The sequence below is a fragment of the Francisella sp. XLW-1 genome (assembly GCF_008711455.1).
GTDB lineage: Bacteria > Pseudomonadota > Gammaproteobacteria > Francisellales > Francisellaceae > Francisella > Francisella salimarina.
Map to the genome: position 1 here is coordinate 288,357 of NZ_VXKP01000002.1, position 115,343 is coordinate 403,699.

Below are 115,343 nucleotides of genomic sequence, written 5' to 3' on the forward strand. Positions count from 1 at the left end.
GTTTACATCAGAAGGTGTTGTTAGAATTAGAAATGCTAAACACAAGGATGATGTGTCTCCATTAGATCCAAACTGTGATTGTTATACTTGTCAAAATTTTAGTCGTAGTTATTTACATCACCTAGATAAAACTCAAGAGATATTAGGTTCAAGATTAAATACAATCCACAATTTAACTTATTACCAAAACCTAATGAAAAATATTCGCCAAGCTCTAGAAGAGGGTAGGTTTGAAGAGTTTAGAAAAGAGTTTCTAGAGAGCTATAAAGGCTAAACATTAAATATGGTCTTCTAAGTATGAGATTGAAAGTATAATCAAAAATATGAAGATAATAATTTTTTGATAATACTAAAACTATCTGTCTCTGAATCTTTTGCTAAAAGATAATATGATTTTCCTGTCATGTAGTCTTGTTGAGGTGGTACATAAAGAAATCCATTTTTGATGTGTTCTTGAATTAGAAGTCTATCTGTAACAAAGAAACCAATACCTGAAAAGCAAGCTTGAATTGCTTGAAGAGAATTTTTGAAGATTATGTTTTTGTTAGGCTTTTTTGAGATGTTGTTGTGTTGTGCCCAGAGTTGATAATCATCAATGCGAATTTTATCATCAACATAGATTAACTTTTGTTCTAATATTATTTCTGAGAGGCTTCTACCAGAGTGCTTATTATTACAAACTAGTATTAACTCACCATCTGCTAGTTTGAATTTGTTTTTATTGCTAAAATCACTGTCGATACCATACTCTATGCTGATATCTATATCATCATAATCAAAATTTACTCTTCTGCCTAGACTAATGAGCTGTATTTCTGTATTTACTAGTGAATTTATTAAATCATCGAGTTTTGGTATTAGCCAATTTGCACAAAGTGTAGTCATACAGTTTATAGATAATTTTTTAGTACGTTGTTTTTTTAGTACCTCTGTTGCATTGTGAATTTCTGATACTAGAGGGTCTATTATTGTGTAGTACTCTCTGGCCAAGTCAGTAATGACTAGATTTCGTTTATCCGTGATAAATAGTTTTTTATTAAGGTAGTTTTCTAATTTTTTTATAGATTGGCTCACAGCAGAGTGAGTCATAAATAGCTGTTCTGCAGCTTTAGTATAACTTTGTGTTTTCATTACTGCTATAAAAACTGGTAATGAATTTAAAGGAGGGAGGTCATTTTTTTTAATCATATTATGTAAGAAAAACTTACTTGTGATGTAAGAATAAAGCGTTTTACAGATTGGTGCAAGAGTTATATTATTCTTATATCTTAAATTCATGGAGTAAAGAAAAATGAACCGAATTAATAACTTTATAAGTTTATGGTTTATGATGACTTCTGCAGCTCTTATAGCTTTTGGCTCATTTGCACGCAAGTATCTGATACAAATGGATGGGATCTACTTAACCATGTTAGTCTCATTTGTTGGTGGAGGCATACTTATGTGGTGGGTTGTAAGTATTTCTTCCTTTTCAAGGGTTGCTCCTTTCGCTTGGTATTCAATATTTATTAGGGTGGTGTTTAGTCTATTTGCACAATTATTTTTCTTTATAAGTTTAAGTAATAGCTCATTATTGATTACAATTTTACTATTTAATACTAGTCCTTTATTCATCCCGATTATTAGGTTTTTGTTTTATAAGCAGAGTGTTAGCTACTTTAATCTTGCTTGTATTATTATTAGTTTTTTGGGAATTTATCTTATATTAGGTGTTGGAGAAGGTAATGTTAATACATATAGTCTTTGTGCTCTTTTTGCGGGAGTTTTAAATGCAGCATCTCAAGTTGTTTTATACAATGCAAGCAAAAAAGAAGATGTATTCATTATAAATCTTTGGATATATACATTTATAGGAATATTTTTATTATTATTGCTGCCGTTTAATATATCTGTTATATCTAGTTTGAATCCAGTATCAATGAAGCCTGTAGTCATTTGGGTATCAGTAGCTATAATTATATTTGGCATTAGTTCGCAGATTTTTAGAGTAAAAGCTTTTAAGCATACTACAGATCCTTCACTAATAGCCCCAGCTATGTATTTTTCAGTAATAGTTGCTGCGGTATTAGATGTGGTGTTTTATGATAGTTCTATAGGTTATATGGAGATGATAGGAATTTTGATGGTGTGTGTTTCGAGCATATTGTCTTTAATAAGAAAATAATAAGAGGAAAAGAAATGAAAAATAAAATCGTGATTGTTGCAGACTTTATAAATGAGATAGTTGATGAGAAAGGCGTTTTTGGAGCTCATAACGCTAAGAGAGTTAAAGATGATAAAACTATGGAAAAGGCAAACCAATTAATTGCATGGGCAAGAGAAAATAATATTATGATTGCTCATGTTAAGGTTGGTTTTAGTAAAGATTATCAGGAGTGTTCAAAAGTTTCTCCTATGTTTAAACAAGCTCCTGAATATGGTGTTTTGCAGTTAGATACTTGGGCAACAGATTTTCATCCAGATATGGATGTCCAAGAGCATGATGTTATAATAACAAAGCATCGTGTGAGTGCACTTTATGGAACTAATTTAGAAGTTGTTTTAAGAGCAAATAGTATTCAAAATATTATTATTTGTGGAGTATCGACTAGTTATGTGATTGAGTCTACAGTTAGAGAATTACATGATCGCGATTATAGTGTTACAGTAGTGGCAGATGCTTGTAATGCTAGCAGCCAAGAATCGCATGAAGCGAGTTTGTCAAATCTGAATAAAATTGCTAAAATTACATGTGTAGATAATTTGTTAAAGGGAGAGTGTTTTGGTAATTAAACTTACTCCCTTTTTTGCTGTACCATGATATAATACACTGTATTGCATATAGAGAGTAAATAATATGAATAAAATAACCTCCGTTCTTATTGGGATATTAGTCTCGATTTCGTTATTCAGCTTTTCTTATTCATTCAATGATACTGAGAATTTGCTGTATCTTCAGGCTTACTATAATCACCAAAATGTTGAGAAAGTTAATACTTTTCATCAAGGTTCTAGAATGTCTAGATATTCAACAAATCTTAAGGTTGATGATTATAGATAGTTGCTTTATCAATTTATCAGGAACTCTGCTTTGAATAAAGTTCACTCTAAACCTTAATATGTGTTAGTTTCTACAGCGCTACTGGGTTACACTTCAATAAACAATCTTTCAAAAACCAGTTGAAAATTCTTTTTAAATTTATCTAGGTATTTTTTATTTTTTATATTCTTCTTCTGGTTGGTAACTTGCATTGGTTCATTCGGTAAGGTTTAAACTAGAAGCACTAAGATTCTTAGGTTCTTTATAAAGTATACGCTTTAGGCATAGAGTTTTTTATTTTTGCGTTTACAGAGTCATAAGATGAGTAGTTTGGTGATTAATATCGTTTCTTATTTTTGTATCGTGATATAATACACTGTATCGAAATATAGGGTTGAATGATATGATTAAATTAATATTTGTTTTTGTTAGAGTAGCAATTTTGATTTTTTTATTTTGCTTTTGCTACTCATTTAATGACACTAGGGATCTGCTATACCTTCAGACTTACTTTGATAAGCAAAATGTTGAGAAAGTAAATGTTTATCATCGGGGTTCTAGAATGTCTGAGTACTCAACAAATCGAAAAGTTGATTATTATAGATAGTAGTCGCCACCGATGTTTTCAAAAGATATCTAAAATAAAAGCTATTCAGCTACATAAATATCTTTCTGTTGCTCTCATTTAACTATATAGTATCGAGTAGTAACTATTATTTTATTTGGCATAGGGTTTGTTATGGCATCTATAGATATATCTCTGGATACTAAGAAGAGTTTGTTTGATAAAGATATTGACCGTAAAAAGGCTATACTTCTTACGTTTGTGGCATTTTTGTTTACTGGTTTTCAGTGTGCTATTTATGGCATGTTGACAGTACCGATTTCACAGCACTTTAATATTGATTCTAATACTATTATATTTTTTGATGGTTTCGGTTTATGGGGGCAGATTTTAGCAATGGCGACTGGAAGCATCCTTATCAAAAAATTTAAAGGCAAAAATACTTTAATAGTTGCTGCGTTATTTATGATTATAGGGTCAATTTTATCGATATTTGCTCCAGATATTTATGTTTATACGGCAATGACTTTTATATGCAATATGGCTGTTGGTTATGTGTTAGTGTCATGCAACTATATTGTGATGGGAACTGTAGAGAAACAAGGTGAATCTGAAGGTAAACTTAGTCTTTTAAATGTATTTTTTAGTCTTGGCTTTTTATCTAGTGCTTTTATAGTTGGGAATATTCTTTTTTATACTAGTTGGCAGGCAGTATTTATGGTTGTTATGGTTTTATTTATCATATTTATATTATTTTTATTGTCTCTTCGAATTAATGAGAAAATTGAACAGGGCGTAATTACTAAAGCAGAAAATGCACCACAGCCTAGATTTATATTTTTGTCTAAGCCTATTGTTTTGATGGCTATAGCACTATTTTGTATAGTTTATACAGAGCAGATAATGAACTACTATAATCAACCGCATTTACATTTTGATTTGGGCTTTAATATGAAAGATGTAGGTCTGCTAGTGGCTGTTTATACAGGCTCTCAGCTTTTGGGTAGGATCTTTTTTGGTAAATTCTTGTTACCTAGAGTAAGGATTGAGCGTTATCTTGTGGTGTCAGGGTTGGTGTTTGCTTTTGCAATATTTATTTTCATATATACAAAATCATTTGTGCTAGTACTAATTTTAATGGCTGTACTAGGGCTTAGTGATTCATGTATATATCCATCTGTTTTAGGTTATGCAATGGATAAACTTCCACATGTATCAAGTGGGGCAACATCATTTTTAGTAACTGTCGGTGCAATAGGTATTCCTTTAGGGACGTCTTTATCAGGTATGCTTGGTAATCTATTAGGGCGTGAGCCTGCAATGTTAGTAGGGCCTGTTATGCTTTTAGTATTGGTTACTTTGGTAGTGATTGTACACAATTTAAAAGTCGTGAAATAGTGAGAGTGTTATGTCTAATACTAATCAGATAAAAAAATTTATTCAAAGTTCAAAGTGTGTATACAAAAATATAGAGATACCAGAGGGTGGTAGTATTAACTATATGAATGAGGATTTGAAGCCTATCCTTGAAAATAAACTTACATCTGCCCAAGCAAAAATCATACTAAATAAATATCATAAAGCTTTTGATATAGGTTTAACTAAGACAGGTTTTCCTAAAGCAGCGGAAAGAGATACAAACGATGATGCTACAAACTATGATGCTGTCTGGGTGCGTGATGCAATTTGGGTCTATTATTACTTTAGTGAATTTAAAGAAAATGATGCTAAAACTCTAATTAACAAGCTTTATGGATATTATAATTCGCCGGCACAACAAGAACGCTTTAGAGATATTATAGCAAATCCAAAGTTGGCAGCAGATAAAATGGCTGTTCCTCATATCCGTTTTGATAGCTCTAGTGATTGCTATGATGATGTGATGATAAATGGTAAACCACAAATATGGAACCATAAGCAGATGGATGCTCATGGCCTTTTTTTGTTAGCTCTAAATGATGCTTATCAAAAACAGATATTTAATGTAAATGATTCAGAATTGTTAGCGTTTTTAGAGAGGTTTTTTGGCTTCCTAAAGGCAATAAAATATTATGAATATGCTGATGCAGGTGCATGGGAAGAAATTGATAGGGTAAATACAAGTAGTATTTCTTTGGTGGCGAATGCTGCTAGGCAATGGAAAAGTACTTTAAATAATAAAAACCTTAAGTTATCAGTAGATTTACAACAGTTAAGTAATTTAGGTATAAATAAAGTTAAAACTCAAATAGGTAGAGGTGGTGAATCACCACTTTATCATGCGGATGATATTTGTTATCGTGAAAGTGATGCTGCGATGTTGCATATTTTTACACCATACTTTAGTGATGATTTAGAATTTGCTGAATATCAAAAAACTTTAGCTCTAGTAGAAGATCTTGTGCGTGATTATGGAGTGATACGTTACAAAGGCGATAGTTATCAATCTGGTAATTTTTGGTTCGAAGATGATAGTACATCAAAAGAAAGCTTAACAGATGATGCCTCAAGTGTAGAAGAATTTGCAAAAAGAGCTAAGGGGAGATCTGAAGATTCTGAAGCGCAATGGTTTTTTGATAGTATGTTGGCTTTGGCAATGATGAATTTGTATGATAAGTATTCACAAAAATTTGATAAGGATAAATATTTTAACAAAATTGCATGGCATTTAAAAAGAGCTCTAGCTCAAATGACAGCTAGTGATTATATAACAGCAGATGGTCAGCCAGTTAATGCAGAGCTATTACCTGAAAGTATAAATATAGTTATTTTTGATGAGCAGAGATATTATTTACCATCTCCGATTACTCCACTTAATTGGGCGAAAGCTTCATTAGCAACAGCATTTAAAAAATTTAGTAATTATAATATTGTATAAAAGCCACAAATTAGAATATCCTGTTTTTTAATAAAACACTTATTCTAATCTTATTATTAGTCTTTAATTGATTAAGTACTGCTACTAATGTAAAATTCCTACGTTTAAAAATTAAAAATTTTCGGGAGAAAAAATGAGAAAGTTACTATTATCATTATCTGCAATCGTATTACTTACATCAACTTCATTTGCAGAAGGTGCTGAACAAGCAGCTGGTAGCCCATTAAGCTCAATCTTAATGCTTGTAGTGTTTTTTGCAATATTCTGGTTCTTATTAATTAGACCACAGCAGAAAAAAAATAAAGAACTACGCAAAATGTTATCTGAGCTTTCAAAAGGTGATGAAGTTGTCACAAATGGTGGTATGATAGGGAAAATTGCCAAGATTGATGAGTCTTTTGTAGAATTGGAAATTGCTGAAAATGTTGTTGTTAAAATTCAGAGAAACGCAGTAGCTAATATTTTACCTAAAGGTGCTACAAAAGCTTAATAAGCTAAATTTCTATAAAGTCTTTTAATTTTTTTCTTTTGATGTAAAGGAATTTTCAATGAGTAATAACAGAAGTCTACCTATAAATCAATTTCCTTTATGGAAGAATCTTTTGATAGTTGTTGTATTAGCATTGGCACTTTTTTATGCTTTACCGAATGTGTTTGGTAAAAGCCCAGCTTTACAGATTTCTCAGAAAGATGGTGATGTAAGTACACAGCTTGTCAAAAATATTGAAGATACTCTCAGTACTGACAAAATTGTTTACCAAAGAGTTAACCTTTCAGATGATAAGAGTAATGTTGCTATTATCTTCAAAGATGTCGAAGAGCAGCTAAAAGCTAAAAAGGCTCTCAAAGAAAGTCTGGGAGATGAGTATATTATAGCTATGAATATGCTTTCAAACTCTCCAAGTTGGTTATCTGCGCTAGGTGCTAACCCTATGAACTTAGGATTGGATTTACGTGGTGGTATGTATCTGATGTTAGAAGCTGATACAAATACTGCGATTAGTGCTCAGTTAGATAATTCTTTAAGTACAATTCTTAGTGCAGCGAAAGATAATAATATAAATATTGTCAGCTCTAAAAAAGCCGAAGAGAAATCAATAGTAAAAGCTCCGCAAGATTATATAGATAACGGTTTTGTTTCTGTTACTCTAGAAAACTCAGTAGGTGTTGATCAGCTAAAACAATATTTGAATACTGAATTTAGAAAGACCCAAGACCCTAATATAGTTTATAGTGTAAAAGATAATACGGTATTTATATCTTATAACAGTGCAAAAATTTTACAGCTTAGACAGGATGCTATATCACAAGTTGTGACGGTTATGCGTAATCGTATTAATGCTTTAGGTGTTGCAGAAGCATCTGTAGCTCAGGCTGGTGATAATCGTGTGGTGATTGAAATACCAGGTATGCAAGATGCGACTCAGGCTAAGCAAATTCTAGGTGGTACATCCACAGCTAGTTTTTATTTAGTTAGTCCTGTTACAGATAGGTTAGCTGCAGAAGAGCAGGGTTATAAGGTTTATTCTTTAGATAATGGCAGAGGTTATCAAAGCTATTATAGTTTAAGAGGCGCACCTGTAGCTGGTGGTGCTGATATTATCGGCGCAAGTCCTTCTATCGACCATCAGACGGGTACTCCGATTGTTATGGTTGAGTTAGATAGAAGTGCAGCAAGCCACTTTAGACAAATAACAGGTAAAAATATTGGTAACCCAATGGGTGTGATGCTTGTTAATACAACTTATGAAAAAGTCAAAGATAAAGATGGTAAAGAGAAAAATGTAGTAAACAAAACTGAAAAGCTAATCAACGTTGCTACAATTCAGTCAGCACTAGGATCTCAGTTCCAAATTACAGGATTAAATCAAAAAGAAGCAAATAATCTTGCGTTGATGATTAAATCAGGTGCACTACAAGTGCCAGTGCATATCGTACAGGAAACACAAATTGGTCCAAGTCTCGGTAAAGATAATATCGAAAAAGGTATGCTATCTATTGTGGTAGCTCTGATTGCAGTTATAGTCTTTATCTTAGTTTATTATAGAGTCTTTGGTGTTATAGCTAATATAGCTCTTGTAATGAATTTGGTGTTAATTGTTGCTGTGATGTCAATCATACCAGGTGCTACACTTACATTACCTGGTATAGCAGGTATTGTACTGAACTTGGGTATGTCGATTGATGGTAACGTGCTTATATTTGAGAGAATCAGAGAAGAAATTAGAGCAGGTATGCCACGTCAAAGCGCGATTCATATTGGTTATGAGAAAGCATTTACAACTATTGTAGATTCAAATATTACAACTTTGATTGTTGCTGTTATTTTATTCTTCATAGGTAGCGGAGCAGTCAAAGGTTTTGCTATAACTCTAATGATAGGTATTGTAACATCTATGTTTACATCTGTAACTGTCTCTAGAGCAATGACAAATTTTGTGTATGGTAAGAGAAAGAAATTAGAAAAAATTTCTATAGGTATATAATTTTAGGTTGGATTTATAATGGAATTTTTCAAACAAAAAACAAATATAGACTTCTTAGGAATAAAAAAATATACGACAGCTTTCTCTGTTTTAATGATTGTTGTTTCATTATTTTTTATATTTACAAAAGGTCTTAATCTAGGGCTAGATTTTACAGGTGGCTATCAGGTACAGATTCAAGCGACTAGTTTACAAAACTTAGCAATAATCTCTGAAAAATTGGCTAAAGTTGGTTTTGAACATACTACAGTTACAACTTTTGGCGAAAATAATAACTATCTTATTAAATTTACACCAGATGAAGTTAATTCAAAAACTAATAGTCTAGATAGTGCCCAGCAGTATCTTAAACAACAGGCTGAGAGCTCTCTTGATGCTAAAGTTTTGAGTGTGAATTATATAGGTCCACAAGTAGGTAAAGAGCTTGCTAGTAATGGTGTATTAGCAATTATAATAGCTTTAGTATGTATTTTGATCTATATAAGCGCTAGATTTGAGATGAAATTTGGTATTAGTGCATGTGTTGCCTTACTCCATGACCCTATAGTAATTTTAGGTATATTTGCAGCATTTCAACTTGAGTTTGATTTGACTGTATTAGCAGCTATATTAGCAGTGATAGGTTACTCACTAAATGATACAGTTGTAATTTACGATAGAGTGCGTGAGAACTTTAGAAAAATGCGTAACGCTAATGTAGTTGAAGTAGTTAATAAAAGTATTAATGATACATTATCTAGAACAATTTTAACATCAGGGTTAACGATGCTAGTTGTAGTTGTGCTTTATCTATTCGGTGGTAGCTCTGTGCATAACTTCTCATTGGCTTTAATTTTGGGTATTGTAGTTGGAACATACTCATCTATATATGTTGCAGGTGTTGTGGCTGTAGCACTGGGCTTAAATAGAGAATCGCTGCTTCCTAAGCAAGTATCAAAAGAAGATATGCCAATACTTTAATATTTATTAATGTTAGTTATATAGCTAAATGGTGTATAATTCTAAGGGATAAATTTAAAAAGGATTAATAAATGAGAAAAATAATATTGGCTTCATTAGCTATATCTTTAGGATTCACTTCAGGCTTTGCAATGTCAAAGAGTGAACCTGCACAAACTCCTAAAGTTAGTGAAGTTTCACAGCAGTCAAGTAAACTTGTAGATATCTATACAAAAGATGATACTTCTTCTGACATAACTGGACAAATTGACCTAAAAAACCAAGATAAATATAATATTTTCTACTGTAAGCAAAATAGCTGGTGCGAAGTTGTTAATAAGGAAAATGGTGGTACTGGTTGGGTTAGTTTAGAACAATTAAAGCAAGCTAAACAAAAAGCAGCTAAAATCATGCACAAGAAAAATGCAGTGAAAAGATTGGAAGAGTATATGGTAATTCAAGATCAAAAAATTGCTCAATTGTATGCAATGATGACGCAGCAACAACAAGAGTTCGTCAGAATTATAGAGCAACAGCAAATGCAAATTAATCAGCTGAAGCAAGCTTACTACCGTAGATAGTAACTTATAGTCTGCTATAGGAGCAATATGACGAAAAAAAAATTATTACCAGCTACAAAAGGCAAATCATTACCAGTTGTATCTGATAATAACCTTAGCCCTTATCTAAATTTTGTTAATAAATTACCAATACTGTCTCTTGAGGAAGAGCAAGAGCTCGCCAAACGCTATAAATATCAAAAAGACTTAGATGCTGCTCAGCAGCTTGTCTTGTCACACTTGCGTTTTGTTACTAAAATCGCGCGTAATTTTTCAGGTTATGGCCTTTCGATAGCAGACCTTATCCAAGAGGGTAACATTGGTCTAATGAAAGCTGTGAGTAAGTTTGATCCTGATCAAGGTGTCAGATTAGTATCATTTGCAGTGCATTGGATTAAAGCAGAAATGCATGACTATGTTCTTAAAAACTGGAAGATTGTTAAAGTTGCTACTACAAAAGCTCAGCGTAAACTATTTTTTAATCTTAGAAGTAGTAAAGATAAGATTGGCTGGTTAAGTTCAGAAGATATTAAGCAGTTAGCAGAAGAATTAGGTGTCAAAGAAGAAACAGTTATAGAAATGGAAAAGAGAATGTGTCAAGGTGATGCAAGTCTTGATTTACCATATACTGATGACGAAGGCGGGCAGTCTAATCAACAAAGCTTGTATTTAGAAGATAAATCTTCAGATATAGAACATCAAATAGTGCAACAAGATTATTATGATAACTTTAAGATGATTGTTAAAGATGTATTAAGCGGTTTTGATACGCGTACTAAAGATATTATTATGTCGCGTTATCTACTTGATACAAAAGCGACTCTACAAGATCTAGCAGCTAAGTATAATATTTCGGCAGAAAGAGTGCGTCAGATTGAGGAAGAGGCACTTACTAAGCTTAAAAAAGCTATCAAAAACAGGTCCTAATTTTTAACTTTATTGATGGTTAATTATTCAAAAAAATAGTGTTACTTATGTTAATATTACCAACAATATAGTTTTATTTACTTATTAGATGAAAGATTTTATACCCAAGGTAAAATCAAAAATAAAATCCTCAGTTTATTTAGATGGTTCAAAGAGTATATCGAATAGATCTTTGATAATTGCAGCTATGGCACAAGGTCAAACAGCGTTTGTAAATCTACCTAATAGTGCTGATGTACTGGCATGTGTTGGAGCGTTAAAAGAGTTAGGCTGTCAACTAGAACATAACCAAGAATCTAAAACTTTGGTGATCCAAGGATGTAGTGGAAAATTTGCCAACTCAAATGTAAAAATATTTTGTAATGAGTCAGGTACTTTGACAAGATTTATAATCCCTATGTTAGCAGTGCAAGCTACTGGCCAATACTATGTATATGCAAAGCAAAGAATGATGGATAGACCTTTAGCTGATCAATTAATACCTCTTGAAAAGCTAGGTATATCAGCACTCTATCATCAAAAAGAGCATGCTATGCCTCTTACTATCAAAGCGAAGTCTTTAGATGGGGATAATATCGAAGTAGATGGTGCTAAGAGTTCTCAGTTTGCATCAGGTCTGCTTATGGCAGCTCCATATATGACAAAGGGCCTGCAACTAGACTCTATCACAGATCATAAGCAACCATATTTAGAGATGACTGCTAAAGTAATGGCTGAGTTTGGTATAAATGTAAATATTGATGGAAGTGTTTATAGTGTAAATAACTCTAACTATGTTTCCCCGGATAAATATGTTGTTGAGCCTGATGTTTCGACTGCATCATATTTTTGGGCATTTGCTGCTATTACAGGCTCAGCTATTAAGGTCATGAATGTAACGCAAAAATCTAAACAAGGCGATATTAAATTTTTAGAAGTACTAGAGAGAATAGGTTGTCAAGTTAATTACTTTGATGATGGTATAGAAGTTGTAGGTACAGATAGTTTGAGTGGTATAGAAGTAAATATGCGTAATTTTTCTGATACCTTTATGACACTTGCTGCTATTGCCTGCTTTGCAAATTCTGATACTCATATTTCAGGACTTAGTCATACAAGAGGACAGGAGTCAGATCGTGTTGATGCTATGGCAGAAGGACTTACAAAACTTGGTATCTATGTCGAGACAACTCAAGATAGTATTTTAATATCACCAACAAGAAGCAAATTTAAGCCAGCTGAAGTTGATAGTCATAATGATCATCGTATCGCTATGTCGTTAGCATTATTAGGATTGAAATATGATGGTGTTGTGATAAATAATGCAGAGGCGGTTAGTAAAACATGCCCTGACTATTTTGATAGAATGAGAAACTTAGTAGGTTCGTGATGACAAATAAAGAGCGTATTATTACCAGATATTTAAGTCAAAGATGGTATAAGAAGGCTCTTATTATCACGCCTAAAGAGCAGAGCTATTTTTATAAGATAAATGTTCTGAAGCTGGTGGCTTGTTCGGGCTATCTAAAAAATGAGCCTTCGCTAGGGTGTGTATTTGATGTAGAAGCTTGGCCCTTTGAGCATAAGTTTTTTGATCTTATCATATTAGATGAGAGTTTTATAAATTGTCCTGCTTTAATGAAAGCAATATTCAATCAGCTTCATTTCTGTTTAGCTGATGATGGCGAAGTTATTGTCGCTTGTTCAGGCAATATTAGTCTATATAGTTTATTATCAAGATTTATCTCAAATGGTTTTATTAGCAAGAGAGTGAGATTAATAAACTATACTGGTAACTTTATAGTAAATATGTTCAAAAGAATTTTTAGTAAATATTTTGTAGTGGTTTTTAAAAAGGATAATTATTTCTCCGTTGATCCACTTAGTGTCGGAGAGCTAATAAAAGAACCTACAAAGTCTGAAGTAGCTAAAATATACAGTGGTGGTTGTGCTAAGGAAGTATATGGGAATTTTCACAAAGAAAAGTAATGTAATTGCTTATACAGATGGAGCATGTAAAGGTAATCCAGGTATAGGCGGTTGGGGAGCTATATTAAGTTATAATGGTGTTGATAAAGAGATTTATGGTGCCGAAAAAGATACAACGAATAATAGAATGGAGCTCATGGCAGCAATCAAAACTCTACAAGCACTAAAAAGAAAATGCGATATAACGATCTATACAGACTCTAAGTATCTTCAAAATGGTATTAACCAATGGTTAGCAAATTGGAAGGCTAATGGTTGGAAGACAGCAGCCAAAAAAGAAGTCAAAAATAAAGATCTCTGGCAAGAGCTAGATAGTTTGACAACTAAACACAATGTAACTTGGAGCTGGGTAAAGGGTCATAGTGGTAATCAAGGTAATGAAAAAGCTGATGAGTTGGCAAATAAAGCAATCGCTGAATTGACAGGAAAATAAATATGAACAATTACTCTAATAAAAAAATTCTAGTTTTATATACTGGTGGTACTATTGGGATGATTAGTACTGAGCAAGGCTATGATGTTGAACCGGGCTATCTAACAAAAACCATAGCTGGGATTAGAGATTTTTATCATTATGATATGCCAGAGTTTGAGATTAAAGAGTATAGTGATCTTATTGATTCATCAAATATTGACCCTAAAAGATGGATTTCACTGGCACAAGATATATTGGATAATTATGCTAATTATGATGGTTTTGTGATTTTGCATGGTACAGACACTCTTGCTTATACGGCATCGGTATTGTCTTTTATGTTAGGTGAAATTGATAAGCCAGTTATTGTTACAGGCTCACAAATACCAATCTCCAAAATCAGGTCAGATGCTATATCAAATATCCTTAATAGTTTGATTTTTGCATGTAATGATAATATCAAAGAAGTTTGTGTCTACTTTAATCAAAAGCTAATGCGTGGTAATAGAACTACGAAAATATCAGCGACAGATTTTGATGCTTTTGGATCTCCGAATTACCCTACTCTAGCAAAAGTTGGTATAGACATCGCAGTCAAGCAAAAAAGATTATGGCAGAGACAAAAGTCATTTAATATACCAAATTTAGATACGTTTATAATTCCTAAAGTTGCGATACTACAAGTTTATCCTGGTATGAATAGTGATATGCTATCAGCTATTGTTGAGCAACCATTACAGGGATTAATTCTCAAGACTTATGGTTCTGGTAATATGATGAATGATCCAGAAATTTATACGACTCTCAAAAAGGCTAGTGATAAGGGAATTGTGATAGTGAACTGTACGCAGTGCTTGTATGGTAGTGTCAAAATGGCTACATACAAAGTCGCAAGAGGACTGATTGATGTTGGTGTGATCTCAGGTCGTGATATGACTGATGAAGCAGCATTTGCTAAGCTTTTTTATTTACTAGGTCAGTCTAATATTTCTCTACAAGAGATCAAAAATGCTTTTGATACTTCTTTGCATGGCGAAGTAACATTGTCATAGCAATTATAAAAATTTGTTTATTTTATAGTACTAATATAGTATATTGATACATGAAAAAAAATTCACTTATAAATAAGGGGACCAAACGATGAGTAATATTTCTGAATTAATAAAGGGTAACAGAGCTTGGGCTGAACAAATCAAAAAAACTAATCCTGAGTTTTTTGAAACACTATCAAAAGGTCAATCACCAGAGTATCTTTGGATAGGTTGTTCAGATAGTCGTGTACCTGCTAACCAAGTTTGTGGCTTGATACCAGGTGAGGTTTTTGTACATCGTAATGTTGCAAATGTTGTTTCGCTTACCGATTTAAATTGTTTATCAGTATTACAGTTTGCTATCGAAGTTTTAAAGGTCAAGAAAATCATAGTATGTGGTCACTATGCTTGTGGTGGTGTTGAAACTGTTGTTAAAGATAAGAGCTATGGCTTGATTGATAATTGGTTGACATCTATCCATGAGGTCAAAGAGCAAAATAAAAAGTTTATTGAAGAGTCATTAGCTTGTTACAAGAATAATGAAGACGAGTACATGAAGAAAAAAGTAGATATGATGTGTGAGCTAAATGCACTCCACCAAGCTCTTAACCTATGTAAAACTACGGTTGTGAAAGATGCTTGGGCAAAAGGACTTAACTTCACTATTCATGCTTCTATATATGGTATTGGCGATGGTAAGCTGTATGAAATCGGTGGTGGTGTAGGCTCAAGAGCTGAGATGGATGCTATGTATGCCGAGGCTATCGAGTCTATCAAATCTAGATATTGTCAACCTGAAGCTTGCTCACTGTAACTCTTAATTTTCTATAGAAAAATCTTATCATTAATCATATTATATAAAATATATGTGATTAAAAATCTCCTAAATGTCGTATTCTGAATAAAGCTAATAAGCAAAATTGAGATTCTTCTTTAGAAGTATTGTTTTTAACGAAATTTGATTTTTCTATTTAATATTTTATACAAAATATAAGCTATTAAAGCAGTTGTAATATTAATAAAGAACACAGCTTCGACATATTGACTATAAATCTGACCATTAAATAGCGTAAGAGCATCTAATAATGTATAGATAGCAAAAAATATCAAACAAGCTGCTTTGAATTCTCTAGTTTTAAATAGTGCTAAAATTGAGAATAAAAAGATGGCTAACTCAAAGATTCCAATCTGGAAAACTGCCGGAGTAAAAATCCATCCTTGAAATTTACTGATACTATCCCCATCTACTAAATATGTAAAACTGTTGATACAAGCATATAGGCTTATATTGAAAATAATAAAGTAGTTAGCGTAGATATTTGCGTGATGTTTACCGTATATAATGCTAGAGTGTAAGAAAGCTATTATAAATGGTGATATTAATAAACAAATACTTATAATTACAGTTACCATAAGTCGCTTAAGATTTGTAGAAATAGCTAGATTTTACAGCAAATGCTTTGGCTTGTCATATATTTAATAATAAACATATAGACAATCTAATAGATGATAGTTAAAATTTGCTACTAGAAAATTGTTAAATAAATAAAAGGAAAACTTAATAATGCAAGTTACTGTAGAGAAGAAAGAAGGTATCCATTGTTCACTATTGATAGAAGTACCAGCGAATGAGATTGATAGCGTAGTTACTAAAGAGATTAACAAAACTGCAAAAACTATCAAGATGGATGGTTTCAGACCTGGCAAAGTACCTGCTGGTATGGTTGAGAAAAAGTATGGCGAGCAAATCCGTATGGAAGTGATCTCTGATATCATTCCTCAGAAGTATACTAAGGCTATACAAGATGAGAAGTTGGCAGTAGCTGGTATCGAGGTAGACCTTAAAGAAAACAAAAAAGGCGAGCCTCTTAAGTTTGTAGCTAACCTTGAGCTATTCCCAGAATTTGAAGTTTCAGGTTTTGAGAAAATCGAAATTCAAAAGCCAGTTGTTGAGCTAACTGACAAAGAAGTTAAGCAAATGATCGAAAACCTTAGAAAGCAAATGGCTACATTCTCAGAAGTAGAGAGAGCTGTGCAAAAAGATGACAAAGTTGTTATCGATTTCGTAGGTAAGAAAGATGGTGAAGTTTTCGAAGGTGGTTCTGCAAATGATCAAGAATTAGTAATTGGTTCTGGTCAAATGATCCCAGGTTTTGAAGATGGTATCATCGGTATGAGTAAAGATGAGCAAAAAACTATCACAGTTACTTTCCCAGAAGAGTACCAAAACAAAGACTTAGCTGGTCAAGAAGCTACTTTTGATATCACTGTTAAGAAGATTCAAGAAGCTCAGTTACCAGAAGTTGACGAAGAGTTCGTTAAGAAGTTTGGTGTGAAAGGTGGGGTAGATACTTTTGAAGACGAAATCAAAGAAAATATGCAACGTGAACTTAAGTTCATCCTACAAAGAAAGATCAAAGATCAAGTATTCAAAGGATTAAGAGAAATCGCTGAATTTGAAACTCCAAAAGCTTTAATTAAAAGAGAAATAGAAGCTGCTAAGCAAAATTTAGTTCAACAAATGGGTGGTGGTCAAAACTTTGATGTTAACCAATTGCCTGATAACTTATTTGAAGCTAACGCTAAGCAAAAAGTTGATACTAGTTTAGTTCTTGATAGTGTAATGAAATCTCAAGAGTTCAAGGCAGAAGATGCTGAAGTTGAGAGCTTATTAGATGAATTAGTTCAAGCTTATGAAGAGCCAGAAAAAACTAAAGAGCAAATCAAAAAAAACGAAAAAGAAATCTCTAACTTAAAAGCTTTAGTTATAGAAAACAAGCTGACTGATTGGGTACTATCTCAAGCTCAAGTAACTGAAAAGCAAGAAGATTTCTTTGAAGTTATTAAAGAAAACATGCAAGCTCAGCAAGGTGGTTTCTAAGCTAGCTTATTAAGAGAGGATATAAATGATAACTAATAACTTAGTTCCTACCGTCGTTGAGAAAACAGCTGGTGGTGAGAGAGCTTTTGATATTTATTCAAGGTTACTAAAAGAGCGTATAGTTTTTTTAAATGGTGAGGTAAATGATCAATCAGCAAACCTTGTAATCGCTCAGTTGTTGTTTTTGGAGTCAGAAGATCCTGACAAAGATATATATTTTTATATCAATTCCCCAGGTGGTATGGTTACAGCTGGTATGGGTGTCTATGATACTATGCAGTTTATCAAGCCGGACGTTAATACTATATGTATTGGTCTGGCTGCTAGTATGGGATCGCTATTGTTAGCTGGTGGAGCTAAAGGTAAAAGATATAGTTTGCCTAGCTCACAGATTATGATTCATCAACCACTAGGTGGCTTTAAAGGACAAGCTTCAGATATTGAAATTCATGCAAAAAATATTCTACGTATCAAAGATAGGTTAAATAAAGTTTTAGCGTATCATACAAGTCAAGATTTAGAGACTATTGTTAGAGATACTGATAGAGATAATTTCATGATGGCAGAAGAAGCTAAAGAGTATGGTCTAATCGATCATGTAATAGAGTCTCGTGAAGCAATTATTAAATAATTAAAGGAATTCTAATTCAATAATATGGCTAAAATTCTATACTGTTCTTTTTGTGGTAAGTCACAACAAGAAGTTAAACATATCATCGCAGGTCGTGATGGTAATATCTGTAATGAATGTATTGCTAAATGTGCAGATAAAATTCATAGCACAGAAGGAGCTTCTCTAGAGGATGTATCGTTTGAGAAGTTACCAAAGCCAATCGAAATCAAAAAATATCTTGATGATTATATTATTGGTCAAGACAATGCTAAAAAAGTATTATCTGTGGCTGTATACAATCACTACAAAAGAATCACTTCCGAAACTGCGAAAGATGATGATATTGAGCTTAAAAAAAGTAATGTTCTATTACTAGGACCTACTGGCTCTGGTAAAACATTATTTGCCCAAACATTAGCAAAGCTTTTAAATGTTCCTTTTGCCATAGCAGATGCAACAACTCTTACAGAGGCTGGCTATGTTGGAGATGATGTTGAGAATATCATTGTTCGATTGCTACAAAATGCTGATTTTGATGTTGCTAAAGCTCAAAAAGGTATTATCTATATCGATGAAATAGATAAGATTGCACGTAAGTCAGAAAGTGCTTCTATAACACGTGATGTATCTGGAGAAGGTGTTCAGCAAGCACTTTTGAAGCTTATAGAGGGTACTGTATCATCTGTACCTCCTAAAGGTGGTCGAAAGCATCCTAATCAAGAGATGATACAAGTTGACACTTCAGATATATTATTTATATGTGGGGGAGCGTTTGCTGGTATTGAGAAAGTTGTTAAGCATAGAATGGATAAAGTTAGTATTGGTTTCAATGCGGATGTGGTACAACAAAAAAATAGCTTAGATACTGAAAAATTGATGCAGAAAGTCGAAAGTGAAGATTTGACTAGATTTGGACTTATTCCTGAACTTATTGGACGTTTGCCAATTGTTACTGTGCTAAATGAGTTAAAAGAAGAGGATTTGGTCAAAATTCTTACGGAACCAAAAAATGCTTTAATTAAACAGTATGTTAAGCTGTTTGAATTTGATGATGTAATGATTGAGTTTAGTGATGAAGCTCTTGTTGAAATAGCTAAAAAAGCAATAGCTAAAAAAACAGGTGCGAGAGGATTGAGAACTATTCTTGAAAATATACTTCTTGATGTGATGTTTCATGTCCCTTCATCTGAAGATGTTGAGAAAGTTATTATCAACGATAAAGTAATATTAGAGCAAGAAGAGCCAACTCTTGTAATGAAATCACAGCAGCAAAAACAATTAAAAGAGATAATCTAAAAAATTTACAGGAGAATGTAAGTTTATGTCAGAAGTCCTAAATGTCGTTCCTGTTATTCCCTTAAGAGATGTGGTTATATACCCATCAATGACTTTACCTTTAAATGTGGGTCGTAAAAAGTCAATTGAAGCAGTCAAGCAGGCATCTAACAGTTATAATAACTATATCTTATTAGCAACTCAAAAGAACGGTTCAAGTTCTGGTGATGTTGTTGATAATATATACGATATTGGTACGTTAGCTAAAATTGTTCAAATTATGAAGCTTCCTGATGGTAGCTTAAAGATCATAGTAGAAGGTGTAGCTAAAAGATTAGTTGCTAAATATGATAGTGTTGATGGGTGTATATTTGCTAACTTAGATAGTCTTCATATTGATGATAGTTATGATCCTAGTCAAGTTGATAAAGAGCTAAAAGCAATCTTATTGTCGATTAGTGATTCTCTCAAAAAGTTTGTTGATATTAGTGGAAAAGTGTCTAAAGAATCTTTAGCTACGCTTATAAATACAGAAGAGCCTCATAAGTTTATATATGAGATTTCAACTATTCTAAATACAGAGATTACTAAAAAGCAAAAAATTTTAGAAGCTACAGATATCAAAAATAAAGCGTTATTACTTTTATCTTGCCTATATGAAGAGTTAGAAATTCTTGAGCTAGAGGCTAAAATTAAAGATAGAGTCAAATCTCAAGTAGATAAGAATCAACGTGAGTACTATTTGAATGAGCAAGTCAAGGCTATTTATAAAGAGCTTGGTGAGGCTGATGAAGAGTCAGAAGTAACAGCTCTTAAGAAGAGAATTGAAACTACTAAAATGTCCGAAGAGGCAAAAGAAAAATGCTTAAAAGAACTTAAAAAGCTTAAAGCGATGCCTCCTTCATCTTCTGAATCTGCTGTATCAAGGAATTATATTGAGACTATACTTTCATTACCTTGGGGTAAGAAAGCAAAAGTTAAAAAAGATATTAATCTTGCTGAAAAAGTTTTAGAGAAAGATCATTACGGTATTAAGAAAGTTAAAGAAAGAATACTGGAGCATTTAGCTGTTCAAATCAAACGAGACAGTAATACAAAAGCTCCTATTCTATGTCTAGTCGGTCCTCCGGGTGTTGGTAAGACATCAATTGGCCAATCCATTGCTAGAGCAACAGGGCGTGAATATGTGCGTATGGCTCTTGGTGGTGTAAGAGATGAGTCTGAGATTAGAGGACACCGTCGTACATATATAGGATCTATGCCTGGGCAAATTATCCAAAAGATAATTAAGTCTAAGACGGAGAACCCACTTTTCTTACTTGATGAAATAGATAAAATTTCTTCTGATTTTAGGGGAGATCCATCTGCAGCTCTTTTAGAGGTGCTTGATCCAGAGCAAAATAGTACATTTAACGATCATTATCTTGAGATAGATTATGATCTATCTAAGGTGATGTTTGTTGCTACAGCAAATTCACTTGATATAGATCCTGCATTACGTGATAGGCTAGAAATTATACACTTATCAGGGTATACAGAGATTGAGAAGCAAGCAATTGCTAAGCAATATCTAGTACCAAAATCATTGGAAAACAATGGGCTAACTAAGAGTGAAATTAATTTTACTCCTAAGGCTATTTTGGATGTGGTGAGATATTATACGAGAGAAGCAGGAGTAAGAAATTTACAACAAAAGATAGACGGTGTATGTCGTAAGGCTGTTAAAAATCTTCTTAAAGATCCTGAGCATGGTAAGGTATCTATCACACAAAAAAATCTTGAAGACTATCTTGGCGTTCATCAGTTTGATTATGGTATCAAAAATGCCAAGCCTAAAGTAGGTCAAGTCACAGGTTTAGCATGGACTTCTGTAGGTGGTGAGCTACTAACTATAGAAGCTCTAGCGATGCCTGGTAAAGGTAAGGTTAAGTACACGGGTAGCCTTGGCGATGTGATGAAAGAATCAATTGATGCAGCCTTTAGTGTTGTACGCTCGATTTCAAAAGGCTATGAGCTAGCAGATGACTTTTATGAGAAAAAAGATGTACATATACACGTTCCTGAAGGAGCTACTCCAAAGGATGGTCCAAGTGCTGGTATCGCTATGACTACAGCTCTAGTTTCTGTATATACAAATAAACCAGTTAGAAATGATATTGCTATGACTGGTGAAGTAACTTTGCGTGGAGATGTTTTAGCAATTGGAGGGTTAAAAGAGAAACTTTTAGCTGCGCTAAGAGGTGGAATTAAAGAGGTTTTGATTCCTAAACAGAATGTTAAAAACTTAGCAGATGTTGATAAAGAAATACTTGAAAAACTTGAAATAACGCCTGTAAATAGTATAAAAGAGGTGTTAGAGAGAGTTTTTTGATGATAAAGTATTGAAACACTACATTTTTAGTGTTATAAAATTAAATGACACTTGTCGATTATGTATAAATAAAGGAGTTTAAGACATGAATAAGAGTGAATTAGTAAGTGCTATAGCTAAAGAAGCAGATGTTACTAAAGAAGTTGCTAGTAATACTCTGGATGCAACTATTGCTGCTGTAACTAAAGCTTTAAAGAATGGTGATAGCGTTACTCTAGTAGGCTTTGGAACTTTTCAAGTAAAAGAAAGAAGTGCTAGAGAAGGTAGAAATCCTAAAACTGGTGAAACAATCAAGATAGCAGCTTCTAAAGTTCCAAGCTTCAAAGCAGGTAAAGGTCTTAAAGACGCTGTAAAATAAAGAAAAATTACAAAAATAGTGATTTTTTGAAAAGCATACTTAACAGTATGCTTTTTTTTTATCTATAATATCTATAGTTTAATAAAGCAGTAATTATTTAAGGTTGATAAAATGTTACAGTCTTTCAATGATAGGCTCAAAGGTCCATTTACATGGATTATAATTATTTCTATAAGTTTTATATTTGTCATATCTGGTATGACATTTTTTTTCACGAATATTGGCTCAAGTAGATCTTATGTGGCTAAAGTAGGTGATAATGAGATAGGTCTGCAACAGTTTCAGCAGTATGCTCAAAATGCTACAACTGAGGCACAAAAGAGAGCAGTTTTAGATCAGATGATAAATCAATACTTAGTACTTGCAGATGCGCAGCGCCATAATATTGCGGTATCTAAGTTAGCATTACAATCTGCGATATTTACAAATCCCATGTTTTTTGACAAAGAGGGTAAATTCTCAGCTGATAAGTTGAAGCAAGTTGTAGAGTATATTGGAGGTATGAGTAAATTAGAGCAAATCTTAACTCAAAATATTCAGGCAACAATGATTCCAAAGGCTATAGCAGATACAACAATAACAACTGATTATGAGAAGAAGCTTTTAGATAATATTTATCTAGTTAATAAAAAAATAGAGTATTTGAAGATATCTCCATCAGATTTCAAATCCCAAATTAAGCCTACTCAACAAGATTTGGAAGCTTACTATAATGCTCATAAAAATGAGTATATAAATCCAGCTAAAAAGAAAATTAACTATTTTATAATCACAAAAGATAGCTTTATATCTAAGAGTGATATTAGTGAAAGCGATATAAAATCATATTATGATACTCATAAGGAATTTTTTAAAGGCTATAACAAAGATGCTAAAACTACTATTGCGAAAATAATTCAAAATAGAAGAGCCTTGGAGAAATTTAATACTTACTCGCAGAATATTGATAGTATTAGTTTCACTGAGCTTGAAAAGAATTTAGGTAACCCTAAGGTGGCGAATATTGTGAATAATGATGAATCTACAATATCTACGGTAGCTAATAGTCAATTCTTTGTAAGTACAGAGAAGTACTCAAGTATTCCGGTTGCTGATAATGAGCTTTTAGTATATGAGGTAAATAACTCTCAGCCATCAACCCAACAAAAACTAGCAGACGTTAAGAGTGAAGTGTCTAAAGCCGTAATTGCAGAGAAATCTCAAAGATTATCTTTAGAAAAGTCTCAAAAGCTACTTGATGACTTGGTTAGTGATAAAAAAGTAAATGTTAGCTTCAAGCAAGCAACTATTGATAGTAACTCGAAGTTATTTAGTAAAGAGTTTAATGATTATGTGATGTTTAATACTAATAATCAGTATCATAGTTATCAAGCGGATAATGGTGATATATACATATATAAAGTTATTAAAGTTGAACCTTTAGGTAATAAAGATACTAAATTACCTAGGCAAGTATTAAATACAGTCAAAGAAGAAGAGTTAAACTTCTATTTACAAGTAGTTAAGCAAGAAGTTCCTGTTAAAGTTAATTACAAAAATATCTAAATGAATAAGCTAATCTATGGTCTTGCTGGACCAACAGCATCTGGTAAAACCTCTTTATCAATATCTGTTGCAAATAAAATTAATGCTGAAATAATTAGTGTTGATTCATCACTTGTCTATAAATGTATGGATATTGGTACAGCTAAGCCAACTTTGGATGAGCAAGGAGGTATTAAACATCATTTAATAGATATAATTGAGCCAACAGAAAGCTTTTCAGTTGCTGACTTTATAACGAATGTTAATAAGATTAAAAAAGAGATTTGGAGTAGAGGAAAAGAGGTCTTACTCGTAGGTGGAACGATGCTTTATTTCAAAGGTTTGATAGAAGGTTTATCATCTTTGCCTGAGTCACAGCCTGAAGTGAGGCAGGCTCTTGAGTTAGAAAGAAAAGCAAAAGGTTTACAATATTTGCATCAACAGTTAAATAAAATGGATCAAGAATCTGCTCAGAAAATTAATCCTAATGATCAGCAAAGAGTATTTCGTGCTTTAGAGGTAATTATGATAACTGGTAAAAAATATTCTGAACTTGTTAAAACATCTAAAGTCGGTGGATTAGAAGAGAAATTAAAGTTATGTGCCCTGGTACCTAATGATAGATCAATTCTACATGATAATATTGAATTAAGATTTAAACAGATGCTTAATCAAGGGTTTCTAGATGAAGTTCAAAGCTTACGCAAAAATCCTAAGCTTACTAAAGAAACTACTGCCATCCGAAGTGTTGGATATCGTCAGGCATGGGAATACTTAGATGGAGACATTAGTTATGAGGAGTTTGTTAAAAAGGGAGTCGTAGCCACTCGCCAACTTGCTAAGCGTCAACTTACATGGATTCGTAATTGGCAGGGTGAGATTAAATTAATTGAGATGGAGAGTCAAAATAAAGAACAACAAGTCTGGGAATATTTTGGTCATAAATAAGATTTGCTGATAACTTTAAATATTGTTAGAATATATCGCGAAGTTTAATTGTTAAACTTGATAAAATAATAACTATAACAAAATAATTAAAAGGAAGTGAAACAATGTCAAGAATATCATCTTTACAAGACCCGTTCTTAAACGCTCTAAGAAAAGAAAAAGTTAGCGTATCTGTATATCTAGTAAATGGAATCAAACTACAAGGTCAAGTAGAAGCTTTTGATCAGTTCTGTATCGTACTTAGAAATACTGTTAATCAAATGGTTTATAAGCATGCTATTTCTACTATAGTACCGGCTAAGAGTGTAAGAATGGTTTATAGCTCTTTTAACCCATATCATCAAAATTCAAATGATGAACAAGATGAGAATGTAGATGATATTCATTCTGATGATCTTGAAGCTCAAGAAAATCAAGGCAATGTTGCTGAGTAATCAAACTTTATATTCTTTTTTCTTTAATTCCATTCTGGAGTAACATAAATTAATGGAATTTTTCGAGTCTTATGAAGCAGGTAGTAAATGCTTACTTGTAAATATAAATTTTAAATATCGCCGCGAACTAAATGCTGACTTAGCTGAACTGGAAGGTTTGGTTTTAGCAGCTGATAAAGTTGTGTTGGAGAGTTTAGATTTCAATCATCCTGAACCTGATATCAAATATTTTTGTGGTATGGGTAAGATGGAGATGATCAAAAGTAAACGTGATGAGTTAGAAGCTGATCTTGTTGTCTTTAATCATCCATTAAGCCCATCTCAAGAGAGAAATATTGAGAAGTTTCTTGAGTGTAAGATTATGGATAGAACGAGACTAATTCTTGAAATATTCTCACTTCGAGCAAAAACTCATGAGGGTAAGCTTCAAGTTGAGTTAGCTCAACTAAATTATCAGTCAACACGCTTAGTCAAAGGTTGGACGCACTTAGAGAGACAAAAAGGTGGTATTGGTGTACGTGGTGGGCCAGGAGAAACCCAGCTTGAGATTGATAGACGTCTAATTAGACAAAGAATTAAACAAATTACTCAAAAGTTGGAAAAAGTAAAACATCATCGTGATTTAAGTAGATCTTCCCGAAAGAAAAATAATATTCCAACAATATCATTTGTTGGTTATACCAATGCTGGTAAATCAACACTTTTTAATAAAATAACAAATGCAGATGTTTTAGCTAAAGATCAACTCTTTGCAACACTTGATCCTACTTTACGTAAAGTAATTGTACCAAAACTAGGTGAAGTTATCTTCTCTGATACAGTAGGATTCATTAAGAACTTACCTCATGATTTAGTAGAAGCATTCCATGCAACTTTAGAAGAAGCTATAGAGTCAGACCTTCTAGTTCATGTGATAGATTATGCAGATGAGGATTATAAAAGCTATATCGAGCAAGTAGAAAAAGTTCTAAAGGAAATAGGTATCGCAGATAAAGAGATGATCTGTGTTTATAATAAAATCGATAAAATTGAGAATGCTTATGCTGGATTTGTTCCAATGGATGATTCAGATTCAAGTGTGGTTGGCAGAGTGTACCTGTCTGCTCAGACTGGAGATGGCATTGAAGAGTTTTATCATGCGTTGGCTACATTTTTTAATAAATCATGGATTAATGAAACTTTAGAATTACCTCCTAAATATTCAAAAGTTAGAGCTATGATGTATGAGCTTGGAGCTGTTGATGCTGAAGGTGTTTCTGAAGAAGGTAACTATTTTCTTAAAATAAAAATTTCAGAAGATGATTTTGAAAGGTTTAAAAGAGAGTTTGATTTAGATTTAGAAGAGTTCTTCGTTAAATAGGTTTTAATCTTATTTGTACTCAGGAACCTCAATTGGATCTTTAAATATTCCAGCACCTATGAATTTAGAGATAACTGGAGTAGATGATATTTTAACTGTAATAGTCGATAAGTATTTTTTAACTATTTCATCAGATGCTGCTACAGATAGGTTGGTAAGCCCAACTTTTTGTTTTCTAGCTATAATATCTTTTAATCTAAGTTGCCATTGATCAAAAGCAATATTATAGTCACCATTTGCTTTATGAAGTTCACCAGCTAATACATAAGCCTCAACGATTGCAAATATACTTCCAAGCCCCATTAATATAGATGGGCAAGCAGCAGAGTCTCCAACAAGAGCAACTCTTCCTTTATGCCAAGTATCCATGCGTATTTGACTGACTTTATCAAAATAGATTTCCTCCACATCATTTAACTTGTTAAGTATATCGGGAGTCTCCCAGCCAAAGTCATGAAAAGATTTTTGTAGTAGTTCTTTTTTTTGCTCTAAAGTTGCTGGGAATTGTTTCACAAGTTCAGCATCTAATGTAAACATAATCAAAGTTTCATCTTGGTCTAGACATACTCTTGCTACTTGTTGCTTCTCACCTACGCTTAGAGCATAAGTATATTTCTCATAATGATCGTATTTTTTGAGAGAAAGAGCTGCTACATATTTATCCAACTCATATTCTTGATATTCTGACTTGTCAAAAGCGATGTTACGTATATGAGAGTGTAAGCCATCAGTTCCTATAACTAAATCAAAGTCCTCTTTAGTTCCATCGCTAAGATGAGTAGTTATAGTTTTATCTTTTTCCTCTATTTTCTCGATAGATGTACCAAACCTAATATCTATACCTTCGCAGGCTTTATAAATAGTTTCTGCAATATCTCCGCGTTTGACACTTAGAAAGTCATCATAGTTATCAGTGATAAGAGATGAGATATTAACTTTTGAAGATCTTCTACCATTTTGATCAAAACAGTGAATATTCTTAATTTGATAAGATTTCTCTTTAAGTTGCTCAAATAATCCCATCTTTCTCACTACTTCACAGGCAGGACCCCAGAAATCAACTAGGTAACCACCAGTTCTAAATTCAGAAGCTTTTTCAAAAAGAGTAGGTTGGAATCCATACTCTCTCAACCACCATGCTAAAGTTGTACCTGCTATGCCAGTACCATTTATTGCAATTCTTTTCATTTTCATATTCCTAAGAAATGTATCTCTATTATAGATTTTAGAGTTATATTGATAGTTATTCAATACAGCTTTACTGTGCATTTGATATTTATTTGTAGATAGTGCAAAAAATATAGGAAAATTTATATATAATAGGTAGGATAAAAATTATTCAATACTATTTTGGATTAGGAATTATAGGAATAACTATTTATGATAAAAAAGCTTAAAGAAAAATGGTTCTGGAGCAAAAACTCGGAGCAAGGGCCACCAAACTTAGAGGAAATAATCAAAAAATTCTTTGGCAAAAAGTCAAAGAAGAATGATGATGAGAATGAGAGTATTTATTCAAAAAATGCTAACAAGAATAAACCTATGTTTGATAAACCTCCTGTAGCTAAGATTGCATCTATAGTTGTGGCAGTATTGATAGTTGCATGGATAGGTTTTGGTTTTTATGTAGTACAACCAGCTGAGCAAGCTGCTGTTCTTAGATTAGGCAAATTCTCAAAAATGGTAGAACCTGGTCTACACTGGCATCCTATTGGTATTGATAAGGTGTACAAAGAGAATGTTCAAGAGCTTAAAACTACGTCGTTAAAGCGTGATATGCTTACATCTGAAGAGAATATTGTTCATATTTCTTTTACAGTTCAATATCGTATCGCAGATTTAGAGAAATATTTATTTGCTAATGTAAACTCAACACGACTATTGCAACAAGCTTTAGAAAGTGCTGTTAGACAGGTTGTTGGTGAAAATAAGCTAGAGCAGATATTAACTACCAATAGGGCTGTGATTACGCAACAAGTCCGTAAAGAGATGGAAGCACTACTAAAGTCTTATAATACAGGGATATATATTAGTGAAGTGATTATGCAACCAGCTCAAGCACCTGATGCTGTTAAAAGTGCATTTGATGATGTAATCAAGGCTCGTGAAGATCGTGAAAGGGAGCAAAATGAAGCCGAAGCTTATGCTAACAGAGTAGTGCCAGTTGCACAAGGTAAAGCTCAAAGAATTGTTGATCAGGCTAACGCTTATAAACAAAAAATTGTTTTAGAAGCTCAAGGTGAAGTTGCCCAGTTTGAACAATTATTACCAATATACAAAAAATCTCCTGATATAGTTATGAATCAAATGTATTTTAATACTATTTCAAATGTACTTCAGCACAATAAGATATTCTTAATAGATGGTGATGGTGCAAAAAATATTTTCTATGGTTTAGATAATGCTCAAAAGCAAGCATTATTACCAAATACTCAAGGAGGTAACTAAGATGAGTAAGTTTCTAAAAATATTCTTAGTACTTGTAGTGGTTGCTTCTGTGGTGGTTTTGAGTACTAAATTTATTGTTAAAGAAGGATCAGAGGCAGTTATTTTAAGACTAGGAGAGCTAGTTAAAGATAAAGATGGTAAAGCAATTGAGTATGAGCCTGGCTTGCATGTTAAGATTCCATTTATTGATACAGTCAAAACTTATGATATGCGTAATAGAGTATTAGAAGCAGACTCAGCTCGTGTTGTTACAAAAGAGCAGAAAGATGTTCTAATTAATGCTTATGTTGTGTGGAAAGTTAGTAATAGTAATATCTCAAAATTCTATACGAGTACAAGTGGAAGTGTAGAAAGAGCAGAAACTTTATTGAAACAGTTTTTAGAGTCTTCTTTGAGAGCAGAAGTTGGTAACAATGATATTCAAAGCCTAATCAATAATAATCGTGATAAGTTAATGATTGCTCTGACAAATAGTGTCCAAAAGCAAGCTAAGCAAATCGGTGTTGATGTTATAGATGTAAGAGTTAAGCAAATTGATTTACCAGATACTGTTACGGACTCTATTTACCAAAGAATGAGATCTTCACGTCAGAAAGTTGCAGCTTCTATTAGAGCTGAAGGTAAACAGTTGGCTGAAAAGATTAATGCAGCAGCAGATGCTAAAGTTACTGTAACAATGGCGGAGGCTGAGAGAGAGTCTAAGATCATAAGAGCTGAAGCTGATGCGAAAGCAGCTAAGATATTTACAGAGGCTTATTCTAAGTCCGTACCACTTTATGAATTCTTAAAGAGTATGAACTCTTATAAAGAAAGCTTTAATGGTAAAAATGAAGTTGTATTTATGCTAAAACCAGATAGTAAGTTTTTCCAAGGTTTTAAGTTAGAACCAGATAGTAAGCTTGCAGAAGATATGAAGGAAGCAAAATAAAAATGACTAAAGTAAAAGTGCTTTTTGTATGTAAAGGTAACATTTGTAGATCACCAACTGCTCATGGTATTTTTAGAGATATTGTCAAACAAAATGCCTTAGAGAATCATATTTATGTTGCATCTTGTGGCACTAGTTCACGTATGTGGGGACATGAAGGCCATGGAGCTGATTTACGCTCTATAGAAACGGCTAAGAGATATGATTGTAATCTTTTAGATCAAGTTTCTCAGCAATTAGAGGAAACTGATTTTACAGAATATGATTATATAGTTGCGATGGATCAAGAAAATATTGATACAATGAAAGAAATGTTTCCAAATGCTGATTTTTCAAAGGTATCAAGGATGTTGCAGTATGCTCCAACAATTGAGTTGACTGATGTGCCAGATCCATATTATCAAAGTAATTTTGAAAAGGTATTCCTCATGATAGATACTGCCTGTCACGGACTTTTTGAAAAAATAAAGTTAGAGTATAAATTATGAATTACACTAAAGCAAAATACATAATGGGTGCTGCAAAAGTTTCTCAACTTCCAGAAGATAATGGTATAGAGGTTGCTTTTGCTGGGCGCTCGAATGCAGGTAAATCGAGTGCTCTTAATACTCTTACAGACCAAAAAGGTCTTGCTAGAGTAAGTAAGACCCCTGGTAGAACTCAGTTAATTAACTTATTTGATTTGGGAGATAATAAGCGTTTAGTTGATTTACCTGGTTATGGTTATGCAAAGGTTTCTGAAGCTATAAAGAGACAGTGGCAAAGTGAAATGGAGAGCTATTTGACTTCACGTGAATGTCTTGGTGGTATCGTACTTTTGGTAGATTCTCGTCATGATTTAAAAGAGTTTGACTCTTTGATGATTGAGATGGCAATATCTTTTGACTTGAACTTACATATTCTTTTGACAAAGGCAGATAAGCTAAATAATAAAGAAAGAGCCCAAGCAAATAGAATGATAGAGAGTTTTTTAAAAACTTTTATCCGTACAGATAAAATTTCATACCAGTTATTTTCTTCATTAAGTAAAATGGGTTTAGATAAGTTAAAAGAAAGACTTGATACTTGGTATCAATAATACTAGAAATACTTTTGTTATATAGATTATCAATTGTTACTTAATTAAAATAGCCTGTATAGAATATTCAATTCTAAGTTAAAATACTTTAGTATAAAGTAGATCTAAAATCTTTTATAAAATATGAGGTAATTCTAAAGAATGTATAAAATATTAAACTTTTACACCAAAGAAGAAGTTTCTACAGATAGTTTTGTCTTTGCAGGGGAAAATGAGCCCTGGGAAATCCAGATGAATATTGATGAAATTAGTAAGAAAATCAATAAAGATTATTTTACTCAAGCATCACCGTGTCTATCCAAATATATACCATTTATGCCGATAAAGGATCCATCAAGTTTTGTATCTTTAAGAGAGTCGGCAACTCCACTGCTTAAGAGTAAAATTATTGGTAAAGAGCTGGGAATTAATCTGTATTTTAAAGTCGAAGGTAAAAACCCTACAGGATCATTCAAAGATAGAGGATCAGCAGTTGATATTACAGTTGCAAAAGAGCTCGGTGCTAAGGGGATAGTACTAGCATCCACAGGTAATATGGCGGCTTCATGTGCTTGTTATGCGGCAGCTGCGAAGATGCCGTGTTTTATTATTGTGCCAGAAGGAGTTGCAGCTTCTAAGTTAGCTCAAGTAATGTCTTATGGTGGGAAAATAGTTCAAGTTAAAGGTAGCTATAATGAAGCAGCAAAATTAGCTTATGATATCGCAAAATCTAAAGATTTTTTCCTTGCTGGGGATTACGCGTTTAGGGTAGAGGGTCAGAAGACAGCAGCATTTGAGCTTATAGATCAGTTACTGTTCCAAGTTCCAGATGAGGTTATAGTTCCTATAGGTTGCGGTACTAATATGACAGCATACTATAAAGGATTTAGTGAATATAAAGAGTTAGGATTTATTAAATCTGTTCCTAAGCTTACAGGTGTTCAATCAACAGAGGCTGATACATTAGCTAGAGCATATCAGAAAAATCAAAATAGGATTGAACCACTAAAAACAGCAAATACAATTGCGACTGCAATAGCTGTGCCATATCCTATCGATGGTGATAAAGCTATAGATGCAATATATAGCACGGGTGGAGAATCTACTGCTGTAACAGATATGAAGATGTTGGAAGCACAATATTTGCTGTCAACTAAAGAAGGGTTATTTGTAGAATTAGCATCAGCGTCAACTATTGCTCACTTACTCAAAAAATATGAGGAAGGTAAGCTTCAAAAGGGAAGTACGGTAGTATGTGTGTTATCCGGAGAAGGTTTGAAAGACCCTGCGGTAGTGCTAAAATCTGCTATTCAACCACCAATTATATATCCGACAGAGATGGATTTTGACAGGCTTTATAATAGTCATTTCTTTGATAATAAAACGATGTTATTCATAGAGCAAAATGAAGTAATATTTGATCAAGTTCCAACTCTTGAGGAAGTTAAAAAAACTCTAGGCGAATTGTTTGGTGCAAATTATGATAAGAATTTCTTGGCTAAGGTTAGAGAACTGATTGAGAGATTCTTAGTCAAGGGCAAGTCAATTAATGTCTCTGATATACAAGATATTATACAAGATGCTACTGAGATGGCAGATGCTATCAGTAAAGATATCTTAGATGTACAGTCATTTAAGGTAAATGTGGAGCTTGATCAAAAATCTGTGGCTGAAGTTACTGTTAAGGTTGCAGACCAGTTATATTTTGCATCAAGTTCTGGTGTTGGACCTGTAGATGCTGTTTTAAATGCTTTATGTAAAGCCTGTCCTAGTGATATTAGCTATAAGCTGACTGACTATAAGGTTAAAATACGTGGTCAGGGTGCTGATGCTGTTGTTTATGTAGAGATGAGCTTGGAAAAAGAAGGTATTAAAAGTATTGGTAAAGCTGTTTCTCCAGATATAATCCAAGCTTCAGTAGAGGCTTTTATTGATGCTTATAATATTGCATATGCATAGAAAATATTTGAGGTGAAATTAATGAAAAAAGAGTTGAATAAATATAGTAAAAGATTGACAGAAGATAAATCGCAAGGTGCTTCTCAGGCTATGTTATACGGCACGGGGATGAGTGATAACGATATGCATAAGCCTCAAATTGGTATTGCTAGTGTATGGTATGAAGGTAATACTTGTAATATGCATTTAAACCAACTTGCTCAATTTGTCAAAAATAGTGTTGAAAAAGAGAACCTCAAAGGCATGAGGTTTAATACTATAGGTGTTAGTGACGGTATTTCTATGGGCACAGATGGTATGAGTTATTCTCTGCAGTCTAGAGACCTTATTGCAGATTCAATTGAAACTGTAATGTCTGCGCACTGGTATGATGGGCTAGTATCTATACCTGGCTGTGATAAGAATATGCCAGGATGTATGATGGCTTTAGGTAGACTTAATAGACCAGGATTCGTGATCTACGGAGGTACTATCCAAGCTGGGGTTATGCGTGGTAAGCCAATTGATATTGTTACAGCATTTCAGAGTTATGGTGCTTGTATATCTGGACAAATCACAGAACAAGAGCGTCAAGAAACTATCAAAAAAGCATGCCCAGGAGCTGGAGCATGCGGTGGTATGTATACTGCAAATACTATGGCGTGTGCTATAGAAGCTTTAGGAATGAGTTTACCATTTAGCTCATCAACTCCAGCAACTTCTGTTGAGAAGGTACAAGAGTGCGATAAAGCTGGTGAAACTATCAGAAATCTTTTAGAGCTAGATATTAAGCCAAGAGATATTATGACACGTAAAGCTTTTGAAAATGCAATGGTTCTTATTACAGTTATGGGTGGTTCAACAAATGCGGTACTTCATTTATTGGCTATGGCAAGTTCAGTAGATGTTGATTTGAATATTGACGATTTCCAAGAAATAGCTAATAAAACACCAGTTCTAGCAGACTTTAAGCCTAGTGGTAAATATGTGATGGCTGATTTGCATGCTATAGGTGGTACACCAGCTGTAATGAAAATGTTACTAAAAGCAGGTATGTTACATGGTGATTGTTTAACGGTAACTGGTAAGACTTTAGCGGAAAATCTTGAGAGTGTAGCAGATCTGCCTGAGGATAATGCAATTATTCACAAGTTAGACAATCCTATTAAAAAAACTGGTCATCTACAAATTTTAAAAGGTAATGTTGCTCCGGAAGGATCTGTGGCTAAAATAACGGGTAAAGAAGGAGAAATCTTCACCGGTGTAGCAAATGTTTTTGATTCAGAAGAAGGGATGGTTGCTGCAGTTGAAGAGGGAAGTATTAAAAAAGGTGATGTAATAGTTATACGTTATGAAGGTCCTAAAGGAGGTCCTGGTATGCCTGAGATGCTTAAACCAACATCACTCATAATGGGTGCTGGGCTAGGTCAAGATGTCGCTTTAATTACAGATGGACGTTTTTCTGGTGGTTCGCATGGCTTCATTGTTGGACATATTGCTCCAGAGGCGTATGAGGGTGGTATGTTAGCACTATTAGAAAATGGCGATAAAATTACGATTGATGCAATTAATAACGTTATAAATGTTGACTTATCAGATAAAGAGATTGCTCAAAGAAAATCAAAGTGGCAAGCGCCTAAGCAAAAGGCAAATAGAGGAACGCTTAAGAAATATATAAAAACAGTTTCATCAGCTTCAACAGGATGCGTTACAGATTTAGATTAAAAATTTGTAAAAAAAACTACTAAATATACTTTTTCTATTTAAAAATTTCAAGTCCATGTCTATAATGATTTAACATTTAGTGATTTAGTAACATTGCTAAGTGTAGTTAATTGTTGAATAATATTGAAAAAAGGAGAGTGCTAAAGTATGAAAATAACAGGCTCTCAAGCCATCGTGAAATCATTGGAAGCTCAAGGGGTTGATTGTATATTTGGGTATCCTGGCGGTGCTATTATGCCTACGTACGATGCTTTGCATGAGTCAAGGGACAAAGTTCACCATGTTTTGGTTAGACATGAGCAAGGTGCAGTACATGCAGCAGTAGGTTATGCTAGAGCTACTGAAAAAGTTGGTGTTGCAATAGCAACTTCAGGACCTGGAGCAACAAATCTTATTACAGGAATTGCTGATGCGCAGATTGACTCGGTTCCTATTGTTTGTATCACAGGTCAGGTTTTTAGTCCATTGCTAGGTACTGATGCTTTCCAAGAAGCAGATATTATAGGAATGTCTGTCGCGGCTACTAAATGGAATTATCAAATAACAGATCCTAATGAGATACCAGAAGTATTTAAAAAGGCTTTTGAAATAGCGTCAAATGGTAGACCAGGTGCTGTACTAATTGATATTACAAAAGATGCTCAAGTCGGTATGATGGAGTATAAAGAAGCAGTTGGTAACAAACATGGCAAATGGTTGCATAAGCCAACTATAAATATGGATGATATTTTAAAAGCTTCTGAATATATTAATAATGCTAAGAAACCTATTTTGATTACAGGTCATGGTGTAATGCTATCTGGAGCTGAGGATGCTGTTCTAAAAGTTGCTGAGAAAGGAAATATACCAGTTGTAAGTACACTGTTGGGCTTATCAGCTTTTCCTTATAATCATCAACTTTACAAGGGTATGTTAGGTATGCATGGTAATTATGCAGCAAATGTTCTTTGTAACGAAGCAGATGTGGTAATAGCAGTCGGTATGAGATTTGATGATAGAGTAACTGGTGATTTGAATCATTATTTGCCAAATGCAAAGATTATTCATATAGAAATTGATCCTTCTGAAATTAACAAAAATGTTAAAGCAGATATTGGTATTAATGCTGATGCAAAAGAAGCACTAAATTGTTTGTTACCATATATTGCTAATAACTCTCACAGTGAGTGGCATCAGGAGTTTGCATCTGAGCATGATAAAGAAGTCAAAGCTATCATCAATGATGAAACTATGCCTGTTGAAGGCGAAATTAAAATGGCTGAGGTGATTAGTTTACTTTCAAAAGAAACTAATGGACGAGCTATTGTAGTATCTGATGTTGGGCAGCATCAAATGATTGCTGCTAGATATTACCAATTTTTAGAAACTAATTCTCATATTAGTTCTGGTGGCTTAGGTACAATGGGATTTGCATTACCGGCTGCTATCGGTGCTAAGATGGGTGTTAAGGATAATAGAACAGTCGTCGCTGTAATTGGTGATGGAGGGTTCCAAATGAATATCCAAGAGCTTGCAGTACTTAACCAAGAAGGTATTAATGTTAAGGTTCTAATATTGAATAACTCTTTCTTAGGTATGGTTCGTCAATGGCAGGAGTTATTTTTTGAGAGTAGATATTCTTATACGAAAATATCATCGCCAGATTTTGTAAAAGTTGCAGAGGCCTATGGAATACAAGCTGAAAGAGTAAAAGAAAGAAGAGATCTAAAAGATGCATTAATTAGATTTCTTAATTCTGATAGCTCATATTTGCTTGAGGTAATGGTAGAAAATCAGGAAAATGTTTTTCCTATGGTTCCTGCAGGCGAATCAATTAGTAACACAAAGCTTGGTGTAGAGGAGTAGAGCTATGAGTGAAAATATATATTTTATAACAATGAATACTGAAAATACTCTTTGTGTGTTACAAAGAATCTCTTCTGTGTTATCACGTAATCGCGTTAATATAGAGCAACTAACAGTATTTGAAACAGCAAATAAGGGTATTTCTCATTTCAATCTTGTAGTACATGGTACACAAGAAAAAATAGAGAAAATCGTAAAAAAGCTAGCAAATGTGATCGAAGTAATAGATATTAATATTACAAACTGTTTACCAATGCAAGGAGCTGTAGTAAGTGAAGTTCCTCAAAGTGTGAGAACAGTTAGTCAAAGAAAGGCAGCTTAATATTAAAATTTATGAGAAAATAACAAATCGCATAGATGAAGTTTTGCAGTGTCGAAAAAAACAAATATAACTCAGTAAGAATTTAATTTTGAAAAGGCATTAGATATTTTGAAGAATAAGACTATAACAATTGATTTTGGGTCTAGTTTAGTCTCTTAATTTAAGAGATAATGATTTCAATGTATAATTGGATAAAGAGAGAATTCTAAGTCATGGGATAAAGTAATCGAAAATGATTGGGTTGTTGGCGGATTTCTATTCAACATTGCTAAAGCTACACCTAGAGGTGTATTCTCTGATTTATATAATGAAGTGAAAAATGGTAATGAAGCACAAAGGACTATTCATAAAAAAAGTCATCCTGACTATTATCGCAAAGATCTTGAAGAGCTAAGTTAAATAGCAGTTTGCCAAGCTGGTAAAACAGTTAGATCTCTTTGTCCTAATAAGTAATTAAATCATAAAACTGTTTCTAATATTTATCTTATAAAGATTTTACTGATTATAGGGTTTACCAATAGTTATTAATAAATATATTATTTAATTAGTGGTGAGATATTTTTTAAGAATTTCTCTACAAACTCTATTCTTTGTTCAGCGGTTTTAGTGCTTTTTGTGATGAGTAGATCTTGTTCTTTCGTAATTCTAAAATCAGCGGGTTGAGCCTGAATTAGCTTTATTAGTTTTTGAGGCTCAAATTTAGTAGTGTTAGCAAAATTAATCTTACCAGATGTGGTAAACATTTTTATTTGTCCAATACCTAAATTTATAGCATCAATTTTTATGTGAGCAATTTTTAAAAGATATAATACTTCAACAGGTAGCCTGCCAAAACGATCAATAAGTTCAATTTTTATATTTACTAATTCTTTATGATCGGCTTTTGAAATTCGCTTATAAATATTTAATCTAGTATTTACATCACTAATATAGTAATCAGGAATTAGCGTTGGGATATTAAGTTCAACTTCACAAACAGTTGAGTTAATGACATCTTCAATATTTAGCTCCTTACCAGCTTTAAGATTAGCAATCGTTTTATCTAAGAGATCCATATATAGATTTAGACCTATACCATCAATATTACCACTTTGTTCTTGTCCAAGAATCTCTCCAGCCCCACGAATTTCTAAGTCATGATTTGCGAGTGTGAAGCCACCTCCAAGTGAATCAGTGCTACCAATAGCCTCTAACCTTTTTATAGCATCTTTCGTAATACTACCTTCACTGGGAACTAACATATATGCGTAAGCTTGATGGTGTGAACGTCCAACTCTGCCTCTTAACTGATGTAGCTGGGCTAGACCTAGATTATTAGCATCTTCGATAATTAAAGTATTAGCATTTGGAATATCAATACCTGTTTCAATAATTGTGGTACAAAGTAGTATGTGATATTTGTTATGCTTAAAGTCAAACATAACTTTTTGGATTTCTTTTTCACTCATCTGACCATGTGCTATAGCTATTCTTAAACGTGGGAATAGTTCTTCGAGAATTTCTTTTTTCTTTTGGATAGTATCGACTTTATTATAAAGATAGAAAATTTGTCCACCACGAATGGTTTCACGACTTACAGCTTCACGAATTATATTATTATCATATTCCTTAACAAATGTTTTTACAGATAAACGTTTAGCAGGAGGTGATGCAATAATTGACAAGTCACGAAGTGCTGAAAATGCCATACTTAAACTACGAGGAATAGGTGTGGCTGACATAGTTAATATATCTATTTCAGCCTTTAGAGCTTTTAGTTTCTCCTTTTGTGCAACACCGAAACGATGTTCTTCATCAATAATTAATAAGCCTAAATTATTAAAGTCAATCTTTGAGGATATAAGTTTGTGTGTACCAATCACTATATCAACGGTACCTTTTTTGAGATTATCAAAAAGCTCTTGTTGAGCTTTTGCTGTTTTTGAACGAGTAATAACCTCGATATTTACAGCAGTATTAGCAAACCTGTCTTTAAAACTATTGTAGTGTTGTTGAGCTAAAATAGTTGTAGGTACTAGAATAGCTACTTGTTTTTGATTTTGAGTTGCTAGAAATGCTGCCCGCATCGCAATCTCTGTTTTTCCAAAACCAACATCACCACAAATAAGTCTGTCCATTGGCTTAGCAGATATCATATCTTTAAAGACATCATTTATCGCTAAGAGTTGATCAGGCGTTTCTTCATATGGAAAATCTGCACAGAATCGTAGATATTCTTCTTCATCTAAAGAATTGCTGAATCCTTGTCGCATTTCTCTTTTTGCATATATTTCTAAGAGATTTGCAGCAACATCGATAATCTTTTTTATAGTCTTTTCTTTTTGCTTTTTCCATTTATCTGAACCAAGTTTATTTAATGCTATTTTTTCAGTAACAGAAGAGTTATAAATAGAAATTAGATTTAATGAAGTGATTGGCACATAAATTTTTGCATCATTTGCATATCTTAGAAGTATAAACTCATCTTTTTTACCATTTAATTCAATACTTTCTAAGCCTTCGTATCTGCCAATACCATGATCAATATGGACTACATGCATTCCGGGTTTTAGATCTGTCAGATCTTTAAGGTCAACAGTAGGGTGATGATCATGTTCTGATATTTTAGAAGAGTTTTGAATATGCTCAGGAAAAAGATCTGATTCAGTAATTAATATGATTTTCTTATCAATTATTACACCTTCTTGAAAAGGTGAGATAATTAAGCAAAATTTATCTTTGGTTTTAAGAGCCTCGTCAAAACTTTTTGCAATTCTTATATTTAACTGTAACTTATTCAAATGTTCTAAAAGTATCTCACCACGTCCATTCGAATCAGTTGAAAATATAACTTTATCAAAATTAGAGCTATCTATTAATTTTTGTAAATCCCTAAAAGGATTAGCTAATTTATAGTTTGCTGAGATTTTTTCTAGATGATCTATATTTAGAGTTTTAGACTTAGATTTTTGTTGTTGGAACCATTTGATATGTTGATGTTTTTCATACAGATCTTTGACTTCTTTTTGTGAATAAAAAAGTTCTTGATATGGTAAAACAGGTCTATCAATATCATGCTTTAACTCGTTATATCTATATTTAACCTCTTCTGAGAATGCTTCAATTGAGTTGCTAATATTGTCAATAAGGTGGATATTTGCAGACTTTGGTAAGTAGTCAAATAGACTAACAAGTTCAGGATAAAATAATGGTAAATAGAATTCTATACCGCTAAAGTATTCATTATTTTTTATATACCTTGCAATAGTTGAATTTTGCGATTGTTCGCCACATTGTATTTTGAGTTTTTCTAATGCAAAAGAAGTATTTTGTGAATTATAAATCAGCTCATGTGAAGGCATGATGTTTATAGATTTTATTTCTTTGCCGGAGCGTTGAGTTTCTGTATCTAGCTCTTTGATTGTATCAACTTCATCATCAAAGAGATCAATTCTAAAAGCTACTTTTGATCCAACTGGGAAAATATCAATAATACTACCACGGATACTAAACTCACCTTTTTCAAAAACATTGTTTACTAAGGTATATCCAGCTTCGGTTAGTAATACTTTTTGTTTGGTTATATCTAGAGTATCACCAATCTTGAGTATGAAACTATGTTCTTTGATAAACTTGGCAGGTGGAAGTTTTCTTAATGTATTTGAAATACTTGTTATTACTAGAGTATTTTTAGGATTCTGTGTAAGTTTATGCAATATTTCTTGTCTTCTTGAGATAATGTCTATTGCTGCAGAGAATCTATCATAAGGTAGTATTTCTAAGTTAGGAAAATAGAATACTTCTATTTTTGAGTCTTTATTTAGATACTTTAATTCATCATAAACTCTATGCGCTTGTTGAGAGTCTTCAGCAACTATTAGATTAAATTCTCTATTTTGTTTAAGATATTCATTAAACAGAATGCTAAAAGAAGAACCATAAGCATTGGACACAATAGTATCTTTTGCAGATATTTGATTATTGAGCATTAAAATTTAGTAGATTAGAAATTATTAGAATAAATAATAATATAAATTAGTCTCTATCGCCAGCTACAGCACCAAAGATTTGTAGTAGAGTTACGAAGATATTAAATAGAGAAACATATATATTAACAGTTGCTAGGATATAGTTAGTTTCTTCACCTCTTACTATAGCATTTGTTTGCCATAAGATAAATCCACCAGAGATAAATGCAAACACTAGCGAAATTACAAATCCTAAAGCAGGTATTTGTAAGAAGATGTTAAGCACTAAAGCAACTATTGCAACAATAGCACCTATAGCACAGAATGATCCTACTCTATTAAAGTTTCTAGCAGGGCTCATAGCAACTGCAGATAGACCTAAGAAAATTAGACCTGTAGTACCAAAAGCCATCATTATAAGCTCAGCACCATTTGAGAACTGATGAATATATAAATTTAGAATTGGACCTAATGAGTAGCCTAAAAGTCCTGTTAGTGCAAATGTAAGTACAATCCCCCATGGCGAGTTTTTAGTGGCATTAATACCAAATAGCAGACCAATGTAAGCTATCAATAAAATTAAGGGGTTAAGCATAAATCCTGCACCATTAGATGCTTGTACAAAAGCAATATAAGCAGTAAATGCACTAAATAGTAGCGTCATTGATAGTAACCAATATGTATTTCTAAGAACTCTATTAGCTCTTAGTACAGACTCTTGTGATAGGGAGTCTATTACACGAGTATTATTTTCAAAGTTATTCATTTTTTCTCCTTTTTTAAATGTTTTATATATGAATAAAATTCAATCAGATCTGATTATAGCATATTTGTATATTCTTAAATATGGGGCGAGAAGCTAAATTTACAAGAAAATTATTTATAGGCTAATAGAAATATCATATAAGAAGGATACGAATATTAAAGAAGAAAATATTAGGTACAGTAGACTAGTTGTGATAACTTCGTTTTTACCACCAGCAAGTATTTTACCTAATGAAAAATATATAGGTACAATAAAAATATTTAAAACCAAAGCTAGTATCGTTGCCACAATTAGAGCTAGGTTACAAAAGAGAGTATTGTTTGTGAAAATGGCTATCATTAAAATAAAAACTCTTAAGGTTTTTATGTAGAGCATTGTCTTTATGATGTGAGACTTCGTAATTGATTCTATACGTAAAGTTATTAGTTTGAATCGCCATCCAAAATATATGATTATGCATATAAAGTATCCTGCTAATAAAAATGAGAATGTACTTAAAGGAGAGTTAAGATATTTTGGATCTACTACATTTTCATATCTAAGAAAACTAAGATAAAAGATTTTATTCGCTGCTAGAAGTCCTAGACTAAAATATATGTATTTTAGGAGGTTTGTACCACTTTCTTTATTATTTGAGATGGTAAGGATATGAAGATATATCAAAGAAATTGGTAATATGACCAAATTTATACTACTAAATACATTTAGGTTTTGTAATAAGTAAAATAAAACAAAAGAGAATATAAAGAATATTAATAATACTCCATAAAAGCTAATGTCAATTCGTTCAGTTTGGTTTGTTAGAGATGTGTTAAGTTTGTAACTGTTCTTTAAGAAAAAAACTAGTAAAAATATAGCTATGAATAAATAAAATATTTTAAAATTATATAAGTTTTTGAATATTGTAATATAGGTGATAATACCTATTGCTATACCAAGTAAAGCGCTAGAATACACGCCTATAAACCCATACATTCTACGTAAATCTGTTTTTAGATAAAAAGCACTTAAGTTAAAAAGAAGATTAACTATCACTATAGCTATTCCAATCCATAAGACAGAACAGCTAAATAATGTTATGTTATCAATAAATGAGAGAATCATAGCTATAATTATAAGCTGTAGTCCATGAACTATTGATTTGGTTGAACCAAAAAGATAGTTGCTGATACAGCCAAAAATTCCAGCAAAAAAAATGACAAAGAGATAGTCATTCCTATTATAGAATAAATCAATATCACCATAACTATTTAGAATAGTCATGAAAGGTCCAATACATAAGCACAGGCAAAATGTCATAAAGGCAATGATATGTAGACCCTTAGGTTGCTTAAAATGAATATTTACTTGAGATATTTTTTTAATATTTCTCATTATTTAAGTACTAACTCTTGTAATTTAGTTAAATAATTCTGTTCATCTGGTAGAGTATTGTATTTTTGTGACAGCCACATTTCCTCTGCTAGATAGTCTATCATAAGATGGTGTACTTTATGCTCATCATTGTTGTTTTTACTAAGTAGTTGATGATATGTGGTATTTATCCCGATAGGGCGATTAGTTTGTACTTGTTCAATAATTGCTAAGTGAAGGCTAATATGCAAAAAAGGATTTATTTGTCCCATTTCAGGCGAATAATCTTTGTCAATGTTTTCAATAGTAATTTGTTTATGATACTCAGGGTGTAACTCTATTATTCTAGATATTTGTTCTTCAATGGCTGTGAGTGGTTTTTTATCTAAAAACTTAGCCCAACTATCTATAAAAAGCTTACGAAGTTCATATCTGTCTTGAGAGAGAATCATAAATATTTTTCCTTATCCTTAAATTCACAGTATTCAAAAATTATACAATTACGACATTTAGGTTTTTGAGCTGTGCATATATATCTACCATGTAGTATTATCCAATGGTGTGCATCTTGAAGATACTGTTTTGGAATTACACGTAAAAGTTTTTTTTCAACCTCATTAACATTTTTACCTTTGGCTAACGGTATGCGATTTGCAAGCCTAAAAATATGAGTATCAACCGCCATAGTTGGTTGATTAAATGCTGTGTTAAGAACTACATTTGCAGTTTTTCTACCGACACCCGCTAGAGATATTAGATCATCGAAGTTATCAGGAACTTGGCTATCAAATTTTTCGATTAAATCTTTACATGTTGTGATTACGTTTTTTGCTTTAGTTTTATATAATCCAATAGATTTAATATATTGGGCTAGCTTTTGTTCTCCAAGAGCGTATATTTGCTCTGGAGTATTAGCTATTTTATATAAAACTTGTGTTGCCTTATTCACGCTGACATCAGTAGCTTGAGCTGATAAAATAACCGCAATTAATAGTTCAAAATTTGATGAATATTCTAACTCAGTTGTTGGACTAGGATCATTTTGTTTCCAAGTTTCAAAAATTTGTATTCTCTTCTGTCTATTCATTATTTGGTGTAGATTTTTTTCTATTTTTATATTTTGCTAATGAAGCCGCAATATAAGCCTTTTTATCTATTTCTTGAGCAGTAGCAATATTTTTATAGACAGCTCTTTGCTTGGCTTTTGTTTGACTTACTCTATATTTGTGGTACTCATATCTATCTCTGAAATGATTCTTTTGGTGAGTATATTGTTTCTCATCAAGATTATAAGGTTGCATATCTGTGGCTAAATCAACTAGAGATATACAATCCATAGGACATGGTTCAATACAAAGTTCACAACCAGTACATTCTGACTCAATTATAGTGTGCATCAGTTTTTTTGAACCAACAATAGCATCAACAGGACATGCAAGTAAACATTTCTCACAGCCAATACACATAGACTCATCAATTTTTGCTACACCACGAGGTTTGTGTTGACCAAGTGAGTCATCAAGTGGTATCTCAGGTTTATTTAAAAGTTTAGATAATTCTTTTAAAGTCTTTTCTCCACCGGTTATACACTTATTATGATTTTCGCCATTCGTAATAGCTTTAGCATAACTATAGCAATCATCATAAGTACATTTTTGGCACTGTGTTTGCGGTAATATTTTATCTATTGCTTCTATGGATATAATCATTTTAATATAGTTCTATATTTGTTTTGGTTTCTATACTTTTTATGTAACTATTAATATTATCAGGAACCTCAAGTAAATCCCTAGCCATGGTTAGTATGAAGAATATTGGAAAAATATTTATATCATCCCAAGAAAAATTATCTCCATTGATGAAAGGTGTTTTGACAAAAGACTCTATCTCTTTGAGGATTTTATTAATTGCTATAATTGAGTCGTAGGGAGGATTTTTAAGTAAAGAATCAAAATCCCCAATGTATTGAGATTTCTTGTCTATAAAATACTCTTTTGCACTTTGTGTTGGGAAATCACATTCATTACGAGGATGATGAGGAATACGCGGGTATACTATTCTACGATAATGTTCTGCTAATTTAGTAACAGAGTCTGTAACAGAGTTATCAATCGTTGACTCTGCTATCTCGAAATTTTGAGTTTTTGCTATAAACTTACAGATTTCATCACTCTCTTTTATAAATGTCCCATCATCTTTTTCTAAGAAAGGAACTTGCTTGGAGCCAATTCTGTCTATATGGGCTTTTTCGTCATCATTTGCTAATATTATCATCTCATAATCTAATTTGCTTAGATCAGCCACTAGTCTAACTTTTATGCAGTATGGGCAGTGATGGTAAAGATATATTTTCATAACTTTTGTATTTCTATCTCAAAACTTAGGTGTAATTATAACACTTATAAAAGTTAGGTAAATGTCTTTAAATCTTAATGATATTTATAGATTATAAATTTAAGTATTTAATCTGAGTTAAAAAGTTATATTAGCAGGTGAGTGTTTCCAATAATCTTGACTTTTACCCATTTTATAGCCTAATTCAAATAACTGATTCATTTCTAGATTATTAAATGGTTCTTTTGTAATTGGAATATAGTCATATGGAATATAGGTGAAGTTATATTTAAGTCCATCTTTCATACTTAGGTAGTATATTCTGAACAAATCACCTATACCTTGAGATGTAGTTAGTGTGAATAATGCTTTAGTACCTATAGATAGGAAGCTTTGATCAACTGGCTCATATTCTTTATATATTTTGCTGTTACGGATTATATATATAGATTTATTTATTTTATCACTGTTATGAATTTTGCTGAGAGCTTCAGAGAAGTCAACACTAAATCCATATAAGAATACCTCTGTCATCATACTACCATCGACATGTAGCTCATCATAGTTTTTATCTCCTACTTTTACATCAAACTTGACAGGTGGGAATGCTATGGGTATTGATGCAGATGCTAACAATATTTTTCTAATGAGAGCTATAGATTTTTCTTTATCTGGCTGAATCGCAATTTCTCCAATATTCCAAATGTTTACTCTTTGGTTATCAAGATTAGTAGTACCTATATATAGTCTTCTACCTTGATTATGAGCTTTGATAATCTCTTCTAAAATGTCTTCATTTAAGTATTTTTCAATAAGTTTTTCTAGGGGGGTTGTAGAAGCTAATGAGGCAGATCTGCCTAATAAAGCATCTGTGATATTGATTTCAAAGACATCTTTAGCCGAAATTGTTGTAAAAGCATATGTTAGCTGAGGGTCTACGTCTTTTCCTAAAAAAGCAAATGGAGCTACCAGGGCACCGGTACTAATACCTGTGACTAAATAAAATTCAGGTCTTTTACCAGATTTTGTCCACCCAGTCACGTAGCCTGCGCTGAATGCACCATCACTACCACCACCAGAAAGAGCCAAAATATTTATCTCAGGGTTTTCACCTTGATTTGACAAGTATTTTTTTAAACTCTGTTCTAAATCATTTTGGAAATATTCATTTTTTCCATATCCATGAGCCCTAATTGTTTCATAGCCTTTAATTTTGGCTTGTTCGGCATATTCTTTTGGGACAGGATTCCTTTTTACAGAACAATTAGTAACAGTCAGAGTTAATAGTATTAAAAATATATTTCTAAGTAAAGTCATAATAAGTTATTTACTGTTTTCTGGTTAGTTATTATTATCTACAGATAGAGCAGGTAAGCTACTAATCTAAAAGTTATTAGATGATATCATAATTTATGATTAATATATAAAATTAAATCTTTATTTTTATCTAATAGAAAGTTGTTCGCTATAATTCTATATTTCTTTTTTATTAAATACGTAATAGTATAAAAATATTCTATTTTCTAAAGGGGTTATATGTTAAAAGATTTAAGAACAAAACAAAGCTTTACAATTGCTGCTATAACATTTTGGGGTCAGTTTGCCACTTACAGTTTCAATGCTATTTTAATTTTGTATCTGACAAAGTCTGTACTAGATTATGGTATTGGTTTTTCTGAGAGTCATGCTTACTCATTTCAGGGTATTTATAAAGCAATGAATTATGCAATTATTATGTTTGGTGGGTATATTGCGGATAGGTACCTTGGTTTGAGAAGATCAATATTCTGGGGTAGTTTACTATTAGCTTTTGCATACTTAGCTGTATTTTTAAGTGGTTTCATGGTCCATGTAAGTAATGAATTTTTTATTTTTGCATTTGCTTTGGTTCCAGTCTGTGGGTCATTATCAATGGGTACTGCATCTGCAATGGTTTCTAAAATTTATAGCACAGATCCTGTTCATGCAAAAAGTGGTATGACTATGTTTTATATATCTATTAATTTAGGTAGTTTGTTAGCATACTTAGTAGCACCCTCATTGATAGGATATCAATTTGGTGCTCTAGCTGTATTGGGTATAGTCTTTGTTGGTAAATTAATAGCTATAGCAAACTTTTCTTATAGGTATAAAATTTATGATAATGTTGTTGATGAAGCTGACAAAAGTCCGATGACGATCATAGCCAAGAAGGTCGTTTTAGGGTATTTAGCCATAGTATATATTTTTACAGTAGTTTGTTATCACTACCCAGATTATGCAAATGTTGTAGTTGCAGGTATTAGTATACTTTGCTTAGTGATATTTTTATTTAGAACAATTTTTTTCTTAAAAGACGATGTACGGATTAAGCAAATAGTAGGTTTGATATTAATAATTGTAGCTGTAGTATTTTTTGTTATCTATAATCAGATGGAATCTACTCTTGTTATGGCCGCAAAGAATAATTCTGATCTTTTAATGTTTGGCTTTAGTGTCAATCCAGCAAGCTATCAAATGGTTAATCCAATTTTGATAATATTTGGTGGGATGCTACTTATAAGAATATATCCATTGTTACCGAGATTTTATATATCTTACCAATTTGCAGTAGGAGTCTTGTTAGCTGCTATTGGTTTATTTGTAATGTATTATGGCTTCTCTCATGATAATAATGGGATCATAAGTGGTAACTATATTACTTTATCATATATTTTGATTTCCATATCAGAGCTGTTTGTAAGTGCGATTGGCCTTAGCATGATAGGTATTTATTGTGATGGTAAGACTATAGGTTTTGCTATGGGTGCATGGTATATATCTGCTTCTATGGCAAATTCTATTACAGGATTATTAAACCAAGTTGTTGCTCTTCCGGAAGATGGAATCAGCACAGTAGAGAGTGCTAGTTTGTATCAGACTTATTTTTTTGATACGAGTATTAGTGTTATGTCTATAGGGATATTTGTACTTGTACTTGCATATTTTTTGATAAGATTTATGAAAAGAAGGAAAATAGATTTTGTGTAAGTATTAGCCTAAGTCAGGAGCACTAAAGCTTCTTTTAGCAGCTTCTTGGTCTAACATGTATAAACCACCATCTTTAACTAGCTTAATTTTGTTTATCATATCGTTAACAGTAGCTTCTTCTTCAACTTGTTCGTCAATGAACCACTGTAAGAAACTCTTAGTAGCATGTTCTCTTTCTTCTAGTGCTATATCCATCAAGCAATAAAATCTATTAGTAACTTCTTGCTCGTGCTCAAGAGTTGCTTCAAAAGCCTCAAGCAATGAGTTGAAATGATTCTGAGGAGCAGAGACAGATTTAACTTCTATGCGACCATTTTTGTCGTTTATGAATTTCATAATTTTTTTAGCATGGAAAAGCTCTTCTTCATACTGCGCCATAAACCAATTAGTAAAACCACCAAGGCCTAAATCTTCAGTATATCCAGCCATAGCTAGATAAAGATTAGCTGATTCAAGTTCATAATTGAACTGATCATTTAGAGCATCTAATAATTTTTGTGATAGCATGACATTTTCCTCATTGTTTATAATTTACGGATTAAGTTTAAATGTTTTTAGCATCATCTGCAAATTTATAGGCGAAATGATTTTTGGATATTGGATAAGTTATTTTTGTTGAGAGAATATAATCTTAAAGTAAATATTTATAAATAGGAGTTTATATTTTATAATGTAGTCAAAATTACGGATTTATAAAAGTTTCAATAATTACATGAAAGAAATATCTAGTATAAAAGTGAAAGTTGAGAGTGGTACAAAATACACTACAGACCATGGTTTCCACGCTGTCAAAGATGGTATTAGAAACAAAAAAGAAAATTCTGTACATATACGCAAACCAGAATGGTTAAAGGTAAAGAAGCAAGATTCGAAAGAGTATTTGAAAGTTAAGTCTATAACCAAAAAACATAAATTAGCAACTGTTTGTGAAGAAGCAAAGTGTCCAAATATTAATGAGTGTTGGTCTCATGGAACAGCTACAATTATGCTAATGGGAGCAGTGTGCACCAGAGCATGTAAGTTTTGTTCTGTTGATACGGGTAACCCAAAAGGTTGGCTAGATAAAGAAGAACCCCAGAATACAGCAGAAAGTGTTAAACTTATGAATCTAGAGTATGTTGTATTAACATCCGTGGATCGTGATGATTTAGAGGATGGTGGAGCTGGACATTATGCTGATACAATAACAGCTATCAAGAAACTAGATGAGAATATAAAAGTTGAGGCTTTGACTCCTGATTTTGCGGGAGTTAAACAGAATGTTGATAAAATCGTTAATACAAAAGTTGATGTAATAGCTCAAAATATAGAGACTGTAGAACGTTTGACGCATCCTGTACGTGATCCTAGAGCTGGATATTGGCAAACACTAGAGTTTTTGAGATATGTCAAAGAAAAAGCACCTAGTGTACTAACTAAAACTAGTATTATGGTTGGTCTTGGTGAAACCGATGAAGAAATTTATAAGACAATGGATGATGCTCGAAGTGTTGGCGTGGATATAATAACTCTTGGTCAGTATATGCAGCCGACAAAGCATCATCTAAGTGTGGAGAGGTTTGTAACTCCTCAGCAGTTTGAAGAATATCGTAAGATTGGTCTTGAAAAAGGATTTTTAGAAGTTGCCTCTGGCCCAATGGTTAGATCAAGTTATAGAGCTGATAGAGTTTTCAAAAGAAATAATCTAGATTTGTAAATAAAAATGTAAAGGTGAGTTTAAAATGTCAAAAATAGCGGTAGTGTTATCTGGTTGTGGCTATCTAGATGGTTCAGAGATACAAGAAACTGTTTTAACTATATTAGCTTTAGAAAAACAAGGTGTAGAGTGGCAGGGAGTTGCTCTTAATAAAAATCAAAAGCATGTTATTAATCATTTGCATCAAAATGTAGATAATAAGGCATCTCCGCGTAATATTTTAGAAGAGTCAGCACGAATTACTAGAGGCAATGTTATTGATATTGCAGATGCAGATAGTGATGAGTATGATGCAGTAATTTTCCCAGGTGGTTTTGGAGCTGCTAAAAATATTATGGATTTTGCATTTGTGGGTGATGAAAGCTATCAGATGGATGAAGATGTATTAACCTTTGCAAGAGCATTTTATCTAGCTGATAAGCCAGCAGGTTATATCTGTATTGCTCCTTTGATGATACCTTTAGTTTATCCAGAAGGTACAAAAGCAACCGTAGGAACAGATGATAGTACATCAGCAATCTTAGAGAAAAAAGGTGCAGAAGCTGTTATTATGGATGCAACAGATATATGTGTTGATGAGTCTGTAAAAGTTGTATCAACTCCAGCGTATATGTGTGCTAAAAATATTTTAGAAGCATCTCAAGGTATTGATAAATTAGTAGAAAAAGTGGTTAGTTATATATAAATTAAAATAGGTGTAAAAATGGCAGGTCATAGTAAATGGGCTAATATTAAGCATAAAAAAGCTAAAGAAGATGCTAAAAGAGGAAAAATTTTCACAAAGCTTATCCGAGAAATAACAGTTGCTGCAAGATTAGGTGGGGGCGATAAAGATGCAAATCCACGTTTGAGAGCGGCTATAGCAACAGCTTTTGCAAATAATATGAGTAAAGATACTGTTGAAAGAGCTATACTTAAGGGAGCTGGTGGAGATGATGGCGCTAATGTTGAAGAAGTGCGCTATGAAGGCTACGGACCTGGTGGAGTTGCTATAATAGTAGACTGTATGACTGATAATCGTAATCGTACAGTTGGTGAGGTTCGTCATGCGTTTACAAAAAGTGGTGGTAATTTGGGCACTGATGGTTCGGTTGCATATATGTTTACAAAAAAAGGTATTATCTCTTTTGCTCCAGGAGTTGATGAAGATGCTCTTATGGAAGTGGCTCTTGAAGCTGGTGCAGAAGATATTATTACCCATGAAGATGGAAGTATTGATGTTTTTACAGCACCTAATGACTTCTCAGATGTGCAAGAAGAATTGGTAGAAAAAGGATTTGAATCTGAAAGTGCTGAAGTAACTTTTGATGCTGAAACAAAGGCTGATATGGAAATTGAAGTGGCTGAGAAAGTTATCAATCTAATTGATAAGTTAGAAGATCTTGATGATGTGCAGAATGTATACTCTAATGCCAACTTCACTCAAGAGATTATGGAGCAATTAGGCTAAATATTCTATAGTAATACATTATGGTTTTTATTCTAAAATATTATACATAATTTATAAAAGCTTCTATCTATTGAGAATTATCTATAATAAAATTCTTCTAAGTTTGTCCAACAAAAATCTATAAATGGTAATCCTAGGAATAGATCCTGGTTCAAGAATAACAGGCTTTGGAGTTATAAAGATACAAGATAACAAAGTATACTATGTGGCAAGTGGCTGCATTCGTATTACGGAAACCGGTACTGCTAAAAGGCTCAAACAAATCGCCGATGGTATCACAGAAGTTATAAACATTTATGCTCCAGATGAATCTGCTATTGAGCAGATATTCATGTTTCAAAATCCTGGTGCAGCACTTAAGCTTGGACAAGCTCGAGGTGTAGCAATGTGTACTCTTGCTATTAATAACCTTGAAGTATCAGAATACTCAGCTAAGCAAGTTAAACAAGCCGTAGTTGGAACAGGTGGCGCAGCTAAGTCTCAAGTCCAACACATGATACAGTCAATATTAGGCTTAAGTAAAAAGCCACAAGAAGATGCAGCAGATGCTTTAGCTATAGCAATATGTCACTATCATAGTAGTAAATCTCTAGCTAGAATTGCTGGAGCTAGTCGAGTTGTACATAAAAGAATCAAATAGTATAAAAAAATAGTTGACCCTCACCTTTGGTAATACCTTAATATTCCTCCAACATATCAGAAAGAAAAAGGTTTTTTATGCGTTGGTATACAAAAGAAATTAGCAAATTGACAAATGTATCTGCCAAAACTTTACATCATTATGATAGCTTAGGCTTGCTAGTTATTTGTATAGATGTTCTAATATTCTTGTTCAATCAACTTAACTATTATATTTAATCGTTTCTGTTATAGTTAAATTTGTATTATCATCCTATCTTAGGAAATGTAAAATATTTACTTGGACGCACATTTTGGCAATAATCAGGTATCAGGTGATATTGCTGTAATTCTTGTTGATACACTTTATCTTCTTTAAAAACTTTCATTAGATTTTGAATCATAAACTTATGTAACCCTTGTGGAGGTGCTTTATTAACTGAATATGCAAAGTAAGCATTCAGACACGGGGCATAAAACATCATTGAAGTATATCCAGGAGTCAAGCCTGGGGTGAAAAAGACTATACCATAAGGAGTATTCATCCTGAAAAAACCTGCGCTATAGGCAGTTTTAGTCATATTTTTAGGAGTATCGCCATCTTTAGTAGTACTCCAATTTGAATTATTATGGAGTAATGAGTTGGTTTCTAAATTAATCTTTATCCATTTTACAATATTCTCTGGAGTTGATACTAATGCGCCAGCACTCTGAAGCCAAGAACCATTAATGCTTGTCATATTCTCTTTATTCTCATAATATCCTTGAACCATACCATTCATAATGGATTTAGGATAACGATGCGTCAAAAAATATGTCTGTTCTAAATCATACTGGTCTATTAGGGCGCTAAATAATAACTGAAGTTTTTGTCCAGTAACTTTTTCTAAAATTAATCCAAGCAATACATAGTTTGAATTTGAATATGCCCACCCATGTCCCGGGCGGAAGTTATCTGGATTTTTTTGAGCAATAGCAAGGAGCTCTTCTAAAGACCATTCCTTATTTGGATTTTTTGCTAATCGCTCCCACCAGTTTTTTGATTCTGTATAGTCAGCAATGCCAGATGTCTGGTTTAAAAGTTGAGCTATTGTTATTTTTTTCCATTTTTTATACTGTGGCAATATTTCTCCTACAGTTTCATTTAATGAAAGCTGCTTTCTATGTATTGCGTCAGTAACGAGCTTAGCTGTAAATGTTTTTGTAATGCTGCCAACCTGGAAAAGGTTTTTTGAAGTAATGTTTTAATTACTATTAATGCTAGTATCTCCAGCAACAATACTCACAGGCCTTTTATCATTTATAAGAAGAGCTGATAAGGATATAGCGCTTATATCGAAATGCTTTTTAGCATTTTCTAAAACTTGTTGCAATTTATCCTTTTTAATACTAGAGGCTTTATTAATTTGTAAAATAACTTCTTTGTTAGCTTGATCATGATTTGATTGTTGTTTATTATTACATCCGTATAATGTAACTATAAATACTATTATTAATAATTTTTTTGACACGTTGTGTCCTAAGCCTGAGGAATATAAAATTAGATTATAACCACATACTATTCACTTTAAAAGCGCGACTTCCAGCAAAGTACATTCTAATATTATACAAAATTTAACTTATCGAAATTAAATTTTTCTGCCACTTCTCAGCTGGATATGATCTGCAGATATATCTAAAATATATTTAGATAAGAAGTCTAATATGTTAGAGGTTTTCAACAAAAGATGGAAAACTCCTTGCGAAGAAATTAGTCTAAATTTAGATGAAGATCCTTTTGGTGAGTATGGTATTAAGATGGGTGAGAAAATTCATGCAGCTGTTTATAATCTTTATGGTAGGAGGTATGCGGGCTTAAAACATACTGTATGGAATAAAGGTTTTATGACTGGGAAACTTGAAAGCAGTATAGTTACTGAGAAAGTCATTAATTGGATAGATAAAGCTATGCAAGCTTACTTTTCAGTTAGACTAAACAAGATAGTCTTGTAGCAGAGCAGTTTGGACAGCTATTAAATGAAATTTTTGGCAATGAAGATAGTTTAAAACTAAACTTTTTTGAACAAATGTTTTATCATAAGAAAGTACCTGAAAAAACCAAAAAATGGGTCAAGCAAAATCAAAAGATCTTTTTATAGCTAATAGATTGATAAAATATTTGTTTATATAGTCTTCAGTGCTTATAATGGCGTTATTAAGATGATAATCAGTTTTATAAAATGAATTCAAAATACTATTTTAGAGCTTGTACAGTTTGGCTTATTGGTGCAACATTTTTCTTTTATGAGTTTTTCCTAAGAGTATTACCAAATTCATTACATCAGGAGATTATTGATAGTTTTCAAGCAACAGCGTTTAGTTTTTCATTATTTGGTGGAGCTTTTTATCTTTGTTATTCTGCCTTGCAAGTTCCAGTAGGATTTATATTTGATAAATATGGTATAAAAAAATCATTATTCTTTGCTACTATTGCATGTGCTTTAGGTGCTTTATTATTTTCTCTTACATCTAGTATATATGTTGCAATCTTTGCTAGATGTTTAATGGGGATTGGTGCTGCGTTTGGTTTCTTAGGATTGCTGATAATTTCAACACAATGGTTCCCTGTTAGATATATGGGGATTCTGTCAGGCTCTACGCAGATACTTGGAACTCTTGGTCCAATTTTAGCTGGTGGGCCATTATTGTTTTTTGTTAGCTATTTAGATAGTTGGAGATTAGTAATACTAATATCTGCTATTATTGGAATTTTTTTGGCCGCTCTAATTTTAATTTTTGTCAAAGAGGGCGCTAAAGCTGCTGAAACTCTAAGTAAACAAGAAGTAAATAGCGAAATTAAAGGTAATCTTTTAAATAAGAATCTAATTACTATATACGTTTATGCTTTCTTTATTTACTGTTCCATACCTACTTTAGGAGCTATATGGGGAGTAAGTTTGCTAGAAACTAAAGGTTTTACTGCAACTCAGGCATCATATTCTGTTGCATTTTTATGGTTAGGATTGGGTATTGGTAGTCCATTTTTTGGGTTTTTATATGACAAGTTTAAAAATAGAATTAATATGTTGTTCGTGGTATCTCTACTAGGATTTGTCTGTGTTTGTGTATTATTGTTTGTACAGTTAAATCACCTAATGAGCATGATAGTATTATTTTTGATAGGATGTGCAGCAGCAGGTCAGACGTTATCTTTTACAGTAATTGCTAATTACAGAGCAGAGAAACCAAAGTCGATATTTTTTGGTATAAACAATACAGCTGTTATGCTTTCAGGATTTGTTGTTCCTTTAGTCGTTGGAGTTTTGGTGAATAGTTTTGATTTAGATATTTCTGTTGCTCTTATGACCCTACCAGTTGCATTCTTAGTTGCACTTATGGTTAGTTTGAAGTTAAATACAATTCAAAAGTGCTAAGGAACTGATAATGATTAGTTTTATTAAAGGGACTTTAATCGAAAAAGATCCAACAGCTTTACTTATAGATGTAAATGGTCTTGGGTATGAGGTTTTTGTACCAATGACTACGTTTTATTCTTTAGGAGAGCTGAATAGCCAAATTAGTCTTTATACTCATTTTGTAGTTCGTGAGGATGTTCAACAGTTATATGGTTTTAAATCAAAAGTTGATAAAAAAGTTTTTCAAGAGCTAATAAAAGTAAGTGGTATAGGTGCTAGAACCGCTATTGCAATATTATCTGGTATGGATTCTACGACACTTCTGCATTGTATTGAAAATAAAGATTATGGATTATTAGCTACTGTACCTGGTATTGGTAAAAAAACCGCAGAACGTCTAGTTGTTGAGATTTATGATAAGCTATTGAAAATGGCAAATGAAATTTATAGTCAATCATCTGATACATCTACAAATTCGAATACAAGTAGTGCTCAACAGAGCCAAACGCCAGCAGCTATTTCAAACTCAATTTTTGGTGAATCAGTAGACGCTCTTTTAGCTCTTGGCTATAAACAAAAAGATGCAGAGAAAATGATTCGTGGTACTATTGGAGAATCAACAACAGCTGCTGAGGCAATTCGTAAGGCTCTTCAAGGGTCTATAAGATCAAAAAATAAATAACCTAAGGAATCTGAAATGATATTAGCTATAGCATTGATAGTGCTATTAGCCATCTGTGGCATAGCGCTTTTTTTTAATCTTAATAAAAAATCTAAAGAAGCAAAGCATATTCGTACTCAATTTGATGATTACAAAAATTTAGTACAGCAAGAATTGTTGTCTTTGCGTAGCAAAGAATTAACTCTTGATACACTTTTAGATCAAGAAAAACAAAAGAATTTAGAGTTAAAACAAGATAATAATCTTCGTGTAGATGAGCTTAAGCAGGAGCTTAAAGAAGAAAGAGAAAAAACGTATAGCTATATTGAAGAAATAAAAAACTACAAATCGCAAGTATCAATGCTTGAAACTCAGCTTAAAGAGCAGAATAATGCGATGCAAGATAAATTAGAGCTTCTACAAAATAGTGAGACTAAGTTAAAAACTGAGTTTGAAAACTTAGCTACTAAAATCTTTGAAGATAATTCAAAAAAGCTTAGTGAGCGTAATCATGAAAGCTTAAGTAGTGTTTTAAATCCTGTACGCGAGCAACTTAAAGATTTTAAGCAAAAAGTGGAAGATGTCTATGATAAGGAATCTACAGCTAGAGGGGCTCTACAAAATGAGTTGAAAACTCTTAAAGAATTAAACCAAAAGATGACTGCTGAAGCTCATAATCTAACAAATGCTCTTAGAAGTAGTACAAAACAACAAGGTATCTGGGGTGAGATGGTACTTGAGAATGTTCTTGAAAAGTCTGGACTAAGAGAAGGCTTTGAGTACTTCAGAGAAAAACATACTACTGATGATGAGGGCAAAGCATATCGTCCTGATGTGGTTGTCAAATTACCTGATAATAGAGATATTATTATAGATGCCAAGACTTCGTTATTTGCGTACAATGACTATATGGCTGCAGATGATGAGCAAAAACAAACTCATTTAAAAGCCCATATTCGCTCTATTAGAGAGCATATTAGAGGTCTTTCTGATAAAAATTATGAGAACTTAAAAGGTATAAATTCATTAGATTTTATATTTATGTTTATACCTGTAGAAGGAGCTTTGCTATTAGCATTAGATAACGATACTAATCTTTATGATGAAGCATTTAAACAAAAGATCATCTTAGTTAGTCCTACAACTTTATTAGTAGCATTACGAGCTGTTGAAAATACTTGGCGTTATGAGAAGCAAGCTCAAAGCATTACAGACATTTATAGTAGAGCGGAAGAGTTGTATAAGAAGTTTGTAGGTTTTGTTGAAGATTTAGAAAAGGTTGGTAAATCTATAAATGATGCTAATAAATCTTATGAGAATGCTTTTAATAAGTTAAAAACTGGTCGAGGAAATTTAATTGGTCAAATTGAAAAGCTAAAAGTAATATCTAACATAAAGCCTAAAAAAGAGCTTGATAATAATTTAGTTGAAAATGCTATGGGTGATGGTGAGTAGGAAAAATGAAGATTTTTAAAGAATATTTTTTTATAAAGTCTTTTTGGCAGTATCTTGGTCAGTCACAAGACAAGAATTATCGTATTTTACATATTGTAGTAGGTATGGCTGTTTTATTTCAGATTATAAATAGTAATTTTGTGCATACTAAATATGGACTTAACTCATGGGCATATGTTCATATGCTTAGTGGGCTAGGGTTAGCTGTGTTAAGCGTACTATTGCTTATTATGTCATTAGACAAAAGAGGTATGAGATACTATTTTCCATATTTGTATGGTGATTTCTCAGCGCTTAAAGAAGATCTACTAGAGTTAAGAAAGTTTAAATTACCTAATGCTCGTAGTGGTAGTCTTGCTGCCATAGTCCAAGGTTTAGGTTTATTAGCTTTAACTCTGGCATGGGTTACAGGATTTTTTTGGTTCACAGCTTGGAACTATCAGTCAGCATATATTGATAGTTTAAAAGCTATCCATAAAACACTAGTTGATCCTGTTGAGATATATATCTATGCTCATGCTTTAATGGGTATTTTGCACTACATTTTACAAAGATACTTTCCAGATAGAATTAGTGGAGTTAAATAATAATTAAGAAATTTTTTTTGATAAAGGCTTCAGAAAATCATCAATAGTGCAATGATTTTCGATAGGATGGCGAAGGTTTTTGTCTTTATTGATACTGTAGTGGTTATTTCTGCCAACTTTTTTTACTTTTAAATAGGCTGTCTCGGTTAGGTCACTTAGAATATTTAGGACTGCTCTTTCAGTGATCCCAACCTTGATAGCCATATCTCTAATAGTTATGTTTGGGTTACTATTAATGAGACATAACACGTGTGAATGGTTAGTCAGAAAAGTCCAACTTTGTTGTTTCTTAGTAGCCATTATCTATACTTTAGATTATCAATTAGTTAATTATACTGGAGAATATGGCAAAGATGAATGGTGAAGCACAATTTGCAACTCCCCATTAGCATTTGGTTTGAAACCCATGGTGTAATTAGCTATTACCTTTGTGCCATCAGTTTGAGTTAGGTGTTTATTACCCATGACTATACCTATGTTATCTTCAACAATATAGCCAGTATTTTCAAACTGTAAGTCAGCCCATGGACCAATAGCAAAACCATTATCTTCTGGATATTTATCATTACCAGCCACAAAATAAGATACTGCACCATCTAAGTCACCTCTAAACATTTGTTTAGAAGCAAGAGTGGGCTTAAAAAGAACGTCACTATTATCATAAGCATACATATTTTTGATAAAGTTGTGAGCTAGTTTCTTATGGTCTCCTCCTTCTCTATAAGTCCTAGAAATCTTTAGAAGTCCATCTTTCCATTTAGCTAGTGCGTTATCTATATCTAAACTAGTCATATTTTTCTCCTCTCTCTAAATGTGAAATTAAATATATGTATTTTATTTCGTGTATTATACTTCACAATAATTATTTGTAAATACAAAAATTAAAAAAAATATTTTTTAGTATGTACTTTGTAATTATTTAATTGATTTTCTAAGGCTGTATATTAAAAATTAGATTATCTATACTTTTAAGAAAAGTTAATTATTCCAGTGTAATTTATCCACTGTTTCAAGTATTATATAGGTAATTATTTTTACTATTTTATGATATGCACAACCATCCTTCTATACTTGTTTTTGTTCTAGTAATGCTTGGAGTTTTGATAGTAACAATTACTTTGAAAAAATTAAAGCAGCCGTATGTGGTAGCATATCTACTAACAGGAATTTTGCTAGGACCATACGGTTTAGAACTAATTCAAGATCAAGAAAATCTTGCTCAACTTGGTGAAATTGGTGTAATACTATTGTTATTCTTTGCGGGTATGGAAGTTTCTCCTAGAAAATTTGCTGAAAATTGGAAAGTTCCAACTATAGGTACAATACTTCAGATAGTAATAACCAGTTTCATTGTGTCTATTGTAGGTATGGTTTTAGAGTGGAGCTTGGCAAAGATATTATTATTTGGCGCTGTGATTAGTTTAAGTAGTACGGCAGTTGTTCTTAAACTACTTAATGATAGTGGCAGTATGAAAACTCGTTTGGGACAAAATGTACTTGGAGTCTTGCTTATTCAAGATTTAGCAGTTGTTCCAATGTTGATAATATTGAGAACAATTGGTGGGGAAGAACCGTCTATAAGTCAGATATTAATACAAATTTTAGGTGGTGTCTTTGTTATATCAATAGCCAGCTTTATGGCGATTAAAAAGAATCTAAAAATACCATTTATTAGTGTTCTGGGTAAAGATGAAGAAATGCGAGTTTTTGCCGCTTTAGTTATTTGTTTTGGGATGGCTGCATTTACCGAATCTTTAGCATTATCTTCCGCTTTAGGAGCATTTATTGGTGGGATGATTGTGTCAACTGTTGAAGAAACAGAATGGGTAGGCCACAGTTTATCAACAGTTAAAACAATTTTTATGGCATTGTTTTTTATATCTATTGGCATGCTTATTGATTTGAATTTATTTTGGAATCATATTGAACTTTTTATTTCTCTTCTTTTGATAACATATATACTAAACACTACAATAAATGCCTTGATTTTTAAGGCTCTTAGACAAAGGCTTGATGAGGCTTTAATTGGTGGTGCAATGTTATCACAGATTGGAGAGTTTAGTTTTGTACTTATTTCTATGGGTTATGTTTCTGGAATTCTGACAAATTCACTTTATCAGTACTGTATTACTCTTATATCTTTATCGCTACTATTTAGTCCATTATGGATTAGTGGAGTTAATTTGTTTATTAATAAGACTATTAAAAAGAAGTATTAAGTTTGATTATTTTTACTAATTCGTTTAGATATAGTTGTTCTATTTCTTTTTTATCGTCCGAGAAACAGTAGAAATAAGCTTGTATATTTAGGGTATCTGTTTTGTCTGATAGAGTTTTAATCTCAATATATGGTGCGAAATCATTAATGCCATATTGCCTAAGTTTATGCTTAGTGACTAAATCACTTTGAGTAAAAGTTTCGTTAAACGAATACTTCTCAGAAATTATTGCTCGGATAGTTAAGTTTAGAGAATCTCTAATTTTTAAAATATCACTATCAGTACTTATCAAAAAGGAATTTTATTTAAGGAAATATTCTCTTCACTGGTAAAAGTAGATATAACATTTGTTATAATTATTGAATTAGGGAATTTTAATAGTTTTCCGGTAGTTTTTTATCTCCATGTTCGACTGTATCATACATTCTGAAATAAAATAGTTTTATTTCAGTAACACAGCCATGATACCCCATGATTTGTATATAGTCGCCCTCAGAAAATAGGCTTCTCCAGTTAATAATTATCCAACCTACTAGATTCATAACAGTTTCTTTATTAACGATTATAAGACCAGCAGCTACTAAGCTTAACATTGTAAGTAAATTAGTGATTCCACCAAGCCATATTTTTATTATTATAAGAGAAAAAATAATTATGCTTATGTATATTGTACGAGATTTTAGCTTACTAATTTGTTTTTCAGAGGTCTTACGTTTTTTCAATATGTGAAATACTACTGTAGCAATTATAGTTATAAAGATAGCCATAATTGCTGTATCTATAGTGTTCAAAAAAAGCTCATTGTTTAAGGTCATGTTACTAAATTGGTATTTGTATTTTATGTAACAGTATATTATTAATTTTATGGATTTTAAATTTGTATATCTTAATGGCGTAAAAAACTGTATTAATAAGCTTTACAAGTAACATAAAAGTTTTGATATTTAATCGCAAAACAGGGCTTTTTTCTATATCCTATAAGTTATGGTTAAATAATAATATCTATTGGCTAATGAAGACTCATAAATATAGTCTACTAGTGGGGTGGGGAATTTGGATCGTTGCGGCGATTTTCTATGGATTAGACTATTTTCAGCATACTGCACCAAGTGTTTTAATCAAACCAATATCTATTGGAATGGGAGTGGGTATAGAAGATATTGCTTATGTGATGAGTATATATTTTCCTATTTATGCAATATCTCAAGTTCCTGCAGGTATTCTATTAGACCGGTTTGGTTCTAGGATAATGTTATCAATATCTTGTTTAGTTATGAGTCTGGGGATTCTATTATTTGTATATGATCCAAATCTAAGCACAATGCTAATAGGTAGAGTTCTTATTGCGATAGGATCTGCAGTAGCCTTTATAGGTACATTAAAAGTAGCTGCTGATGTTTTGCCAGAGAGGGTATTTCCTATTGCTGTTGGTCTAACTAATACAATCGGGGTACTTGGAGGTATATTTGGTCAAGTATTATTAAATCATTTAGTGATCCTTCATGGTTGGCAATCAGCTTTAGCCTTAATAGGCTATTTTGGTATTTTTTGGAGCATAATAATTATTGTATTCTTAAAATCATCAATAAACATTGAGAATTCAACGAAGAATTTTAAGTATTTAAGTTTCACACAAAGCTTAAAATTGCTTCTAAACAAGAAACTGTGGTTATTAGCAATTTATGCGGGATTAATGGTTGGTATTGTTGTTAATTCGTTTTCAGAGCTGTATGATGTTTTATTTTTAGAGCAAGCCTATAATCTATCACAGCACACAGCAGCACAAATAAGTGTAATGATGTTCGTAGGTATAGCAGTTGGTGGGCCATCGCATGGTTTTATTGCTAGTCTATTTGGTGAAAAGAGAATATGGATGTTAATTTGTAATTTAATTACTTTATTAGCATTTTCATCTGTAATTATATTTGCAAGTTCCATTACAGTTAGCTACCTATATATTATATTTTTTATAATAGGATTCTCGGTTTCTAGTATGCTTTTAGCTTTTTCGGTAGTGGAAGAAATATTTCCCGCACAGATTAAAGCAACAGCTCTAGCTATTGTTAATATGGTCATAGGGTTATGCGGAGCAATATTTCAATACTTAATTAGTTATATTAGTGTATATCTTAATGGAGGACCGTTAACTGGACAGGTAGATATAAATGTTTTTGATAGGGCGTTTTTATATCTTATTGTACCTTTATTTATAAGTACTTTAATAATATTCTCATTGGTTATAGAAAAATATAGAATGCGAGAAATTAGTTTAGATAAGCTAAGCAAGTTTTAAAAATATCTTATTTCATATCTACAAATATTACTTCTTTCTTAGAGCGACAGAATGTTTCTTTAATAAAAAATATACTTATTAAAATACCTAAGGCAGTAAATACCAACAGTAAACTTAAACTAGTCTGGTAGCTAACTACAGATGGGTTTTTTCCTTGATTAGAAAATAAGTCAAAGACTTCACTAATAATAGGCGAACCAACTCCTACTGATAGCATGATAAGAAAGTTATTAACTCCCAATGCTGCCGCTCTACATCCAGAACTAGATTGTTCAGCAATAATTGCGAATCCTATACTCTGCCCACTCGCCCCTAAGCCTAAGCAGATAAATGATAAATATAATATTGCTTGATGTATTGGGAAGAAAATAATTGTAGCTAACGAAACAAAAGTCAAGCAGATAGCAAAAATCATAACGGGCTTTCTTCTTTTTATACGATCAGATATTGCACCAAGACTAGGACAGCCAATACCATAGCCTAACCATGCTAAGGTGATCAAATAAGAACTAAATTTAGCATCAAAGCCATTTAAAGATAAAAAGCTTTTTGTAGCATTTTCAGAAAGATATTCTATAGCTAAGTATGTAGTAGCTGAAAAAACAGCAATTAACCAAATTTGTTTATTGGAGAATATACTTTGAATCTCTTTCATCACGGATGTTGGAGTATTTAGAATAATAAATCTATTTTTACTAGAGTCGCCAGACTGATCATTATTTTTTACTAAAACTATGGTTACTCCAGCTAAAATAACTCCTATTATTGCTAGAGCAATAAATACATAACGCCAGTCTACACCTCCAGCTTGTGACAAAGACTCTAGAGGGCCTGCTGCAACCATTGGACCTAGTACTCCGATAAATTGAGAAAGACCTATAAACAAACCAATATGTTTATGTGGAAGCCAATCATATACAGCAATTAATAAACAAAGAAAGCCAAAAGATGCTCCAAAACCTATCATAATCCTATAAATTAAAGCAGCTGCAAAGCTACTTGATAAAGCGAATAGCCCAACACCTAGAGCACATACTAATATTGCAAGAGTTAGAGCTTTTTTTAGCCCAAGCTTATCTGTGATAATACCTACGGGAATTTGCATGATTCCATATGTAAGCTGATAAGCGGTAGAACTAAGAATACTAAAAGTTAGTATGCTTAAGTCAAGGTCGGATATTATCTGATGTTCGAATGTACCCAGTATAGTTCTCAATAAGAACTCGTACATAAAAAATACAGCACAAGTAAGCCATATAGTGATTGCTAAAAAAGATAACTTATTATTCATCGCTAAAACTTTCTTTTGCTATTTCTTCCCAATCTTCTATTTTTGCTTCTGCTTTTTCATCATCTTGAAATGAAGAAACTTTAAATACTAAATCGCCTTCTTTAATCATAGGGTAGTTGTTAATACCTAATATAATTCCATCGATAGGAGACTTTAAGCTAACACTATCATCATTGCCAAAAGGGTCTATTAGTTTACCAATCTTTTGATCTTCTTTAACTCTTGTGCCAAGTTCTATTTCCGTTCTTAAAATTCCTGGTTTATCAGATATCGTCCATTCGGTATCTTCTGAAACAAGAGGCTTAACTTGCTGGATAAAATCCTGATCTTTTAGAAGATTAATTTTGCGCATTACATTTTGAATACCTGCTGTACCAACATTTATAGCCTCTTCACCAAATTTATTAGCTTCTCCAGCTTCATAGCATATAAACGGTATATCTAGATCTTGGTGGATTTTACGAATACTAGAACGATTCATATTTACAGCAGTAATAACCGGTGCTTGAAAGGCTCTAGCCATTTTGACAGACTCTTCATCTTCTGCATTAAAATATACTTGTGGCAGTATTTCATGATTTAATGCACCTGTCTTAATTTGTACAGAATAGTCAGTTTTTTTGATTATTTCTTGAGTTATTCTATATGCATAACGATGCATGTATGAACCAGATTCATCACCAGGGAAGGCTTGTTCCAGCGTTGGGTTGTGTTTGGCAGCATGTACTAGACCAAAGACATTTAACACTGGAATGGCTATTATTGTTCCGTGTAGCTCTTTAGGATTAGTTTTCTCTAGAACAGAGTTAATTATTTCGATACCATTAAACTCATCGCCATTAACCATACCAAAAATTAGTATACAAGGACCTTCTTTAACGCCGTTAAGAATCTTAATTGGTAAATACATAGGTGCACATGAATATTGGCTAGGTAGTGGCATCGCCAAGGTAGCCATCTCTCCGGCTTGGAAAGTATTATCAAAGATTTTGAATTTCATAAAACAATGTAGATTAGAAATGTTAGATTTTAGTTGTACGGGTAGTATAACAAAGACACAATCTTAATTCAAAATAGAGGGTAGTATCTAGCAAATAGCAAAATAATAGATAAAAACTCATTTTTAGGCTTTTTAAAATATCTAAAAAACATTAGAATTATGATGCGTTAGGTGTGTGTTTTTTTAAAAGGTTGTTTAGATATGTCTGAAGATTTGATGATATTTAGTGGTAATGCTTCTAAGAAGCTTGCTTGTGAGGTTGCTAAGGAGTTAGGGGCAACTCTTGGTAATGCTACTGTTGGTAGATTTAAAGATGGAGAGATACATGTAGTATTGAATGAAAATGTCCGTGGTAAAGATGTTTTTGTTATTCAATCAACATGTCCTCCATCTGATAACCTGATGGAGCTAATACTTCTAATAGATGCTTTGAAAAGATCATCAGCGGAGAGAGTAACAGCTGTATTGCCATATTTTGGATATGCAAGACAAGATAGAAGATCTAAATCTGCAAGAGTACCAATATCTGCTAAAGTAGTGGCTAATCTTCTCCAAGCTGTTGGCTTAGATAGAATATTATCCGTTGATATTCATGCTGAACAAATTCAAGGTTTTTTCGATATTCCATTTGATAATGCCTTTGCGACAAAAATATTTCTAGAGTATGTGCGCAAGAATCCTGAAAAATACGAAAATATAAAAATAGTCTCACCTGATATGGGTGGGGTAGTGAGAGCTAGATCTGTAGCTAAGAATTTGGGTGTTGAGATTGCAGTTGTAGACAAAAGAAGACCTAAGCCAAATGTAGCAGAGGTCATGAATATAATTGGTGATGTTGAAGGTAAGCATTGTATATTAGTTGATGATATTATGGATACGGGTGGAACAATGTGTCAAGCTGCAAAAGCACTAGTTGAAAAGGGTGGCGCGGCTAAAGTTTCTGCTTTTTGTGTACATCCTCTGTTATCTGGTGATGCAATCAAAAATATCGAAAATTCTGCTATTGAAGAACTTATAGTTACTGATTCAATTCCTCTCAAGCCTCATGCTGAATCATGCAATAAGATAAAGGTGATAACATTAGCTCCTTTACTTGCACAAATTGTAGAAAAAACTAATGGTGAAGAGTCTGTGAGCGATATCTTCAGAATAGATGGATTAGTTGATTAATATCTTGAATTTATTATTATAGCTGACTATAATAGCTCAGTTAATCTAGGGTCGCATAGATTAATATATTTGTTTAAACGAAAATAAAGGAATTTAACAATGGCAAATTTTGTTTTGAAAGCAGCTAAAAGAGAAGATTTAGGATCTGGTGCGAGCCGCCGTCTAAGAAGAGCGGGTAAAATCCCTGCTGTTATATATGGTGGTGACAAAGAAGCAGTATCTATAGTATTAGATCACGATAAAGTTTTACACTCTACAGAAGACAAAGCATTCTTCTCAAGTGAAATCACTTTAGAGATTGATGGTCAAGAAGAAAAAGTAATCATCAAAGCACTACAAAGACATCCATATAAAGTTAAGCTTGTTCACGCTGACTTCATGAGAGTATAATACTTCTCTCTACAAATCATTTCTGATTATATTTTTTATTATCAAAGTTCTTATGTTAAAATAAGACTTCGCATTATCTTTATTATTATCTAATTAGATGAGTACTTACACCGTAATTATTATTTTATTTATTCTTATTGGTATTTCAGCTTTTTTTTCAAGCTCAGAAACAGCTATGATGGCTTTGAATAAATATAAGCTTAAACATTTGGCAAAAAAGAATCATCGAGCAGCTAAAAGAAGTCTGTCTTTAGTTCGTAATCCTGAGAGATTGCTAGTTGCGATACTTATTGGAAATACTTTTGCGAATATATTCGCTGGAACAGTTATCTCATCATATTCAGAAGATCATTTTGGTGACATTGGTTTATTGATAGCAACAATTGTTGTTACAGTTTTAGTTTTAGTTTTTGGTGAAATAATCCCAAAGTCTTTTGCAGCCGTATATCCACAAAGGTTAGCTTTTCCATTTTCATTACCTCTAAAAATAATAATGGTATTGCTATATCCTGCGGTAGTTTTTCTCAGTATGGTTTCAAAAGTAACCTTAAAGCTTTTTGGTATAAAGATTGAGCCTGTAAATAATGAGTCTTTGGATAAGGAAGAAATACAGACTGTTGTAAATGAATCAAATGCAAAACTTGGTGCTAAAAATAAAAATATGCTTATAGGTGTCTTAGAGCTTGATAAAGTTTTGGTCCAAGAGGTTATGACTCACTTTAATAAAATAGAATATATAGATCTGAGCAATTCTGTAGATAAGATTTTGGCTAGAATAGCAAAAATGAAATCGTTGAATATTATTTTATGTGAAAATGGAGTTAATAATGTTATTGGTGTTATAAAGCTTAAAGAAATAACTAATTTATTGATATCAACAAAAAGGTCACAAATAACAAAAGCAAGTTTACGTAAAATTGCTCATCAAGCATATTTTATACCTGAGACTGTCTCTTTACAGACTCAGTTGGTTAATTTTCAATACAAGAGTAAACGGTTTGCTATTGTAGTCGATGAATACGGTGATGTTTGTGGTACTGTTACTATAGAAGATATTATGGAAGAAATTGTTGGAGAATTCTCTGATAGATTTGATATGAATAATAATATTCGCAAACTTGAGGAAAATAGTTATTTAATAGGTGGTAGCGCTACACTAAGAGAAATAAATCGCCATATAGGGATAGAGTTTGAAAGTGAAGATGCTAAAACTTTGTCAGGCCTTATAATAGAAGAAATTGAGAACTTACCACAGGGACCTTGTTGTATAAAATATAATAATATCTTACTTGAAATAACGAATATTAGAGATAACAAAATAGTTTCTATAAAATTAACTACCATTCTAGAAATATAAAATAAATTTTTGTTATTAAACGTTCATCCTATTCCAGTTTATATTCTGCATAAAAGGACTTGGCTGAGTAAAGCCAGTTTCTTCATAGTATTGACCTTGATATGTATATGGACTAGTTTCCATCTGTTCAACACTTTGCTGAAAGTAACCATGAATCAGATCATCTTTATCATAGTCTGGATTATAGTATGTTCCGCTAGGTTGATAATTTGGGTAGGTAAAAGAAGTATTGCATCCAACTATACTAACGACTGATAACCAAACTAAGCAGTTATTAATTATTTTTTTAGGCATTATATATTGATATTAATTATACATTGAATCTAAAGTTTACAACATCGCCATCTTTCATGATATATTCTTTTCCTTCTAGACGAGCTTTGCCTGCTTCTTTTGCACCTTTTTCGCCATTATACTGAATATAATCATCATACGAGATGACTTCAGCCCTGATAAATCCTCTCTCAAAGTCAGTGTGAATTACGCCAGCGGCTTGAGGCGCTGTAGCACCTACAGGGATTGTCCAAGCTCGAACCTCTTTAACACCTGCAGTTAGGTATGTATGAAGATTTAAAAGAGCGTAACCAGCTTTAATTACTCTATCAAGACCAGTTTCAGTAAGCCCCATATCAGCTAAAAACTCAAGTTTTTCATCTGGCTCAAGCTGAGATATCTCTTGCTCCATAGCAGCGCAAACAGGAACTACATTTGAGTTCTCAGCTTGAGCATATTCTATAACTTTATCTAATAATGGATTATTTTCAAAGCCATCGTCATTGACATTAGCAATATATAATACAGGCTTGCTAGTCAATAGAGGAGTTTGCTTGAGCCATTTAGTCTCATCATCTGTTAGTTCAAATGTTCTGGCTGGTTTTTCTGATTCTAAATGTTCTTTTAGTTTTGTATAAAAATCTGCTTTAGCTAAAGCCTCTTTATCACCAGACTTTTTCATTTTAGCAAATCTTTGAATAGCTTTATCACAAGACTCGATATCAGCTAAAATAAGTTCCATATTAATAGTATTAATATCATCTATAGGATCAACTTTTCCACTTACATGGATAATGTTATCATCTTCAAAGCATCTAACTACATGTGCTATAGCATCTGTTTCACGGATGTTTGCTAAAAACTTATTTCCTAACCCTTCACCTTTGCTTGCACCTGCAACAAGACCAGCAATATCAACAAACTCCATAGTTGTAGGAAGTATTCTTTCTGGTTTGACAATTTTTGCCAACTCATTAAGTCTTTGATCGGGTACAGAAACAATACCTACATTTGGATCAATTGTACAAAAAGGATAGTTCTCTGCATCAATCCCAGCTTCTGTAAGAGCATTAAAAAGAGTTGATTTACCAACGTTAGGTAAACCGACAATACCACATTTAAATCCCATTATTTTATTCCTTATAGTCTTATTTTGTATGTAGCCTCTGCATAGCAGGTTCTAATTTGTAGTTTATTATATCATCTAAAACACATATACCATTATCAATAGCCTTGTCTATATCATTTCTCTGAGCTGTAGAAGGATTCGATAGTACATGATTTGATACCTTTGATTTATGGCCAGGATGTCCAATACCAATTCTTAGGCGAAGATAGTCATTGGTTCCTAAATGTTGATGAATACTTCTTAAGCCATTATGACCGCCGTGTCCCCCACCTTTTTTTAAGCGAATTTCTCCAGAGTCTATATCTAGCTCATCATGTACTACTAGTATTTCTTGCGGCTCAATTTTATAGAAATTAGCAACTTTACTAACAGCTAAACCACTGTTGTTCATAAAAGTAGTTGGAAATACTAATATTACGTTACTATAATCGATACTTACTTTAGCAATATTACAATTTAGTTTAGAGTTTAGGCTAAAATTTTCATTACTATCTTTAGCAATCCTTGCAATAAACCATTCACCAACATTATGGCGTGTATTTTCATATTCCTTGCCTATATTTCCTAGGCCAACAATCATTTTTATTTTAGGCATCTTTACTTTTATTGTGTTGTTCTAACTTGTCCAAAAGTATTTTAGTAACTTCTCTTATAATTTTACTATTTGGTTTAGCGTTTTCTTGTGATTGAGTATAAAAAATAGCCATAATTATAGCTCTATCATCATCAGGCCAAATAATTGCAACATCATTTGTTGATCCGTAGGCACAAGTACCTGTTTTATTCCCAACGTCCCACTCATCAGGAATTTCAGCTGCTATACGATTATCATCGGAATCATTTCCTAAAAGCCATTTTTTAAATAATAGTCGATGCTTTTTATCAAGAATATTATTACTAAAAGCAAGCTTATTAATATCTCTAGCCATTATTTTAGGAGTGGTCTTGTTTTGATTGGTGGTAAGATTAACTTGATTGGCTATGGGCTCTAGACCAGCTACTTTTGTTGCATGATCATGTAGCGATAGTATAAACTTATTAAGGTTACTCAAACCGCCGAGTTTCTCTATTAAAAGATTGGTGGCTGTATTATCACTTTGAATAGCTGCCCTACTAAGTTGGCTAACTGTCATTGTCTGATTGATATGTTCTTTCGTAATAGGGGAGTATCCAACTACTTGATTTGATAAAATCTTTATTTTTTCGTTGAGTAAATCCTTATTTGTCATGCTCTGCTTGAGGATGGCACCAACGACAAGAAACTTATAAGTGCTACAAATGGGAAAATAGAAACTTTGGTTATGGGAGAAGTTACTATTATCGTTCCTATTAATTGTATATACACCAATTTTTCCGCCATATTGTTTTTCTAGATTGTGTAAACTATTTGATATTTGAATATTTGCTATGGTAGTAGAAAAACCAATACTTGAGAAAATAAGAGTAGTTACTAGAATTATTATTTTTTTCATATTTAAAATTAAAAATTATTTGATGTTAATAATAAGAACTCATTAACTTTTTTGATATTATCTTTTTCAGCAATTTTTGCCTCTGTAAGAGGGAGTTTATTTCCGCCAGATATCTTAAGAGCACCTTCTGGTGTTTTATATATAATGGTTGGAAAGCCGTTGATCTCAGTAGATAGCTTCATATTATTTTCAGCTTTTTCATGAGATTTAGTTAAATTTTTATCATATACTTTCGTATCATGATACTGTATTAATGCTTGTAATGGGTCTTTTGAGTTTAATATACTATCTACGACATCTGCACTATTGTGTAGACTCCCTAAAGGAATCCATCGGACTGCTAGGTCACCAGATTTAATGGCTGGTTGAGATGCATCAAATAAACTTGAGCAATAACCACAATTAGGATCGATTATAGCATAAAACTTATGTGGAGCATTGTCACTACCTTGCTGAATATATGTGGCATATTTCTTAATGTCTAAATAAAGGTTATTAGCTCGAGTAGATGATGTGAAATAATTTGCATATATTTGATTTAAACTTGTTAGTTTATTTTGATTTCTGTCCCATGCTAAAAGTTCTCCATTAACAATAACATCTCCATTTTCACTAGTGAAAGTAACAGTTCGTTTTGTAGGATCTTTTTTATCTTCTAGTATATAAGCTTGAAGGTGTATACCTGTATCAAAAGTCTTTACTACTTTGTATTGTGGGAAGGCATGTTCAACAATATATAGCCCTTGTTGGTTGTTAAAAGGTGATCTGTTAAGATTAGTGGTACTAAAAAAGTATATAATCACTAACAAAAACAATACAAACACTATAAGTGAAGCGAAATATTTTTTTTGCATCTGAAACAATTAGTATTGAATAAGCATAACGTGATTATACCATATATAGAGATTATCTTTCGTTAGAAGATAAAAAAATGTCGCTAAAATTATAGCAGGACCAAAGGGTATAACATTAGTACGCTTTGCGATGAGATTAATGCCAATAGCAATAAATATCCCAAAGATACAACTGGCAAAAATTGTATAAAGTAGTATAGGGTAACCGAACCATGCACCAATAGCAGCTAGTAGCTTAAAATCACCATAGCCAAAACCTTCTTTACCTGTGAAAAGTTTATATACCCAAAACACACTCCATAGAGATAAGTATCCAATAATTACTCCCCAGACTGACTGATCTAGTGTGGTAAATACACCATAATAGTTGAGAACAATACCGATCCATACTAATGGAAGAGTAAGTGAGTCTGGGAGAATTTGATATTTTGCATCTATAAAAAATAGAGGAATAAAAAATGTGCTTAAACCAGCAAGAGCTATCGCCTGAATAGTAAGTCCAAATACATAAAATATAGTTATGAATACCATAGCTGTAATAAACTCTACTAAAGGGTATTCAAAAGAGATATTCTCCTTACAAAAATAGCATTTACCTTTAAGTATAAACCAACCTAAAATAGGTACATTATGTCGATACTTGAGTTTATTATGACATTTTGGGCATCTAGATGGTTCGATTAAACTAAAGTTTTGTTCCGACTCTTGTTTAGGTAGGTCAAGTATTTCGCGGGCTATGTTTTTTTCATCTGCAAATATTTTATTAGGTATTCTATATATCAAAACATTCAGGAAGCTACCAATAGTTGCTCCAAAGAGAAATATAAATATGAAAATTATATATATATCGTAATACATATCTATTTGTGTTCAGGTGCATATTGCTTATTTTTAGGCTTAAGCTTGTTAACACCATCAATACCTGCAATACGATAGGCTTCAGCCATAGTAGGGTAGTTAAATGTTGTATTTAAGAAATATCTAATAGTATTATGTTTACCAGGCATAGATTTTATTGCTTGCCCAATATGAATAATTTCAGATACCCTATGACCAAAACAGTGAATCCCTAGGATTTCGAGTGTTTCTTTGTGAAATAATATTTTTAACATACCAGTTTCACTTCCAGAAATTTGTGCTCGAGCAAGATCTTTGAAGTAAGCTCTACCACTTTCATAAGGAATTTTTTCTGCTGTTAGCTGTTCTTCAGTTTTGCCTATGCAGCTTATTTCTGGTCTTGTATAAATGCCTGTTGGAATATCTTCGACTAATTTATCATTGCATGATCCATCAATAATATGAGTAGCAGCAAATCTACCTTGGTTAAAAGCAGATGATGCAAGTGAAGGGAAACCTATAACATCACCAACTGCGTATATATTAGGTTGAGTTGTTTGATAGTTATCATTTACATTTACTAAGCCTCTTTGAGGACTGTATTCAACACCAATTTTATCAAGATTTAGACCATTAGTATTACCGGCACGCCCAAGAGCAAATAGCACATAGTCAGACTCTATAATTCTGCCAGAGTTTAATGTAGTAATTACTTTATCACCTTTAGCTTTGATACTCTTGTAAGTTTCGTTATGCATTAGGTTGATTTTTTGATTAACAGTGAAATGGTTTGTTAAAGTTTCTATAATCTCATCATCAAGGAATGACATCAGCTTATCTCTAGTATTGATAAGATTTACTTGAATATCAAGAGTGCCCAATATAGAAGCATACTCACAACCGATCACACCGGCACCATATATGGTAATTGACTTGATATTTTTATCTTTTAACTCAAGAAGTTTGTCACTATCTAAAATTCTTGGATGAGTAAAGTCTATATCTTCAGGTTGGTATGGACGAGATCCAGTAGAAAGTATGAATTTCTTAGCTGTTATGATTTCTGTAGAACCATTTTTACGAGAGATTTTAATTTTGTTTTTGTCTAGAAAGCTTGCAAAACCATAAAATACATCAATTTCATTATTGGCAAAACGATTTTTTTTGATCTCTCTTTGTTTTAATACTACTTCGAATGTAGTGTCAAGCATTTCAGGGAAATCAAAGTTTTTTTTGTTATACCAAACTTCACGTGATAGTTGTCTAAGAGTTTTACTCGGAATTGTTCCCCAGTTATTACAACCGCCACCAATCGCATCATCTTCGATAATTGCTACTTTTTGACCATTTCTAGTCGCTTTCATGGCAGCACCTTCGCCACCAGGACCACTACCTATAATGATAATGTCGTAATTATATTCCATGGTTTTACTCCACAATATATTTTTTGGAAAAATTGGTACATATATTCCCGAAATAATAACATAGTCTATAGATATGTTAATTATTTTTGGTGAAATTATTCATATTTTATTAGCATTTCAGCAATTTTCTTAGTTGGAGAGACTATTTGGTCTACTCCTATATTATTTGCGATGTTAATGCTTTCATCTTTATCAAGTTTAATAGATATCTTTAGATTATTTACTGATTGCTCTGAAGTTTTTAATACTTCTTTTATTGATAATAAAGTTAATATATTATCCGAGTCCTTTTCATTGAGAATAAATATACTTTTAGCTTTGCTAATATTTGCCTTTTTGAGAGCATCATAGTCATAAGATTCTGCATCTATAAAGTGTTTTTCTTGTTCTGCATCAGTATTTATGAACTTTTGATGATAATCTTTCTCGATTACAATGATATTATCTATTTGAGATTTGAAGTAGTCTTTTATTAAACATTTGGTAATTTCTGTATAGCCACATATTACGATATGGTCTTTCATTAGAGCTGCTCCATCTTTTTGTTTAAACTTTTCTGTAATCTTGTTGATGACACTACCTGCCATTACAGTGATAATTGTTGCAAATAAACCTATACCCATAATCATTATAGATACAGTAAAAAGTTTGGCTTCTTCTGTTAAAGGGTGTATGTCGCCATACCCAACCGTGCTAAATGTAACAATTGTAAAATATATTGCATCAGAGACATTTGTAATTCCATCAAATTCATCTTTGAGATAATATAATCCAGTTACACTATATCCAATAGCTAAAAGAAGTGAAATTAAAAGTACAAACTGGTAGAAGGTGATTGTGTTAGAATTTTTTCTATTAAAAGTTTTTCTGAAGTAAACCAGTAAAAAAATCTCTAAAATATGAGTGAAAAATGCAATATCGTATGATATGTGCTTATCTTGGATATAGTCACCGATTATTGATAAGCTAATGAAAACAACAGCTAAAAACCAAAAAGATCTTTTTCGATTATAAATACCACGAGCTATAATTATCATCAAATAACCGAGAACTAATGGCAAGAATACTCCCAAACCAGTATTATATTTCATACCAAAGTCATAAAGATCAGAAGGAATGTTCGGATCTAAGTTGACAGAAAAAATCTTGTTAATAACAGGTATTGCAACTGCTAAAATAGTTATAAAACCATTTAGAGTCATCGTTACAGATATAAAAAGTGGAATATATTTGGAATATTTTTCTTTAATAGTCACAGACTGATGATATTAAAATAATTAAACTGATATTTAGGATTATAGTATATAGATTGATGAAAATACAGTTAATATACAACTATATATGAGCTAACCTTCGGATTTTTGGAATTAGTAAATACATAATAAAACCTGCTATACCAGCAATGATAGCTAGACTAGCGAATAGAGTTAAATAATTATGATTTGTTTCAATTGGGGTTGCATTTATATTTGGTGATGAAACTAATATCGATAGTAAGCTTGCTATAACCCCAGATGTACTACCTGTGACTACCATCCAAGATCCCATCATTAAGCCTTGTAGTCGAGGATTAGCAAGTTTGCCAATCATAGCATATCCTGTTGGCGATATTAAAAGCTCTCCTATGGACTGAAATACATAACTTAAAATTAACCATATAGCAGCTGTTTGTCCAAATTTGTTTGCTGAGAAAATTCCTATCACTAGCATCAAAAATCCAATTCCTATAAATACGATGCTAAAACAAAACTGCATAGGAAATGAGAATATAAATTTTTTACGAATAATTATAAGAAGACTAGGTAATAACACACCTCCCACAGCTATTACTACAGTATTTACATTTTGAAACCACTGCGTTTGGATTGTGAAGCCAAAAATGTGCTTGTTAACATTGGCTTCTGTGAATACAGTCAAAGCCATTGGAGCAAGCTGATAAGCAGACCAGAAGACTAATCCAAAAGTTGCTAAAATAATATAAGCGTATACCTTTTCTTTTTGCTCTTTATTATCTTGTGATTTTGCAATAGGTACGAACATTGCTAATAATGCAATTCCAATACCTAAAGCAATATAGTTGGTATTTAGAGGATACTGTAAGGCTATAAATAAAATAGCTATAGTCACTAAAATTAAAATAACAGTATATATACTATTTTTATATAGGATATTTGTTCCTGAGTTTTTTATTTTTCTGACAAGAGGAGTAGTTCTGTCTGCTACAGTTTTCCAGCTAGTTATTACAAGCAGAAAAGCTACTATATTTGTAATAGTTGTAATAAGAAAAAGTATATTATAACTATGTTCTGCTTGATATACGCCTGCAACTGTAAATCCAATGAAAAATCCAACATTCATGCCTGAATAGTTCCAAAAAAATGCAGTCTCCCGAGAATTGTCATCATTTTCAAATTGCTGAGTTAACATCATGTTTATACATGGTACATTTAGTCCACAGCCTGTTAGGAAGAGGGCTAGTGCAATATATAAGTGCTCGATACTTGGGAATGATAAAAATAGACAAGCAATTATTTGTAAAACCATGCCTATTAAAAATAAAGTTCTATAGCTAATTAATCGACCACCAATATATCCACCTAGGATATGTAAGCCGTAGTTAAACGCAACAAAGACACCCATTACAGCACTTGCTTTTGTGACGGTGAATCCCAAAGCTTGTGTCATAAATAAGACTAATGTTGAGTAAAGAACAGCAAAGCTTACAGTTGAAAATAGCTGAGTTATTAGTAGTAGCCTAGAGGCTTTTTTAATTAGAGTAACACCCATTAATTTATTAAAACTAAAGTAGATAGTAAAATTGATTTTATAGATGTTTTTTTCTAAAAAGTAGCTGAAATAGCAAATTTAGTAAAGGATTATAGAATATACTGACTTAAATTTTTATTTTTGACTAATCCACTTAGTTTTTCATTTATATAATCTGTTGTTATATTTATAGATTTATTTTCTAAGTCTGGGGCGTCAAAAGAAATCTCTTCTAATAGTCTCTCCATAACAGTATGAAGTCTTCTAGCACCGATGTTCTCGACTTCCTCATTTACTTGGAAAGAGATTTCAGCAATCTTTTTAATAGCATCTTCTTCGAAGCTTAATTCAACACCTTCAGTCTTCATTAGAGCGACATATTGCTTAAGGATAGAGCAGTCAGGTTCTTTTAGTATTCTAACAAAGTCTTCTATCTCGAGAGATTTTAGCTCTACTCTAATTGGTAATCTACCTTGAAGCTCTGGAATTAAATCAGATGGCTTAGCAACATGGAAGGCTCCTGATGCTATGAATAAGATATGATCAGTTTTTATCATACCGTATTTAGTCGAGACAGTAGAACCTTCTACCAGTGGTAGTAAGTCACGTTGCACACCTTCTCTAGATACATCTGCACCTGAATTTCCAGATTTTTTACAAACCTTATCTATTTCATCTAGGAATACGATACCATTTTGTTCAACAGACTCAAGAGCTCTAGCTTTGATATCTTCTTCATTGATCAGCTTAGCAGCTTCTTCATCTTGGACTAGCTTGATAGCATCTTTGATTCGCATCTTTTTGGTTTTTTTCTTATCACTACTTAAACTAGAGAATAGATCCTGAAGCTGATTTGTCATATCTTCCATGCCTGGAGGTCCCATAACACCTATACTTTTAGGAGCTACAGATACTTCGATTTCAATCTCTTTATCATTTAACTCGCCATTTTGGATTTTTTTTCTAAAAATCTCACGAGTTTTATTTTCTTTTTCTTTTTTAGAATGAGCATCTTCAGCAGGCTCATTCGCAAATCCTACTTTTGACTCAGAAGCTCTAGCTGGCGGAATAAGAACATCTAATATTCTCTCCTCTGCTAATACTGCAGCTTTTTCTGTAACTTGTTGCTTAGCTTCTTCACGCTTCATTTTGACTGCTGTTTCTACTAGGTCGCGGATTATAGACTCAACATCTTTACCTACATAACCAACCTCTGTAAATTTAGTAGCTTCAACTTTGATAAAAGGCGCATCCGCTAATTTTGCTAGTCTGCGCGCAATCTCTGTTTTACCTACACCAGTAGGTCCTATCATTAGGATATTTTTAGGAGTTACTTCTTGACGCATCTCATCATCAAGTTGCATTCTACGCCATCTATTACGTAGAGCAATAGCAACTGCTTTTTTAGCATCATTTTGACCAATAATGTGTCTTTCTAATTCATGTACAATTGTTTTTGGAGTCATCACTTGTGTCATCGTATAACTATCCTTTTTTATTTTCTAAACTTTCTATAGTGAAATTATGGTTTGTGTAAATACAAGTATCTGCAGCTATAGTAAGACTTTTTTTGACTATATCTTCTGCTGAAAGATCAGTATTTTCAACAAGGGCTGTTGCCGCTGAGCGAGCATAAGTTGACCCAGAACCAATAGATATAATGTCATTTTTGTCAGCAGCCATAACATCTCCAGCCCCTGATATTAGAAGAGATAGCTTTTCATCTGCAACTATAATCATAGCTTCTAACTTACTCAGCATTCTATCTAAACGCCACTCACGCACCATTTCAACAGCAGCTCTTTCAAGGTTACCTTGATAAAACTCTAGTTTTTGTTCAAATTTTTCAAATAGTGTGAATGCATCTGCAGTAGAACCTGCAAAACCTGTTAGAACTTTACCACCATTTAATTTTCTAACTTTTATGATATTTTCTTTTGCTATTGTATGTCCTAATGTAGCTTGACCATCGCCACCAATTACTACTTTATCACCTTTTCTAACGCATAGGATGGTAGTTCCTTTCATTGCTTCCATAATCAAATCCTTTGTTAGGTTTGTTAAAATAATCTATGTAATATTACTAAATGGTATTGATATAAAATTTTACAAGTATTTATTATATTTTTTTTAAGCTTTAAAGCCGTTATTGATTTTTGTAAGACAAAAATAGTAAATTTTATGTTATATTTTAGCTTGTTTTATTTTTACTAGAGCATTTATGATGAATAATTTAAATTTTAGAGAAACGATTTCGATAGCAACAAATATATACAAAAGAGCCTTTAAAATAACTTTTGTATTAGCTTTTATGCTGTCATTTATATCAGAGTTTTGTTTTGTATATTTAATGAAGCATGGTATGGCAGACTATATTCAAAGTGGTAACGAAGCTGATATCTCGCAATTACCATCGGGAAATATACTAGCGAGTATGTTTTTGTTGATTGTAGTAGCTACAGTATTTGTTTATGCAATGATAATAATATTGCAAGGTGTAATGGTTAAACATGAGCTAAAAGTATCCGATGCATTAAAAATAGCATTACAAATCTTTTCTAAGAGAGTATTTGTATTTCTTGGAGTATTTTTACTTTCTATGATTGCGATGACAGTACTCACTATGTTTTTACAATATATAGGTATTTTTTTGGGAGTATTATTATTCTTGACGGTTATGCCTGCTGTGTTATTGGCACAAAAGGGTGTTTTTGAATCTATATCTAACAACTTCGCTATAATAAGAAGTAACTTTTTTTATATGTTTAGAATATCGATAGCAATATTAGCTCTTATGGTAATAAAGCCGTTAGTAACTTTTGGATTGATATATATGTTGAAAAACTTTGGTCTAGAGATGAGTTCATTAGAAATGTCTATTCAAAACATCATTGTAACAGTTGTTGATGCTTTTATTTTACCTTTTATTTTTGCAATTAGTGTTGCGACATTTTTCTCAACAAGCTCTAAATAAAATTTATTCTGTAAGAATTTTTTTAAAGAAATCAAAATCATAGCTATTTTCGAAACGAATATTTTTATCAGCTAGATTTGTGTTTTTATAAACATTATTAATCTCTGTAACAATACCAGCATCAATCTTGATTTTGATTTGTTCACTACCTTTAGTGTATGTCTTTGTAAACGGTAGAGTTTTGCCGAAGCGCCATTTCCATTCTTTGAGTGTTTCTATCTCTTTGTCTATTAGCTCTCTATTTTCTAATGGCGTTTCTTCATTTATTAAGCTTAAATCAATACTTCTGAAGCTTTTAATAAAAGATCTTGTGAGATCTTGAGTTTGTATATCATGCTTTATCTCAGATAGATTGATCACTTTTGAGCGATGAGATTTTACTCCCTTTGTATCTAAAGATTTATCTATTGGTTGATGAAGATAGTCATAGAGTTTTTTTGTATTAGCATTGATGAGTAGTGTACCATGATGGAAAGCACGATCTTTTTTCTCTCGAAAAGCGCTACCTGATACTTTGTAGGTATGACCATTATGATCAACAACAATATCATTTCTTTCATTTGCATATACATCTATACCTAGTTTTTTGACTGTATTGCATACTAGTTCTAGGTTTGCTTTGATGTTATGTTCTTTTTTTGTACTAATGATAGTGTAGTTAAGATTACCATAATCATGATAAACAGTTCCACCACCACTCTGGCGGCGTACCATTGGTATACTATCGTTATTCATTGCTTCAAGGTTACACTCAAGCCATGGGTTTTGAGCTCTACCAATAACAACACAAGGCGAGTTTTGCCATAAAAATAGAATTTTATCGTGATGTAGTTTCTCTAAAAATAACCAATTTTCAAAAGCTAAATTAAAATAAATATCATTACTTTGTGATATATATATATGCATAGGATATTAAATGTTTTTACTTTGTAGTAAGTATAAGGTTTTATTGGTTCTATAAAAGAGTTTTGTGCTATAATTTTGCTTTATTGAGAGAAATTTTTATATACAAAAATATAATGTCGACGATACAACAGACTTTAGAAATAATTAAAAGAGGGGCAGATGAAGTCCTAATTGAAGAAGAATTAGTTAAAAAACTCGAAAAAAACAAGCCATTAGTGATTAAGTTTGGTTGTGATCCAACAGCTCCTGATATCCATCTTGGTCATACCGTTGTAATTAATAAATTAAAACAGTTGCAAGATTTAGGACATGAAATTCACTTTTTGATAGGTGATTTCACAGCTCAGATAGGCGATCCTACTGGTAAAAATGCGACAAGACCTCCATTGACTGCAGAAGAGGTTGCTGCAAATGCTGAAACATATACTAAACAAGTATTTAAAATCTTAGATAAAGAAAAAACAGTCATTCGTCGTAATGGTGATTGGTTTGATAAAATGTCTGCAAGCGATATGATCAAACTAGCATCTAAATCAACAGTTGCTAGAATGCTTGAAAGAGATGATTTCTCAAAAAGATACAAAGGTGGCCAGTCTATCTCAATACATGAGTTTTTGTATCCATTAGTACAAGGCTATGATTCTGTAGCTATGAATGCGGATATTGAGCTTGGTGGTACAGATCAGAAATTTAATTTGTTGATGGGCAGAGAGCTACAAAAACAACAAGGTCAAGAACCACAGATTATCATAACAATGCCACTTCTCGAAGGTTTAGATGGTGTCAAAAAAATGTCAAAATCTAGTCAAAATTATATAGGTATTGAAGAAGCACCTAACGATATATTTGGCAAGGTGATGTCTGTTTCAGATGAATTGATGTGGAGATATTACGAATTACTTAGCTTCAAATCTTTAGATACTATAGCTAATTTAAAACAAGATGTTGCTAATGGCACAAATCCACGTGACATTAAAATAGAGTTGGCAAAAGAGTTAATAGAGAGATTTCACTCTAAGGAAGATGCTGAAAGTGCGCATCAAGATTTTATCCAAAGATTTCAAAAAAATCAGATACCTGATGACATAAATGTTGTAGAATTAAGTCAAGAATTGCCAATAGCAAACTTGCTTAAAGAAGCAGGATTGGTAGCAAGTACTTCAGAAGCTATTCGCATGATTAAGCAAGGAGCTGTTAAAATAGATGGTGAGAAGGCTGCTGATAATAAGGCTGTTTTTGGTAAAGGTACAGAAAATGTTTTCCAAGTTGGTAAACGTAAATTTGCAAAAATTATTATAAAATAAGGGGTTATTTAAAATGGATAAGTTTTTATCAATATTTGTAGGTGTTTTAATAATAGTAACTATTATTACTATATTTATTAATCTATTTCCAATTGCTATTAAAGTATGTTTTATATCGGCAGTAATCAGTGCAATAATTTATGTTGTGCTTAAGATGATAGAAAAGTTTAGTAATTAATCGTTAATAATCTATATTGTTTAATAGTGGATCAATCATTCCTTTTAAAATCAATTATCTGTCTACGTTGTTTTTTTGTAGGTTTTTCTGGGCTTAATAAGTTAGCAGTCTTTCTGATGGTTGCTTCTTTTTCTCTCTTTTCGATACTTTGTTGTGTTTCTGTGTAAAGTTTTTGAGCTTCAGTAGCTGATTTTCTAACTTCATCGAGAGCTTCGACAATTATTGTTTTTTTAATATGTGATTGTTGGATTTGGTATTCATCGCCAATATTTACAGCTTTACTGACTTTTGTTTTTTGTCCCTGAAAGTGTACTTTACCACCTTCGATAGCTTTTTTTGCGATAGCTCTAGTTTTGTAGAATCTAGCTGCACATAGCCATTTATCTAGTCTTACACTCATATCAGAACCAATTAGTTTGATTAAATTGATTATAGCTAATAATAACAAGGATTTTAACTGCTTTTAAAGTCTGTTATCCTAAAAGGCAGTTTAGTTATTAAAAAAAGTATTAATGAATAAAGCAGTAAATTTACACAAAATGATAACAACATTAGATAGTGATAATAATGCTCTATATGAGTTAGAAGATATCTGTATGAATGATTTCATTGGCAAAAATATGAGAATAGAATTTTTAGATGAAATTAATTGTGTATCATGTGGCATCAAAACCAAAAAGAGCTATTCTCAAGGTCATTGCTTTATGTGTATGAGGAAGTTACCTGAGTGTGATATCTGTATAGTTAAGCCTGAACTGTGCCATTTCGCGGCAGGGACATGTAGAGATTCTAATTGGGGTGAAGAAAACTGCATGAAAACTCATATTGTATACCTATCAAATACAGGAGATATTAAGGTAGGTATTACTAAGCTTAAAAATATTCCTTCACGTTGGATAGATCAAGGTGCTAGTCAAGCTATTCCAATCTTTGCTGTAGAGACTAGACTAATTTCAGGATTAGTTGAGGTCGCAATCAAAGAGCATATTTCAGATAAAACCAATTGGCGAAAAATGCTTCAAGGAGAGCCAAGTTCTGAAGTTGAATTTGAGGATTTAAGAGATGAGCTGATCGAAAAGTCTAGTGATAAAATAGCTCAAATTACAGCCAGATATGGTGATAATAGTGTTGAAGTTGTAGAGGGTAATATTCAAACCATAAATTATCCTGTGTTTGAGTATCCTACAAAAATTAAATCATTTAACTTAGATAAGGATCCTATTATAGAAGCTAAGCTCATGGGTATAAAAGGTCAGTATCTAATATTTGATACAGGTGTAATAAATATCCGTAAATATAGTGGGTATAAATGTACTATTTCAGTGTAAATTATGAATAGAGTCGCAATTATTGGTGCCGGTGCTAGTGGACTTATCAATGCAAAAGTTCTCAAGGATGGTGGTTTTCAGGTTAAAGTCTTTGAAAAAACGAACAATATTTGTGGTGTATGGAATTATGATGAGTCAGAAGGTGCATTATATGAAACACTAAAAACTAATCTCCCCAAAGAAATAATGGTTTTTGAAAATGAAAAAATTCCTTATAACTCTAATAAATCGTTTATAGAGCATAAAGAAGTTTTATATTACTTAGAAGCAAATGCCAAAGCTTGGCAAATAGATGATAGTCTTTGCCTAAATGCTGAAGTTATAAATTTGAAACCTATCCAGAAGTTATCGAAAAGGCCATTATGGAAATTATCTTATATAAGTAATAGCGCGGTATTTAATGAAGAGTTTGACTTTGTAATAATTGCTAATGGGCACTATGATGAGCCTAAAATTCCAAATAATACTAATGGTTTTGATTATATTGTAGGTAGTGCTTCACACAGCAAATACTATAGGAGTGTAGATAACTACGCTAAGAAAGTCCTATGTGTAGGATATTCTTCATCTGGTGTGGATATATCTCATGAGTTATATAATAGTGGTAGAGATGTTTATGTTTCTGTTAGAGAATTAGAAAAGAACCAAGAGCTATATAATCTACAAAATAATCTAAATATTAAGTTTATATCTTCTATTTACAAATATTATAAATGCAATGATAAGTGTATAGCTACAACTATTAATGGTAATACTATTGAGATAGATGAAATTATTTTTTGTACTGGTTATAAATATAGTTTTCCTTTTCTATCTCAAGATATTATTTCAACAAAAGATAATGTTGTGAGTCCATTATGTAATCAGATACTACATAAAGATTATCTTAATCTTGCTTTTGTTGGCATACCATGGAAAACGGTACCATTTGTTTTATCAGAATGCCAAGCTATATTTTTGGCAAAGTTGTGGCAGTCTAATCAAGATATCTTATCTAGTATTGTTGAAAAAATGATAAATACTCACAAGCATAGCTTTAAGTTTGATAGTCGCTTATTGAAAAATTATCATATGCTTGGAGATGAACAATGGGAATATAATTTAAGTACTCTTGATGTTGTCGGTGAAAAAACTCATAACAGAGAAGAAAGAATAAGGCTTATAGAGCAAGTATATAATGATGTACATAAATTAAAGATAGAAAATCCTCATGGCTATAGAGATATCGTTTATAATGTTGATTTTGAAAAAGGTCACTATAACAAGCAAATAAATTAGTTGGCTTTAGCTAGGCTCTGCAAAGCAAATTCAATATCTTTTTCGGATGATGAGTCTTCTTTTCTATTTCTATAAACACTGAGAATCTTTTTGATTAAAGTAGCTTGATAGCACTCCTTAGATATTTGTTTTCTTTGAAATTTGTGAACATCATTGATTATAGATCTGATAGCAACCTTTCTACTTAGAGTGTGAGGAGTAAGTGGAAATAGCTTAAATGCTAACCAGAGACCTAAGCATCCAACAATTGAGCTCATAGCTATGGTAAATGATGAAGTGATTTCAAAACTCATATGATTACTTGGTTGGACCATAAATACAAAACCTAAATAGAACCCAAGACTATACATCTGCAGTTTAGGAACGTTAAGAGCTGCTATGGGAATGAGTAATGCAGTTAATAATATTAATATTAATAGTTCAAAATAGCCCACTGCTTGAGATAGTAAATTTAGTGTTATAAGAATACTTATTGGTATTGATATAATTATGCCTATGATATTTTTTTTAACTGTTTCTGTGGGATTAGGTACGGATATAAAAAGTTGAGACAAGACACAAGGTAGAATAATCATCATAAGAAGACTAGAGTTGCCGTTTGTACTTACCCATACGAAGTACATGATAAGCAGTAAGCTTACGGTTCTAGCAATAGCAATTAGTGTAACTATAGGGTTGGTATATGTTATAAAACTATAAACTATCTTGTTTTGATCACTTTTGGCTTCTAAACTTTTGTAACTAGCTAGTAGGTTAGCTATTTTTGAGATTACCTTATTCAGTTTATGATCGTCAGATATGATGTTTTGATTATTACTTGTGCTATTGTCAATATTATTTAGATTGTTTGCGATTGTTTTTAAGTGATTTTGTAGGGTAGAATTATTTTCTGTTTTAGCCAAATATTTTCTTAATGAGTGTACTGCTTCTATTAGTTCAACTACAGTATTTGAAAATATAAGATAATTACCTTTGTCCAAGCTCTCATATTTTGCTGCACTCAAATCATTATCAAGAGTTATAAGATTATTAAGAATTGCTTCAACTTTTGAATTATATTTTATGTTATTAGTGAAGTCTTGTGTTAGAAACATTTCTTGAACATAATATATAGTAAGTTCTAGTACTTTATTAGAGTGATTCTTTAATGTTTTCTGAACTTTGACTGGCAATATGTAGTAATTCACAAGGCATGAGCAGATACAGCCAATAGATATTTCAGTTACACGAGAAAATCCGGTATGAAAAATTGTCTCTTCAGTAGTGAGCATAGGATTAGCTATAGAGTAAAAAACAATTATTATGCAGGTAACATTTGCCAATGCTAAGGCATAGATAAAGTTAGGGTGAGACATGTTGGCAGAGAAGAATATAGATATAGATATAAAGCTACATAGAGCCATTAGTGCTAATACAGGAAAAGGCAAAAAAAATGTGACTATCAAAAAGCCAACAAACACTCCAATAAAAGATACAGCTATTAATAAAAGAGCTTTTTCAATGATAAAACCTGTTTCTGGTCGAGTTTGTAAAAATAGTGCAGAAATCATAGCCCACATTGGTTTATCTAAATTTAAACTCATTGATATCCATAGAGCCATAGTCAAAGATATACACCCTTTGATTGTATAAATAATATTTTCTTTATTTATAATTATTTCTAGCTCATCTGATAGTCTTTGTATCATTGTATTGTTACCGTTGCATTTATACCTGATATTAAGTTGATACTTTTAGGTATCACATCTAGAGCTATATCAACAGGTATTCGCTTAGATAGTCTTACCCAATCGTAGGTCTGCTGTACTTTTGGCAGTAGTTGACTATTCACATCTGTATTATTGTCTGCTACAGCTTTGCCAATACTTATTACATGTCCATGTAGTAGTTCTCCACCACTCATTAACTCGATAGTAGCCTTATCATTGATTTTTATATTGGGTAGTTTGGTTTCTTCAAAATATCCAGTTACATAGAAAGAATTAGCTTCAACTAAAGACATCACTGGTTTTGCTGCTACAACATAGTTTCCTTGTCGTAGTTCAATATTATTTATAGTACCATCTGCTGGGGCGTAAACACTTGTTCTATCTAGATTGATCTTTGCGAGTCTAGCCTCTGCTTTTGCTTTTTCAAGATTTGCCTTTTTTAGCTTTACTTGCATGTGATATTCATCGAGAGTATCTAAGCTTATTGAGCCATCTTTTCCAAGTTGTTCTCTACGTTGATATTGACGATCAGCTAGCTCCCATTGCATTATTGCATGTTTTAGCTCTGCTTCTTTTTCATCTAGAGTTGCTGCATATCTATCTTTGTCTATTGTAAAGATTAATTGACCTTTTTTTACTCTTTGATTATCAGATACATATATTCTGGTTACAAAACCAGAAACATCTGGCGCAATAGTGATGATATTAGCTCTAATTCGACCATCTCTAGTCCATGGTGAGTATAGATAGTATCTCCAGATCGAATATAGAGAAAACAATGCCACGCAAATTATAACAATACTAATAGTAGTTTTGGTTCTTTTGTTTGGCATTTTAGTTTCCTATTAGTAGCATGCTTAATCCTAGATAACAGATAAATAATGCAAGATTAAACCAAGATAATTTAAGATCTACATAGTCATGTATGATTTTGGGTATTGCTAGGTTTGTAGTTATAGTCAATATTGCTGCAATAGCTAAAAATAATATTATTGGAGAAATTAGTAGTCCATCAAAAGTAATTACAGGCATATCAGACTCCTTATTTTGTGCGAGATTTTTTTTAATTTTATTTCTGGAGGTAAATTAAGTCTAATTTTCCTAGAGATATTTATATGATACACCGTATCGCAAAATGGTACAAGAATGTTTTGGCAATTTTATATGAAAAAAGCTATTATTAGTCAAAAGACTTTTAAACCTCAGAAATTATTAACTTTTTATGAGTAATGAAAAAAAAATCCAAGTAATCAGCAGAGCTGTGAATGTGCTACAAAGTATTAGTAATGAGCCTGGAGGCATGAGCTTGGGAGATATAGCAAAGAAGGTCAACTTACCTCGATCTACAGTCCAGAGAATAGTTGCTGCTCTTGAGGCTGAAGGATTCACACGAAGCGAAGGGGCAGGTAAGATTTTGCTTGGATCAGGTGTTTTTAAGTTAGCATCTTCATCTTATGCAGATATAGTCTCTTTGACACAGAACACATTAAGGAAGCTTAGTGAAAAAATACGTGAAACAGTTGTTCTGACACAATCAAACAATACCGATCTTATAATAATGCATAGGTTCATAGCGAATAGGGAACTGCAGGTAATTCCAAGAATAGGTGTACTTGAGAAGCCAATTTACTATACAGCTTCTGGTAGGGCTTTGTTAGCACTGTACTCAGATGAGGAAATTATCGATATCCTGGATGAAGGTATTGAAGATAATAAAGAATTGTTTGAAAGGCTTGCTAAGATTAGAGAAGATGGTGTTGAATATGATTATGGTAAAACAATAGAGGGCATAGTCAGTACGGCAGTAGCTGTAAATACATTTTTAGGTAGTCTTGGTGTTTCTATTCTTGTACCTCAATATCGTTATGCGGAAAATAAAGATTTTTATATCAAAGAGCTTTTAAAAGTTAAATCTAAAATTTTAGCAGATATAGGTGTGAAATATTCTGAATAGATTGATCAATTAGATCTTCTAGTATAAACAAATTGACAATCTATGGTTATATGAGAGAATTCGAAGATCAAAAAAATCTTATTTTAAAATATAAATAGATGTCTACTAATGACTGGAAAAAAGCCCTTAAAGAATCTTTCTATTCACCATTAGAATTGTTAAAGTTTTTGGAAATAGATAGCGAAGAGGCCAAAGTTTCATTAAATATAACCAGGAAATTTAAAATGATAGTGCCTAGATCATTCGCTAATAGAATGCAAAAAGGTAATATCAATGATCCATTGCTCAAACAGGTTTTACCAACTATCGATGAAGAAGTGATAGATCAATCCTATAGTAGCGATCCACTTGATGAAAAAAATTATAATAAAGTGCCAGGACTATTACATAAATACCATGGTAGAGTTCTGCTGATATCACAAACAAGCTGCGCTGTGCATTGTCGCTATTGTTTTCGTAAAGAGTTTGATTATAAAGAAAATATCCCTGGTAGAAAAGATTGGTTAAAAGCATTTGAATATATAGCAAATGATAGTAGTATCGAGGAGGTCATATTAAGTGGAGGTGATCCTCTTTTGAATAATGATGAGATATTAGAATTTTTTGTAGAAAATATCCAGCAGATATCTCATATCAAAAGGCTTAGGATTCATTCAAGAATACCTGTAGTATTACCAGAGCGAATGACTGCTAAACTTTTGAAAATTCTTTCAGAGCATAGGCTTGATACTGTATTAGTGATACACGTTAATCATCCAAATGAGTTAGATGATAGTATTAGAGAGGTTTTAAAAGAAATACACAATCATGGCATAATTATCCTAAATCAAAGTACATTACTTAAAGACATAAATGATGATGCTAATGTATTATATGCTTTGAGTACAAAACTTATAAATGCTAAAGCGATTCCGTACTATATACATTCACTAGATACTGTCTCAGGAACTAAACACTATAATGTTGATAATGCTAAAGATATTATGAAAAAACTGTCTGAAATTTCATCAGGATTTATGGTGCCTGTATTAACCAAAGAGATCCCAGGCTATCCATCTAAAAAATGGTTATCTTTTCATAGCTAATTAAAGAATAAAATATGAATTGATTTTCTCAAGAAAGATTATCCTTATAGTTATAAGGATGGTTTAGATTAGATAGATTTGATATTAACAGCAGCCATTTTGCCTCTGTTTTCTTCAACTTCAAAGCTAATTTTTTCGCCTTCACGTAGAGTGCTTAAACCAGCATTTTCTACTGCACTGATATGAACGAACACATCTTTACCACCATCTTGAGGCTCTATGAATCCGAATCCTTTAGTCGTATTAAAAAATTTAATAGTACCTTGTCTCATTGTTTTATTTCCTTTTGTTTTGTTGTTTTATATAAGTTAAATCACATTAGGCTTAGTTTTAAACTTTAACGATTTACTTATAAAGAATAGATTATTGGAAATAAACTTCTGATTATATTAGTTTCGTAGTAGTCAAATTAAAGTTACAATATAAATAACTGACACAAATCATATAGTATAAAAGTATTAATTGAAAGCTTTTTAATGAAAACTAGGTATTTTAGTTAAATCAAAATCTTCTTCGTATTTGTCCAAGTCTTTTAGATATAAGCATAAATCTTGAAAATCTAAACAACTTTCTACCATCGAGGATTCTTTGTTATCACTAAAGTCTCTATCCGTCATATGGTTTATTAAATTAATAAACTGTTCCATAATCTCAGTATTGAATATACTAAGATCTGCTGCTTGAGCTATACTTACTTTTTTTGATTCTGATATTTTCTGGACTAAAGCAGTTATATCACTAAAAATAACTTCTACCATTTTATTATTTTCAAAATTAATGAATGTGTTTTTGGGATCAATCATTCTAAATATATATTGTTAAATAGATGCTTATTATACTCTTAAATGAGAGCATAACCTTGGTTATATTTGTATATGTCTTCATAATATGTATCTTTAGTGGATACTTTGTATTAACATTGATAGTGTATAAATAAAATAAAGCCTCTAAATCTTCTTTAGATACTTCATTGCTATTTTGCTAATAATAATTTTTAACCCTAAAAGAACTTTAATAGTTCTTAATATTCTAAAATTAAGAGAGGATAATATGCCAAGAATAATAGTCGATCCCAGAAAACCTTTTGATATTAGTCTAAGAAACTTCAAAAGAGCTTGTGAAAAAGCAGGTATTAAACAAGAGCTTAGAGAAAGACAGCATTACGTAAAACCAACCCAGAAGAGAAAAATGGCTAAAAAAGCAGCTATAAGTAGAGCTAAAAAAGAAGCAAGAAGGTCTTATTCTTATTAATTCTCTTATTAGTTCAATTTACAATTCCAGAACTTACATAAATCTTGATACTTCTAGCAATAGCCAAACCAATTAAATATAATAAATTCATACACTTATTTTCTATTTAAAATTCAAGCAAATGGCAAAAGCAAAAAAGACAGTTTCAGAGTCTATCGAAGTCACTTTATGGAAAGCAGCAGACAAACTTAGAAAAAATATTGATGCAGCAGAATATAAGCATGTTGTACTAGGTTTGGTATTCTTGAAATATATTTCAGATAGCTTTGAGGAACGATACGCAGAGCTACAAAGCGAAGAGTGGGCAGATCCAGAGGATAAAGATGAGTATTTAGAATCAAATATTTTCTTTGTGCCTACTAAAGCAAGATGGTCGTATCTCTTGGCAAATGCAAAACTACCAGAGATTGGTAAGCTAGTCGATGAGGCAATGGATGAGATCGAAAGAGAAAATAACTCTTTAAAAGGTGTATTACCAAAAGTTTATGCGCGCGATAATCTTAACTCGACAACGCTAGGTGAGCTAATCGATATAATTGGCAATATCTCAATTGGTGATACTCAAAGCCGCAGTGCAGATGTGCTCGGTCATGTTTTTGAGTATTTCTTGGGAGAGTTTGCATTAGCAGAGGGTAAGCAGGGCGGACAGTTCTATACGCCAAAATCTGTAGTTGAGCTACTTGTGAAAATGCTTGAGCCATACAAGGGTAGAGTATTTGACCCATGTTGTGGTAGTGGTGGTATGTTTGTTCAATCTGAGAAATTCGTTGAGTCGCATCAGGGGCAAATCAATGATATTTCTATCTATGGACAAGAGTCAAACCAAACTACTTGGCGACTATGCAAGATGAACCTAGCAATACGAGGTATAGATAGCTCGCAAGTTAAATGGAATTCTGAAGGCTCATTTTTGAATGATGCACATAAAGACTTAAAAGCTGACTATATCATTGCTAATCCACCATTTAATATCTCAGACTGGAGTGGTGAGCTACTGCGAAATGATGCAAGGTGGCAATATGGTACGCCTCCAGCTGGTAATGCCAACTATGCTTGGATACAGCATTTCTTATATCATCTAGCACCTACTGGAGTAGCTGGTTTTGTATTAGCAAAAGGGGCTCTTACATCAAACACTTCTGGTGAGGGTGATATCCGTAAAGCTTTAGTAGAAGCAAATTTGGTTGATTGTATAGTTAACCTACCTGCTAAACTATTTTTAAATACTCAAATCCCAGCTTCGTTATGGTTTATTAAAAGAGGTCGTAAGACAAAAGATATACTCTTTATAGATGCAAGGAATAAGGGACATCTAATCAATCGTAGAACTAAAGAGTTTAGTGATGATGATATTACAGCAATAGCGCAAACATATCATAACTGGAAGGTTTCGACAGGCTCAACCACCGTATTAAGTGCACTGAGCTTGTCGAAGTGTGATTCAGAATCTCCTAAATACGAAGACATCAAAGGCTTTTGTAAGTCAGCGAGTTATGAAGAAGTAGCAGAGCTAAACTATGTACTCACACCAGGTAGATATGTTGGTTTAGAAGAGGTTGAAGATGATTTTAACTTTGCAGAGAGATTTACCAGTTTAAAAACTCAATTAGCAGAGCAAATGCAACAAGAAGAAGCTCTAAACCAAAGGATTATGGATAATCTAGCAAAGATAAAAATAGTAGATGAATAAGACCACCCCACCGACAAGTCGGCACCCCTCCAACGGAGGGGAATTTGGAACTAGCTAAAGTTTAGGATATTCTCCTCCTTTGGAGGAGTACCTTGCTTGTAAGGGGAGGTGGTTTTGTATAGGTTGCAAAGCAAGACGAGGTAGTTCTTGAAAATAAGTTATACTCGCAAAGACAGGTATCTCTAAAGCATGGATGAGATTAAAAAAGATTCCCACCTGCGTGGGAATGACGAATTAAAAAATGTCATACTACGGCTCCGACCGTAGTATCCATAGACAGTGTTAAAATATGGTAGAAAACAAGCCTAATCTATAACTATAGATTAGGCTAAATATATTCAGTTATCTGGAATTTACGGACAACTGATGCAGATGGCAAAATTCCCCTTCTGTGAAGGGGTGGCAGTCGCTAGACTGACGGGGTAGTTTTAAAATATAAAAATGGATTCTATGATCGAGCCATAGAATGACCAAATAAAGGTTATATATGAGTGATATAGTTATTTATGAAGATGGTAATGTCAAACTAGAGTTATCTATAGAAGATAAAACAATTTGGCTAAATACTGATGATATAGCATCTATATTTGGTGTAAATCGTCCAGCAATAGTTAAGCATATAGGCAATATTTATAAAAGTGATGAATTAGATAAAAATTCAACTTGTTCCATTTTGGAACAGGTTGCGAAGCAAGACGTGGTAGTTTCTAAATATAAAGATGGATTCTATGGTCAAGCCATAGAATGACCAAAATGAAATGTAGGGGTCGTGCCTTGTGCCGACCTGTTTATAAAAAAATGTAAAAATGGATATAAGGGCAGCCACAGGGGATTGCCCCTACAATGTAAATTATAAAAATCTAAATAAATGTAGGGGTTGACCTGTGTGTCAACCCGATATGAAATATAAACCAAAATGTATAAAGGGCTAACACATAGGTTAGCCCCTACAATAAAAATAATAAAATTGATAATAAATGTAGTGGTTGATCTGTGTGTCAAACCCAATATGAAATATAAACCAAAATATATAATGGGCTAAGACATAGATTAGCCCCTACAATAAAACGGAATAGAAAATATGAGTAATTCAGAATTACCAAAGGGTGATACCCTGAGCTTGCCGAAGGGCTGGAGAGAGTGTAAGTTGGGTGATGCTCCTCTAAATGTAATAGATGGTGATAGGGGAGTTAATTATCCAAAAAAATCAGAAATGTATTCCAAAGGTTATTGTGTTTTTTTAAGTACAAAGAATGTGACTATTAATGGCTTTGATTTTACTGAAACATTTTATATTACAAAAGAAAAAGATGAACAGCTAAGAAAAGGTAAATTGAGTAAATATGATGTTATTTTAACCACTAGAGGTACTGTTGGAAATATTGCTTTTTATAATGATAATATAGATGTTGCTAATGTAAGGATTAACTCTGGGATGGTTATTATTCGCTCAACAAATATGTATCCAACATTCACTTATTATCAATTTAAATACTTGAGCAAGAGTGTCTTTTATGAATACATTTCAGGAAGTGCACAACCTCAACTACCAATACGAGATTTAAAGAAAATACCTATCAACCTCCCACCACTCGCCGAACAAAAAGCCATAGCCGAAGTGCTATCTAGCCTTGATGATAAAATTGACCTACTCCACAAGCAAAACCAAACCCTAGAAGATATGGCACAGACTCTTTTTAGAGAGTGGTTTATCGAAAAAGCTGATGAGGGGTGGGAAGAGGTGCCTTTGAGTGAGGTTGTAGAAACAACATCAGGAGGAACGCCATCAAGAAAAAATATGGACTACTATATTAATGGTAAATATAACTGGATAAAGTCTAAAGAATTAAATAGAAGTTTTATTGATGGCACGGAAGAGAAAATTACAGAAGAAGCCTTAAAAAAATCTTCTGCAAAATTACTTCCTAAAAATTCAATACTTATAGCTATGTATGGTGCAACAGTTGGGGAATATGCTATAACCACAAAAGAAATGACATGCAACCAAGCAATATGTGCTGTTAAGCCCAATAAGGATTATCCTTATACATTCCTTTTTATGTGGATAAAAAATTTAAGGGAAGAGATATTAAATATGGCTATAGGATCTGCACAGCAAAATATAAGCCAAGCTTTGATAAAGCAATTGATGATAAGTAAGAATATTAATCTGATTAAAAATTATCATAGTAAAGTATATGAATTATTTGAAAAAATACAAATAAACCAAAACCAAATAAAAACACTAGAGCAAACTAGAGATACTTTATTACCTAAATTGATGAGCGGGCAGGTGAGGGTAGTTTAATAAAAAATATTGACAGGTATGCTAAAAAATTATGGAGGTTATGTGACTAAAATCTTTTTAGACAATAATATCTTTGATTTTTTGTATGATAAAAAAATAGATCTATTACATGAGTTTCCTAAAGAGCAGTTTATTATATGTGTTCCTAAAGAAGTTAAGTTTGAGAGTGATTGTATGCCGAGTGACAAGCTTATTTTTGTTAAATCATTATTTGAAAACAATATTGTTATAACTCACTCCTATTTTGGTTTCTATGATGATAGACATGTTAATAACTTTCAAAGAGTTGGTGGGTATGATGAAGGAGTATATATCTCAAAAGTTGAAAGAGACTTTAAACTAGAGTTAAATAATAATTTTTTAAGCAATACTGATAAAAAACACCCAAAGCATAATCTATATAAAAATGAGGGTGATATAGCCTTAGCTGTTAGAAGTGTTCATAATATTGTATTAACTAATGATAGGAAAGGTTCTAAAGGAGCTAAAAAGGGTCCTTTGAATTATGCGTATGATGAAGGATATGGCGTAGTTTTTCTTAATGAATATGATGGTACAATTTCTTTGAAAGAGTATGTGAGAAGTAGTCTTGAAAGTAGAGGATTAAATTCTTGGTAGAGAAGAAGTGTAAGAATCCCCATCTAAAAAACTATTTCACTTAAATATTCAAACTTGTATAATTAAACTAAAATATGAAGAAAAATATATACTTTTTTCTTCAAAAAATAAGATCATAAAGTTATGCAATCTATAGAAAATAAAATACTTTCAAAGATATACGGTCATGGTAGGGGGTATAGCTTCTCTTCAAATGATTTTATAAAAGATTTTACAAAAGGAAGTGTAGATAGATCTCTTGCTAGTTTAGAGAAAAGAGGAGTAGTTCGCCGTATAGCTAGAGGGTTGTATGACTATCCTAGATATAGTGAATTACTTAAACAAAATCTAAGCCCCGATATTGAAAAAGTTGCTCATGCAATAGCTCGTAAGTTTAATTGGGATATCGAAGTTAGTGGTGACACTGCACTAAATTTGCTTGGACTATCTACACAAGTTGTTGGTAAATATATTTATCTGACTAACGGAGCTAATCGTAGTTATAAAATACTGGGTAATATAACAATTGAGTTTAAAAAATCAGCCTTAAAAAATATTGGTTTCAAACACAGGAAAAGCGTTTTGTTAGTACAAGCTTTAAAATCACTAGGTAAAGAGCATATAGATGATGAGATTATATCTAAACTACAAAATACTATAGATAAATCTATGTGTGACAAGATTTTAAAAGATACCAAAACTGCTACAAATTGGATTTATGAGATTATAAAAAAGGTTTGTGCATGCCATGGGGATAGATTGAATGGATAAATTGAAAAAAATTATATCCAAATATAATCATTGGCAGGATATAAATACATACATTGATAGGGTTGAAGCAGAAATTGATACTGATTTTGGAGTTGCAATAGGAAATGCTAAGGCAATTTTAGAAACGGTTTCAAAGCACATATGTGATAAAAAAGATATTACTGTAAAAGAAAATATATCTATGAATGGTCTAATAAAACAAGCATTTGATGCATTGGATGGAGATTTTAAGTCTTGTAAACAAATAGGTTCAGCTTTATCTACTATTGCTCAGGAAATTGGTAGTATAAGAAATAATATAGATATTACATCTCATGGTAAGTCACTTGATAAAATACAAGAGATACAAGAAAAGAACAAGAATATATCTTTATTAACTAAGGAGTTCCTTTTAGGAGCTATTGATATAGTTTCATCTTTTTTAATAGAAAGTTTTGAAACTAAAAATGTTAATATTATAAATCAATCTAAATATATAGAAGTATATGATGATAATGTAGGTTTGAATGAGTTTATTGATGAAAAATATGGTGAAGTAATGGTAGGTGAAGACTATTCTTACTCTTCATCTGAAGTATTATTTCATTTAGATAAAGAAGTTTACAAAGAAGAATATAATTTATTCATAGACAGTAATTTGGAAGAAATTGAGAAATGATTTTATCAGAATCTAAAATAGAAGAGTTTGCAATAAAGCTTTTAAAAAGAGAAGGCTATAACTATATATATGCTCCTGATGTAGCACCAGATACGGATAATCCTATTAGAACTACATTTTCAGATGTGGTATTAGAAAATCTTCTGCGTGATAAGCTTCTAGAAATTAACCCTCAAATTCAGTCAGATTTAATAGATGATGCTATCAAAAAACTTTTGCGTACTTCTTCTGATGAGCTTTTAGCCGATAATGAGCTTATTCATCAATATATTACTCAAGGTGTCAAGGTTGAATATACCAAAGATGGTGCAACTAGAGGCGAGATTGTCAAACTTATAGATTTTGATAACCCTAGTAACAATGATTTCACAGTGATGAATCAGTTTACCATTATCGAGAATGATAATAATAAACGCCCAGATTTAATTATTTTTGTAAACGGCTTGCCATTGGTAGTTATAGAGCTAAAAAATGCTACTGATGAAAATGCAACTATCAAATCAGCTTTTGACCAAATCCGTACTTATAAAGCTACTATTCCAAGTTTATTTAGATATAACGCTATTTGTGTGATTAGTGATGGACTAGAAGCAAAAGCAGGGACTATTTCAGCTGATATTAGCCGTTTTATGAATTGGAAATCTAGTGATGGTATAGCCGAGAGCTCAAAACTAGTGCCACAATTAGAAACTCTAATTTTAGGGATGCTAAATCCTATAACCTTATTAGATCTTATCAAAAACTTTATCGTATTTGAGAAAGATAAAAAGCAAGATGAAAAAGGACAAACCCAAGTTTTCACAATCAAGAAGTTAGCAGCATATCACCAATATTATGCAGTCAACAAAGCTCTTAAGAGAACTCTACAAGCGAGCCATAAAGATGGCGATAAAAAAGGTGGTGTAGTATGGCATACCCAAGGTAGTGGTAAATCACTATCTATGGTTTTCTATACAGGTAAGACTGTACTAGCTCTAAATAATCCGACTATTGTAGTTATCACAGATAGAAATGATCTTGATGATCAGTTATTTGATACTTTTGCAGCATCAAAAAGCCTACTAAGACAAACTCCAGTACAAGCAAATAATAGAGAAGATCTCAAAAGGCTACTCAAAGTAGAAAGTGGTGGTATTGTATTTACAACTATCCAAAAATTCCAACCAGAAGAGGGTAATGTTTACGATACATTATCAGCAAGAGACAATATTATCGTAGTAGCAGATGAGGCACACCGTACCCAATATGGCTTTAGTGGAAAGACTGTAGATGATAAAGATGCCGATGGTAATGTGGTTGGTAAAAAGACAGTTTATGGCTTTGCTAAATATTTGCGTGATGCTCTACCTAATGCTACATATCTAGGTTTCACAGGTACACCAGTTGAGGCTAATGATAAAAATACCCCTATGGTTTTTGGTGATTATGTCGATATTTATGATATTTCACAGGCTATAGATGATGGTGCGACTGTACCTATATATTATGAATCTCGTTTAGCTAAGATAAATCTCAGTGAAGAGGGCAAAGAGCTTGTCAAAGAATTAGATGAAGAGATTGGTGAGTTAGATGAGTCACAAAAAGCAAAAGCAAAGTGGACAAGATTAGAGGCTCTAATTGGAGCAGAGAATCGTATCAAAGAAGTAGCAAATGATATTGTCATTCACTTTGAAGCTCGCCAAGAGGTATGTGATGGTAAGGCTATGATTGTTGCTATGAGTCGTAGAATAGCTGTTAGATTATATGATGAAATAGTCAAACTTCGCCCAGCATGGCATGATAAAGATTTGGATAAAGGCGTTATAAAAGTTGTAATGACAGCTAGCTCTAGTGATGGTCCAGAAATGGAGCAACACCACACAAGCAAGCAACAACGCCGTAATCTTGCAAATCGTATGAAAGACACCAAAGACGAGTTAAAACTAGTAATAGTCCGTGATATGTGGCTAACAGGTTTTGATGCACCATCTATGCATACTTTATATATTGATAAACCTATGCAAGGTCATAATCTAATGCAGGCTATAGCAAGAGTTAATAGAGTCTACAAAGACAAGCCAGCAGGATTGGTAGTTGACTATCTAGGTATTGCAAGTGATCTCAAAAAAGCATTATCTTTCTATAGTGATAGTGGTGGTAAGGGTGATCCAGCACAGACACAAGAAAAAGCAGTTAGCCTAATGCTTGAGAAATTAGAAGTAGTCTCACAAATGTTTCATGGTTTTGACTATGAGAAATATTTTGATGCTGATACAAGGCAGAAATTAGCTATTATCTTAGAAGCAGAGGATTTTATTTTAGGTTTAGAAAATGGTAAAAAACGGTTTGTTAATGAGGTTGTAGCATTATCAAAAGCTTTCGCTATAGCTATGCCACATGATGATGCAGTAGATGCCAAAGATGAAATAGCATTTTTCCAAGCTATCAAAGCAAGATTAGCAAAATTTGACTCTACAGGAATAGGCAAAACTGATGAGCAGATAGAGACAGCTATTCGCCAAGTTATTGATAAGGCTTTAGTAACAGATCAAGTTATAGATATATTTGATGCTAGCGGTATCAAAAAACCAGATATATCAGTATTATCAGATGAGTTTCTAGCTGAAGTTAGAGATTATAAGCACAAGAACATTGCTTTAGAAACACTCAAGAAACTTCTAAACCAAGAGATAAAAGCTCGCTCTAAAACTAATCTAGTCCAAGCAAAGAGTCTTAAAGAGATGCTAGAGGACTCAATTCGCCGTTATCATAGCAAAGCTATTTCATCAGTTGAGTTTTTAGATGAGCTAATAAACCAAGCTAAAGAAATTAAAAATATGGATACTGAGTATCAAAAGCTAGGTTTGACAGAGTATGAGTATGCCTTCTATACAGCAGTAGCAAATAATGAGAGTGCTAAAGAGATTATGCAGACTGACAAGTTGCGAGAACTAGCTATAGAGCTATTTAATCGCTTAAAATCATCAGCATCTATTGATTGGACAAAAAAGGAGTCTGTGAGAGCTAAACTTAGAGTTACAGTCAAAAGAACGCTCAGACAATTTGGTTATCCACCAGATATGCAAAAACTAGCTACCGATACTGTACTTAAACAAGCAGAGCAGTTGGCAAAAGAGCTTTTGAAATAATATTAGCGTTTATTTTTAAACATCGTCTAAATAAATATTTTAACTGTATATTCAAAGGTGAGCTATAAATAATTTTTTAAGTGAAATCTTTTAGGTGGGTTTATAGGTGGGTAGAAACAAAAAAGCCCGCTACAAAGTAGGCGGGCTCTATGTTTATGGCGGAGAAAGAGGGATTCGAACCCCCGGACCTGTTACAGTCAACGGTTTTCAAGACCGCCGCTTTCGACCACTCAGCCATTTCTCCGAACTGATGGAGTATATTATACAATTATTTGTCTGCATTGCAAGGCGATTTTTGACAAAAATACCAAGATATTTGAAGATTTATATAGTAACTTTTATAAAAGATAATATATTATCGATAATATAGCTTATATTTAAAGGTTGAGTGATGATAAATTTTTTAGCAAAAAATCAAAATTGGGCAAAAATAGCTCCATGGGCTGGTATATTCTTTACAATATTACTATTTGCTAATTTTTCTGTATATGATCCACATTTTTGGGGATTAATTAATATTCCTATGTATTTGTTCCATCAGACAGAGGAGCACTATGTACCAGGTGGCTTTAAAGATTTTATGAATCGTACAGTTATGGCATTGCCACAAGGTCAAGAAAAACTTACAGACATTAAGATATTTTGGATAAATATACTTATGGTGTGGTTAGCATTTGCAGTTTTTGGAACTTTGAGCTTTATCAATCTTGGTTTTGGATTGTTGATTATAATTTTTAGTATTATAAATTGCTTAACACACATTGCAGAAGGAGTTAAGCGTAAAAGCTGGAATCCTGGATTAGTTATGGCTAGCCTACAGTTTATCATATCTATATTTGCAGCTTATTATGTAACAGTACATGGTTTGGATAATCCTGTAGCTTGGTGGATAGGGACAATAATTTTTTCAATCTTTGCGCATATCTTATTATTTAAACTTGTAATGACTAAAGATTAGTCATAAATCTATATTTATAAATAGACATTTCTGATACATCATATTATTATCTTGCTTAAAATTTGTTTAGCTAAATCTAATAAAAGAGGCTCAAAAATGTCAGATACTAGATATCAAATCACCAAAAAAGTTACTCTAGTGGGGATGTTTGTTAATGCATTGCTTGCTATTTCAAAAACATTTATTGGAATTATAGGACGCTCACCAGCATTGTTTGCTGATGGCATACACTCATTTTCAGATCTCTTGAGTGATGCTATGGTTTTATTTGCTGCTAAGTATGCTAATAAAGGCGAAGATCACAACCATCCTTATGGACATGAAAGATTAGAGACTCTAGCGACATTAGTGCTTTCTGGTTTACTTATATCTATAGGTTTTTTGATTGTATATCATTCGTTAGCTACATTGATACTAGGTGAATATGAAACTCCAGATAGATTTACTGTGTATGCAGCAGTTTTTTCTATATTTGGCAATGAATTTATCTATCAGTATACTATGCGAGCTGCAAATAAAATTGATTCTGATATGTTAAGGGCCAATGCTTGGCATAGCCGTTCGGATATGTGGTCTTCAGTAGTTGTTTTAGTTGGCTTGTTTGGTGCTTTTTTAGGTTTCCCATGGATGGATGCAGTTGCTGCCCTAGTAGTCTGCTATATGATCGTTAAGATGGGTGTCAAGTGGGGTTACTCTGCTGTTGCTGAGCTTATTGATGAAGGTGTTGATGCTGAGACACGTAAAAGCATCAAAGAAATAATTACCAATTCCGAAGGGGTGCATGATTTTCATTTCCTAAGAACTAGAAAAATGGCTGGTAAAATTGTATTGGATGTACATATTTTAGTTGATAAGTTTAGTACAGCTTCTGAAGGTCACTATATAGCAGAGATTGTTAAGAGTAATATTTATCATAATATCGAAAATATCAAGGATATTACAGTGCATGTGGATGTTACAAATCATGAAGATGGTGTAATTAAGCTTGAGAACTTTGAGCCTTCTCGTTTGGAAATACTATCTGAGATAAAAGCTATTTTTGATGAAAATAATATTCCAGAAAGTAATATTTTAGATAAAAAGATGTCTATATATTATTTTGAAAATGAAATTTTAGTAGATCTATATGTCAAAAGATCAAATGATCTAAAAAGACTATCTAAAGTATTGAGCAACTTCTCTGTAAACGGTTATAATATTAATGTAAGCTTGTACTGTAATTTAGCTGATAGCTAATACTAAGGAGATTAAATGAAAATCAAAAAAGCGGTTTTTCCTGTTGCCGGTTGGGGAACTAGATTTTTACCAGCAACTAAATCATGTCCTAAAGAAATGTTAACTGTTGTCGATAAACCATTGATCCAATACGCAGTTGAAGAAGCCATTGAAGCTGGCTGTAAGGAGATAATTTTCGTTACAAGCTCAAATAAAAAGTCTCTTGAGGATCATTTTGATAGAAATTTTGAGCTAGAATATTCATTAGAGAAAAAACAAAAATATGAGCTACTAGATTTAGTCAAAAATATAATCCCGAAAGATGTGAGCTTTTTCTTCGTTCGTCAGCCCGAAGCTCTAGGGCTAGGTCATGCTGTGCTATGTGCTAAACCTCTTGTGGGTATCGAAGACTTTGCTGTAATACTGCCTGATGATCTAGTATATAATCATGATTGTGGCACTGGTACCCTTAAACAAATGGTCAAAGCTGTAGAAGGTACTGATATTAGAGGTTGTATAGCTACTCAACAAGTTAAAAGAGATGAAACTAGCTCTTATGGTATTGTAGCTAAAGATAGTGAAAACCTTATAAAAGCAATAGTTGAAAAACCAGCTCCAGAAAAAGCACCATCAACAAATGCTGTAGTCGGAAGATATTTGCTACCAAATAAAATTTTCAGATGTCTAGAATCAACTTCAGAAGGTGCAGGTGGGGAAATTCAACTAACAGATGCAATAGCTAAACTTCTTGATCAAGAAGAAAAAATTCTATCTTATGAGTTTAAAGGCACTCGTTATGATTGTGGTAGTAAATTAGGCTTTTTGATTGCCAATTATGAAATAGCTCTTCAGCATAAAGAATTGGGTGATAAATTTAAAGAGTATCTTCAAAATAGATAAATCTTTATCAATAATTGATAATTCTTATTAAATATTGATAGTGCAAATATAGTCAAAAATTCAGCTAAATATGCTAATATAAATTTTAATCGTGTTTTTAAAGTTAATAATATGCCGTACTCAAGTTTTCAAGTTTCAGAAGACTTCATAGCCCAGGCTAATGTCAATGCTGAGCAATATGAAGTTATGTATAAAGAATCGATAGAAAATCCAGAAGCATTTTGGTCAAAGCAAGCCCATCATATTAGCTGGCATAAACCATTTGATAAAGCTTATGCAAGTAGTTTTGATCCAGTTGATATTCAGTGGTTTAAAGGTGGTGAGCTGAATGTTTGTTATAACTGTGTTGACAGGCACTTAGTAGACAAAGCAAATAAGATTGCATTTGTTTGGCAAGCTGATGATCCATATCATACTAAAAATATTACATATAGAGACTTGTATCATAGAGTATGTGAAATGGCTAATATACTTGAAGCTAATGGTGTCAAAAAAGGTGATGTTGTAACCATCTATATGCCAATGATACCAGAGGCAATATATGCGATGTTAGCTTGTGCACGTATAGGAGCTATGCATTCAGTTGTATTTGGAGGTTTCTCAGCAGAAGCACTTAAGCAGAGAGTCATAAATGCAGATAGTAAGTTTATAATTACAGCAGATGAAAGTATTAGATCAGGTAAGAGAATACCTCTTAAAAAAAGTGTAGATAGAGCAATCTCTGGTTTAGACTTTGTTAGAAATGTCCTAGTTGTGAGTAGGACTAAGACAAAGGATATGGTCTGGAACGATATGGATCTTTGTTATGATAAAGAGTGTGCTAAAGTTTCTGATGAACATAAAATAGAATTCTTTGATGCAGAGATGCCTCTGTTTATGCTGTATACTTCAGGATCAACAGGTACTCCGAAAGGTCTTGTCCATACTTCAGGAGGGTATCTTGTCTATGCAAGCATGACTCATAAGTTAGCTTTTGACTTGAAGGAAGATGATGTCTACTGGTGTACAGCTGATATTGGTTGGATTACTGGGCATAGTTATGCTGTTTATGGTCCGCTTGCTAATGGTTGTACCTCCTTAATCTTTGAAGGTGTTCCAACATACCCAGATGCTTCTAGAATGTGGAAAGAAGTTGATAGACATAATGTGAAATCGCTATATACAGCACCAACTTTGATTAGATTATTAATCAAAGCTGGGGATCAATATCTTAGAGATTCAGATAGAACTTCATTGAGGGTATTAGGATCTGTAGGAGAGCCTATTAATCCAGAAGCATGGAACTGGTTTGTAGAAAAGGGTGCTAATAATCAAGCACCTCTTGTAGATACTTGGTGGCAAACTGAGACTGGTGGACACATGATCTTACCACTACCAGGAGCACACAAGTTGAAGCCAGGGTCTGCATCTAAGCCTTTCTTTGGTGTTGATGTGGCTTTATTAGATACAGATGGTAAAGAGATCGAAGGAGTTGGCAAAGGAGCTTTGTGTATTAGAGCTGCGACTCCTGGTATGGCTAGAACTATTTATGGTGATCATGATAGATATATTCAAACATACTTTAGTAGTTTCAAAGGTTTTTATTTCTCAGGAGATGCTGCTAGAAGGGATGAAGATGGCTATATCTGGATAGAAGGTCGTATGGATGATGTTATTAACGTATCAGGCCATAGAATGGCAACTGCTGAAATAGAAGCTGTATTGAATACTCACTCTAGTGTTGCAGAATCTGCTGTAGTTGGTATGCCTCATGATATCAAAGGTGAAGCAATTTATGTCTATTGCATACTAAAAGATGGTCATGATGGTAAGGGTGCTGGAGATGAATATCTTGATAGCATCAGAAAAACATTGGTATCTTATATTAGACAAGAGATTGGTCCAGTAGCAAGTCCAGATGTGATTCAGTTTACTCCAGATTTACCAAAAACTCGTTCTGGTAAAATTATGAGAAGAATTTTGAGAAAAATAGCAGCAAATGATTTTGATAATTTAGGTGACACATCTACACTTTTAGATCCGAGTATAGTAGAGTATCTGATAAAAAATAGATAACCTAAAACTCATGAGCTCTTCTTTATTTCAAGGGTATGTCAAAATATTCTTAGCCTTGGTTTTTTGGGCTAGCTTATATCATATAGCACCTATTCCATTAGAGTATGTCGATATATATATGGTTGGTCTTATTCGTTACATTATGGCGTCTTTGATTTTTCTTGTAGTGCATTATATTTTTACCAAAACATTATTTCCACGCTTAAATCTTAGACAATGGCTTTATGTTATAGCTGTAGGGTTCTTTGGAGTGTTCTTGTACAACATAACATTCTTATGGGCTGAGAAACTTATATCAGGAAATATTGTTGCGATTATATATGCTTTTAGTCCATGTTTAATAACTATACTGTCAAGCTATATGTTCAATATGAGAGTTAATCAACAAGCAAAAATAGGTATCTTAGTTGCTTTGTTAGGTACAATTGGTGTTGTTATGTTTTCTAGTGGTGCCTCACAATGTTCAACTAGCGTAAATATGAATCTCGGAGAAGTATTAAGTATATTAGCAGTTGTTTGTTTCTCAGCTTATGCAATATTCGGTAAATGTTGTGTAAGAGAAGGTGTTGATATGATTACAATCAATACTTATGGAGCTATAGTTGGCATGATAATGTTTGCTGTTGTAAGTTTATTTAAATCTGATTTTTCTCAACTTGCTAATACAGACATTAAGTTCTGGGTGAGTATGTTATACATAGCTGCATTTGCAACGGTATTAGCTTATTTATGGTACTTAAGAGCTCTTGAAGAAATTGGGGTTTATAAGACGGCAGTTTTTCAAAATACTATGCCATTCTTAGTTATTTTGATTGGTTTTGTTTTATACGGAGAAACAATTTCGATCTTATCACTACTTTTTGGGGGAGTAGTATTCTTGGGTGTGTATATGACAAATGTTGCAGTTAGTAAAAGAGCTTAAGTTATAATTTATTCTTAAAATCCGCACCGTATGGTGAATACTTAAATCCGATACTTTCACGATTATGAACTTCAACAAGCCTTGAGTGTAGATTAGAACTAGTAGCCGAATCTCTATGGAATTTACTCCATTGATTGTTTTTGTAGGTGTCTTTACAACCTACGAGCATGAAAGCTAGGCTTATAAAGCCTATGATTTTTTTTAGCACAATTGAAAATTCATAGATCAGTTAATAATAAAGTTAATTATATATTATTGGGTTAAATTAACGAATAGATAAAGATTTTTAAACAGTAATTATTCATGAAAATAAAGTTTTACTAATCAATTTTTAATAGATGCTATTATTTTTTTCTATATATTCGTGGATTAATAATGGTTATCCTTAGTGCGTTTTTCATTTATCTGTATTGGTTGTATGAATAATAGAGGTTTCTCAATAACAGAGCTAATGATAGTGGTAGCTATTTTCGCTATTATAGCTGCTGCAGCGCTGCCGTTATATTTAAATTATCAAGTTAGAGCAAAGCTTTCAGGTACTGATATGACAGCTAGAAGCTATATTGATGAAATGACTCATTATGCAAACGTAAACGGCGAGTTTCCTGATGATGATTCTGAGCTTTGGGGGTGTGTTGAAGTAAATAAAGGTAGTGTTGTAGAAGTATGTAAGGAAAAAGTAGATGCTCAAAATGCATATATTGAAGTACATGTTGAACCAACTTTAATACCTGATATTACAGATCCATATTACCAGTATAACCTATCTATAGTAGAGTAAATTTAAAATTAGGAGACAGATAATGAGTATAAAAAAAGTAATAATTATTTTTTGGAGTATTTTTTTTAGTATTTTATTATTGAATGCTACAAATCTAGAAGTTGTAAAAAGCGCTGGAAACATTCCTATAAATATGGTGCCCGGAGTTACAAATCCTATAGGCGAAAACGAATCAGCACACTCTGAAAGAGATAGCTATTTTAGTCAAATAGGTCTTTTGAATGCTAGTCAAGTTCAAGTAAATGATGAAGATAGCGGTATTTATGTTGGTGAGGATTCAGAAGGTAATAAAATGTTTGCTTTTTATCCATCTGTTGAAGTTCCTGAAGATTCAATTATGGGTCAGGGTGATCCTGATCAGATAGTTAATAATATTGCAGAGAGATACTCCTCCTCTTCTGATAGCTTCATAGCTGAAGCTGCAAAGAACTTCGTTGAGGCAGTCAAAGATCTAGAACCATCTGACTTTAAAGGTTGGAGTGCTATGGGGTCTGCTTGTTCTTCGGCAGGATTATCAAGGGTTAAATTTAGATCACCGGGAAGCTTATCTAATACATGTGGAAACCCAAGTTATCCTAATACTGTACTATGTACTCAGTCATCAGGAGGAGCTGCTTTTTCTAATATAGATTCTAGTTTAGGATACGGGTGTGCAAGTTAGAAAGCACTTATCGCTGCATCTCTTCTAAAAACCACCTATCAAGAGAAATTATACAGTTTCCATATTTAATAGAAGCGTAAGTTCCTCCATTATATGCTGAGCTAATATCTGAGCAGATATTATCACGGTATCCTTTAAAATCTTTGATGTTAGATCCTTTAAGAGAATATAGTTTTTTGTCATACGTTTGCATTTGAGTCTTGAGGCATTGGTTAATTTCATAAGCATTACCATCACATACTGGATTATTGGCAAAAACTAGTATTGGTAGAAACAGTGAGAGTATTATTCTAAGCATTATTCTATATTTCGATAATATGACTATCTAAGTCAAGAAAGTCATTAATTTTATTTTTTTCGGTTGTGGTAATGAAAACCTGTGATTTTAGCTTTTTTAGATAGTTAAATAGTGTCTGTGTGTGAATATTATCAAGTTCAGATGTTATATCATCTATTAGATAAATACATTTATTTTCATTTTCTAGGTTATGAATTTCTCCTTGTGCTAGTTTGATTGCACAAATTAGTAGTTTTTGTTGACCACGGGAGAAGATATCCTGTATTGGCTTATGATTTGTAGTTAGGACTATATCTGCCTTATGAGGTCCATGATTAGTTACATTGTATCTATTATCAGATTCAAATGACTCCTCTAAAACCTGTGTTAGACTTTTGTGTGAATTCCAACCGCGGAAGTAATCTATGTCCAGTTTCAAATTTGGGTTAAACTGCGATAGAATTTCATAGATCTTTGGTTTTAATTTTGAGAAATAAGTATGTCTTTTTTTATCCAATATATCTGCAAATTCACATAATTTTTTATCTATTCCGTTAATATAAGTTTTAGGATAGTTTTGTTTGAGAGCTGAGTTTCTTTGCTTTACTAAAAATTTGGTTTGTTGCCATATTTTTAAAAATGTTTTATCAAGATAAAAAGCTCCCCAGTCGAGTACTTTACATCTTTGTTGAGCACCTGAATTTATAATGTTGAAGCTTTCAGGATTCATTAATTGGATAGGTAAAACTCGAGTTATCTCAGTGTGATTTTTTTGAATTTCTGAGTTTAGTTTTGAAATATTATTACTATTTTTCTTGCGTGATAGTGAGATGATTACTTCATCTTGGTTATAGGCTTTAGTGTATACTATAAACTCATCGCAATCATGATTAATTATGCGATTGAGCTGTGAGCTGCGAAATGATCTACTATGTGAGAGAAAATATATCGACTCAAGTATAGATGTTTTACCAGAACCATTTTTGCCAACTATAAAGTTTATACTATTTTTAAAATCAAAACTCTTAAAAGGAATATTTCTAAAGTTTTGTAAGCGTAAGTTGGCTATATACATTTTTTAGATAAATTCTAAGCTGTTATTATAAATTTGTTGTTTTAGTATATCAGGATTTAGTTGATAAATATCCTTAAGCAATTCAAAAATTGTAGGTATATTTTCTGGAGTGTTAATATCTTCATGACTATTATAAAGTCTCATGTCAGGTGAGTCTGTTTCTAAAACAATATTTTTAGGATTAACTTTTTGTAGAGTTTGTTTAAGTTTTGATTGTGGATGAGAGATAATTCCTCCAATGCCTAATTTAAAACCAAGATCTATATACTGTTGTGCGATAAAATCATTTGCGTTAAAAGCGTGAATAATGCCACCATTAGTAAATTTTAAATCTTTAATGATTTGTAGTACCTCACTATGAGATTTTACAGCATGAATAATTACTTGTTTATTGAGATTTTTAGCAATAGCTATTTGCGCTGAGAAAAATTCTATCTGTTTATCAAAGTTTTCAAATCTTTTATCTAGACCAATTTCCCCAATTATTTTAGTTGAGTGTTTATTGCTATATTCCTCTAAAGCATTTAAGTCAGAGATACTATGATTATTAATAAATACTGGATGTAAGCCAAAACAAATAGATATATTATTATATTGATGATTAAGTTGAATTAGATTGTCCCAATTATTTCTTTGAGTAGCAGGGTTTATAAAGTGAGTAATACCTAATTCATCACAGTTTTGTAATAGTGTAGTTCGTGTTTTATCAAAAATAGTAAAATCTAAGTGACAATGCGTATCAATAAACATAGATGTTTAGTTAAATTCTTTGGGTTATTAAGTTATAATATAGCCCAATATTCATAATAATTATACTTTCCAGCATCTAGAGAGTATTAATAAAGTAAACATTTATCTATAGGGTTTGTAAATGAGCAAAGTTACAAAAGATTTTTTATTTGAATTAGGTACAGAAGAATTACCTCCAAAAGCATTGCGAAATTTAGCACAGTCACTGTTAAACAGTGTAAGTAACCAATTACAAGAGGCAAAAGTTAGTTTTGGTAAAACTAAGTGGTTTGCGTCACCAAGAAGGTTATCTTTTGTAATTAAAAATTTAGCAGAGTTTCAAGATGATATAGTTATTGAAAAACAAGGACCTTTAGTAAATATTGCGTATAAAGATGGTGAACCAACAAAAGTAGCTTTGGGATTTGCAAATTCTTGTGGTGTAGAGCTTGATCAGTTAGATAGAATCGAAACACCAAAGGGTGACAAACTTTATTATAAAACTACACAGTCTGGTCAGCCAACTATTTCCTTATTGCAAGAAATCATTGCAAAAGCGCTTAAACAGCTACCAATTCCAAAAATGATGCGTTGGGGTGATTCGGTAGTTGAATTTGTGAGACCTGTGCATTGGGTCTTGGCATTATACGGTAGAGAAGCTGTTGATATTGAAATTCTAGGACATAAGGCTTCTAATGTTACTTATGGGCATAGGTTTCATCATCCTGATGCAATATCTATCAATGAGATTTCTGAATATGAGGGAGTATTAGCTGAAGCTAAAGTTCTTGTCGATTGGGAGCAACGCAAGCAGATGCTAATTGAACAAGCCCAAAAGATAGCTAAAGAAAATAACTATAAAGTAGTTTTGGATGATGATCTTGTTGAAGAGGTTTGTGCTATTGTAGAGTATCCAAATGCTATGCTATGTAGTTTTAATAATGATTTCTTGAGAGTACCGCAAGAGGCGTTGATATCCTCAATGGAGGAGCATCAAAAGTGTTTTGCATTATTAGATTGCGATAATAATCTTGTTGCAAACTTTATTACAATCTCAAATATTGAGAGTAAGAAGCCTGAGCTTGTAACATCTGGTAATCAAAAAGTTATGAACGCAAGATTAGCTGATGCGGCATTTTTCTATGATACAGATCTGAAGAAATCTTTAGAACAGTTATTACCTAGATTAGAAAATGTTACATTCCAAAATAAACTTGGAAATATGTATCAAAAAGCTCAAAGAATTGCTAATACAGCACAGAAATTAGCAGATTTGAATAATGTAGATAGCCAACAAGCTTACAGAGCTGGTTTATTAGCTAAGGCTGATTTGATATCTGATATGGTATTTGAGTTTACTGATCTACAAGGTATCATAGGTAAGTATTATGCAAAAGCGCATGGTGAGGCAGGTATTGTCGCTGATGCTATAGAACAACAGTATTGGCCAAAATACTCTGGTGCAGAATTACCAAAAACTGATGTCGCAGCTTGTGTTGCATTGGCGGAAAAGTTAGATACTCTAGTTGGGATATTTGGAATTGGTCAAAAACCAACAGGAAACAAAGATCCATTTGCTCTAAGAAGATCTGCAATTGGTATTCTACGTATTCTAAGAGATACAAATATTGATATAGCTTTAGAAAAGATTATCGAAATTGCATTAGATAGCTATAAAGAAGTTAATAACTTAGAGTTTAGATCTGATATGAAAGCAGAAGTTATATCATTCTGTCTAGATAGACTAAAAAATCTATATAAAGATGAAGGTGTTGCTGTAAATATCTTTGAGTCAGTGATTAATACAAAATATGATTCAATCAAGGATTTTGCAGCTAGAATATTGGCTGTAACTAGCTTTCTATCTTCAGATAAAGCGCAGAGCCTTATAGCATCAAATAAGCGTGTTGCTAATATTCTTAATAAGAACGCTTCCGATGAGAATAAGGATTTTTATGATATTGAGTTAGCTAAATCGATAGGTAATGAGTATGAGCTAGCACTTGCTTATAGTATCGAAGAAATAAGTGCTGATCTTGATAAGTATTTAGACAATAGAGACTATGGCTATGCTTTAGAGCTTCTAACTTGTCTTGATAAAGTCATTAGTGAGTTCTTTGAAAATGTAATGGTTATGGATGATGATGCCAGTGTCAGAGATAATCGAATTGCATTACTTGCAACTATTCATAAGATGTTTATTGGTGTAGCTGATATTTCAAAACTTTAATCTTTAATATATTTATTTCATCACTTTTCTGTTTTATTATGTTTAATAAAACAATCTTTTTTTAAAAAATATGTCAGAACAAAAAAATGTTTTAGGTGGTATATTGAAGCCATGTTGTTTAGAGCCTAAGACTGGGTTTTATAGAGATGGCTTTTGTCGCACTGATAATCATGATCATGGCTTACACGTTGTTTGTGCTATTATGACAGAAGAATTTTTGGAGTATACAGCATCAAGAGGTAATGATTTGTCTACGCCTAATCTTTTGTTTGATTTTCCTGGGCTTAAAGCAGGAGATAAATGGTGCTTGTGTGCATTGAGATGGCTAGAAGCATATCAAAATGGAGTAGCTCCAGAAGTAGTACTTGAGTCGACCAATGAGAAAGCCCTACAAGTAGTTAAGAAAGAATATCTGTTAGAAAAGACTCATTCTGTAGAGGTTTAGTGTATAATTTTACCTCAAGAAGATAAAAGGTATATTTACAAATATTAGATGGTCAAATTGCTAAAACAGACCTTTTATTTTAAATAATTCTTTAGGGTTGTGGATGACTATATCAGGCTGTAATTGAATGCACTCGTTAGTATCTCCATATCCATAACTTACAAAACAAGATTTTAAACTACAATTCTTGGCAAACTTGATATCTGTTAAAGTGTCACCAATAATATATGTTTTTTCTTTTTCAATGTTAGGATATTTAGCACTAATAACTTCTGAAAACAGCTTTGGGTTAGGTTTATTATACTTACAAGAATCAGCACCAATAACTTCATCAATATATCTATCAATCTTATTGTACTTAAGAATCTTTTCTATTGATTCACTTCCTTTATTACTTAGAACTAAAATAGTAACGTCTTTCTTTTTGAGAAAATCTAGAAGTGCAGTAATACCTTCGTAAACGTTTATATATTTATATCCATTATTATTATATAAGTTTCTATAGATCTTAACTAAGAAATCTATGTCGAAATTTAAGTTCAGACTTGCATTTATTTTTGAAAAAGTCTTTTCCAGTGAGCATCCTAGTTTTAAAGTATCCTTAATAAGATCCTTGGATATATTTTTATTTAGTGACTTGTATGTCAAGTCTGTAATATTTAAGATACTATCTTTTGTATCACAAATCGTTCCATCAAAATCAAATATGGCTAAAATCATAATGAGTTCCTGGGATAATTGATTAGTATAAGTTATAAGAAAAAATCATTTATTAAAAGAATTTTTATTCTGATTTATTAATTATAATAACGAATTTATGAATACTTTTTATTTAGTTTATAAATTCCAAAAAGCAGTATAACTGTTGCTAATGCAAAGATAAATTGAAAAATTGGAGATGCTATCACTAAATCTCTACCGTGATAGAAACTTATAAAATAACTTCCGCTTGCCGCAATCATATTTTTGATAAAGTTAACAATCGAGTTAGCTGTGCCAAAACTATGGTCAATTTGATCAATTGCAAATGAATAAATAAGAGTTGAGCTAAAGGCTACATTTCCACATAAAACAAACATTATTAATGTATAAAAAAAGGCATTATCAAGATTTAGGCTATTAAAGATAATTGAAATAATACAGCTTATAGTTATAAGTGCGACACTATAGTATAAAAATTTAAGTTGTTGAACTTTGCTTGAGTGTCTTTTTATCAAGTAATTTGCAAATATAGCAGCAACACAGCATAAACCATAATATATACAATACCATAAAGATCCTGTTGCATAGCTACCTAGGTAAATTAAAGCTGATGATGAAATATAGATAAAAAGAGCTGCAAAAATAGTACCACTTGCAACTGTAGCAAGCATAAAGCGTGGATTAGTTAAATGTTGAAAGTAGCTTGGTATTAATTTTAGAATACTAGACTTTCTATCTTTATGCTCTAGGGTTTCTTCAATTAGAAAAGCACATAGAAGCATAACTACACCATATATAGTTAAAAAGTGAAATGTACTTTGCCAAGTATGAGTTAAATTTGTAAGAATAGTACCAATTATTGGAGCTACTATTGGAGCTATTAACAATATTATTATTATTGATGCTACAAGGTTTGTAAGTTTAGCACCTTTGTAACAATCACGAGCTATTGAGAAGGCTATTACAGCACCTACTGAGTCAGATAATCCTTGTATCAAACGCATTATTTCAAGCATTTTGAAGTTATAACTATATGAACATAGGACAGTACTTATGATATAGATTACGCTACCAATGATAATAATCTTTTTACGGCCATATTTATCAGAGATAGCTCCCCAAAAAAGCATACCGAATGAAAAGCCAATAAAATATGTTGCAAAGGTTGTAAGAACTGTACTATTGCTAACACCAAAGTCATTAGCTATCAGTGGAATAGCAGGAGCATAAGTGTTGACAGCTAGTGGTGGAAGGGCAGCAAACAAAGCCAGTACTATAGGGAATAATTTAGAATCTCGAGTTATATTTTTCATAATTAGATAGCAGAGAAAATGTCATATATTATTTTATGGTATCAAGTATATACTCTTTTAATTTTTTACCAACTATTTCATATCTCCAACCAACTAATAGCTTATTATTTGAGTAATTGGGATCGATACTAAGATTGTATGCTACTGAGCGAATATCTTTTCTTGATGCTATTAATGAAGCATCGAATTTGAAGTTTCTTGTTTCATTATCAAAAAAAATAGTTATTTTGTCATTTATCTCGGTGGATATTTTAGCTCTAGATTTTTGCTCTAAGTTTATATGCTCTAGATTCTGTTTAGAGTTTATAACTGTTATTATGCTTTTTTTGATCCAAGGCTTAAGTTTTTTTAGTTCTTCAGTATCAAATGAGTTTAAAGACTTAGGATTTTTATGAGCTATTGCATAGAGAATTTTATTATCAAAAATAAATCTAACTGGAATATTTTTTTGTTGAGCGATAGATTCACGCCATTGAGCTACCAATATGGCGTTTTTTTGAGTTTTTTCATTAAACTTTTGTATATTACCAATTTTATTATGGATGTTATCAACAGTGTTAAACTCTGTTTTTTGTATCTCTAATAGTTCTTCATGGAAGTATTGCTTATAATCAGTTCGATTAAGTTTTGATTCAAGATGGTATTTGATTTCTATAAGATGCTCAACATCTTTTAGAGCATAGTCAAACTGCTTTTGAGAAAGCGGCCTTTTACGCCAGTCTGAAAACTGAGATTCTTTCTCCATTTCAATATCAAGTACATCTTTGAGTAGAGCCTTGAGAGATATTTGTGATTGAGTACCTAAAAATGAAGCCGCAAGCTGAGTATCAAAAATATTATTAACTTCGCAATCAAAAAATCTTTTTATAATTGGGATATCATTTGTTGCCGAGTGGATTATTTTTTGGATATTAGTATCCTCAAAAATATCTTTAAGTTTACTAAAATCAAGATCTTCTAGAGTGTCTATCAAGAAGATTTCATTTTCAGTAGCTATTTGTACAAGACAAAGCTCTGGGTAATATGTACGCATCCAGTAAAATTCAGTATCAACAGCTATTTCTTTAGTATTTTTGAGAGTTTGTACAATATTCTCTAATTTTTTATTTGTATCTATTATCATTTTTTTAATTTGTTGAGAGGTTTACGCCATGCATGGGTGGCTATTTGTTTAGCATTTTGGGTGATTAAATCTCCGTGAGCGAGAATTATTTTATCAAAATCCCAATCTAGAATTTCCTGTAAAGAGTGAGCTGCAAGTTCTTTATCACTCCAACCTATTTGATATTCTGGAGCAGGTTTAGCTTTGTTCCACATTCTAAGAATTAGCCACCATATCTTTATACCCCAGCCTATATTGTTTGTATTACTACCTATATTTTCAATAACATCTACTAATATTAGAGTTTTGGTGTCTTTAT

Annotated in this window: 119 protein-coding genes and 1 tRNA gene (2 of these 120 cut by a window edge); 74 read left to right on the forward strand and 46 right to left on the reverse strand. The window is 32.4% G+C overall.

Features of this window, described 5'->3' with window-relative positions:
- Positions 1 to 274: the end of a tRNA guanosine(34) transglycosylase Tgt gene (gene tgt, locus F3D59_RS03875; protein ID WP_146421185.1), read on the forward strand. It extends 833 nt beyond the left edge of the window; the window shows 274 of its 1,107 coding nt (coding positions 834-1,107); its start codon lies beyond the left edge, outside the window; the stop codon is at positions 272 to 274.
- Between the two features lie 41 nt (positions 275 to 315).
- Here tgt and F3D59_RS03880 read toward each other — a convergent pair whose 3' ends face one another.
- Positions 316 to 1,188, reverse strand: a complete 873-nt coding sequence (locus tag F3D59_RS03880; RefSeq protein ID WP_150463871.1) for a LysR family transcriptional regulator — start codon at positions 1,186 to 1,188, stop codon at positions 316 to 318.
- A 103-nt stretch (positions 1,189 to 1,291) separates the two neighbouring features.
- Between F3D59_RS03880 and F3D59_RS03885 the strand changes: the two genes are divergently transcribed.
- The 16 genes from F3D59_RS03885 (at position 1,292) to F3D59_RS03960 (ending at position 15,581) form a co-directional block, all read left to right on the forward strand.
- On the forward strand, positions 1,292 to 2,164 hold the full coding sequence (locus F3D59_RS03885) for a DMT family transporter (RefSeq protein ID WP_150463872.1): 873 nt from the start codon (positions 1,292 to 1,294) through the stop codon (positions 2,162 to 2,164).
- Between the two features lie 14 nt (positions 2,165 to 2,178).
- Positions 2,179 to 2,772, forward strand: coding sequence for a cysteine hydrolase family protein (locus F3D59_RS03890; RefSeq protein ID WP_150463873.1), 594 nt, complete (start codon positions 2,179 to 2,181; stop codon positions 2,770 to 2,772).
- A 64-nt stretch (positions 2,773 to 2,836) separates the two neighbouring features.
- Positions 2,837 to 3,040, forward strand: a complete 204-nt coding sequence (locus tag F3D59_RS03895) for a hypothetical protein (protein WP_083817032.1) — start codon at positions 2,837 to 2,839, stop codon at positions 3,038 to 3,040.
- A gap of 382 nt (positions 3,041 to 3,422) precedes the next feature.
- On the forward strand, positions 3,423 to 3,626 hold the full coding sequence (locus tag F3D59_RS03900) for a hypothetical protein (protein WP_150463874.1): 204 nt from the start codon (positions 3,423 to 3,425) through the stop codon (positions 3,624 to 3,626).
- A 132-nt stretch (positions 3,627 to 3,758) separates the two neighbouring features.
- Positions 3,759 to 4,982 (forward strand): MFS transporter, encoded by a 1,224-nt coding sequence (locus F3D59_RS03905; RefSeq protein WP_150463875.1) that lies wholly within the window; start codon positions 3,759 to 3,761, stop codon positions 4,980 to 4,982.
- A 10-nt stretch (positions 4,983 to 4,992) separates the two neighbouring features.
- Complete coding sequence (locus F3D59_RS03910; RefSeq protein WP_150463876.1) at positions 4,993 to 6,441, forward strand: hypothetical protein; 1,449 nt, start codon at positions 4,993 to 4,995, stop codon at positions 6,439 to 6,441.
- Positions 6,442 to 6,574: 133 nt separating this feature from the next.
- A complete protein-coding gene (gene yajC, locus F3D59_RS03915) occupies positions 6,575 to 6,931 on the forward strand; it encodes a preprotein translocase subunit YajC (protein ID WP_150463877.1) in 357 nt (118 codons plus the stop codon).
- Between the two features lie 58 nt (positions 6,932 to 6,989).
- Entirely contained in the window at positions 6,990 to 8,927 is a 1,938-nt protein-coding gene (gene secD, locus F3D59_RS03920; RefSeq protein ID WP_150463878.1) for a protein translocase subunit SecD, read from the forward strand.
- 18 nt (positions 8,928 to 8,945) lie between these two features.
- Positions 8,946 to 9,887 (forward strand): protein translocase subunit SecF, encoded by a 942-nt coding sequence (secF, locus tag F3D59_RS03925; protein WP_150463879.1) that lies wholly within the window; start codon positions 8,946 to 8,948, stop codon positions 9,885 to 9,887.
- A gap of 71 nt (positions 9,888 to 9,958) precedes the next feature.
- Positions 9,959 to 10,447: an SH3 domain-containing protein gene (locus F3D59_RS03930; RefSeq protein WP_150463880.1), complete on the forward strand. Its 489-nt coding sequence runs from the start codon at positions 9,959 to 9,961 to the stop codon at positions 10,445 to 10,447.
- 27 nt (positions 10,448 to 10,474) lie between these two features.
- Entirely contained in the window at positions 10,475 to 11,353 is an 879-nt protein-coding gene (gene rpoH / locus F3D59_RS03935) for an RNA polymerase sigma factor RpoH (protein WP_150463881.1), read from the forward strand.
- Between the two features lie 88 nt (positions 11,354 to 11,441).
- On the forward strand, positions 11,442 to 12,722 hold the full coding sequence (gene aroA, locus F3D59_RS03940; RefSeq protein ID WP_150463882.1) for a 3-phosphoshikimate 1-carboxyvinyltransferase: 1,281 nt from the start codon (positions 11,442 to 11,444) through the stop codon (positions 12,720 to 12,722).
- Positions 12,722 to 13,321: a hypothetical protein gene (locus F3D59_RS03945; RefSeq protein ID WP_013923349.1), complete on the forward strand. Its 600-nt coding sequence runs from the start codon at positions 12,722 to 12,724 to the stop codon at positions 13,319 to 13,321. The genes aroA and F3D59_RS03945 overlap by 1 nt, the downstream gene beginning before the upstream one ends.
- The gene (gene rnhA / locus F3D59_RS03950) at positions 13,296 to 13,754 is read left to right on the forward strand and encodes a ribonuclease HI (protein WP_191092427.1); all 459 of its coding nucleotides are present in this window, start codon (positions 13,296 to 13,298) and stop codon (positions 13,752 to 13,754) included. The genes F3D59_RS03945 and rnhA overlap by 26 nt, the downstream gene beginning before the upstream one ends.
- A 2-nt stretch (positions 13,755 to 13,756) precedes the next feature.
- Complete coding sequence (ansA, locus tag F3D59_RS03955; protein WP_150463884.1) at positions 13,757 to 14,788, forward strand: asparaginase; 1,032 nt, start codon at positions 13,757 to 13,759, stop codon at positions 14,786 to 14,788.
- A gap of 88 nt (positions 14,789 to 14,876) precedes the next feature.
- Complete coding sequence (locus F3D59_RS03960; RefSeq protein WP_150463885.1) at positions 14,877 to 15,581, forward strand: carbonic anhydrase; 705 nt, start codon at positions 14,877 to 14,879, stop codon at positions 15,579 to 15,581.
- A gap of 134 nt (positions 15,582 to 15,715) precedes the next feature.
- On the opposite strand, the gene F3D59_RS03965 is transcribed toward F3D59_RS03960, so the two are convergent.
- Complete coding sequence (locus F3D59_RS03965; protein WP_149368097.1) at positions 15,716 to 16,180, reverse strand: DUF6790 family protein; 465 nt, start codon at positions 16,178 to 16,180, stop codon at positions 15,716 to 15,718.
- A 151-nt stretch (positions 16,181 to 16,331) separates the two neighbouring features.
- On the opposite strand from F3D59_RS03965, the gene tig reads away from it, so the two are divergent.
- The 9 genes from tig (at position 16,332) to hflX (ending at position 26,531) form a co-directional block, all read left to right on the forward strand.
- Positions 16,332 to 17,648 (forward strand): trigger factor, encoded by a 1,317-nt coding sequence (gene tig, locus F3D59_RS03970; protein ID WP_146421201.1) that lies wholly within the window; start codon positions 16,332 to 16,334, stop codon positions 17,646 to 17,648.
- A gap of 25 nt (positions 17,649 to 17,673) precedes the next feature.
- Positions 17,674 to 18,279, forward strand: a complete 606-nt coding sequence (clpP, locus tag F3D59_RS03975) for an ATP-dependent Clp endopeptidase proteolytic subunit ClpP (protein WP_146421202.1) — start codon at positions 17,674 to 17,676, stop codon at positions 18,277 to 18,279.
- Between the two features lie 24 nt (positions 18,280 to 18,303).
- Entirely contained in the window at positions 18,304 to 19,557 is a 1,254-nt protein-coding gene (clpX, locus tag F3D59_RS03980) for an ATP-dependent Clp protease ATP-binding subunit ClpX (RefSeq protein WP_149368099.1), read from the forward strand.
- A 25-nt stretch (positions 19,558 to 19,582) separates the two neighbouring features.
- Positions 19,583 to 21,907: an endopeptidase La gene (gene lon, locus F3D59_RS03985; RefSeq protein ID WP_150463886.1), complete on the forward strand. Its 2,325-nt coding sequence runs from the start codon at positions 19,583 to 19,585 to the stop codon at positions 21,905 to 21,907.
- 85 nt (positions 21,908 to 21,992) lie between these two features.
- Positions 21,993 to 22,265, forward strand: a complete 273-nt coding sequence (locus F3D59_RS03990; protein ID WP_004287553.1) for an HU family DNA-binding protein — start codon at positions 21,993 to 21,995, stop codon at positions 22,263 to 22,265.
- 111 nt (positions 22,266 to 22,376) lie between these two features.
- Positions 22,377 to 23,810, forward strand: coding sequence for a SurA N-terminal domain-containing protein (locus F3D59_RS03995; RefSeq protein WP_150463887.1), 1,434 nt, complete (start codon positions 22,377 to 22,379; stop codon positions 23,808 to 23,810).
- Positions 23,811 to 24,737 (forward strand): tRNA (adenosine(37)-N6)-dimethylallyltransferase MiaA, encoded by a 927-nt coding sequence (gene miaA / locus F3D59_RS04000; RefSeq protein ID WP_150463888.1) that lies wholly within the window; start codon positions 23,811 to 23,813, stop codon positions 24,735 to 24,737. It abuts the gene before it with no gap.
- 104 nt (positions 24,738 to 24,841) lie between these two features.
- On the forward strand, positions 24,842 to 25,171 hold the full coding sequence (gene hfq, locus F3D59_RS04005) for an RNA chaperone Hfq (protein WP_013923338.1): 330 nt from the start codon (positions 24,842 to 24,844) through the stop codon (positions 25,169 to 25,171).
- 52 nt (positions 25,172 to 25,223) lie between these two features.
- Positions 25,224 to 26,531: a GTPase HflX gene (gene hflX / locus F3D59_RS04010; protein WP_150463889.1), complete on the forward strand. Its 1,308-nt coding sequence runs from the start codon at positions 25,224 to 25,226 to the stop codon at positions 26,529 to 26,531.
- Between the two features lie 9 nt (positions 26,532 to 26,540).
- Here the strand turns inward: hflX and F3D59_RS04015 are convergent, their stop codons facing one another.
- Entirely contained in the window at positions 26,541 to 27,719 is a 1,179-nt protein-coding gene (locus tag F3D59_RS04015) for an FAD-binding domain (RefSeq protein ID WP_191092428.1), read from the reverse strand.
- Positions 27,720 to 27,911: 192 nt separating this feature from the next.
- On the opposite strand from F3D59_RS04015, the gene hflK reads away from it, so the two are divergent.
- The 8 genes from hflK (at position 27,912) to F3D59_RS04055 (ending at position 36,794) form a co-directional block, all read left to right on the forward strand.
- The gene (gene hflK / locus F3D59_RS04020; protein ID WP_150463891.1) at positions 27,912 to 28,979 is read left to right on the forward strand and encodes an FtsH protease activity modulator HflK; all 1,068 of its coding nucleotides are present in this window, start codon (positions 27,912 to 27,914) and stop codon (positions 28,977 to 28,979) included.
- A 1-nt stretch (position 28,980) separates the two neighbouring features.
- The gene (gene hflC / locus F3D59_RS04025; protein WP_149368106.1) at positions 28,981 to 29,907 is read left to right on the forward strand and encodes a protease modulator HflC; all 927 of its coding nucleotides are present in this window, start codon (positions 28,981 to 28,983) and stop codon (positions 29,905 to 29,907) included.
- A gap of 2 nt (positions 29,908 to 29,909) precedes the next feature.
- Complete coding sequence (locus F3D59_RS04030; RefSeq protein WP_150463892.1) at positions 29,910 to 30,395, forward strand: low molecular weight protein-tyrosine-phosphatase; 486 nt, start codon at positions 29,910 to 29,912, stop codon at positions 30,393 to 30,395.
- Positions 30,392 to 30,985, forward strand: coding sequence for a ribosome biogenesis GTP-binding protein YihA/YsxC (gene yihA / locus F3D59_RS04035; RefSeq protein WP_150463893.1), 594 nt, complete (start codon positions 30,392 to 30,394; stop codon positions 30,983 to 30,985). The genes F3D59_RS04030 and yihA overlap by 4 nt, the downstream gene beginning before the upstream one ends.
- Positions 30,986 to 31,126: 141 nt before the next feature.
- Positions 31,127 to 32,923, forward strand: a complete 1,797-nt coding sequence (gene thrC, locus F3D59_RS10195; protein ID WP_150463894.1) for a threonine synthase — start codon at positions 31,127 to 31,129, stop codon at positions 32,921 to 32,923.
- 21 nt (positions 32,924 to 32,944) lie between these two features.
- A complete protein-coding gene (ilvD, locus tag F3D59_RS04045) occupies positions 32,945 to 34,627 on the forward strand; it encodes a dihydroxy-acid dehydratase (protein WP_150463895.1) in 1,683 nt (560 codons plus the stop codon).
- A gap of 147 nt (positions 34,628 to 34,774) precedes the next feature.
- On the forward strand, positions 34,775 to 36,472 hold the full coding sequence (gene ilvB, locus F3D59_RS04050; protein ID WP_150463896.1) for a biosynthetic-type acetolactate synthase large subunit: 1,698 nt from the start codon (positions 34,775 to 34,777) through the stop codon (positions 36,470 to 36,472).
- Between the two features lie 4 nt (positions 36,473 to 36,476).
- The gene (locus tag F3D59_RS04055; protein ID WP_013923328.1) at positions 36,477 to 36,794 is read left to right on the forward strand and encodes an acetolactate synthase small subunit; all 318 of its coding nucleotides are present in this window, start codon (positions 36,477 to 36,479) and stop codon (positions 36,792 to 36,794) included.
- A 536-nt stretch (positions 36,795 to 37,330) separates the two neighbouring features.
- Here F3D59_RS04055 and mfd read toward each other — a convergent pair.
- The 8 genes from mfd to F3D59_RS04100 form a co-directional block, all read right to left on the reverse strand.
- The gene (gene mfd / locus F3D59_RS04065; protein ID WP_150463897.1) at positions 37,331 to 40,762 is read right to left on the reverse strand and encodes a transcription-repair coupling factor; all 3,432 of its coding nucleotides are present in this window, start codon (positions 40,760 to 40,762) and stop codon (positions 37,331 to 37,333) included.
- 46 nt (positions 40,763 to 40,808) lie between these two features.
- The gene (locus F3D59_RS04070; protein WP_013923326.1) at positions 40,809 to 41,507 is read right to left on the reverse strand and encodes a Bax inhibitor-1/YccA family protein; all 699 of its coding nucleotides are present in this window, start codon (positions 41,505 to 41,507) and stop codon (positions 40,809 to 40,811) included.
- A 114-nt stretch (positions 41,508 to 41,621) separates the two neighbouring features.
- Positions 41,622 to 42,881 carry a hypothetical protein gene (locus tag F3D59_RS04075; protein WP_150463898.1) on the reverse strand — a complete coding sequence of 420 codons (1,260 nt, stop codon included), beginning with the start codon at positions 42,879 to 42,881 and terminating at the stop codon, positions 41,622 to 41,624.
- On the reverse strand, positions 42,881 to 43,312 hold the full coding sequence (locus F3D59_RS04080) for a DUF1841 family protein (protein ID WP_146421218.1): 432 nt from the start codon (positions 43,310 to 43,312) through the stop codon (positions 42,881 to 42,883). Before F3D59_RS04080 ends, F3D59_RS04075 begins: the two co-directional genes overlap by 1 nt.
- Complete coding sequence (nth, locus tag F3D59_RS04085; RefSeq protein WP_149368113.1) at positions 43,309 to 43,947, reverse strand: endonuclease III; 639 nt, start codon at positions 43,945 to 43,947, stop codon at positions 43,309 to 43,311. The genes F3D59_RS04080 and nth overlap by 4 nt, the downstream gene beginning before the upstream one ends.
- Positions 43,940 to 44,569: an RnfABCDGE type electron transport complex subunit B gene (locus tag F3D59_RS04090; protein WP_150463899.1), complete on the reverse strand. Its 630-nt coding sequence runs from the start codon at positions 44,567 to 44,569 to the stop codon at positions 43,940 to 43,942. The genes nth and F3D59_RS04090 overlap by 8 nt, the downstream gene beginning before the upstream one ends.
- Position 44,570: 1 nt before the next feature.
- On the reverse strand, positions 44,571 to 45,215 hold the full coding sequence (grxB, locus tag F3D59_RS04095; RefSeq protein ID WP_150463900.1) for a glutaredoxin 2: 645 nt from the start codon (positions 45,213 to 45,215) through the stop codon (positions 44,571 to 44,573).
- 117 nt (positions 45,216 to 45,332) lie between these two features.
- Positions 45,333 to 46,511, reverse strand: a complete 1,179-nt coding sequence (locus F3D59_RS04100; RefSeq protein ID WP_150463901.1) for a patatin-like phospholipase family protein — start codon at positions 46,509 to 46,511, stop codon at positions 45,333 to 45,335.
- 219 nt (positions 46,512 to 46,730) lie between these two features.
- Between F3D59_RS04100 and F3D59_RS04105 the strand changes: the two genes are divergently transcribed.
- The gene (locus F3D59_RS04105; RefSeq protein WP_150463902.1) at positions 46,731 to 48,203 is read left to right on the forward strand and encodes a peptide MFS transporter; all 1,473 of its coding nucleotides are present in this window, start codon (positions 46,731 to 46,733) and stop codon (positions 48,201 to 48,203) included.
- A 3-nt stretch (positions 48,204 to 48,206) separates the two neighbouring features.
- On the opposite strand, the gene F3D59_RS04110 is transcribed toward F3D59_RS04105, so the two are convergent.
- The gene (locus F3D59_RS04110; RefSeq protein WP_150463903.1) at positions 48,207 to 48,710 is read right to left on the reverse strand and encodes a ferritin; all 504 of its coding nucleotides are present in this window, start codon (positions 48,708 to 48,710) and stop codon (positions 48,207 to 48,209) included.
- A gap of 205 nt (positions 48,711 to 48,915) precedes the next feature.
- Here F3D59_RS04110 and lipA point away from each other — a divergent pair, with 205 nt between their 5' ends.
- From lipA to F3D59_RS04135, 5 genes are all read left to right on the forward strand, one after another.
- Positions 48,916 to 49,899, forward strand: a complete 984-nt coding sequence (gene lipA / locus F3D59_RS04115) for a lipoyl synthase (RefSeq protein WP_150463904.1) — start codon at positions 48,916 to 48,918, stop codon at positions 49,897 to 49,899.
- A 25-nt stretch (positions 49,900 to 49,924) separates the two neighbouring features.
- Positions 49,925 to 50,584, forward strand: a complete 660-nt coding sequence (elbB, locus tag F3D59_RS04120) for an isoprenoid biosynthesis glyoxalase ElbB (protein WP_150463905.1) — start codon at positions 49,925 to 49,927, stop codon at positions 50,582 to 50,584.
- Between the two features lie 18 nt (positions 50,585 to 50,602).
- Positions 50,603 to 51,349: a YebC/PmpR family DNA-binding transcriptional regulator gene (locus F3D59_RS04125; RefSeq protein ID WP_150463906.1), complete on the forward strand. Its 747-nt coding sequence runs from the start codon at positions 50,603 to 50,605 to the stop codon at positions 51,347 to 51,349.
- A 124-nt stretch (positions 51,350 to 51,473) separates the two neighbouring features.
- Entirely contained in the window at positions 51,474 to 51,989 is a 516-nt protein-coding gene (gene ruvC / locus F3D59_RS04130; RefSeq protein ID WP_013923314.1) for a crossover junction endodeoxyribonuclease RuvC, read from the forward strand.
- 77 nt (positions 51,990 to 52,066) lie between these two features.
- A complete protein-coding gene (locus F3D59_RS04135; RefSeq protein ID WP_150463907.1) occupies positions 52,067 to 52,207 on the forward strand; it encodes a MerR family DNA-binding transcriptional regulator in 141 nt (46 codons plus the stop codon).
- A gap of 29 nt (positions 52,208 to 52,236) precedes the next feature.
- On the opposite strand, the gene F3D59_RS04140 is transcribed toward F3D59_RS04135, so the two are convergent.
- Together F3D59_RS04140 and F3D59_RS04145 are read right to left on the reverse strand one after the other, a co-directional pair.
- Entirely contained in the window at positions 52,237 to 53,208 is a 972-nt protein-coding gene (locus F3D59_RS04140; RefSeq protein WP_150463908.1) for a serine hydrolase domain-containing protein, read from the reverse strand.
- Between the two features lie 3 nt (positions 53,209 to 53,211).
- Complete coding sequence (locus tag F3D59_RS04145; RefSeq protein ID WP_150463909.1) at positions 53,212 to 53,478, reverse strand: hypothetical protein; 267 nt, start codon at positions 53,476 to 53,478, stop codon at positions 53,212 to 53,214.
- Positions 53,479 to 53,671: 193 nt separating this feature from the next.
- On the opposite strand from F3D59_RS04145, the gene F3D59_RS04150 reads away from it, so the two are divergent.
- The 5 genes from F3D59_RS04150 to F3D59_RS04170 all read left to right on the forward strand — a co-directional run bounded on the left by F3D59_RS04150 (position 53,672) and on the right by F3D59_RS04170 (position 58,065).
- On the forward strand, positions 53,672 to 53,959 hold the full coding sequence (locus tag F3D59_RS04150; RefSeq protein ID WP_150463910.1) for a hypothetical protein: 288 nt from the start codon (positions 53,672 to 53,674) through the stop codon (positions 53,957 to 53,959).
- A gap of 227 nt (positions 53,960 to 54,186) precedes the next feature.
- Complete coding sequence (locus F3D59_RS04155; protein ID WP_146421229.1) at positions 54,187 to 55,380, forward strand: MFS transporter; 1,194 nt, start codon at positions 54,187 to 54,189, stop codon at positions 55,378 to 55,380.
- A gap of 10 nt (positions 55,381 to 55,390) precedes the next feature.
- The gene (ruvA, locus tag F3D59_RS04160; RefSeq protein ID WP_191092429.1) at positions 55,391 to 56,044 is read left to right on the forward strand and encodes a Holliday junction branch migration protein RuvA; all 654 of its coding nucleotides are present in this window, start codon (positions 55,391 to 55,393) and stop codon (positions 56,042 to 56,044) included.
- Between the two features lie 15 nt (positions 56,045 to 56,059).
- Positions 56,060 to 57,478: a DNA recombination protein RmuC gene (rmuC, locus tag F3D59_RS04165; protein ID WP_150463912.1), complete on the forward strand. Its 1,419-nt coding sequence runs from the start codon at positions 56,060 to 56,062 to the stop codon at positions 57,476 to 57,478.
- Between the two features lie 5 nt (positions 57,479 to 57,483).
- Positions 57,484 to 58,065 (forward strand): cytochrome b/b6 domain-containing protein, encoded by a 582-nt coding sequence (locus F3D59_RS04170; protein WP_150463913.1) that lies wholly within the window; start codon positions 57,484 to 57,486, stop codon positions 58,063 to 58,065.
- A 3-nt stretch (positions 58,066 to 58,068) separates the two neighbouring features.
- On the opposite strand, the gene F3D59_RS04175 is transcribed toward F3D59_RS04170, so the two are convergent.
- Complete coding sequence (locus F3D59_RS04175; RefSeq protein WP_041263787.1) at positions 58,069 to 58,365, reverse strand: helix-turn-helix transcriptional regulator; 297 nt, start codon at positions 58,363 to 58,365, stop codon at positions 58,069 to 58,071.
- Positions 58,366 to 58,395: 30 nt separating this feature from the next.
- Complete coding sequence (locus F3D59_RS04180; protein WP_150463914.1) at positions 58,396 to 58,857, reverse strand: phosphoribosyl-AMP cyclohydrolase; 462 nt, start codon at positions 58,855 to 58,857, stop codon at positions 58,396 to 58,398.
- A gap of 257 nt (positions 58,858 to 59,114) precedes the next feature.
- Here F3D59_RS04180 and F3D59_RS04185 point away from each other — a divergent pair, with 257 nt between their 5' ends.
- Positions 59,115 to 60,284: a cation:proton antiporter gene (locus F3D59_RS04185; RefSeq protein ID WP_150463915.1), complete on the forward strand. Its 1,170-nt coding sequence runs from the start codon at positions 59,115 to 59,117 to the stop codon at positions 60,282 to 60,284.
- Positions 60,285 to 60,658: 374 nt separating this feature from the next.
- Here F3D59_RS04185 and F3D59_RS09955 read toward each other — a convergent pair whose 3' ends face one another.
- Positions 60,659 to 61,099, reverse strand: a complete 441-nt coding sequence (locus F3D59_RS09955) for a mechanosensitive ion channel domain-containing protein (RefSeq protein WP_191092430.1) — start codon at positions 61,097 to 61,099, stop codon at positions 60,659 to 60,661.
- Between the two features lie 197 nt (positions 61,100 to 61,296).
- Between F3D59_RS09955 and F3D59_RS04195 the strand changes: the two genes are divergently transcribed.
- The gene (locus F3D59_RS04195) at positions 61,297 to 62,577 is read left to right on the forward strand and encodes an MFS transporter (RefSeq protein WP_146421237.1); all 1,281 of its coding nucleotides are present in this window, start codon (positions 61,297 to 61,299) and stop codon (positions 62,575 to 62,577) included.
- Between the two features lie 7 nt (positions 62,578 to 62,584).
- Here F3D59_RS04195 and F3D59_RS04200 read toward each other — a convergent pair whose 3' ends face one another.
- Both F3D59_RS04200 and F3D59_RS04205 read right to left on the reverse strand, forming a co-directional pair.
- On the reverse strand, positions 62,585 to 63,868 hold the full coding sequence (locus F3D59_RS04200; RefSeq protein WP_150463916.1) for an MFS transporter: 1,284 nt from the start codon (positions 63,866 to 63,868) through the stop codon (positions 62,585 to 62,587).
- On the reverse strand, positions 63,861 to 64,868 hold the full coding sequence (locus tag F3D59_RS04205; RefSeq protein ID WP_013923302.1) for a succinylglutamate desuccinylase/aspartoacylase family protein: 1,008 nt from the start codon (positions 64,866 to 64,868) through the stop codon (positions 63,861 to 63,863). Before F3D59_RS04205 ends, F3D59_RS04200 begins: the two co-directional genes overlap by 8 nt.
- Positions 64,869 to 65,069: 201 nt before the next feature.
- Here F3D59_RS04205 and F3D59_RS04210 point away from each other — a divergent pair, with 201 nt between their 5' ends.
- The 3 genes from F3D59_RS04210 to F3D59_RS04220 all read left to right on the forward strand — a co-directional run bounded on the left by F3D59_RS04210 (position 65,070) and on the right by F3D59_RS04220 (position 67,785).
- Positions 65,070 to 66,038: a ribose-phosphate pyrophosphokinase gene (locus F3D59_RS04210; RefSeq protein ID WP_013923301.1), complete on the forward strand. Its 969-nt coding sequence runs from the start codon at positions 65,070 to 65,072 to the stop codon at positions 66,036 to 66,038.
- Positions 66,039 to 66,137: 99 nt separating this feature from the next.
- Positions 66,138 to 66,428, forward strand: coding sequence for a 50S ribosomal protein L25 (gene rplY / locus F3D59_RS04215; protein ID WP_013923300.1), 291 nt, complete (start codon positions 66,138 to 66,140; stop codon positions 66,426 to 66,428).
- Positions 66,429 to 66,525: 97 nt separating this feature from the next.
- Positions 66,526 to 67,785 carry an HlyC/CorC family transporter gene (locus F3D59_RS04220; protein WP_150463917.1) on the forward strand — a complete coding sequence of 420 codons (1,260 nt, stop codon included), beginning with the start codon at positions 66,526 to 66,528 and terminating at the stop codon, positions 67,783 to 67,785.
- Positions 67,786 to 67,800: 15 nt separating this feature from the next.
- On the opposite strand, the gene F3D59_RS04225 is transcribed toward F3D59_RS04220, so the two are convergent.
- From F3D59_RS04225 to hslV, 11 genes are all read right to left on the reverse strand, one after another.
- A complete protein-coding gene (locus tag F3D59_RS04225) occupies positions 67,801 to 68,079 on the reverse strand; it encodes a hypothetical protein (RefSeq protein WP_013923298.1) in 279 nt (92 codons plus the stop codon).
- A gap of 16 nt (positions 68,080 to 68,095) precedes the next feature.
- A complete protein-coding gene (gene ychF, locus F3D59_RS04230) occupies positions 68,096 to 69,187 on the reverse strand; it encodes a redox-regulated ATPase YchF (protein ID WP_150463918.1) in 1,092 nt (363 codons plus the stop codon).
- A 19-nt stretch (positions 69,188 to 69,206) separates the two neighbouring features.
- A complete protein-coding gene (pth, locus tag F3D59_RS04235; RefSeq protein ID WP_150463919.1) occupies positions 69,207 to 69,782 on the reverse strand; it encodes an aminoacyl-tRNA hydrolase in 576 nt (191 codons plus the stop codon).
- Positions 69,775 to 70,659 (reverse strand): class A beta-lactamase, encoded by an 885-nt coding sequence (bla, locus tag F3D59_RS04240; protein WP_150463920.1) that lies wholly within the window; start codon positions 70,657 to 70,659, stop codon positions 69,775 to 69,777. Before bla ends, pth begins: the two co-directional genes overlap by 8 nt.
- An 8-nt stretch (positions 70,660 to 70,667) precedes the next feature.
- Positions 70,668 to 71,513 carry a DsbC family protein gene (locus F3D59_RS04245; RefSeq protein WP_013923294.1) on the reverse strand — a complete coding sequence of 282 codons (846 nt, stop codon included), beginning with the start codon at positions 71,511 to 71,513 and terminating at the stop codon, positions 70,668 to 70,670.
- 9 nt (positions 71,514 to 71,522) lie between these two features.
- Positions 71,523 to 72,371: a prepilin peptidase gene (locus tag F3D59_RS04250; RefSeq protein WP_150463921.1), complete on the reverse strand. Its 849-nt coding sequence runs from the start codon at positions 72,369 to 72,371 to the stop codon at positions 71,523 to 71,525.
- A 2-nt stretch (positions 72,372 to 72,373) separates the two neighbouring features.
- On the reverse strand, positions 72,374 to 73,774 hold the full coding sequence (gene sthA / locus F3D59_RS04255; protein ID WP_191092431.1) for a Si-specific NAD(P)(+) transhydrogenase: 1,401 nt from the start codon (positions 73,772 to 73,774) through the stop codon (positions 72,374 to 72,376).
- Positions 73,775 to 73,869: 95 nt separating this feature from the next.
- Positions 73,870 to 75,030, reverse strand: a complete 1,161-nt coding sequence (locus tag F3D59_RS04260) for an ion channel (protein ID WP_224721151.1) — start codon at positions 75,028 to 75,030, stop codon at positions 73,870 to 73,872.
- Between the two features lie 79 nt (positions 75,031 to 75,109).
- Positions 75,110 to 76,561 (reverse strand): peptide MFS transporter, encoded by a 1,452-nt coding sequence (locus F3D59_RS04265; protein ID WP_150463924.1) that lies wholly within the window; start codon positions 76,559 to 76,561, stop codon positions 75,110 to 75,112.
- 89 nt (positions 76,562 to 76,650) lie between these two features.
- Positions 76,651 to 78,018, reverse strand: a complete 1,368-nt coding sequence (gene hslU / locus F3D59_RS04270; RefSeq protein WP_013923289.1) for an ATP-dependent protease ATPase subunit HslU — start codon at positions 78,016 to 78,018, stop codon at positions 76,651 to 76,653.
- 7 nt (positions 78,019 to 78,025) lie between these two features.
- On the reverse strand, positions 78,026 to 78,577 hold the full coding sequence (gene hslV / locus F3D59_RS04275) for an ATP-dependent protease subunit HslV (protein ID WP_013923288.1): 552 nt from the start codon (positions 78,575 to 78,577) through the stop codon (positions 78,026 to 78,028).
- A 187-nt stretch (positions 78,578 to 78,764) separates the two neighbouring features.
- Here hslV and F3D59_RS04280 point away from each other — a divergent pair, with 187 nt between their 5' ends.
- Positions 78,765 to 79,514 carry a hypothetical protein gene (locus F3D59_RS04280; RefSeq protein ID WP_150464007.1) on the forward strand — a complete coding sequence of 250 codons (750 nt, stop codon included), beginning with the start codon at positions 78,765 to 78,767 and terminating at the stop codon, positions 79,512 to 79,514.
- Between the two features lie 3 nt (positions 79,515 to 79,517).
- Here F3D59_RS04280 and F3D59_RS04285 read toward each other — a convergent pair whose 3' ends face one another.
- The gene (locus tag F3D59_RS04285; protein WP_149368132.1) at positions 79,518 to 80,420 is read right to left on the reverse strand and encodes a lipoate--protein ligase family protein; all 903 of its coding nucleotides are present in this window, start codon (positions 80,418 to 80,420) and stop codon (positions 79,518 to 79,520) included.
- Between the two features lie 113 nt (positions 80,421 to 80,533).
- Between F3D59_RS04285 and tyrS the strand changes: the two genes are divergently transcribed.
- Positions 80,534 to 81,724, forward strand: a complete 1,191-nt coding sequence (tyrS, locus tag F3D59_RS04290; protein ID WP_013923285.1) for a tyrosine--tRNA ligase — start codon at positions 80,534 to 80,536, stop codon at positions 81,722 to 81,724.
- Between the two features lie 13 nt (positions 81,725 to 81,737).
- Positions 81,738 to 81,902, forward strand: coding sequence for a hypothetical protein (locus tag F3D59_RS09960; RefSeq protein ID WP_013923284.1), 165 nt, complete (start codon positions 81,738 to 81,740; stop codon positions 81,900 to 81,902).
- A gap of 31 nt (positions 81,903 to 81,933) precedes the next feature.
- Here F3D59_RS09960 and F3D59_RS04295 read toward each other — a convergent pair whose 3' ends face one another.
- Complete coding sequence (locus tag F3D59_RS04295; protein WP_150463925.1) at positions 81,934 to 82,302, reverse strand: RNA-binding S4 domain-containing protein; 369 nt, start codon at positions 82,300 to 82,302, stop codon at positions 81,934 to 81,936.
- Positions 82,303 to 82,414: 112 nt separating this feature from the next.
- Between F3D59_RS04295 and F3D59_RS04300 the strand changes: the two genes are divergently transcribed.
- Entirely contained in the window at positions 82,415 to 83,230 is an 816-nt protein-coding gene (locus F3D59_RS04300; protein WP_150463926.1) for a DUF2797 domain-containing protein, read from the forward strand.
- 3 nt (positions 83,231 to 83,233) lie between these two features.
- Positions 83,234 to 84,508 carry an NAD(P)-binding domain-containing protein gene (locus F3D59_RS04305; RefSeq protein ID WP_150463927.1) on the forward strand — a complete coding sequence of 425 codons (1,275 nt, stop codon included), beginning with the start codon at positions 83,234 to 83,236 and terminating at the stop codon, positions 84,506 to 84,508.
- Here F3D59_RS04305 and F3D59_RS04310 read toward each other — a convergent pair.
- The 3 genes from F3D59_RS04310 to F3D59_RS04320 are packed head-to-tail and all read right to left on the reverse strand — an operon-like array spanning position 84,505 to position 87,249.
- Positions 84,505 to 86,196, reverse strand: coding sequence for an FUSC family protein (locus F3D59_RS04310; protein WP_150463928.1), 1,692 nt, complete (start codon positions 86,194 to 86,196; stop codon positions 84,505 to 84,507). The two genes, F3D59_RS04305 and F3D59_RS04310, sit on opposite strands and share 4 nt — an antisense overlap.
- The gene (locus tag F3D59_RS04315; protein WP_150463929.1) at positions 86,193 to 87,050 is read right to left on the reverse strand and encodes an HlyD family secretion protein; all 858 of its coding nucleotides are present in this window, start codon (positions 87,048 to 87,050) and stop codon (positions 86,193 to 86,195) included. Before F3D59_RS04315 ends, F3D59_RS04310 begins: the two co-directional genes overlap by 4 nt.
- A gap of 1 nt (position 87,051) precedes the next feature.
- The gene (locus tag F3D59_RS04320; RefSeq protein ID WP_013923278.1) at positions 87,052 to 87,249 is read right to left on the reverse strand and encodes a hypothetical protein; all 198 of its coding nucleotides are present in this window, start codon (positions 87,247 to 87,249) and stop codon (positions 87,052 to 87,054) included.
- A gap of 190 nt (positions 87,250 to 87,439) precedes the next feature.
- On the opposite strand from F3D59_RS04320, the gene F3D59_RS04325 reads away from it, so the two are divergent.
- Together F3D59_RS04325 and epmB are read left to right on the forward strand one after the other, a co-directional pair.
- Positions 87,440 to 88,171, forward strand: coding sequence for an IclR family transcriptional regulator (locus F3D59_RS04325; RefSeq protein WP_041263776.1), 732 nt, complete (start codon positions 87,440 to 87,442; stop codon positions 88,169 to 88,171).
- Positions 88,172 to 88,269: 98 nt separating this feature from the next.
- Complete coding sequence (gene epmB / locus F3D59_RS04330) at positions 88,270 to 89,256, forward strand: EF-P beta-lysylation protein EpmB (RefSeq protein WP_150463930.1); 987 nt, start codon at positions 88,270 to 88,272, stop codon at positions 89,254 to 89,256.
- Between the two features lie 68 nt (positions 89,257 to 89,324).
- Here the strand turns inward: epmB and F3D59_RS04335 are convergent, their stop codons facing one another.
- Positions 89,325 to 89,528, reverse strand: a complete 204-nt coding sequence (locus F3D59_RS04335; RefSeq protein WP_013923275.1) for a cold-shock protein — start codon at positions 89,526 to 89,528, stop codon at positions 89,325 to 89,327.
- A gap of 201 nt (positions 89,529 to 89,729) precedes the next feature.
- Positions 89,730 to 90,059 (reverse strand): hypothetical protein, encoded by a 330-nt coding sequence (locus F3D59_RS04340; RefSeq protein WP_150463931.1) that lies wholly within the window; start codon positions 90,057 to 90,059, stop codon positions 89,730 to 89,732.
- Positions 90,060 to 90,306: 247 nt separating this feature from the next.
- On the opposite strand from F3D59_RS04340, the gene rpsU reads away from it, so the two are divergent.
- From rpsU to F3D59_RS04380, 8 genes are all read left to right on the forward strand, one after another.
- Complete coding sequence (gene rpsU, locus F3D59_RS04345; RefSeq protein ID WP_146421252.1) at positions 90,307 to 90,507, forward strand: 30S ribosomal protein S21; 201 nt, start codon at positions 90,307 to 90,309, stop codon at positions 90,505 to 90,507.
- 121 nt (positions 90,508 to 90,628) lie between these two features.
- On the forward strand, positions 90,629 to 92,197 hold the full coding sequence (locus F3D59_RS04350) for a type I restriction-modification system subunit M (protein WP_150463932.1): 1,569 nt from the start codon (positions 90,629 to 90,631) through the stop codon (positions 92,195 to 92,197).
- 487 nt (positions 92,198 to 92,684) lie between these two features.
- Positions 92,685 to 92,945, forward strand: coding sequence for a hypothetical protein (locus F3D59_RS04355; protein ID WP_191092432.1), 261 nt, complete (start codon positions 92,685 to 92,687; stop codon positions 92,943 to 92,945).
- Between the two features lie 333 nt (positions 92,946 to 93,278).
- A complete protein-coding gene (locus F3D59_RS04360) occupies positions 93,279 to 94,505 on the forward strand; it encodes a restriction endonuclease subunit S (protein ID WP_150463933.1) in 1,227 nt (408 codons plus the stop codon).
- Positions 94,506 to 94,547: 42 nt separating this feature from the next.
- On the forward strand, positions 94,548 to 95,123 hold the full coding sequence (locus F3D59_RS04365) for a hypothetical protein (RefSeq protein WP_150463934.1): 576 nt from the start codon (positions 94,548 to 94,550) through the stop codon (positions 95,121 to 95,123).
- 123 nt (positions 95,124 to 95,246) lie between these two features.
- Positions 95,247 to 95,873, forward strand: coding sequence for a DUF6088 family protein (locus F3D59_RS04370; protein ID WP_150463935.1), 627 nt, complete (start codon positions 95,247 to 95,249; stop codon positions 95,871 to 95,873).
- Positions 95,866 to 96,531 (forward strand): abortive infection family protein, encoded by a 666-nt coding sequence (locus F3D59_RS04375; protein ID WP_150463936.1) that lies wholly within the window; start codon positions 95,866 to 95,868, stop codon positions 96,529 to 96,531. The genes F3D59_RS04370 and F3D59_RS04375 overlap by 8 nt, the downstream gene beginning before the upstream one ends.
- Positions 96,528 to 99,659, forward strand: a complete 3,132-nt coding sequence (locus F3D59_RS04380) for a type I restriction endonuclease subunit R (RefSeq protein WP_150463937.1) — start codon at positions 96,528 to 96,530, stop codon at positions 99,657 to 99,659. Before F3D59_RS04375 ends, F3D59_RS04380 begins: the two co-directional genes overlap by 4 nt.
- A 156-nt stretch (positions 99,660 to 99,815) precedes the next feature.
- On the opposite strand, the gene F3D59_RS04385 is transcribed toward F3D59_RS04380, so the two are convergent.
- Positions 99,816 to 99,903, reverse strand: a tRNA-Ser gene (locus F3D59_RS04385).
- Positions 99,904 to 100,047: 144 nt separating this feature from the next.
- On the opposite strand from F3D59_RS04385, the gene F3D59_RS04390 reads away from it, so the two are divergent.
- The 5 genes from F3D59_RS04390 (at position 100,048) to F3D59_RS04410 (ending at position 105,709) form a co-directional block, all read left to right on the forward strand.
- Complete coding sequence (locus F3D59_RS04390; protein ID WP_150463938.1) at positions 100,048 to 100,617, forward strand: HXXEE domain-containing protein; 570 nt, start codon at positions 100,048 to 100,050, stop codon at positions 100,615 to 100,617.
- Positions 100,618 to 100,713: 96 nt separating this feature from the next.
- The gene (locus F3D59_RS04395) at positions 100,714 to 101,853 is read left to right on the forward strand and encodes a cation diffusion facilitator family transporter (protein WP_013923271.1); all 1,140 of its coding nucleotides are present in this window, start codon (positions 100,714 to 100,716) and stop codon (positions 101,851 to 101,853) included.
- 15 nt (positions 101,854 to 101,868) lie between these two features.
- Positions 101,869 to 102,732 (forward strand): UTP--glucose-1-phosphate uridylyltransferase GalU, encoded by an 864-nt coding sequence (gene galU, locus F3D59_RS04400; protein WP_146421255.1) that lies wholly within the window; start codon positions 101,869 to 101,871, stop codon positions 102,730 to 102,732.
- Between the two features lie 111 nt (positions 102,733 to 102,843).
- Positions 102,844 to 104,787 carry an acetate--CoA ligase gene (gene acs / locus F3D59_RS04405; RefSeq protein WP_150463939.1) on the forward strand — a complete coding sequence of 648 codons (1,944 nt, stop codon included), beginning with the start codon at positions 102,844 to 102,846 and terminating at the stop codon, positions 104,785 to 104,787.
- Positions 104,788 to 104,797: 10 nt separating this feature from the next.
- Positions 104,798 to 105,709: a DMT family transporter gene (locus F3D59_RS04410; RefSeq protein WP_150463940.1), complete on the forward strand. Its 912-nt coding sequence runs from the start codon at positions 104,798 to 104,800 to the stop codon at positions 105,707 to 105,709.
- Position 105,710: 1 nt separating this feature from the next.
- Here F3D59_RS04410 and F3D59_RS04415 read toward each other — a convergent pair whose 3' ends face one another.
- On the reverse strand, positions 105,711 to 105,917 hold the full coding sequence (locus tag F3D59_RS04415) for a hypothetical protein (RefSeq protein ID WP_150463941.1): 207 nt from the start codon (positions 105,915 to 105,917) through the stop codon (positions 105,711 to 105,713).
- Positions 105,918 to 106,127: 210 nt separating this feature from the next.
- Between F3D59_RS04415 and F3D59_RS04420 the strand changes: the two genes are divergently transcribed.
- Positions 106,128 to 106,490 carry a prepilin-type N-terminal cleavage/methylation domain-containing protein gene (locus F3D59_RS04420; protein ID WP_191092433.1) on the forward strand — a complete coding sequence of 121 codons (363 nt, stop codon included), beginning with the start codon at positions 106,128 to 106,130 and terminating at the stop codon, positions 106,488 to 106,490.
- 22 nt (positions 106,491 to 106,512) lie between these two features.
- On the forward strand, positions 106,513 to 107,151 hold the full coding sequence (locus F3D59_RS04425) for a hypothetical protein (protein ID WP_150463943.1): 639 nt from the start codon (positions 106,513 to 106,515) through the stop codon (positions 107,149 to 107,151).
- 7 nt (positions 107,152 to 107,158) lie between these two features.
- Here F3D59_RS04425 and F3D59_RS04430 read toward each other — a convergent pair whose 3' ends face one another.
- The 3 genes from F3D59_RS04430 to F3D59_RS04440 are packed head-to-tail and all read right to left on the reverse strand — an operon-like array spanning position 107,159 to position 109,253.
- Positions 107,159 to 107,449, reverse strand: coding sequence for a DUF1311 domain-containing protein (locus tag F3D59_RS04430; RefSeq protein WP_150463944.1), 291 nt, complete (start codon positions 107,447 to 107,449; stop codon positions 107,159 to 107,161).
- A gap of 4 nt (positions 107,450 to 107,453) precedes the next feature.
- The gene (gene recF / locus F3D59_RS04435) at positions 107,454 to 108,503 is read right to left on the reverse strand and encodes a DNA replication/repair protein RecF (RefSeq protein ID WP_150463945.1); all 1,050 of its coding nucleotides are present in this window, start codon (positions 108,501 to 108,503) and stop codon (positions 107,454 to 107,456) included.
- Between the two features lie 3 nt (positions 108,504 to 108,506).
- Positions 108,507 to 109,253, reverse strand: coding sequence for a TatD family hydrolase (locus F3D59_RS04440; protein ID WP_150463946.1), 747 nt, complete (start codon positions 109,251 to 109,253; stop codon positions 108,507 to 108,509).
- A gap of 121 nt (positions 109,254 to 109,374) precedes the next feature.
- Between F3D59_RS04440 and glyS the strand changes: the two genes are divergently transcribed.
- Positions 109,375 to 111,462 carry a glycine--tRNA ligase subunit beta gene (gene glyS / locus F3D59_RS04445; RefSeq protein ID WP_150463947.1) on the forward strand — a complete coding sequence of 696 codons (2,088 nt, stop codon included), beginning with the start codon at positions 109,375 to 109,377 and terminating at the stop codon, positions 111,460 to 111,462.
- A 70-nt stretch (positions 111,463 to 111,532) separates the two neighbouring features.
- Positions 111,533 to 111,907 carry a DUF2237 family protein gene (locus F3D59_RS04450; protein ID WP_150463948.1) on the forward strand — a complete coding sequence of 125 codons (375 nt, stop codon included), beginning with the start codon at positions 111,533 to 111,535 and terminating at the stop codon, positions 111,905 to 111,907.
- Positions 111,908 to 111,967: 60 nt separating this feature from the next.
- Here the strand turns inward: F3D59_RS04450 and F3D59_RS04455 are convergent, their stop codons facing one another.
- The 4 genes from F3D59_RS04455 to F3D59_RS04470 all read right to left on the reverse strand — a co-directional run.
- Positions 111,968 to 112,627 carry an HAD family hydrolase gene (locus tag F3D59_RS04455; protein WP_150463949.1) on the reverse strand — a complete coding sequence of 220 codons (660 nt, stop codon included), beginning with the start codon at positions 112,625 to 112,627 and terminating at the stop codon, positions 111,968 to 111,970.
- A gap of 95 nt (positions 112,628 to 112,722) precedes the next feature.
- Positions 112,723 to 113,922: a multidrug effflux MFS transporter gene (locus F3D59_RS04460; RefSeq protein WP_150463950.1), complete on the reverse strand. Its 1,200-nt coding sequence runs from the start codon at positions 113,920 to 113,922 to the stop codon at positions 112,723 to 112,725.
- Between the two features lie 28 nt (positions 113,923 to 113,950).
- Positions 113,951 to 115,045: a ribonuclease D gene (locus F3D59_RS04465; protein WP_150463951.1), complete on the reverse strand. Its 1,095-nt coding sequence runs from the start codon at positions 115,043 to 115,045 to the stop codon at positions 113,951 to 113,953.
- Positions 115,042 to 115,343, reverse strand: the 3' end of a protein-coding gene (locus F3D59_RS04470; protein ID WP_150463952.1) for a hypothetical protein. It continues 400 nt past the right edge of the window; 302 of the gene's 702 nt are visible here — the last part of the coding sequence; its start codon lies off the right edge, out of view; the stop codon is at positions 115,042 to 115,044. The genes F3D59_RS04465 and F3D59_RS04470 overlap by 4 nt, the downstream gene beginning before the upstream one ends.

What these genes read in the sequence shown, in the direction of transcription:
- F3D59_RS04280 (WP_150464007.1), top strand. Translation starts at nt 78,765, where the DNA reads ATGAATAATTTAAATTTTAGAGAAACGATTTCGATAGCAACAAATATA.
- F3D59_RS04180 (WP_150463914.1), bottom strand. Translation starts at nt 58,857, where the DNA reads ATGACTAGTTTAGATATAGATAACGCACTAGCTAAATGGAAAGATGGA.
- thrC (WP_150463894.1), top strand. Translation starts at nt 31,127, where the DNA reads ATGTATAAAATATTAAACTTTTACACCAAAGAAGAAGTTTCTACAGAT.
- F3D59_RS03880 (WP_150463871.1), bottom strand. Translation starts at nt 1,188, where the DNA reads ATGATTAAAAAAAATGACCTCCCTCCTTTAAATTCATTACCAGTTTTT.
- lipA (WP_150463904.1), top strand. Translation starts at nt 48,916, where the DNA reads ATGAAAGAAATATCTAGTATAAAAGTGAAAGTTGAGAGTGGTACAAAA.
- bla (WP_150463920.1), bottom strand. Translation starts at nt 70,659, where the DNA reads ATGAAAAAAATAATAATTCTAGTAACTACTCTTATTTTCTCAAGTATT.
- F3D59_RS04410 (WP_150463940.1), top strand. Translation starts at nt 104,798, where the DNA reads ATGAGCTCTTCTTTATTTCAAGGGTATGTCAAAATATTCTTAGCCTTG.
- F3D59_RS03890 (WP_150463873.1), top strand. Translation starts at nt 2,179, where the DNA reads ATGAAAAATAAAATCGTGATTGTTGCAGACTTTATAAATGAGATAGTT.
- hflK (WP_150463891.1), top strand. Translation starts at nt 27,912, where the DNA reads ATGATAAAAAAGCTTAAAGAAAAATGGTTCTGGAGCAAAAACTCGGAG.
- F3D59_RS04110 (WP_150463903.1), bottom strand. Translation starts at nt 48,710, where the DNA reads ATGCTATCACAAAAATTATTAGATGCTCTAAATGATCAGTTCAATTAT.
- ychF (WP_150463918.1), bottom strand. Translation starts at nt 69,187, where the DNA reads ATGGGATTTAAATGTGGTATTGTCGGTTTACCTAACGTTGGTAAATCA.
- F3D59_RS04295 (WP_150463925.1), bottom strand. Translation starts at nt 82,302, where the DNA reads ATGAGTGTAAGACTAGATAAATGGCTATGTGCAGCTAGATTCTACAAA.
- F3D59_RS04245 (WP_013923294.1), bottom strand. Translation starts at nt 71,513, where the DNA reads ATGCAAAAAAAATATTTCGCTTCACTTATAGTGTTTGTATTGTTTTTG.
- yihA (WP_150463893.1), top strand. Translation starts at nt 30,392, where the DNA reads ATGAATTACACTAAAGCAAAATACATAATGGGTGCTGCAAAAGTTTCT.
- ilvB (WP_150463896.1), top strand. Translation starts at nt 34,775, where the DNA reads ATGAAAATAACAGGCTCTCAAGCCATCGTGAAATCATTGGAAGCTCAA.
- F3D59_RS04155 (WP_146421229.1), top strand. Translation starts at nt 54,187, where the DNA reads ATGAATTCAAAATACTATTTTAGAGCTTGTACAGTTTGGCTTATTGGT.
- F3D59_RS04340 (WP_150463931.1), bottom strand. Translation starts at nt 90,059, where the DNA reads ATGATTGATCCCAAAAACACATTCATTAATTTTGAAAATAATAAAATG.
- F3D59_RS04030 (WP_150463892.1), top strand. Translation starts at nt 29,910, where the DNA reads ATGACTAAAGTAAAAGTGCTTTTTGTATGTAAAGGTAACATTTGTAGA.
- hslU (WP_013923289.1), bottom strand. Translation starts at nt 78,018, where the DNA reads ATGACACAAGTGATGACTCCAAAAACAATTGTACATGAATTAGAAAGA.
- F3D59_RS04325 (WP_041263776.1), top strand. Translation starts at nt 87,440, where the DNA reads ATGAGTAATGAAAAAAAAATCCAAGTAATCAGCAGAGCTGTGAATGTG.
- F3D59_RS04125 (WP_150463906.1), top strand. Translation starts at nt 50,603, where the DNA reads ATGGCAGGTCATAGTAAATGGGCTAATATTAAGCATAAAAAAGCTAAA.
- F3D59_RS04195 (WP_146421237.1), top strand. Translation starts at nt 61,297, where the DNA reads ATGAAGACTCATAAATATAGTCTACTAGTGGGGTGGGGAATTTGGATC.
- aroA (WP_150463882.1), top strand. Translation starts at nt 11,442, where the DNA reads ATGAAAGATTTTATACCCAAGGTAAAATCAAAAATAAAATCCTCAGTT.
- F3D59_RS04420 (WP_191092433.1), top strand. Translation starts at nt 106,128, where the DNA reads ATGAATAATAGAGGTTTCTCAATAACAGAGCTAATGATAGTGGTAGCT.
- F3D59_RS09960 (WP_013923284.1), top strand. Translation starts at nt 81,738, where the DNA reads ATGGATAAGTTTTTATCAATATTTGTAGGTGTTTTAATAATAGTAACT.
- nth (WP_149368113.1), bottom strand. Translation starts at nt 43,947, where the DNA reads ATGAATAGACAGAAGAGAATACAAATTTTTGAAACTTGGAAACAAAAT.
- F3D59_RS03900 (WP_150463874.1), top strand. Translation starts at nt 3,423, where the DNA reads ATGATTAAATTAATATTTGTTTTTGTTAGAGTAGCAATTTTGATTTTT.
- secD (WP_150463878.1), top strand. Translation starts at nt 6,990, where the DNA reads ATGAGTAATAACAGAAGTCTACCTATAAATCAATTTCCTTTATGGAAG.
- F3D59_RS03885 (WP_150463872.1), top strand. Translation starts at nt 1,292, where the DNA reads ATGAACCGAATTAATAACTTTATAAGTTTATGGTTTATGATGACTTCT.
- F3D59_RS03995 (WP_150463887.1), top strand. Translation starts at nt 22,377, where the DNA reads ATGTTACAGTCTTTCAATGATAGGCTCAAAGGTCCATTTACATGGATT.
- F3D59_RS04265 (WP_150463924.1), bottom strand. Translation starts at nt 76,561, where the DNA reads ATGGGTGTTACTCTAATTAAAAAAGCCTCTAGGCTACTACTAATAACT.
- F3D59_RS04200 (WP_150463916.1), bottom strand. Translation starts at nt 63,868, where the DNA reads ATGAATAATAAGTTATCTTTTTTAGCAATCACTATATGGCTTACTTGT.
- F3D59_RS04225 (WP_013923298.1), bottom strand. Translation starts at nt 68,079, where the DNA reads ATGCCTAAAAAAATAATTAATAACTGCTTAGTTTGGTTATCAGTCGTT.
- F3D59_RS04080 (WP_146421218.1), bottom strand. Translation starts at nt 43,312, where the DNA reads ATGATTCTCTCTCAAGACAGATATGAACTTCGTAAGCTTTTTATAGAT.
- rplY (WP_013923300.1), top strand. Translation starts at nt 66,138, where the DNA reads ATGGCAAATTTTGTTTTGAAAGCAGCTAAAAGAGAAGATTTAGGATCT.
- hfq (WP_013923338.1), top strand. Translation starts at nt 24,842, where the DNA reads ATGTCAAGAATATCATCTTTACAAGACCCGTTCTTAAACGCTCTAAGA.
- galU (WP_146421255.1), top strand. Translation starts at nt 101,869, where the DNA reads ATGAAAATCAAAAAAGCGGTTTTTCCTGTTGCCGGTTGGGGAACTAGA.
- F3D59_RS04210 (WP_013923301.1), top strand. Translation starts at nt 65,070, where the DNA reads ATGTCTGAAGATTTGATGATATTTAGTGGTAATGCTTCTAAGAAGCTT.
- tyrS (WP_013923285.1), top strand. Translation starts at nt 80,534, where the DNA reads ATGTCGACGATACAACAGACTTTAGAAATAATTAAAAGAGGGGCAGAT.
- F3D59_RS04335 (WP_013923275.1), bottom strand. Translation starts at nt 89,528, where the DNA reads ATGAGACAAGGTACTATTAAATTTTTTAATACGACTAAAGGATTCGGA.
- F3D59_RS03945 (WP_013923349.1), top strand. Translation starts at nt 12,722, where the DNA reads ATGACAAATAAAGAGCGTATTATTACCAGATATTTAAGTCAAAGATGG.
- hslV (WP_013923288.1), bottom strand. Translation starts at nt 78,577, where the DNA reads ATGGAAGCAATGAAAGGAACTACCATCCTATGCGTTAGAAAAGGTGAT.
- hflC (WP_149368106.1), top strand. Translation starts at nt 28,981, where the DNA reads ATGAGTAAGTTTCTAAAAATATTCTTAGTACTTGTAGTGGTTGCTTCT.
- F3D59_RS04300 (WP_150463926.1), top strand. Translation starts at nt 82,415, where the DNA reads ATGAATAAAGCAGTAAATTTACACAAAATGATAACAACATTAGATAGT.
- tig (WP_146421201.1), top strand. Translation starts at nt 16,332, where the DNA reads ATGCAAGTTACTGTAGAGAAGAAAGAAGGTATCCATTGTTCACTATTG.
- F3D59_RS04310 (WP_150463928.1), bottom strand. Translation starts at nt 86,196, where the DNA reads ATGATACAAAGACTATCAGATGAGCTAGAAATAATTATAAATAAAGAA.
- F3D59_RS04395 (WP_013923271.1), top strand. Translation starts at nt 100,714, where the DNA reads ATGTCAGATACTAGATATCAAATCACCAAAAAAGTTACTCTAGTGGGG.
- F3D59_RS04150 (WP_150463910.1), top strand. Translation starts at nt 53,672, where the DNA reads ATGTTAGAGGTTTTCAACAAAAGATGGAAAACTCCTTGCGAAGAAATT.
- F3D59_RS03910 (WP_150463876.1), top strand. Translation starts at nt 4,993, where the DNA reads ATGTCTAATACTAATCAGATAAAAAAATTTATTCAAAGTTCAAAGTGT.
- F3D59_RS04015 (WP_191092428.1), bottom strand. Translation starts at nt 27,719, where the DNA reads ATGAAAAGAATTGCAATAAATGGTACTGGCATAGCAGGTACAACTTTA.
- epmB (WP_150463930.1), top strand. Translation starts at nt 88,270, where the DNA reads ATGTCTACTAATGACTGGAAAAAAGCCCTTAAAGAATCTTTCTATTCA.
- F3D59_RS04450 (WP_150463948.1), top strand. Translation starts at nt 111,533, where the DNA reads ATGTCAGAACAAAAAAATGTTTTAGGTGGTATATTGAAGCCATGTTGT.
- F3D59_RS04440 (WP_150463946.1), bottom strand. Translation starts at nt 109,253, where the DNA reads ATGTTTATTGATACGCATTGTCACTTAGATTTTACTATTTTTGATAAA.
- F3D59_RS09955 (WP_191092430.1), bottom strand. Translation starts at nt 61,099, where the DNA reads ATGACCTTAAACAATGAGCTTTTTTTGAACACTATAGATACAGCAATT.
- F3D59_RS04135 (WP_150463907.1), top strand. Translation starts at nt 52,067, where the DNA reads ATGCGTTGGTATACAAAAGAAATTAGCAAATTGACAAATGTATCTGCC.
- F3D59_RS04380 (WP_150463937.1), top strand. Translation starts at nt 96,528, where the DNA reads ATGATTTTATCAGAATCTAAAATAGAAGAGTTTGCAATAAAGCTTTTA.
- F3D59_RS04170 (WP_150463913.1), top strand. Translation starts at nt 57,484, where the DNA reads ATGAAGATTTTTAAAGAATATTTTTTTATAAAGTCTTTTTGGCAGTAT.
- F3D59_RS04305 (WP_150463927.1), top strand. Translation starts at nt 83,234, where the DNA reads ATGAATAGAGTCGCAATTATTGGTGCCGGTGCTAGTGGACTTATCAAT.
- secF (WP_150463879.1), top strand. Translation starts at nt 8,946, where the DNA reads ATGGAATTTTTCAAACAAAAAACAAATATAGACTTCTTAGGAATAAAA.
- grxB (WP_150463900.1), bottom strand. Translation starts at nt 45,215, where the DNA reads ATGAAAATATATCTTTACCATCACTGCCCATACTGCATAAAAGTTAGA.
- F3D59_RS04315 (WP_150463929.1), bottom strand. Translation starts at nt 87,050, where the DNA reads ATGCCAAACAAAAGAACCAAAACTACTATTAGTATTGTTATAATTTGC.
- rpoH (WP_150463881.1), top strand. Translation starts at nt 10,475, where the DNA reads ATGACGAAAAAAAAATTATTACCAGCTACAAAAGGCAAATCATTACCA.
- F3D59_RS03960 (WP_150463885.1), top strand. Translation starts at nt 14,877, where the DNA reads ATGAGTAATATTTCTGAATTAATAAAGGGTAACAGAGCTTGGGCTGAA.
- F3D59_RS04430 (WP_150463944.1), bottom strand. Translation starts at nt 107,449, where the DNA reads ATGCTTAGAATAATACTCTCACTGTTTCTACCAATACTAGTTTTTGCC.
- mfd (WP_150463897.1), bottom strand. Translation starts at nt 40,762, where the DNA reads ATGCTCAATAATCAAATATCTGCAAAAGATACTATTGTGTCCAATGCT.
- F3D59_RS04375 (WP_150463936.1), top strand. Translation starts at nt 95,866, where the DNA reads ATGGATAAATTGAAAAAAATTATATCCAAATATAATCATTGGCAGGAT.
- F3D59_RS04055 (WP_013923328.1), top strand. Translation starts at nt 36,477, where the DNA reads ATGAGTGAAAATATATATTTTATAACAATGAATACTGAAAATACTCTT.
- F3D59_RS04320 (WP_013923278.1), bottom strand. Translation starts at nt 87,249, where the DNA reads ATGCCTGTAATTACTTTTGATGGACTACTAATTTCTCCAATAATATTA.
- F3D59_RS04355 (WP_191092432.1), top strand. Translation starts at nt 92,685, where the DNA reads ATGAGTGATATAGTTATTTATGAAGATGGTAATGTCAAACTAGAGTTA.
- F3D59_RS04185 (WP_150463915.1), top strand. Translation starts at nt 59,115, where the DNA reads ATGCACAACCATCCTTCTATACTTGTTTTTGTTCTAGTAATGCTTGGA.
- yajC (WP_150463877.1), top strand. Translation starts at nt 6,575, where the DNA reads ATGAGAAAGTTACTATTATCATTATCTGCAATCGTATTACTTACATCA.
- F3D59_RS04175 (WP_041263787.1), bottom strand. Translation starts at nt 58,365, where the DNA reads ATGGCTACTAAGAAACAACAAAGTTGGACTTTTCTGACTAACCATTCA.
- F3D59_RS03930 (WP_150463880.1), top strand. Translation starts at nt 9,959, where the DNA reads ATGAGAAAAATAATATTGGCTTCATTAGCTATATCTTTAGGATTCACT.
- ruvC (WP_013923314.1), top strand. Translation starts at nt 51,474, where the DNA reads ATGGTAATCCTAGGAATAGATCCTGGTTCAAGAATAACAGGCTTTGGA.
- F3D59_RS04350 (WP_150463932.1), top strand. Translation starts at nt 90,629, where the DNA reads ATGGCAAAAGCAAAAAAGACAGTTTCAGAGTCTATCGAAGTCACTTTA.
- ansA (WP_150463884.1), top strand. Translation starts at nt 13,757, where the DNA reads ATGAACAATTACTCTAATAAAAAAATTCTAGTTTTATATACTGGTGGT.
- F3D59_RS03990 (WP_004287553.1), top strand. Translation starts at nt 21,993, where the DNA reads ATGAATAAGAGTGAATTAGTAAGTGCTATAGCTAAAGAAGCAGATGTT.
- F3D59_RS04220 (WP_150463917.1), top strand. Translation starts at nt 66,526, where the DNA reads ATGAGTACTTACACCGTAATTATTATTTTATTTATTCTTATTGGTATT.
- rnhA (WP_191092427.1), top strand. Translation starts at nt 13,296, where the DNA reads ATGGGAATTTTCACAAAGAAAAGTAATGTAATTGCTTATACAGATGGA.
- glyS (WP_150463947.1), top strand. Translation starts at nt 109,375, where the DNA reads ATGAGCAAAGTTACAAAAGATTTTTTATTTGAATTAGGTACAGAAGAA.
- F3D59_RS04070 (WP_013923326.1), bottom strand. Translation starts at nt 41,507, where the DNA reads ATGAATAACTTTGAAAATAATACTCGTGTAATAGACTCCCTATCACAA.
- sthA (WP_191092431.1), bottom strand. Translation starts at nt 73,774, where the DNA reads ATGGAATATAATTACGACATTATCATTATAGGTAGTGGTCCTGGTGGC.
- F3D59_RS04090 (WP_150463899.1), bottom strand. Translation starts at nt 44,569, where the DNA reads ATGATTATATCCATAGAAGCAATAGATAAAATATTACCGCAAACACAG.
- acs (WP_150463939.1), top strand. Translation starts at nt 102,844, where the DNA reads ATGCCGTACTCAAGTTTTCAAGTTTCAGAAGACTTCATAGCCCAGGCT.
- ilvD (WP_150463895.1), top strand. Translation starts at nt 32,945, where the DNA reads ATGAAAAAAGAGTTGAATAAATATAGTAAAAGATTGACAGAAGATAAA.
- elbB (WP_150463905.1), top strand. Translation starts at nt 49,925, where the DNA reads ATGTCAAAAATAGCGGTAGTGTTATCTGGTTGTGGCTATCTAGATGGT.
- F3D59_RS03965 (WP_149368097.1), bottom strand. Translation starts at nt 16,180, where the DNA reads ATGGTAACTGTAATTATAAGTATTTGTTTATTAATATCACCATTTATA.
- F3D59_RS04465 (WP_150463951.1), bottom strand. Translation starts at nt 115,045, where the DNA reads ATGATAATAGATACAAATAAAAAATTAGAGAATATTGTACAAACTCTC.
- F3D59_RS04250 (WP_150463921.1), bottom strand. Translation starts at nt 72,371, where the DNA reads ATGTATTACGATATATATATAATTTTCATATTTATATTTCTCTTTGGA.
- F3D59_RS04075 (WP_150463898.1), bottom strand. Translation starts at nt 42,881, where the DNA reads ATGAGAAATATTAAAAAAATATCTCAAGTAAATATTCATTTTAAGCAA.
- F3D59_RS04370 (WP_150463935.1), top strand. Translation starts at nt 95,247, where the DNA reads ATGCAATCTATAGAAAATAAAATACTTTCAAAGATATACGGTCATGGT.
- F3D59_RS04425 (WP_150463943.1), top strand. Translation starts at nt 106,513, where the DNA reads ATGAGTATAAAAAAAGTAATAATTATTTTTTGGAGTATTTTTTTTAGT.
- F3D59_RS04285 (WP_149368132.1), bottom strand. Translation starts at nt 80,420, where the DNA reads ATGCATATATATATATCACAAAGTAATGATATTTATTTTAATTTAGCT.
- F3D59_RS03895 (WP_083817032.1), top strand. Translation starts at nt 2,837, where the DNA reads ATGAATAAAATAACCTCCGTTCTTATTGGGATATTAGTCTCGATTTCG.
- lon (WP_150463886.1), top strand. Translation starts at nt 19,583, where the DNA reads ATGTCAGAAGTCCTAAATGTCGTTCCTGTTATTCCCTTAAGAGATGTG.
- rmuC (WP_150463912.1), top strand. Translation starts at nt 56,060, where the DNA reads ATGATATTAGCTATAGCATTGATAGTGCTATTAGCCATCTGTGGCATA.
- F3D59_RS04460 (WP_150463950.1), bottom strand. Translation starts at nt 113,922, where the DNA reads ATGAAAAATATAACTCGAGATTCTAAATTATTCCCTATAGTACTGGCT.
- F3D59_RS04100 (WP_150463901.1), bottom strand. Translation starts at nt 46,511, where the DNA reads ATGACTTTACTTAGAAATATATTTTTAATACTATTAACTCTGACTGTT.
- clpP (WP_146421202.1), top strand. Translation starts at nt 17,674, where the DNA reads ATGATAACTAATAACTTAGTTCCTACCGTCGTTGAGAAAACAGCTGGT.
- miaA (WP_150463888.1), top strand. Translation starts at nt 23,811, where the DNA reads ATGAATAAGCTAATCTATGGTCTTGCTGGACCAACAGCATCTGGTAAA.
- clpX (WP_149368099.1), top strand. Translation starts at nt 18,304, where the DNA reads ATGGCTAAAATTCTATACTGTTCTTTTTGTGGTAAGTCACAACAAGAA.
- pth (WP_150463919.1), bottom strand. Translation starts at nt 69,782, where the DNA reads ATGCCTAAAATAAAAATGATTGTTGGCCTAGGAAATATAGGCAAGGAA.
- recF (WP_150463945.1), bottom strand. Translation starts at nt 108,503, where the DNA reads ATGTATATAGCCAACTTACGCTTACAAAACTTTAGAAATATTCCTTTT.
- F3D59_RS04455 (WP_150463949.1), bottom strand. Translation starts at nt 112,627, where the DNA reads ATGATTTTAGCCATATTTGATTTTGATGGAACGATTTGTGATACAAAA.
- F3D59_RS03905 (WP_150463875.1), top strand. Translation starts at nt 3,759, where the DNA reads ATGGCATCTATAGATATATCTCTGGATACTAAGAAGAGTTTGTTTGAT.
- ruvA (WP_191092429.1), top strand. Translation starts at nt 55,391, where the DNA reads ATGATTAGTTTTATTAAAGGGACTTTAATCGAAAAAGATCCAACAGCT.
- hflX (WP_150463889.1), top strand. Translation starts at nt 25,224, where the DNA reads ATGGAATTTTTCGAGTCTTATGAAGCAGGTAGTAAATGCTTACTTGTA.
- F3D59_RS04205 (WP_013923302.1), bottom strand. Translation starts at nt 64,868, where the DNA reads ATGAAATTCAAAATCTTTGATAATACTTTCCAAGCCGGAGAGATGGCT.
- rpsU (WP_146421252.1), top strand. Translation starts at nt 90,307, where the DNA reads ATGCCAAGAATAATAGTCGATCCCAGAAAACCTTTTGATATTAGTCTA.
- F3D59_RS04360 (WP_150463933.1), top strand. Translation starts at nt 93,279, where the DNA reads ATGAGTAATTCAGAATTACCAAAGGGTGATACCCTGAGCTTGCCGAAG.
- F3D59_RS04105 (WP_150463902.1), top strand. Translation starts at nt 46,731, where the DNA reads ATGTTAAAAGATTTAAGAACAAAACAAAGCTTTACAATTGCTGCTATA.